This is a genomic window from Escherichia sp. E14V7, assembly GCF_004212225.1.
Classification (GTDB): domain Bacteria; phylum Pseudomonadota; class Gammaproteobacteria; order Enterobacterales; family Enterobacteriaceae; genus Escherichia.
On the sequence record NZ_RHJJ01000001.1, the window covers coordinates 346,029 to 461,371 of the forward strand.

The 115,343-nt window shown below is 51.3% G+C and carries 109 protein-coding genes, 1 tRNA gene, 1 other RNA gene and 5 pseudogenes (1 of these 116 only partly in view); 61 read left to right on the forward strand and 55 right to left on the reverse strand.

Translation table 11 applies throughout. The annotated features are described in order from the left end of the window. Positions 1–134: 134 nt before the first annotated feature. The 8 genes from D9741_RS01695 to D9741_RS01730 form a co-directional block, all read right to left on the reverse strand. Positions 135–1,340 carry a capsular biosynthesis protein gene (locus D9741_RS01695; RefSeq protein WP_130218067.1) on the reverse strand — a complete coding sequence of 402 codons (1,206 nt, stop codon included), beginning with the start codon at positions 1,338–1,340 and terminating at the stop codon, positions 135–137. Between the two features lie 34 nt (positions 1,341–1,374). Then, the gene (locus D9741_RS01700; protein WP_130218065.1) at positions 1,375–3,402 is read right to left on the reverse strand and encodes a capsular polysaccharide biosynthesis protein; all 2,028 of its coding nucleotides are present in this window, start codon (positions 3,400–3,402) and stop codon (positions 1,375–1,377) included. Then, a complete protein-coding gene (gene kdsB / locus D9741_RS01705) occupies positions 3,399–4,139 on the reverse strand; it encodes a 3-deoxy-manno-octulosonate cytidylyltransferase (RefSeq protein ID WP_130218063.1) in 741 nt (246 codons plus the stop codon). Before kdsB ends, D9741_RS01700 begins: the two co-directional genes overlap by 4 nt. A 9-nt stretch (positions 4,140–4,148) precedes the next feature. Beyond that, a complete protein-coding gene (locus D9741_RS01710; RefSeq protein ID WP_032226219.1) occupies positions 4,149–5,825 on the reverse strand; it encodes a polysaccharide biosynthesis/export family protein in 1,677 nt (558 codons plus the stop codon). A gap of 23 nt (positions 5,826–5,848) precedes the next feature. Beyond that, positions 5,849–6,997, reverse strand: a complete 1,149-nt coding sequence (locus D9741_RS01715) for a capsule biosynthesis protein (protein ID WP_130218061.1) — start codon at positions 6,995–6,997, stop codon at positions 5,849–5,851. Between the two features lie 71 nt (positions 6,998–7,068). Continuing rightward, entirely contained in the window at positions 7,069–8,052 is a 984-nt protein-coding gene (locus D9741_RS01720; RefSeq protein WP_130218059.1) for a KpsF/GutQ family sugar-phosphate isomerase, read from the reverse strand. 722 nt (positions 8,053–8,774) lie between these two features. Continuing rightward, entirely contained in the window at positions 8,775–9,110 is a 336-nt protein-coding gene (locus D9741_RS01725; RefSeq protein WP_130207945.1) for a lysozyme inhibitor LprI family protein, read from the reverse strand. Beyond that, positions 9,107–9,598, reverse strand: coding sequence for a hypothetical protein (locus tag D9741_RS01730; protein WP_130218057.1), 492 nt, complete (start codon positions 9,596–9,598; stop codon positions 9,107–9,109). Before D9741_RS01730 ends, D9741_RS01725 begins: the two co-directional genes overlap by 4 nt. Positions 9,599–10,241: 643 nt before the next feature. Between D9741_RS01730 and tssB the strand changes: the two genes are divergently transcribed. From tssB to D9741_RS01780, 11 genes and pseudogenes are all read left to right on the forward strand, one after another. Further along, positions 10,242–10,739, forward strand: a complete 498-nt coding sequence (tssB, locus tag D9741_RS01735) for a type VI secretion system contractile sheath small subunit (RefSeq protein ID WP_130207941.1) — start codon at positions 10,242–10,244, stop codon at positions 10,737–10,739. 33 nt (positions 10,740–10,772) lie between these two features. After that, positions 10,773–12,320, forward strand: a complete 1,548-nt coding sequence (tssC, locus tag D9741_RS01740) for a type VI secretion system contractile sheath large subunit (protein WP_130207939.1) — start codon at positions 10,773–10,775, stop codon at positions 12,318–12,320. An 18-nt stretch (positions 12,321–12,338) separates the two neighbouring features. After that, positions 12,339–12,605, forward strand: a pseudogene (gene tssK / locus D9741_RS01745) (type VI secretion system baseplate subunit TssK); the annotation flags it as partial. A 2-nt stretch (positions 12,606–12,607) separates the two neighbouring features. Then, a pseudogene (locus D9741_RS01750) lies at positions 12,608–13,285 on the forward strand (OmpA family protein); the annotation flags it as partial. A gap of 4 nt (positions 13,286–13,289) precedes the next feature. After that, positions 13,290–13,781, forward strand: a complete 492-nt coding sequence (gene hcp, locus D9741_RS01755; protein WP_024558534.1) for a type VI secretion system effector Hcp — start codon at positions 13,290–13,292, stop codon at positions 13,779–13,781. Between the two features lie 176 nt (positions 13,782–13,957). Beyond that, the gene (gene tssH, locus D9741_RS01760; protein ID WP_130218055.1) at positions 13,958–16,597 is read left to right on the forward strand and encodes a type VI secretion system ATPase TssH; all 2,640 of its coding nucleotides are present in this window, start codon (positions 13,958–13,960) and stop codon (positions 16,595–16,597) included. A gap of 101 nt (positions 16,598–16,698) precedes the next feature. After that, a complete protein-coding gene (gene tssA, locus D9741_RS01765; RefSeq protein WP_130218053.1) occupies positions 16,699–18,294 on the forward strand; it encodes a type VI secretion system protein TssA in 1,596 nt (531 codons plus the stop codon). Positions 18,295–18,528: 234 nt separating this feature from the next. Further along, positions 18,529–18,657, forward strand: a pseudogene (locus D9741_RS23445) (type VI secretion system baseplate subunit TssF); the annotation flags it as partial. Further along, a pseudogene (locus D9741_RS23820) lies at positions 18,649–18,774 on the forward strand (type VI secretion system lipoprotein TssJ); the annotation flags it as partial. The pseudogenes D9741_RS23445 and D9741_RS23820, both read left to right, overlap by 9 nt. Then, entirely contained in the window at positions 18,767–19,216 is a 450-nt protein-coding gene (gene tssE, locus D9741_RS01775; RefSeq protein ID WP_130218051.1) for a type VI secretion system baseplate subunit TssE, read from the forward strand. The pseudogene D9741_RS23820 and the gene tssE, both read left to right, overlap by 8 nt. Positions 19,217–19,339: 123 nt before the next feature. Further along, entirely contained in the window at positions 19,340–20,743 is a 1,404-nt protein-coding gene (locus D9741_RS01780) for a VasL domain-containing protein (protein ID WP_130218049.1), read from the forward strand. Between the two features lie 75 nt (positions 20,744–20,818). Here D9741_RS01780 and D9741_RS01785 read toward each other — a convergent pair. Further along, positions 20,819–20,894 (reverse strand) — tRNA-Phe (locus tag D9741_RS01785). A gap of 105 nt (positions 20,895–20,999) precedes the next feature. Continuing rightward, on the reverse strand, positions 21,000–21,707 hold the full coding sequence (locus D9741_RS01790) for a DUF554 domain-containing protein (RefSeq protein WP_130218047.1): 708 nt from the start codon (positions 21,705–21,707) through the stop codon (positions 21,000–21,002). A gap of 401 nt (positions 21,708–22,108) precedes the next feature. On the opposite strand from D9741_RS01790, the gene speC reads away from it, so the two are divergent. After that, positions 22,109–24,244: an ornithine decarboxylase gene (gene speC / locus D9741_RS01795; protein ID WP_130218045.1), complete on the forward strand. Its 2,136-nt coding sequence runs from the start codon at positions 22,109–22,111 to the stop codon at positions 24,242–24,244. Positions 24,245–24,291: 47 nt separating this feature from the next. Here speC and nupG read toward each other — a convergent pair whose 3' ends face one another. The 4 genes from nupG to mutY all read right to left on the reverse strand — a co-directional run bounded on the left by nupG (position 24,292) and on the right by mutY (position 28,250). Then, positions 24,292–25,548, reverse strand: a complete 1,257-nt coding sequence (nupG, locus tag D9741_RS01800; protein WP_130207923.1) for a nucleoside permease NupG — start codon at positions 25,546–25,548, stop codon at positions 24,292–24,294. Positions 25,549–25,750: 202 nt separating this feature from the next. Then, positions 25,751–26,830, reverse strand: a complete 1,080-nt coding sequence (gene mltC, locus D9741_RS01805; RefSeq protein WP_000760323.1) for a membrane-bound lytic murein transglycosylase MltC — start codon at positions 26,828–26,830, stop codon at positions 25,751–25,753. Positions 26,831–26,894: 64 nt separating this feature from the next. Further along, entirely contained in the window at positions 26,895–27,170 is a 276-nt protein-coding gene (locus D9741_RS01810; protein ID WP_000091700.1) for an oxidative damage protection protein, read from the reverse strand. Positions 27,171–27,197: 27 nt separating this feature from the next. After that, positions 27,198–28,250, reverse strand: a complete 1,053-nt coding sequence (gene mutY, locus D9741_RS01815) for an A/G-specific adenine glycosylase (protein ID WP_130218043.1) — start codon at positions 28,248–28,250, stop codon at positions 27,198–27,200. A gap of 160 nt (positions 28,251–28,410) precedes the next feature. On the opposite strand from mutY, the gene trmB reads away from it, so the two are divergent. From trmB to D9741_RS01840, 5 genes are all read left to right on the forward strand, one after another. Further along, the gene (gene trmB / locus D9741_RS01820) at positions 28,411–29,130 is read left to right on the forward strand and encodes a tRNA (guanosine(46)-N7)-methyltransferase TrmB (protein ID WP_000786911.1); all 720 of its coding nucleotides are present in this window, start codon (positions 28,411–28,413) and stop codon (positions 29,128–29,130) included. After that, a complete protein-coding gene (locus D9741_RS01825; protein WP_001107564.1) occupies positions 29,130–29,456 on the forward strand; it encodes a YggL family protein in 327 nt (108 codons plus the stop codon). Before trmB ends, D9741_RS01825 begins: the two co-directional genes overlap by 1 nt. Positions 29,457–29,639: 183 nt before the next feature. Then, positions 29,640–30,359, forward strand: a complete 720-nt coding sequence (locus tag D9741_RS01830; protein WP_000984799.1) for a DUF2884 family protein — start codon at positions 29,640–29,642, stop codon at positions 30,357–30,359. 175 nt (positions 30,360–30,534) lie between these two features. Continuing rightward, the gene (gene ansB, locus D9741_RS01835) at positions 30,535–31,581 is read left to right on the forward strand and encodes an L-asparaginase 2 (protein WP_000394103.1); all 1,047 of its coding nucleotides are present in this window, start codon (positions 30,535–30,537) and stop codon (positions 31,579–31,581) included. Between the two features lie 116 nt (positions 31,582–31,697). Continuing rightward, positions 31,698–32,705 (forward strand): DUF1202 family protein, encoded by a 1,008-nt coding sequence (locus D9741_RS01840; protein ID WP_130218041.1) that lies wholly within the window; start codon positions 31,698–31,700, stop codon positions 32,703–32,705. Positions 32,706–32,947: 242 nt separating this feature from the next. Here D9741_RS01840 and hemW read toward each other — a convergent pair whose 3' ends face one another. The 5 genes from hemW to yggS are packed head-to-tail and all read right to left on the reverse strand — an operon-like array spanning position 32,948 to position 36,253. Continuing rightward, the gene (gene hemW, locus D9741_RS01845; RefSeq protein WP_130218039.1) at positions 32,948–34,084 is read right to left on the reverse strand and encodes a radical SAM family heme chaperone HemW; all 1,137 of its coding nucleotides are present in this window, start codon (positions 34,082–34,084) and stop codon (positions 32,948–32,950) included. Next, positions 34,077–34,670: an XTP/dITP diphosphatase gene (locus D9741_RS01850; protein WP_130207915.1), complete on the reverse strand. Its 594-nt coding sequence runs from the start codon at positions 34,668–34,670 to the stop codon at positions 34,077–34,079. Before D9741_RS01850 ends, hemW begins: the two co-directional genes overlap by 8 nt. A gap of 7 nt (positions 34,671–34,677) precedes the next feature. Next, positions 34,678–34,968: a DUF167 family protein YggU gene (gene yggU / locus D9741_RS01855; RefSeq protein WP_001277222.1), complete on the reverse strand. Its 291-nt coding sequence runs from the start codon at positions 34,966–34,968 to the stop codon at positions 34,678–34,680. Then, positions 34,965–35,531: an osmotic shock tolerance protein YggT gene (yggT, locus tag D9741_RS01860; RefSeq protein ID WP_001094831.1), complete on the reverse strand. Its 567-nt coding sequence runs from the start codon at positions 35,529–35,531 to the stop codon at positions 34,965–34,967. The genes yggU and yggT overlap by 4 nt, the downstream gene beginning before the upstream one ends. Positions 35,532–35,548: 17 nt before the next feature. Then, positions 35,549–36,253, reverse strand: a complete 705-nt coding sequence (gene yggS / locus D9741_RS01865) for a pyridoxal phosphate homeostasis protein (protein WP_000997795.1) — start codon at positions 36,251–36,253, stop codon at positions 35,549–35,551. A gap of 17 nt (positions 36,254–36,270) precedes the next feature. Between yggS and D9741_RS01870 the strand changes: the two genes are divergently transcribed. Beyond that, positions 36,271–37,251, forward strand: a complete 981-nt coding sequence (locus tag D9741_RS01870; RefSeq protein ID WP_001055627.1) for a type IV pilus twitching motility protein PilT — start codon at positions 36,271–36,273, stop codon at positions 37,249–37,251. A 219-nt stretch (positions 37,252–37,470) separates the two neighbouring features. Here the strand turns inward: D9741_RS01870 and ruvX are convergent, their stop codons facing one another. The 8 genes from ruvX to metK form a co-directional block, all read right to left on the reverse strand. Continuing rightward, positions 37,471–37,887, reverse strand: coding sequence for a Holliday junction resolvase RuvX (gene ruvX, locus D9741_RS01875; RefSeq protein ID WP_130218037.1), 417 nt, complete (start codon positions 37,885–37,887; stop codon positions 37,471–37,473). Continuing rightward, a complete protein-coding gene (locus tag D9741_RS01880) occupies positions 37,887–38,450 on the reverse strand; it encodes a YqgE/AlgH family protein (RefSeq protein ID WP_130207909.1) in 564 nt (187 codons plus the stop codon). Before D9741_RS01880 ends, ruvX begins: the two co-directional genes overlap by 1 nt. A gap of 108 nt (positions 38,451–38,558) precedes the next feature. Then, on the reverse strand, positions 38,559–39,509 hold the full coding sequence (gshB, locus tag D9741_RS01885; protein ID WP_130207907.1) for a glutathione synthase: 951 nt from the start codon (positions 39,507–39,509) through the stop codon (positions 38,559–38,561). 12 nt (positions 39,510–39,521) lie between these two features. Then, a complete protein-coding gene (gene rsmE, locus D9741_RS01890) occupies positions 39,522–40,253 on the reverse strand; it encodes a 16S rRNA (uracil(1498)-N(3))-methyltransferase (protein ID WP_130207905.1) in 732 nt (243 codons plus the stop codon). A gap of 78 nt (positions 40,254–40,331) precedes the next feature. Then, positions 40,332–41,039 (reverse strand): deoxyribonuclease I, encoded by a 708-nt coding sequence (gene endA / locus D9741_RS01895; RefSeq protein ID WP_130207903.1) that lies wholly within the window; start codon positions 41,037–41,039, stop codon positions 40,332–40,334. 94 nt (positions 41,040–41,133) lie between these two features. Further along, the gene (locus D9741_RS01900) at positions 41,134–41,631 is read right to left on the reverse strand and encodes a SprT family zinc-dependent metalloprotease (RefSeq protein ID WP_130218035.1); all 498 of its coding nucleotides are present in this window, start codon (positions 41,629–41,631) and stop codon (positions 41,134–41,136) included. Between the two features lie 76 nt (positions 41,632–41,707). Then, positions 41,708–43,102, reverse strand: coding sequence for a galactose/proton symporter (gene galP, locus D9741_RS01905; protein ID WP_130207899.1), 1,395 nt, complete (start codon positions 43,100–43,102; stop codon positions 41,708–41,710). Between the two features lie 436 nt (positions 43,103–43,538). Beyond that, positions 43,539–44,693 (reverse strand): methionine adenosyltransferase, encoded by a 1,155-nt coding sequence (metK, locus tag D9741_RS01910; RefSeq protein ID WP_130207895.1) that lies wholly within the window; start codon positions 44,691–44,693, stop codon positions 43,539–43,541. 55 nt (positions 44,694–44,748) lie between these two features. Here metK and D9741_RS23735 point away from each other — a divergent pair, with 55 nt between their 5' ends. The 6 genes from D9741_RS23735 (at position 44,749) to speB (ending at position 49,397) form a co-directional block, all read left to right on the forward strand. After that, complete coding sequence (locus D9741_RS23735) at positions 44,749–45,000, forward strand: hypothetical protein (protein WP_130218033.1); 252 nt, start codon at positions 44,749–44,751, stop codon at positions 44,998–45,000. Between the two features lie 110 nt (positions 45,001–45,110). After that, on the forward strand, positions 45,111–45,254 hold the full coding sequence (gene yqgG, locus D9741_RS23740) for a protein YqgG (RefSeq protein ID WP_001297404.1): 144 nt from the start codon (positions 45,111–45,113) through the stop codon (positions 45,252–45,254). A 93-nt stretch (positions 45,255–45,347) separates the two neighbouring features. Further along, positions 45,348–45,479: an acid stress response protein YqgB gene (yqgB, locus tag D9741_RS01925; RefSeq protein WP_130218031.1), complete on the forward strand. Its 132-nt coding sequence runs from the start codon at positions 45,348–45,350 to the stop codon at positions 45,477–45,479. A gap of 8 nt (positions 45,480–45,487) precedes the next feature. Continuing rightward, positions 45,488–47,464, forward strand: coding sequence for a biosynthetic arginine decarboxylase (speA, locus tag D9741_RS01930; protein WP_130218029.1), 1,977 nt, complete (start codon positions 45,488–45,490; stop codon positions 47,462–47,464). Between the two features lie 145 nt (positions 47,465–47,609). Next, positions 47,610–48,341: a hypothetical protein gene (locus tag D9741_RS01935; RefSeq protein ID WP_130218027.1), complete on the forward strand. Its 732-nt coding sequence runs from the start codon at positions 47,610–47,612 to the stop codon at positions 48,339–48,341. Positions 48,342–48,476: 135 nt separating this feature from the next. Next, a complete protein-coding gene (speB, locus tag D9741_RS01940; RefSeq protein WP_000105566.1) occupies positions 48,477–49,397 on the forward strand; it encodes an agmatinase in 921 nt (306 codons plus the stop codon). Between the two features lie 419 nt (positions 49,398–49,816). On the opposite strand, the gene loiP is transcribed toward speB, so the two are convergent. Beyond that, positions 49,817–50,575, reverse strand: coding sequence for a metalloprotease LoiP (loiP, locus tag D9741_RS01945; RefSeq protein ID WP_130218025.1), 759 nt, complete (start codon positions 50,573–50,575; stop codon positions 49,817–49,819). A gap of 277 nt (positions 50,576–50,852) precedes the next feature. Here loiP and tkt point away from each other — a divergent pair, with 277 nt between their 5' ends. Next, positions 50,853–52,844: a transketolase gene (tkt, locus tag D9741_RS01950; protein ID WP_130218023.1), complete on the forward strand. Its 1,992-nt coding sequence runs from the start codon at positions 50,853–50,855 to the stop codon at positions 52,842–52,844. Between the two features lie 219 nt (positions 52,845–53,063). Here the strand turns inward: tkt and D9741_RS01955 are convergent, their stop codons facing one another. Then, positions 53,064–53,972 carry a prohibitin family protein gene (locus D9741_RS01955; RefSeq protein WP_000646923.1) on the reverse strand — a complete coding sequence of 303 codons (909 nt, stop codon included), beginning with the start codon at positions 53,970–53,972 and terminating at the stop codon, positions 53,064–53,066. Positions 53,973–54,349: 377 nt separating this feature from the next. Between D9741_RS01955 and cmtB the strand changes: the two genes are divergently transcribed. Genes cmtB through D9741_RS01990 form a run of 6 tightly spaced genes read left to right on the forward strand, consistent with a single transcriptional unit; the run spans position 54,350 to position 59,704 of the window. Continuing rightward, positions 54,350–54,793 (forward strand): PTS mannitol transporter subunit IIA, encoded by a 444-nt coding sequence (cmtB, locus tag D9741_RS01965; protein ID WP_130218021.1) that lies wholly within the window; start codon positions 54,350–54,352, stop codon positions 54,791–54,793. Between the two features lie 27 nt (positions 54,794–54,820). Continuing rightward, entirely contained in the window at positions 54,821–56,209 is a 1,389-nt protein-coding gene (gene cmtA / locus D9741_RS01970; protein WP_130218019.1) for a PTS mannitol transporter subunit IICB, read from the forward strand. Between the two features lie 14 nt (positions 56,210–56,223). Beyond that, a complete protein-coding gene (locus D9741_RS01975; protein WP_130218017.1) occupies positions 56,224–57,501 on the forward strand; it encodes a zinc-binding dehydrogenase in 1,278 nt (425 codons plus the stop codon). Further along, on the forward strand, positions 57,498–58,463 hold the full coding sequence (gene glpX / locus D9741_RS01980) for a class II fructose-bisphosphatase (protein WP_130218015.1): 966 nt from the start codon (positions 57,498–57,500) through the stop codon (positions 58,461–58,463). The genes D9741_RS01975 and glpX overlap by 4 nt, the downstream gene beginning before the upstream one ends. A 21-nt stretch (positions 58,464–58,484) precedes the next feature. After that, complete coding sequence (gene fumE, locus D9741_RS01985) at positions 58,485–58,994, forward strand: fumarase E (RefSeq protein WP_130218013.1); 510 nt, start codon at positions 58,485–58,487, stop codon at positions 58,992–58,994. Further along, on the forward strand, positions 58,991–59,704 hold the full coding sequence (locus D9741_RS01990; RefSeq protein ID WP_130218011.1) for a nucleoside/nucleotide kinase family protein: 714 nt from the start codon (positions 58,991–58,993) through the stop codon (positions 59,702–59,704). Before fumE ends, D9741_RS01990 begins: the two co-directional genes overlap by 4 nt. On the opposite strand, the gene D9741_RS01995 is transcribed toward D9741_RS01990, so the two are convergent. The 5 genes from D9741_RS01995 to D9741_RS02015 are packed head-to-tail and all read right to left on the reverse strand — an operon-like array spanning position 59,676 to position 62,752. Continuing rightward, positions 59,676–60,353: a sulfate/molybdate ABC transporter ATP-binding protein gene (locus tag D9741_RS01995; protein ID WP_130218009.1), complete on the reverse strand. Its 678-nt coding sequence runs from the start codon at positions 60,351–60,353 to the stop codon at positions 59,676–59,678. The two genes, D9741_RS01990 and D9741_RS01995, sit on opposite strands and share 29 nt — an antisense overlap. Beyond that, entirely contained in the window at positions 60,347–61,024 is a 678-nt protein-coding gene (locus tag D9741_RS02000; protein WP_130218007.1) for an energy-coupling factor ABC transporter ATP-binding protein, read from the reverse strand. The genes D9741_RS01995 and D9741_RS02000 overlap by 7 nt, the downstream gene beginning before the upstream one ends. Then, entirely contained in the window at positions 61,012–61,719 is a 708-nt protein-coding gene (locus D9741_RS02005) for an energy-coupling factor transporter transmembrane component T (RefSeq protein WP_130218005.1), read from the reverse strand. Before D9741_RS02005 ends, D9741_RS02000 begins: the two co-directional genes overlap by 13 nt. Further along, positions 61,720–62,298: an ECF transporter S component gene (locus tag D9741_RS02010; protein ID WP_130218003.1), complete on the reverse strand. Its 579-nt coding sequence runs from the start codon at positions 62,296–62,298 to the stop codon at positions 61,720–61,722. A gap of 22 nt (positions 62,299–62,320) precedes the next feature. Beyond that, positions 62,321–62,752, reverse strand: a complete 432-nt coding sequence (locus D9741_RS02015; protein WP_130218001.1) for a PPC domain-containing DNA-binding protein — start codon at positions 62,750–62,752, stop codon at positions 62,321–62,323. 371 nt (positions 62,753–63,123) lie between these two features. On the opposite strand from D9741_RS02015, the gene epd reads away from it, so the two are divergent. The 4 genes from epd (at position 63,124) to mscS (ending at position 68,146) form a co-directional block, all read left to right on the forward strand. Then, entirely contained in the window at positions 63,124–64,143 is a 1,020-nt protein-coding gene (epd, locus tag D9741_RS02020; protein ID WP_130217999.1) for an erythrose-4-phosphate dehydrogenase, read from the forward strand. 49 nt (positions 64,144–64,192) lie between these two features. After that, positions 64,193–65,356, forward strand: coding sequence for a phosphoglycerate kinase (gene pgk / locus D9741_RS02025; protein WP_130217997.1), 1,164 nt, complete (start codon positions 64,193–64,195; stop codon positions 65,354–65,356). Between the two features lie 141 nt (positions 65,357–65,497). Further along, entirely contained in the window at positions 65,498–66,577 is a 1,080-nt protein-coding gene (fbaA, locus tag D9741_RS02030; RefSeq protein WP_000034372.1) for a class II fructose-bisphosphate aldolase, read from the forward strand. Positions 66,578–67,270: 693 nt separating this feature from the next. Further along, positions 67,271–68,146, forward strand: a complete 876-nt coding sequence (gene mscS, locus D9741_RS02035) for a small-conductance mechanosensitive channel MscS (protein WP_130217995.1) — start codon at positions 67,271–67,273, stop codon at positions 68,144–68,146. A gap of 41 nt (positions 68,147–68,187) precedes the next feature. Here the strand turns inward: mscS and dctP are convergent, their stop codons facing one another. Together dctP and D9741_RS02045 are read right to left on the reverse strand one after the other, a co-directional pair. Further along, on the reverse strand, positions 68,188–69,231 hold the full coding sequence (dctP, locus tag D9741_RS02040; RefSeq protein WP_130217993.1) for a TRAP transporter substrate-binding protein DctP: 1,044 nt from the start codon (positions 69,229–69,231) through the stop codon (positions 68,188–68,190). 54 nt (positions 69,232–69,285) lie between these two features. Next, positions 69,286–70,215 carry a hypothetical protein gene (locus D9741_RS02045; protein ID WP_130217991.1) on the reverse strand — a complete coding sequence of 310 codons (930 nt, stop codon included), beginning with the start codon at positions 70,213–70,215 and terminating at the stop codon, positions 69,286–69,288. Between the two features lie 213 nt (positions 70,216–70,428). Here D9741_RS02045 and argO point away from each other — a divergent pair, with 213 nt between their 5' ends. The 3 genes from argO to D9741_RS02060 all read left to right on the forward strand — a co-directional run bounded on the left by argO (position 70,429) and on the right by D9741_RS02060 (position 72,964). Next, positions 70,429–71,064 carry an arginine exporter ArgO gene (gene argO / locus D9741_RS02050; protein ID WP_130217989.1) on the forward strand — a complete coding sequence of 212 codons (636 nt, stop codon included), beginning with the start codon at positions 70,429–70,431 and terminating at the stop codon, positions 71,062–71,064. Between the two features lie 92 nt (positions 71,065–71,156). Then, positions 71,157–71,897: an oxidative stress defense protein gene (locus D9741_RS02055; RefSeq protein WP_064529765.1), complete on the forward strand. Its 741-nt coding sequence runs from the start codon at positions 71,157–71,159 to the stop codon at positions 71,895–71,897. A 170-nt stretch (positions 71,898–72,067) separates the two neighbouring features. After that, a complete protein-coding gene (locus D9741_RS02060; protein ID WP_130207863.1) occupies positions 72,068–72,964 on the forward strand; it encodes a LysR family transcriptional regulator in 897 nt (298 codons plus the stop codon). On the opposite strand, the gene scpC is transcribed toward D9741_RS02060, so the two are convergent. The 5 genes from scpC to argP all read right to left on the reverse strand — a co-directional run bounded on the left by scpC (position 72,961) and on the right by argP (position 79,490). Next, complete coding sequence (gene scpC, locus D9741_RS02065; protein ID WP_130217987.1) at positions 72,961–74,439, reverse strand: propionyl-CoA:succinate CoA transferase; 1,479 nt, start codon at positions 74,437–74,439, stop codon at positions 72,961–72,963. The genes D9741_RS02060 and scpC overlap by 4 nt on opposite strands. Positions 74,440–74,464: 25 nt before the next feature. Beyond that, on the reverse strand, positions 74,465–75,250 hold the full coding sequence (scpB, locus tag D9741_RS02070) for a methylmalonyl-CoA decarboxylase (RefSeq protein WP_130217985.1): 786 nt from the start codon (positions 75,248–75,250) through the stop codon (positions 74,465–74,467). Positions 75,251–75,260: 10 nt separating this feature from the next. Next, on the reverse strand, positions 75,261–76,256 hold the full coding sequence (gene meaB, locus D9741_RS02075; protein ID WP_130217983.1) for a methylmalonyl Co-A mutase-associated GTPase MeaB: 996 nt from the start codon (positions 76,254–76,256) through the stop codon (positions 75,261–75,263). Then, on the reverse strand, positions 76,249–78,393 hold the full coding sequence (gene scpA / locus D9741_RS02080; protein ID WP_130217981.1) for a methylmalonyl-CoA mutase: 2,145 nt from the start codon (positions 78,391–78,393) through the stop codon (positions 76,249–76,251). The genes meaB and scpA overlap by 8 nt, the downstream gene beginning before the upstream one ends. Positions 78,394–78,596: 203 nt before the next feature. Next, positions 78,597–79,490, reverse strand: coding sequence for a DNA-binding transcriptional regulator ArgP (argP, locus tag D9741_RS02085; RefSeq protein WP_000828349.1), 894 nt, complete (start codon positions 79,488–79,490; stop codon positions 78,597–78,599). A gap of 392 nt (positions 79,491–79,882) precedes the next feature. Between argP and rpiA the strand changes: the two genes are divergently transcribed. From rpiA to ibsC, 3 genes are all read left to right on the forward strand, one after another. Further along, on the forward strand, positions 79,883–80,542 hold the full coding sequence (gene rpiA / locus D9741_RS02090) for a ribose-5-phosphate isomerase RpiA (RefSeq protein ID WP_000189743.1): 660 nt from the start codon (positions 79,883–79,885) through the stop codon (positions 80,540–80,542). Between the two features lie 254 nt (positions 80,543–80,796). Beyond that, positions 80,797–82,029, forward strand: a complete 1,233-nt coding sequence (serA, locus tag D9741_RS02095) for a phosphoglycerate dehydrogenase (RefSeq protein WP_130217979.1) — start codon at positions 80,797–80,799, stop codon at positions 82,027–82,029. A gap of 240 nt (positions 82,030–82,269) precedes the next feature. Continuing rightward, positions 82,270–82,329 (forward strand): type I toxin-antitoxin system toxin IbsC, encoded by a 60-nt coding sequence (ibsC, locus tag D9741_RS02100; RefSeq protein WP_071525914.1) that lies wholly within the window; start codon positions 82,270–82,272, stop codon positions 82,327–82,329. Between the two features lie 100 nt (positions 82,330–82,429). Here ibsC and D9741_RS02105 read toward each other — a convergent pair whose 3' ends face one another. The 3 genes from D9741_RS02105 to zapA all read right to left on the reverse strand — a co-directional run bounded on the left by D9741_RS02105 (position 82,430) and on the right by zapA (position 83,607). Then, positions 82,430–83,032 (reverse strand): 5-formyltetrahydrofolate cyclo-ligase, encoded by a 603-nt coding sequence (locus D9741_RS02105; protein WP_130217977.1) that lies wholly within the window; start codon positions 83,030–83,032, stop codon positions 82,430–82,432. A gap of 20 nt (positions 83,033–83,052) precedes the next feature. Beyond that, positions 83,053–83,236: non-coding RNA, 6S RNA (gene ssrS / locus D9741_RS02110), on the reverse strand. Positions 83,237–83,277: 41 nt separating this feature from the next. Then, complete coding sequence (gene zapA / locus D9741_RS02115; RefSeq protein ID WP_001276008.1) at positions 83,278–83,607, reverse strand: cell division protein ZapA; 330 nt, start codon at positions 83,605–83,607, stop codon at positions 83,278–83,280. A gap of 167 nt (positions 83,608–83,774) precedes the next feature. Between zapA and ygfB the strand changes: the two genes are divergently transcribed. Genes ygfB through ubiI form a run of 4 tightly spaced genes read left to right on the forward strand, consistent with a single transcriptional unit; the run spans position 83,775 to position 88,104 of the window. After that, complete coding sequence (gene ygfB, locus D9741_RS02120; protein ID WP_001295378.1) at positions 83,775–84,353, forward strand: UPF0149 family protein YgfB; 579 nt, start codon at positions 83,775–83,777, stop codon at positions 84,351–84,353. A gap of 25 nt (positions 84,354–84,378) precedes the next feature. Further along, positions 84,379–85,704, forward strand: a complete 1,326-nt coding sequence (gene pepP / locus D9741_RS02125; RefSeq protein ID WP_130217975.1) for a Xaa-Pro aminopeptidase — start codon at positions 84,379–84,381, stop codon at positions 85,702–85,704. After that, positions 85,701–86,879 (forward strand): 2-octaprenyl-6-methoxyphenyl hydroxylase, encoded by a 1,179-nt coding sequence (ubiH, locus tag D9741_RS02130; protein WP_130217973.1) that lies wholly within the window; start codon positions 85,701–85,703, stop codon positions 86,877–86,879. Before pepP ends, ubiH begins: the two co-directional genes overlap by 4 nt. A 22-nt stretch (positions 86,880–86,901) precedes the next feature. Then, the gene (ubiI, locus tag D9741_RS02135) at positions 86,902–88,104 is read left to right on the forward strand and encodes an FAD-dependent 2-octaprenylphenol hydroxylase (protein ID WP_130217971.1); all 1,203 of its coding nucleotides are present in this window, start codon (positions 86,902–86,904) and stop codon (positions 88,102–88,104) included. 73 nt (positions 88,105–88,177) lie between these two features. On the opposite strand, the gene D9741_RS02140 is transcribed toward ubiI, so the two are convergent. Beyond that, on the reverse strand, positions 88,178–88,261 hold the full coding sequence (locus D9741_RS02140) for a hypothetical protein (protein WP_130218303.1): 84 nt from the start codon (positions 88,259–88,261) through the stop codon (positions 88,178–88,180). A 288-nt stretch (positions 88,262–88,549) separates the two neighbouring features. Between D9741_RS02140 and gcvT the strand changes: the two genes are divergently transcribed. From gcvT to D9741_RS02160, 4 genes are all read left to right on the forward strand, one after another. Then, the gene (gcvT, locus tag D9741_RS02145; protein WP_130217969.1) at positions 88,550–89,644 is read left to right on the forward strand and encodes a glycine cleavage system aminomethyltransferase GcvT; all 1,095 of its coding nucleotides are present in this window, start codon (positions 88,550–88,552) and stop codon (positions 89,642–89,644) included. A 22-nt stretch (positions 89,645–89,666) separates the two neighbouring features. After that, positions 89,667–90,056: a glycine cleavage system protein GcvH gene (gene gcvH / locus D9741_RS02150; protein ID WP_130217967.1), complete on the forward strand. Its 390-nt coding sequence runs from the start codon at positions 89,667–89,669 to the stop codon at positions 90,054–90,056. A 118-nt stretch (positions 90,057–90,174) separates the two neighbouring features. Beyond that, positions 90,175–93,048 (forward strand): aminomethyl-transferring glycine dehydrogenase, encoded by a 2,874-nt coding sequence (gene gcvP, locus D9741_RS02155; RefSeq protein ID WP_130217965.1) that lies wholly within the window; start codon positions 90,175–90,177, stop codon positions 93,046–93,048. Between the two features lie 233 nt (positions 93,049–93,281). Further along, positions 93,282–94,025 carry an SDR family oxidoreductase gene (locus D9741_RS02160; protein WP_130217962.1) on the forward strand — a complete coding sequence of 248 codons (744 nt, stop codon included), beginning with the start codon at positions 93,282–93,284 and terminating at the stop codon, positions 94,023–94,025. Between the two features lie 56 nt (positions 94,026–94,081). Here D9741_RS02160 and bglA read toward each other — a convergent pair whose 3' ends face one another. Continuing rightward, positions 94,082–95,515 (reverse strand): 6-phospho-beta-glucosidase BglA, encoded by a 1,434-nt coding sequence (gene bglA, locus D9741_RS02165; RefSeq protein ID WP_138159869.1) that lies wholly within the window; start codon positions 95,513–95,515, stop codon positions 94,082–94,084. 44 nt (positions 95,516–95,559) lie between these two features. Between bglA and yqfB the strand changes: the two genes are divergently transcribed. The 3 genes from yqfB (at position 95,560) to D9741_RS02185 (ending at position 98,080) form a co-directional block, all read left to right on the forward strand. Continuing rightward, entirely contained in the window at positions 95,560–95,871 is a 312-nt protein-coding gene (gene yqfB, locus D9741_RS02170) for a N(4)-acetylcytidine aminohydrolase (RefSeq protein ID WP_130217958.1), read from the forward strand. A gap of 163 nt (positions 95,872–96,034) precedes the next feature. After that, the gene (locus D9741_RS02175; protein WP_130217956.1) at positions 96,035–96,694 is read left to right on the forward strand and encodes a hemolysin III family protein; all 660 of its coding nucleotides are present in this window, start codon (positions 96,035–96,037) and stop codon (positions 96,692–96,694) included. Between the two features lie 405 nt (positions 96,695–97,099). After that, complete coding sequence (locus tag D9741_RS02185) at positions 97,100–98,080, forward strand: IS110-like element IS621 family transposase (RefSeq protein WP_130217952.1); 981 nt, start codon at positions 97,100–97,102, stop codon at positions 98,078–98,080. Between the two features lie 325 nt (positions 98,081–98,405). Here the strand turns inward: D9741_RS02185 and ygfZ are convergent, their stop codons facing one another. Beyond that, positions 98,406–99,386, reverse strand: coding sequence for a tRNA-modifying protein YgfZ (gene ygfZ / locus D9741_RS02190; protein ID WP_130217950.1), 981 nt, complete (start codon positions 99,384–99,386; stop codon positions 98,406–98,408). Positions 99,387–99,637: 251 nt separating this feature from the next. On the opposite strand from ygfZ, the gene sdhE reads away from it, so the two are divergent. Continuing rightward, positions 99,638–99,904, forward strand: coding sequence for an FAD assembly factor SdhE (sdhE, locus tag D9741_RS02195; protein ID WP_000354046.1), 267 nt, complete (start codon positions 99,638–99,640; stop codon positions 99,902–99,904). Continuing rightward, positions 99,885–100,292 (forward strand): protein YgfX, encoded by a 408-nt coding sequence (locus tag D9741_RS02200; RefSeq protein ID WP_000244781.1) that lies wholly within the window; start codon positions 99,885–99,887, stop codon positions 100,290–100,292. Before sdhE ends, D9741_RS02200 begins: the two co-directional genes overlap by 20 nt. Positions 100,293–100,331: 39 nt before the next feature. Here the strand turns inward: D9741_RS02200 and fldB are convergent, their stop codons facing one another. Continuing rightward, positions 100,332–100,853: a flavodoxin FldB gene (gene fldB / locus D9741_RS02205; protein ID WP_130217948.1), complete on the reverse strand. Its 522-nt coding sequence runs from the start codon at positions 100,851–100,853 to the stop codon at positions 100,332–100,334. Positions 100,854–100,964: 111 nt separating this feature from the next. Here fldB and xerD point away from each other — a divergent pair, with 111 nt between their 5' ends. From xerD to lysS, 5 genes are all read left to right on the forward strand, one after another. Then, positions 100,965–101,861 carry a site-specific tyrosine recombinase XerD gene (gene xerD / locus D9741_RS02210; RefSeq protein ID WP_064529792.1) on the forward strand — a complete coding sequence of 299 codons (897 nt, stop codon included), beginning with the start codon at positions 100,965–100,967 and terminating at the stop codon, positions 101,859–101,861. A 24-nt stretch (positions 101,862–101,885) separates the two neighbouring features. After that, positions 101,886–102,596 carry a bifunctional protein-disulfide isomerase/oxidoreductase DsbC gene (gene dsbC / locus D9741_RS02215; protein WP_130217946.1) on the forward strand — a complete coding sequence of 237 codons (711 nt, stop codon included), beginning with the start codon at positions 101,886–101,888 and terminating at the stop codon, positions 102,594–102,596. 5 nt (positions 102,597–102,601) lie between these two features. Next, positions 102,602–104,335, forward strand: coding sequence for a single-stranded-DNA-specific exonuclease RecJ (gene recJ / locus D9741_RS02220; RefSeq protein ID WP_130217944.1), 1,734 nt, complete (start codon positions 102,602–102,604; stop codon positions 104,333–104,335). A 90-nt stretch (positions 104,336–104,425) separates the two neighbouring features. Then, positions 104,426–105,524 (forward strand): peptide chain release factor 2 gene (prfB, locus tag D9741_RS02225; protein ID WP_096179399.1). Its coding sequence is split into 2 segments (ribosomal slippage): positions 104,426–104,500 and positions 104,502–105,524, totalling 1,098 coding nucleotides; the frame shifts between segments, so codons are not numbered across the junction. Between the two features lie 9 nt (positions 105,525–105,533). Continuing rightward, positions 105,534–107,051, forward strand: coding sequence for a lysine--tRNA ligase (gene lysS / locus D9741_RS02230; RefSeq protein WP_000003071.1), 1,518 nt, complete (start codon positions 105,534–105,536; stop codon positions 107,049–107,051). A gap of 63 nt (positions 107,052–107,114) precedes the next feature. On the opposite strand, the pseudogene D9741_RS23745 reads toward lysS, so the two are convergent. From D9741_RS23745 to uacT, 4 genes and pseudogenes are all read right to left on the reverse strand, one after another. Then, positions 107,115–107,213, reverse strand: a pseudogene (locus D9741_RS23745) (hypothetical protein); the annotation flags it as partial. Between the two features lie 57 nt (positions 107,214–107,270). Next, complete coding sequence (gene idi / locus D9741_RS02240; RefSeq protein WP_130217942.1) at positions 107,271–107,819, reverse strand: isopentenyl-diphosphate Delta-isomerase; 549 nt, start codon at positions 107,817–107,819, stop codon at positions 107,271–107,273. 122 nt (positions 107,820–107,941) lie between these two features. Further along, a complete protein-coding gene (locus tag D9741_RS02250) occupies positions 107,942–108,067 on the reverse strand; it encodes a hypothetical protein (RefSeq protein WP_130217940.1) in 126 nt (41 codons plus the stop codon). A gap of 1 nt (position 108,068) precedes the next feature. Further along, positions 108,069–109,517: a urate/proton symporter UacT gene (gene uacT, locus D9741_RS02255; RefSeq protein WP_130207816.1), complete on the reverse strand. Its 1,449-nt coding sequence runs from the start codon at positions 109,515–109,517 to the stop codon at positions 108,069–108,071. A 436-nt stretch (positions 109,518–109,953) separates the two neighbouring features. Here uacT and ygfT point away from each other — a divergent pair, with 436 nt between their 5' ends. Both ygfT and D9741_RS02265 read left to right on the forward strand, forming a co-directional pair. Beyond that, complete coding sequence (gene ygfT, locus D9741_RS02260; RefSeq protein ID WP_130217938.1) at positions 109,954–111,873, forward strand: formate-dependent uric acid utilization protein YgfT; 1,920 nt, start codon at positions 109,954–109,956, stop codon at positions 111,871–111,873. Then, the gene (locus D9741_RS02265) at positions 111,873–112,361 is read left to right on the forward strand and encodes a 4Fe-4S dicluster domain-containing protein (protein WP_130217936.1); all 489 of its coding nucleotides are present in this window, start codon (positions 111,873–111,875) and stop codon (positions 112,359–112,361) included. The genes ygfT and D9741_RS02265 overlap by 1 nt, the downstream gene beginning before the upstream one ends. A gap of 33 nt (positions 112,362–112,394) precedes the next feature. Here D9741_RS02265 and ghxQ read toward each other — a convergent pair whose 3' ends face one another. The 3 genes in view from ghxQ to xanQ are tightly spaced (at most 36 nt apart) and all read right to left on the reverse strand, a layout consistent with a single transcriptional unit that may run on beyond the window. Continuing rightward, the gene (ghxQ, locus tag D9741_RS02270; protein WP_130217934.1) at positions 112,395–113,762 is read right to left on the reverse strand and encodes a guanine/hypoxanthine transporter GhxQ; all 1,368 of its coding nucleotides are present in this window, start codon (positions 113,760–113,762) and stop codon (positions 112,395–112,397) included. A gap of 36 nt (positions 113,763–113,798) precedes the next feature. Further along, a complete protein-coding gene (gene guaD / locus D9741_RS02275; RefSeq protein ID WP_130208049.1) occupies positions 113,799–115,115 on the reverse strand; it encodes a guanine deaminase in 1,317 nt (438 codons plus the stop codon). A 17-nt stretch (positions 115,116–115,132) separates the two neighbouring features. After that, positions 115,133–115,343 carry the 3' portion of a xanthine/proton symporter XanQ gene (gene xanQ / locus D9741_RS02280; protein WP_130217932.1) on the reverse strand. It continues 1,190 nt past the right edge of the window, so only the last 211 of its 1,401 coding nucleotides appear in the window; the start codon falls outside the window, past its right edge — the gene reads right to left on this strand; it ends in the stop codon at positions 115,133–115,135.

Sequence of the window (115,343 nt, forward strand, 5' to 3'; positions counted from 1 at the left end):
ATATTCCATTACAGTATCAGCTGTAAAATAAAATTTTAAAGTAATCTGTTTTATTATCGTTATGTTGTTTTTTTTGAAGAGGATGTAAATGTCGTTTTAAGCTACTTAAACTTCAAAAAATATTGACTTGAAATTTAATACATATTCTGTTCACGGTTGGTTGTGTTATCCCCATAATAAACCCCATTAACCTGCGTCTTAACCAATAAATACCCCCGAAACTTCTTAAACAGTTTCATATCTGGTTTAAAATCGGCCTGCCAGAACTGGTGCAAATGCCCTTGATACGTCAATCCCTTGATGTCGTACAGGGCATTGCCCATCACTTTGAGTGGTTTGTTATGAATCAGCGCAGAGATCCCCGCCGTACTGTTAATCGTCACCACCGCTTTTGCGTGGCGTAATAATTCCGGCATCGGGAGATCGTGCACGTATATGACTCGCTCACCTAAGCCATATTCCTTACTCAACCGCTTAATTAATGGTCGATAGAGTCTGTGACCACGATCCATCGGATGATGTTTGATCACCAAATAACTTTCTTTCGGCGCTTTACGTGAAAATGAGTACATGACTTCATTAATATAGTCACGCACATCGTTATAATTGCTGTGGTTGCGAATCTGGCTATCGTTATACACCTGCAAAACGGCAAGATAATAACGCTGGTCCAGCTCGTTCATTAACCTCGGCAATACCTTACGCTGTGTTACCTTGTAAAGTTGCTTGCGCCAGTATGCACGAACCCAGCAACGAGCCTCATACCAGGGGGAAAACGATTTGTGGTGGCGGTAGCGAGGGAACTCATGACGGTAATGCCAACCCATCAGGTAATACCACATCGCATGGCCAATACGTTTCATCGTTGAAGGTTTTAAATTCTCAACGTGCGGCGCAGGCATATCTGGCAACTTACGATAAAAATCTGGATCGCGCGGTAGCGATGAATATGCGTTCACTCCGCCTTCTTCCACGGTTATAAATTGCGGGCGTAAATATCCTTCTTCAAATGCCAGAAAGCGGATCCCTTTCGACTTTGCCCAGCGTTTTGCTTCTTTGTGCAATGGGCGGCAGTCACCAAAGCAGAGGATGGTATCAAAGTCATATTGTCGGTGGAGATCTCGCAACCAACCGGGAAACTCTTTCGGCGTTTGGTAGTAAGCCAGGTATTGTCGATGGCGGCAGTAAAAACGATCCCCGCCGTTGAAGACAACATTCACAGCGTTACGGCCTAATGACTCTAACCATTCGGCGACGTCATTGAAAAAAGGTCCCATCGGTCCCTGCAAAAGCAGATATTTTTTACCCGATAATAAAATGGTTAGTGCGTTGTCTTGCATAAATAATTTGCGTAATAGTCAACTATGAAATTGTTTAGCCAAATCTGACCTTGCAGAACATAATTAATTTGCGGTAATAGCGTATGACTCGCCCCGCTTTTTTTCGGGTAATAAACATCGGCTTGCGCGGCGTCTGGATTAAATATTCCGCAGCTTCTTCAACCGTAATAGGTTGTAACCGTGTTGGGTGAATGTATGTTGGATAAACAATCAACGCCTGATAGATCAAGTCTGCTAGCGTTAATCTGCGCTCGCGGCGCGGGCAGTGATGTTCATCAACGGTTAAACCCCAACCGGCGTAGAAGGGCAGGCCGTAACAATGAACTTGCTTGCCATGTAATAACGCTTCAAACCCGGACAATGATGTCATGGTGTGCACTTCATCTGCGCGCTGAATGCATTGAATAATATCTGCGTCCAGTGCCTGATAATCAGCTAGTTCAGCAGTCAGTTCTGCCGGAATATCGCCCTTACGATTCCCCACTAATACATCCGGGTGCGGTTTATAAATAATGTAGGCGTGCGGATTACGCTCGCGCACTGTGCGTAATAACTCAAGGTTGCTCTTAATCGAGACAGTGCCAGTTTTAATAGAGGCATCGTCTTCTACCTGACCCGGCACCAGGATAACTTTTTTACCTTTGGCTTCGGCTGGTAGAGAGAAATCGGCCCCCAGGTTGTATTTGCTCAGTTTGCTTTCAACTAGCCGCTGGCGTAATTTTTCAGCTCGCATCTGCTGCGCCAGCGTTAACTGGCTGTGATTAAGCAGTACTTCCAGGTCGCTGGGGCGCGTGGCGTCATAGTAGATCCCGCGTTTATCTAGCACCAACGATAGCGGCGGCAACAGGTCAGAGCCAAGTCCGGATGAACGCAGAAAACCATCTTCCATTCGCCATAATGGCAGTGATTTTCGCTGCGCTTCGGCCTGCCATTGCTGTTCTCCTTTTACACCCCATACCACGCAAGCGGTGGCGGCAGTACAGCGACGTGTAAAACTCAGTCGGTTTGTCGCTGTTCGCAAGAAAGGTTTCAGGATCGCCGACTTCCACAGCGTTAAGCCTGGCGCCCATAAATTGCCGTTACGCTGTTGCAGATGTCGACGTTGTAATTGTAGCCATTGCAGCACGGTAAACAGATCGCTCGCGGCCCCCGTTTGCGGGTCTATATAGCGACAGTAACGCAGGTATGCTGCGGCAAAAAGTTCTTCCCGCGTGGCAGAACCGCGTCGGGCAGATAACAAAGCGGATTGCGGATGACGATCGTCGGTTAAGCCCCAGCCTGCATACCAGGGCTGACCGAAGCATGTCACTGGTTTTCCTGCCAGCAAGGCTTCAAAGCCGTATTGGGATGTCACGACGTAAACCCGGAAAACGTGTCGCAACAGCGACTGCGGGCTGACATTCTCGGCAATCAAACGTACTCGTTGCGTGGCGCGCAGATCGGCGAAATAACCTGTTTTCTTTCCTTCAAGTACATCTGGGTGCACCTTCACCCAAATTTCGGCTTGAGGATTTTCCGTAATCGCGGCTTCCAGCATGGCGGCAAACTCATTCTGACCCGCATTACCATACGTCACTGACATATCATTAAATGTCTGATCGACAACCAGAACGATGTCTGCACGTTCTGACTCATCAGCCACAAACGCAGGCGCCAGGTTATATTTCGACAAATCCCCGGTCACGATGGTGTGCATCGCTTCTCTGGCCTGGCTTATCAGCGCTGTATTTCCGGCTCTATCCTGTACCAGTTTCTCCAGCGCCGAAGGCTTGCTGGCATCGTAGTAAATGCCGCAATCATCCACCACCAGAGAAAGCGGCGGCGCACCATTGACGCCAAGATCCAGCGAGCGCACAAATCCATCTTCCAGACGGATGACCGGTTTTCCCGCGGCTTTGGCGATTGCCACTGGTTTCGCCGCGCTGGGGCGATGCCCCCACACGGCGATAGCATCGACGTTTTGCGGAACAGGACGCAGCAGAGAAAGTTTCTGGCACGGTTGCGCCAGAAATTTCTCCAGATGCGGAATACGCCAGATGCCAGGCGAGTAAATGCCAATCATGCGTTTTCAGCCAGTTCCTGTGCCATCAGGGCGCGCACCTTTTCAAGGCATGCCGGGGTGTCAACGCCCGGCCCGGTTGCGGCAACCTCAAATGTGCGAATGTTGATCCCCGCGTTCATCAACCGTAGCTGCTCCAGTGATTCCGCCTGCTCCGGCATGGACTCCGGTAACTGACTGTAGTTTTGCAGCACATCGCGACGATAAGCGTAAATACCGACGTGTTTCAGGTAGCGAGCTTTTTCAGCATTACGCGGATACGGAATCGGCGAACGGCTGAAATAAAGTGCATCCTGGCGGGTATTTACCACCACTTTTACCGTGCTTGGCTCGGTCGCTTCTTCGGCAGAAATCGCGTGGCATAGCGTTGCCACTGGCAACGCGGGGTCATCACGCATTCCTTGCAGCAGCGTTTCTACATCCTGCGGACGAATCATTGGTTCATCGCCCTGCAAGTTAATGTAGATATCTGCATCGACTTTATGCATCACCTCGACCAGCCGATCGGTGCCGGATTCATGATCGTTGCGCGTCATGATGGCTTTCCCACCAAACGCCTGCACGGCCTGTTCAACGCGCGGGTCGTCTGTTGCCACCCAAACTTCCGCAACGCCTGCCACCTGTAACGCACGCTCGTAAACGTGCTGGATCATCGGTTTGCCAACAATATCGAGCAGTGGCTTACCCGGCAGGCGCGAGGAGCCGTAGCGGGCCGGAATGACAATAACTGCTTTGCTCATTTCAATTCCTTACAAAGACAGAATCACTTTTGCACCCACCGCCAGCTGATAGAGGATGGTGGAAATACCACGGGTAACTTCAATGTTTTTCGATTCATATTTCGGCAGAACCATAATCTCATCGCCCGGCTTGAGTGAATCCACATCTTCCGCGTTGACGGCAGCACCGTTCTGACGAATGACGATAATTCTGGCGTTACCCGATTTTTGCGTCAGGCCACCGCATTTCTCGATGTAATCCTCGGTGGTCATTCCCTTCTGCCAGCTCACCGCGTTCGGGAACAGCACCTCGCCATGAACCATAACCAGCGATGTTTTCTCCGGAATATTGATGACGTCGCCATCTTCCAGCAGAACAGAATCAATATTGGACTCGTTGAGGATCACTTCACCTTTCGGAACCACGGTGCGCGCTTTCGCCACAAAGCGGCTGATCAGTTGTGCTTCCTGCATTCGCAGGCTGGCTTCTTCTTTGGTGGAAGACTGGGCGGAAAGAGATGCTTCCTCCAGCTTTTGCAGCGAGAGATTCAGCATCTCTTTCTGACGCTGGGCCACTGATGGGCGATAAAGCTGAACCGCGTTCATCTGCGACATACTGTTCGGGCGGACTTTTTCCAGAACCGCACGCATGGTGGAGCCATATGGCAGCACCATGGCATGTTCGCCAGAGTGCGCGCCTTCAACCCGCACCTGAATGGTGCCGGCATAGCGGTCAGTGCTGACGATTAAGGTATCGCCATTTTGCAACATACGGCCTGGCGCTGAGCTTATCGGATAGTATTCGCTACGTTTTTGCAGTCCCTGTTTACGCATAATCGTAATGTGAGTCGCGCCAGGCTTAGGGCGCGCCCAGCTCAATGCTTCCGTTACGGGAATGCTGCTTTCGCGGAACTCAAAGTCGTAGCTGTTAAAGACATCGCCCTGGACGCTGAACGTATGTTGACGAGGCCCAACGATGATGGTGTCACCATCGGCGAACTGCGAAAGCCCCAGTTTACCGTTCAGCAGGAAGTCATACAGGTTGACATTGGAACGCACGCGGTTGCCGCGCTTGACCACAATATCAACGTAACTTCCGCGCTCTGGATCAACGCCGCCAGCCTTGATCAGATAATTGAGTAACGAATCAGACGTCACACCGCCATACAGACCAGGATTACGCACAAATCCGGTCACGTACACTTTTACTGGCTGCGCCTGTAATAAGGAGGCGTAGACGTTGACGTTGGACTGGTACACTTCCTTCACTTTGGATGTGACCAGGGTATTTAACTGACTATTACTGACGCCAGCAACTTTCACCGGACCAACGTTCGGCAGGAAAATATTACCTTTGGGATCAACCTGTAACGCACCATCAAAGGTGAACGCACCCCACAAGCGAACCTGAATGCTATCGCCCGGATTCAGAATATAGTCAGGGTTGAATCCCACCGTCGCACCGCTATCCGCGCTGGTGCCGTTGAAAAGTTGAGCACCAAACATACGGCTCATTACCACCGGCGGTGCGGGCGGCGGGGTATTGTCGAAGCCGCTCATGTTTTGCGTATCCGACTTTTGTCCGCTCAGAATACCGGGCAGTGGTGCGGCTCCTGTCAGGTTTGGGTCAGCGTTAATATCAATGGCCGCGCTGGCCTGCGCCGCGTGACAGGCGGCAATCAGTAAAATTGATTTAAATAATTTCATCACAAACTCATTCAGCGACAGCGTTAATCTCGGTGATCTTCAATAACAGCCAGCAACAGTTTCAGGGTGCCGAACAGCAGGCAGCACACCAGTAACCAACAGGCGATCAAATAAGGGATGTTTGGAAAAGAGGATTCCTGCGGCAACTGTGGCGAACTGATCACAGACAGCACCTTGAGCTTACGAGCCGCTTCTACACGGGTCTTTTCAATGGAGGTCAGCGTCAGTTTGTAGAGCTCGGTGTTGAACTCTACTTTTGATTTGATTTCCTCAAAATCCACCGCCATACGGTTTAGCTTGTCACCCTGTGGCGCTGTGATTTTGCTTTTTTCTTCATCGATTTGTGCCTGCAATGACTGAATCGCATTACGTGCACTCACAACTTGCGGGGCGTCCTCGCGCAGATACGTCAGCAAGTTCCGCAGGTCCGCTTCCATCTGGATCTTCTGGCCCATCAGCGTATTCACTAACGTGCTCGCTGCCTGCGCCTGTGCCTGTGGATCCAGAACGTTGTTGTTGTCCTGATAAGAGAGCAGTTCCGCTTTGCTGGCGTCCAGACGCTGGCGTGCCTTTTCCATTTCCGTTTCCGCAAAGGCAAGCTGGTCACGCGCAATGCGATGTGACATCTCATTGATAAAGCGCTCTGACTCTTTCAGCACGGTCTGGTTAAACTTAAGCGCAAACTCCGGGCTAAAGCCCTGCGTCTGAATATTGAGCAATCCGGTTTTATCGTCATACGAAACGTTGATACGGTCCTTGTAGTACTTCAGGAAGCCTTCTGCGGTTTCATCCTTGCTAAGATGATTAAGAAAATCGAGCCCGCTGTGGCTAAACGCTTCGCGAAAATTCAGTTGCTTATCTAACGCTGCCAGCATATCTGGAGAGTTGATGTACTCTTTCAGATATAACGCATCCTCTGCGGAACTCGGGTTAGAGGCACCCAATAGCAGACCAAAATTTAAGCTGCCACTGTTTAAATCATCTGAGCGTTTAATGGCGACTTTCGACTCGCTCATATAGCGAGGCTGGCTGAAAATAGCCAGATAGATCAGCAGCACTGCCATCGGTGCCAGAATGATGATTTTCGCCAGGTGTTTTTGGATATCTGCCAGTGAGATGGCAGACAAACGAGCACGCATCCAGGATACGGCAGACTTCACTTTCATCAACATGTAACGATTATCAGAGTTTCAGTGGGGCGCAAATTCAATGAGAGAGTTAACTCTCGCGCCCTGTTGCTTAATTAGTCGAAAATGCGCACAAGACCAGTGACTTTGTTCGCCTTGTTGGTCACCAATAACGTCGAGACGCGGTGTTTTTGCATCTTTTCTTCCGCTTCGATGATCATGGTTTCTTCTGGCAACGTCAGCGGTTTACGCGTCATCATCTGCGCCGCCGTGGCGGATGTCAGAGAATCTTCTTTTTCCATAAAGCGACGCAGGTCACCGTCGGTGATAATGCCCGCCAGCTCGCCTTCTGCGTCTTCTACCATCACCATTCCCTGGCAACCGCTGGTGATACGTTGAATCACCGTTTTAAAGGGGGCATCCAGATGAACCGAAGGGACATCATGTTGCATGACATCCGCAACGCGGGTCAGCAGGCGACGGCCTAATGAACCGCCCGGGTGATAGCGCGCAAAATCATTCGGCATAAATTTGCGTTGGTGGATCATGGCAATCGCCAATGCATCGCCGATCGCCATGGTCAGCGTGGTAGACGTTGTTGGTGCAAGATTATTCGGGCAGGTTTCATTCGCCATGTGGAGTTCCAGCACGGCATCGGCATTTTTCGCCAGCGTGGAATTTCCATTATTGGTAATGGCGATAATTCGGTTGCCGAAATTCTTCAGTGACGGGACGAGCTTCAGGATTTCATCTGTTTCGCCGCTGGCAGAAATAAGGATCAGAAGATCGTAAGGCGTAATCATGCCCAGATCGCCATGGAAAGCTTCTGCGGGATGAATAAAGAAACTCGGCGTACCCGTAGAGGCCAGAGTCGCAGACATTTTTCGACCAACATGCCCTGATTTACCCATTCCCGAAAGAATAACGTGTCCTTTACAATTAATTATCAATTCAAGAGCACGCTGGTACTGAGTGGAATCCAACTGTTTGGACAAGTTTTGTAATGCAGCACCTTGTTCTGCCAGAGTCTGGCAAACCGAGGTAATTAAATATGGATCGATAGTACTGCTCTGGTCATCAGGGAAATGTCTTTCAGACATATCAACTCCTTTGCTCGGAAATAATGCCATAGTCACAACAAACCCGAACCAACAATAAATTATTGATATTAAATCAATTGCTTATAACAAAGTGTTTTAATGAATATAAAACCATGGTCAGCCCATGTGCTTATGTTGGGCTTATCACCTTCTTATTAAGTCGCAATGTCTCGTGGAAGTGCGAAGATGCTGCAATATTACAGGCGAGAAGGGGGAACCAAATTTTGCCCACCTATTTAACACACCCCTACATTATGAACAAGGAATTTAGGATTTTTATCAATCATTAAAATGTTTCGCGATTAACTATTAAGTCGAAAAACAATTTAGTGATTGATTGTTTGCTTATAAAAAAAGAACGTATGTCACTGTTATCAATAAATAAAACACGTCAGTAATGGCGATGATATTTTGTGATTAACTATTTAAGCTGAATATAATAAACAGGCTTACAATCCCCCTGTAAAGCAGAAGAGAATAACAAATTTTTTGCGGTGAATATTGACCAGCATGATAGTTTTGCGATTGATTATTTATGGCGATAAATATGTTTTTAAATCAAACAGGGGTGCATTTATCACCGTATATATTTTCCGTGGAAACTATTATTAAATTAAAAAATAATGACTGGGATTATCATTCGCTAACTAATAACTGTGCACACTGATAAGGAAGTGCCTCGCTTGAAGGCACTTCCAACAACCAACGAGCCCACTCTGGATTCAGAGTGGTTTGTTAATCGCGTCATAAAGATGGTTCAACGTTGTTAAGCGCTTTCTGTATATTTCTCTCAGGCAGGGTTTGTCACTGCCACAGCGGCGTCGTTCTGTCAGCCACTGTGCCTGTGATTCTTTTAGTTCCCCGGCGGCACCCATTGCGTAAAGCCCGTGGAGAAATTTGTATTTAACGCTCATCTCCACATCCATGTCATTGAGGGTACGCGATGCACAAATCGCTTTTTCATCCGCACTGCGGGCCAGCCGACAGTCAAAACTGGCTGCCGTGACAGAGAAAGCAGGCAACGTAATGATGAGAAATGCCGTAAGTATATTTTTCACTGGTTGGCTCCTTCAGATCGGATAACTGGCCCAGGAGCCATGGTCAGGACTCTGTTTCTCGTCAGCCTGAATCCTGTTGCTTCCCCGGTTTTTACTGACAGTTGACATTCGTAGTGAAACGGCGTCCAGCTAATCCCCCTACGGTACTGGCCATTGCCTGTCAGTAGTGCAGGTGAGATCAGTCGCTGCATATTATGTTTTCCCTGATCGAAAATAACCTTATCTACGTCGGGGTACTGCTTCTGCAGCTCTTTTAGTGCGAGCGGTCGGCAAATAAATTCGGCTACGCGCTGAGCTTCAGTCCAGTTGTTATTGACAAAATTACGGTCATTCTTCCCTTTTACCTCACGATTGATAACGCTATTCAGATGTTTTACCTGGACAGAGTTCAATGTGACGTTCGTTGCAAATGCAAATCCGGTATACATACAGGATATCGCAGTAATAACAACCAAATACTTACTAATCCGAAATACGCCATTACGCATAAGTACCTACTTTTACTGTGCAATTACAATGTCTATGTGAATATAAGTGGTGAAAATAAATAATTTGCTGCGCTGCATCAATGTTTATGCTTAATCAGAGTATTCCTGAAGGTGCTTCTGGATGCAAAAATGCAAAATTCCGATTACCTGAAATAAAAATATTAATAAGTAAATCTTCTTTCTACGGTATTTAACCTAATAGAAACTGGTTTGACTTTAAGCTGGAGCGTGCAAAGAGGAAATGCCAGTGCATGGTGAATATTCACGGTTTACTATAGTAATAGATTTTATATACAAACGAATTACTTCGATATTACATCGCAAAAACACTCAGGGCTGCCGCCTGAGGATCATGAAGAATGTTGTTATATAATAAGTCAGCATTTCGCACTTCGTATAATCTGGGTTAGGGTATAAAAAATAATGTAGTTACGTAATGAAAATATAATTCAGAACATGTATAAAGTCGTTTTTTAATTGCTTGATATGTCTAAAATTATTCTTGTTTTTTGGCATATTTCTTATTGTTTTTTATATTCAATTTATTGATCTATATTGTTTTTTTTAAATTGATATTGCCCTAGTATCCGGTTAAGGAAATATTGTTGTTAATTTGACTTTAACTGAATTACGTGAGGGAACTATGAGTGACAGCTTCCAGCGGGAGATCCCGAAGGCCCGTATTAATCTAAAATTAGAACTGCATACAGGTGGCGCAAGCAAAAAAATGGAATTACCCCTTAAGCTACTTATTGCGGGTGATTTTAGTAATGGTCAGGAATCCGCGCCATTATCAGAGCGTAAAAAAGTTAATCTTAACAAAAATAACTTTGACGCAGTCCTTTTTGATTATTCCCCAAAAGTAAATCTTATCGTTAAAAATACGCTTGCTGATGACGATAGCGAAGACAGCATCAAACTGACATTCCGCAGTATAAAGGATTTTTCCCCGGAACAAGTCTCCCGGCAAATACCACAGCTGAAGGCCATGCTTTCCATGCGTAATTTACTGCGTGATTTAAAAGCAAATCTTCTGGATAACCAGGCTTTCCGCAAAGAACTGGAAAATATTCTGCTGGACCCGGCATTAAGCGCAGAACTCAGAGCCGAACTCTCAGCCCTGGCCCCAAAACAGCCATAACGATCATGACGATTTAACGGATTAATAAGGAATATGTTGATGTCTGTAAATAATGAGAATGCCACTGCTGGCGAGAGTGTGGTCCTTGAACGTCCTGTGGCAAGTGGAGTTTATGCGTCCCTGTTTGAAAAAATTAATCTGAGTCCAGTCTCAGAGTTGAGTGCACTGGATATTTGGCAGGATGCACAGGCGATGTCGGATGCAACCGCGGATGAACGTTTAACGGCCGGGATGCAAGTGTTCCTGGAATGTCTGACTAAATCCGGCTCTAAAGTTGAAAAGCTCGACAAAAATTTGATTGACCACCATATCGCTGAACTGGATTACCAGATAAGTCGTCAACTTGATGCAGTTATGCATCATGAGGCCTTTCAGGCGGTAGAAAGCCTGTGGCGGGGCGTGAAATCGTTGGTTGATAAAACCGATTTCCGCCAGAACGTGAAAGTTGAACTGCTGGATATCTCTAAAGAAGACCTGCGCCAGGATTTTGAAGATAGCCCGGAAATTATCCAGAGTGGTTTGTACAAACACACATACATCGATGAGTATGACACGCCGGGCGGCGAGCCGATTGCCGCGCTGATTTCCTCTTACGAGTTTGATGCTTCTGCGCAGGACGTGGCGCTGATGCGTAATTTGTCAAAAGTGTCTGCTGCGGCACATATGCCCTTTATCGGTTCTGCGGGGCCGAAATTTTTCCTGAAAGAGTCAATGGAAGAGGTCGCAGCCATCAAAGATATTGGTAACTACTTTGACCGCGCCGAGTACATTAAATGGAAAAGTTTCAGGGATACGGACGACTCCCGATACATGGGGCTGGTCATGCCTCGCGTGCTCGGCCGTTTGCCGTATGGCCCGGACACAGTACCGGTACGTAGTTTTAACTATGTTGAAGAAGTGAAAGGCCCGGATCACGATAAATACCTGTGGACCAATGCCTCCTTCGCTTTTGCGGCCAACATGGTGAAAAGCTTCATCAACAACGGCTGGTGCGTGCAAATCCGTGGCCCACAGGCCGGTGGTGCAGTGCAGGACTTGCCCATTCATCTGTATGATCTCGGCACGGGTAATCAGGTAAAAATTCCGTCAGAGGTGATGATCCCGGAAACCCGCGAATTTGAATTCGCAAATCTTGGATTTATTCCCCTGTCGTACTACAAAAACCGCGATTATGCCTGTTTCTTCTCGGCGAACTCCACGCAAAAACCTGCGCTCTACGACACTGCTGATGCCACTGCTAATAGCCGCATCAATGCGCGTTTGCCGTACATCTTCCTGCTGTCGCGAATCGCTCATTACCTGAAGCTGATTCAACGGGAAAACATTGGTACAACCAAGGATCGTCGTCTGCTGGAACTGGAGCTTAATACCTGGGTTCGTGGTCTTGTGACAGAAATGACCGATCCGGGCGATGACTTGCAGGCTTCTCACCCGCTGCGTGACGCGAAAGTGCTGGTGGAAGATATCGGGGATAACCCAGGCTTCTTCCGCGTGAAACTCTTTGCTATCCCCCACTTCCAGGTGGAAGGGATGGACATCAACCTATCACTGGTTTCCCAGATGCCAAAAGCCAAGTCGTAAGGCGAGGGGAAATCAAGGATGAAAATTTTTCGCCCACTTTGGGAGGACGGGGCTGCGCTGGCCCCGCAACAGTTCCAGCAGCAGGCCCGCTGGAATGCGCACATTGCCGATACCGTTGCAAGGATGGGGATTTCCCATCCCTGGGGCGTGGTGAATGCTGAATTTGACACCGCTGCCCTGGCGCTGTCACGGCTAAATGCTACCCGTCTGGTGGTACGTTTCCAGGATGGCACGATCGTTGATACCGACCTGGCGGATAATCTTCCTCCGGTTTGTGATTTATCCGTCGCAATGTCGGCGACCACCTTGCCTTATACCACCATCTTACTGACACACCGGCAGAACCTAAACTCCAGGCCCAACAGCGTCTGCGCGCTGATGGTGCACTGCTGGATGACTGGTATCGTCGCGGTGAGCCTGTGCGTTATCGCCTCGGACTGTATCAGGGACTGCGTCTTGTACCTGTTATTGAAGCCGTCATGAACGACCTGGCACCACCGCCGCTCTCTTCACCTGTTATCCAAAAAATCGTCCCGGGGCAGAAGATTATCCGCCTCGACAGTATGTCGCTATTTGATTCCGGCAAATCGGTGCTGAAGGCCGGGTCCACCAAAATGTTGGTTAATTCACTGGTGGGAGTCAGAGCAAAACCGGGCTGGTTGATTGTGGTCCCTGACCACACGGATAACACCGGGAACGCACAACTAAATCAGACGCTTTCTCTGAAACGTGCCGAAGCGGTGCGCGGCTGGATGCATGAAACCGGTGACGTACCGGAAAGCTGTTTTGCGGTACAGGGCTATGGCGAAAGCCGTCCGATCGCAACCAATGACACCCCGGAGGGCCGTGCGCTCAACCGGCGTGTCGAAATCAGTCTGGTACCGCAGGCTAATGCCTGTCAGATACCTGGACACACCCTGGCGTCATCGCAGGATGATGGCGCATCACAACATAATGGAGAGTAATTCCATGGCAATACCTGTTTATCTTTGGCTGAAGGACGATGGCGGCGCGGACATCAAAGGGTCTGTGGACGTTCAGGATCGTGAAGGCAGCATCGAAGTCGTGGCTCAGGAACACAACCTGTACATCCCGACTGATAACAACACAGGCAAACTGACCGGCACCCGTATCCATACCCCGTTCCTGTTCACCAAGGAAATCGACTCCTCCAGCCCGTACTTGTACAAGGCAGTGACCACCGGTCAGACCCTCAAGTCTGCCGAATTCAAGTGGTACAAAATCAACGACGCAGGCCAGGAAGTGGAGTACTTCAACACCAAACTTGAGAACGTGAAAGTGGTGAAGGTGAATCCTGAAATGTATGACATCAAGGATCCTTCTAAAGAGAAGCACAACCACCTTGAGCGCATTGAACTGCGTTACGAAAAAATCACCTGGACCTACAAAGACGGCAACATCATTCATTCCGATTCCTGGAACGAACGCGCCACCGCCTAAGCCACGAGCGGACAGAGTTTCTCTGTCCGTTTTTTGTTTTTGCTGAACGTCTGAAGCCAACGGGCTTTCAGCAAAAACTCCACAATCTGTCAGCACGACCGTATGCGCTTTGGTCTTCCTCACGGAAAACAGCGAGGGGCGGTAGTGTGTTCAGAAACCGACAAAGAGAGATATTCATGGAAAATCCAGCCATTTTGCTGCGACGTCTGAATCCTTATTGCGCCCGTGCGATGGAAGGCGCGGCTTCACTCTGTCAGATTCGCGCGCATGCGGAAATTTTGCCAGAGCACTGGCTGCTGAAACTTCTTGAGCAGGGCGAGGGGGATCTCACAGTGCTGGCACGCCGCTACGAGTGGGACATGGACACTCTCTGGCAAGATTTACTTGCCTGGCTCGACAAACAACCGCGCTCGGTGCGCCATCGCCCGCAGCTTTCAGAAAATATCCAGGTATTGATGCAACAAGCCTGGCTGATTGCCTCACTGGCGGGAGAAGAACAGATTCGAAGTCACCACCTGCTGATGGCGCTGGTGGCTAAACAGAAGCTGGTGCGCTGCGATGGTCTGTGGCCATTGCTGACTCTGAGCCAGAGCCAGTTGGAGTGCCTGCGCCCGCTACTGGATGCTCAGTCAGACGAGCGTGCGCAGGTACAGCAGGAAGCCGAACTCACGGGGAGCCATGGTGGGGACGTGGAGTTTATCGGGCGTCCAGCAGGGAGTGAGATGAAAGAAGGGGAACTGAGTCCGGCGCTGCAGAATGCGCTGGATAAATTCACCCATGACGTCACCGCCCAGGCGCGTGAAGGTAAAATTGATCCGGTATTTGGCCGCGATAGTGAAATCCGCCAGATGGTGGACATTCTTTCTCGTCGCCGAAAAAATAACCCAATCCTGGTCGGTGAGCCAGGTGTCGGGAAAACCGCACTGGTAGAAGGTCTGGCGCTCAGAATCTCTGACGGTAATGTCCCTGAATCCCTCAAACCGGTGGTGCTACGCACCCTTGACCTCGGGCTGCTGCAGGCGGGGGCGGGAGTGAAGGGGGAGTTTGAGCAGCGCCTGAAAAACGTGATTAATGCTGTACAGCAGTCTCCGGTACCCATCTTGCTGTTTATCGATGAGGCCCATACCATCATCGGCGCAGGTAACCAGGCGGGTGGTGCTGATGCTGCCAATCTGCTGAAACCAGCCCTGGCGCGCGGTGAGTTACGTACCATCGCCGCGACGACCTGGTCTGAGTATAAACAATACTTTGAGCGCGATGCCGCACTCGAACGCCGCTTCCAGATGGTGAAAGTTGACGAGCCGGACGACGACACGGCTTGTCTGATGTTGCGTGGCCTGAAATCCCGTTATGCCGAACATCATAATGTGCACATCACTGATGATGCGGTGTGCGCTGCCGTTACGTTATCCCGACGTTATCTGACAGGCCGTCAACTCCCGGACAAAGCCGTTGACCTGCTCGACACTGCAAGCGCTCGCGTGCGTATGAGTCTCGACACCGTACCCGAACAGTTGACCCGTATCCGTTCCCGGATTACCTCTCTTGAAATGGAGAGACAAGCGCTACAGGAAGATATTACCGTCGGTAATCAAAACCACGGTGAACGCTTGACGGCAATCGAACAGGAAGAGAAAAACGTCATCGTTGAACTCCACGAACTTGAAACCCAGTACGGCCAGGAACTGAAACTTACTGAACAACTACGGGAAAGCCGCCAGGACATTTCCCGTCAGAGCGAAACGCATGCCCTGCAACAGGAGCTGGACGGTTTACAGCAGGGCAATCCGTTGTTGTCGGTGGATGTGGATGTGCGCACTGTTGCAACAGTGATTGCCGACTGGACCGGCGTGCCGCTTTCTTCGCTGATGAAAGACGAACAGACTGAACTGCTTACCCTGGAAAATGAAATCGGCAAACGTGTAGTCGGTCAGAATGTAGCACTTGAAGCCATCGCCCGGCGCCTGCGCGCCGCTAAAACCGGCCTCACCTCTGAGAACGGTCCACAGGGTGTATTCCTGCTGGTTGGCCCAAGTGGTGTAGGAAAAACTGAAACCGCGCTGGCACTGGCGGATGCGCTGTACGGTGGCGAAAAATCACTGATTACCATTAACCTGTCGGAATACCAGGAGCCACACACAGTTTCCCAGTTGAAAGGTTCTCCACCTGGTTACGTCGGCTACGGCCAGGGCGGCATTCTTACTGAAGCTGTACGTAAGCGTCCGTACAGTGTGGTGCTGCTCGATGAAGTCGAAAAAGCGCACCGTGACGTGATGAATCTGTTCTATCAGGTATTCGATCGTGGTTTTATGCGCGACGGCGAAGGGCGAGAAATCGACTTCCGTAATACCGTTATTTTGATGACCTCCAACCTTGGTAGCGACCACCTGATGCAGTTGCTGAACGAACAACCGGAAGCCACCGAGGCAGACCTGCACGAACTGCTGCGCCCGATACTGCGCGACCACTTCCAGCCCGCGTTGCTCGCCCGTTTCCAGACCGTGATTTACCGTCCGCTGGCAGAAGCAGCCATGCACACGATTGTGGAGATGAAACTCTCCCAGGTCAGCCAGCGCTTACAGCGCCACTACGGCCTGACCACGCTGATTGACGAGAGTTTGTACGACGCGCTGACCGCAGCCTGCCTGTTACCGGACACCGGGGCGCGCAATGTCGACAGCTTACTCAACCAACAAATTCTGCCGGTGCTGAGTCAGCAATTGCTGGTTCATATGGCGGCGAAACAAAAGCCAGCGTCGTTGACACTGGGGTGGAATGATGAAGAAGGGGTTGTGCTGGAGTTTAAATATGACTGAAGGAACCTTATGAGTCTGACAGGTACCATCTTCAGTACGGCGAAAGTGGCAGTGACAGACCCGGTCGCCAGCACGAACCGTGATGCAGCGGAGGTCAATTGATGAGCACGTTAAATGCCCTGGTTAGCGCCTGTCAGACAGAGCCGACAACACTCCTTGACGCGACCCGTGAGCGAGTAGCGCAGTGGAACAATTGGCTGCAGCCGTTACCCGGAGAGTCATCAGTGGGAGATGACCCAGGTTATGACGATGGCTTCCAGCAAATGCGCGAGGAGGTCAACAAACTTTCCGGGGCGGATACTGAGCTTATCTGCCAGTTGGCGGAGAAAGTGCTCACCACCACTGCTAAAGACATTCGTGTGGCGACGTATTACTGCTGGGCCAGGTTGCATCGTGAAGGCGAGCAGGGGCTGGCAGAGGGACTCGAACTGCTGGCGGGTCTGATAGACCGTTTCGGTGTGCAACTGCATCCACAGCGCAACCGCAGCCGTAAGGCAGCACTGGAGTGGCTGGCAGGTTCACGCATGACGGATTCTCTTTCACTGTATCCGGAAGTGGTCAGGGAAGATGCGCTGCGCACCATCGGTGCGCTGCTGCTGATAGCGCAGCTCACCGAAAATGAGCCGGATGAAACCCGCCCAGAACTTAACGCGCTGTATGGTGCGCTGGAAAACCGCCTGCAGAAAGCGGGCGGTGTGGATGCCGTTGTACCGCAGAACGCCAGTACTACTGAGACACTTTCCACGGCGAGTCACAGCGATGCTCCAGCTATCGGGAGAATCACTTCCGGTCAGGATTTGCTGGCGCAGGCGCGCACACTCAGCGAATACCTGCGCGAACAGCCCGACGGTTGGTTGTCGGCGCACCATCTGATGAAAAGTCTGCGTCACGATACCCTGCAGGCTATTCCGGCTCCAGATGCACAGGGGCGAACTCGCATCGAACCCCCAAGAGCAGACCAGCGAGCGCTGCTCAAACGTCTGTACCTGCAGCAAAACTGGGCTGAAATTCTGGAAACGGCAGACAGTACCTTTTCCCGCGGTGCTAACCACCTGTGGCTGGATCTGCAATGGTATATCCACCAGGCGCTGACGAAGTCCGGTAAGGAGATAGTGGCTGACATTATTGCCGCTGATCTGAAGGGGCTACTGACCCGACTATCCGGGCTGGAGACGCTGGCATTCAGTGACGGTACCCCGTTTGCTGATGAAGTGACGCTTAACTGGATCCAGCAGAGCGTACTGGATACTACTGCCGGGTGGGGCAATGAAACGCCTTCCGCCCGTATGGCCGAAGTGAACGACGACATTCTGGCACTGGAGCCGGAGGCCGTGGCGCTGGCGGACAGCGAAAGCCCGGATGCGGCACTGAGCTGGTTACAACATCGACCGGGCATCGCCACTGCGCGGCAGCAGTGGCTGCTGCGCCTGCTAATGGGGCGTATTGCAGAACAGTACGGAAAAAATGAGCTCGCGGTGCACCTGTTTGCAGAGCTGGGTGAGCGTGCCACAGAAGTGGCCCTTAGCGACTGGGAACCCGAGCTGCTGTTTGAGGTACAGGCCCGTCATCTGAAACTCCTCAGACTGAAAGCCAGTCGCAGTGAGGCTGACAAGATTCGCCTCGGGCCTGCTATGGAAAAATTGCTAGGCGGGCTGATTCAGCTCGATCCGGCGCGGGCCGCGGTGTTATGTGGTTAGAGAAAGTTATTGGCTGGATAAAAGGAGGATGAATAAGTGTGGCTCATAATTTATAGCAAGGTACTTTCTCACATTTTTTTATCTGGTCAGTCATTCAGAAAAATAACTACTGAATTTGAGATTTTAAATGAGGAGATAAAACCTATGTCTCTCTCTGACTACTCGCGAAGTGGTGAGATAACTTCCACTTTTGGGGAGGAAAACATTGTTTCCTATATTTTGAGTAACTATTTTATGGAAGATTTAACCCTGCGTTATTACGACGCAGAAATGCGCTACCTGCGTGAAGCCGCGAAAGAGTTTGCACACAATCATCCGGACCGGGCAGCGATGTTAGACCTGGATAAGGCCGGCACTCCGGATCAGGTGAATAACACCTGGCGGATCATGTTGAGTCGTGACGACCTTGACCCGGACTCAGCCAGAATCATTGAAGCAGGGAGTGAACGGTTGACTCTGAAGGCGTTGAAAGATGAATGACACTCCGCGTCCGTCGCTATATGAAACCCTGTTTGGGAATTTTACCGGAGGTCTGGATCTGAATCAGGTTAGCGAGCAGAACCAGATAATCCTTTCAGTACTGGACAATATGCAGCGCATTCTTAACTGTCGTGCCGGCACGCTGGCGCATCTGCCGGACTATGGGCTACCGGATATGACCAAAATTCTCCAGGGAATGCCGGGGACGGCGCATGAAATGATGGGGACGTTATCTACCGTACTGCTCAAATATGAGCCGCGCCTGAAAAAAATAACCGTTGTTCTGCTGGAACAGGCAGTCCCTGGCGAGCTGTGCTATGCCATTGACGCTGAACTCAAAGATGTTGGTCTGGTGCGTTATGGCACTGAATTTATGCCTGAAGGGCGAGTCCTGTTGAGACACCTGAAACAGCAGTATCTCGACACGGCAGCTCGTATTTAAGGCCTGGTTTTAGCGTTTCTCCCTAACCCCGTCAGTATCTGCTACGCCCTGAATATGCAGAACACGAAGCTGCATAAACAATCATCTTCTATAACCGCAAGTACGTCAGATGGATAACTGGTCATGAATGACATTACCCCACGTAGAATCAAAACCGGCGGTGACCCGCGAAGGCTACCGGATTATGCCGCTTTGTGTGATGAACTCAATAAGCTAACGCATCCGGCTCGTCCTGATGTGAATTGGCGTTATGCTGAAAAACTGTGTCTCTCACTGTTTGAGCAAAATGGTGTTGAGCTGCAGACTGCGGCCTGGTATACGCTGGCCCGTACGCAGCTGGCCGGATTGTTTGGTCTGAATGAAGGGCTGGCAATACTGGAGGCTCTGATAAGCCATCAGTGGGGCGTGCTTTGGCCACAGCCTGTCCATGTTCGGATCGAGATCCTCAGTAATCTGAGCCAGCGTTTGCAACAACGGATGCGCTCACTCCCGCTGAAATACAGCGACCTTAGCCAACTGTATCGGGCAGAGCAACTGCTTATCCGTTTGGGGGCAGTTTTACAGCGCCTGGAACTCAGACATCTCAGTCAGCTGGATACATTGCGTACCCTGGTACATAACAACGCTGTCAGGCTGGAGAACAGCGATGACACAATCTGTACAGGGGCGACAATTCAGTCGGGTATCGTTTCGCATGATCCGGTCATGAATGACGTGGGTATAACAACAGGTTCCCATACTGGTCGTTCGTTTGAAGATATCCGGACGCCAGACAGTGCAGTGCAATGGGTGTACGTTACGCAGCCGAACGTGGAGGTACTGTCGGCAATACCTGAGCCAGTAAAAAAATGGAAATCTTTTGTCGGTGGGATGTGTACCATGCTGGTGATAGGTGCAGCAACGCTATGGACGTGGCAGTTTTTGCATCGGCCGGACCCGTTACAAACCCAGTTTACTGCCTCTCTGGCACCGTTACCCGCCGTACTCACGCCTGAACAATTGGATTTATTGCGTCAGCAATCGCCGTTGCCACAAGCTTTAATTACGCAAACACAACAGCAGCTTACGCTTCTGGACAAGCTACCGCCGGACTGGCTCATAACCCGGGAAAGGCAGCTTGTCGAACAGGCCCGGGTGATATGGCCGGAGCGCGCAAAGCCCCTGATACAGCAGTGGCAGCAACAATTTAATGTCGCTGCGTTGCCGACAGAAAATTTGAATGGCTGGCATCAGGGAATGGTTACGCTACAGAAACTGAGTGAACGACTGAACGGACTGGATGAGCATAAGGGGAAATACATGACGGTCAGCGAGCTGAAGTCAGTGGTGTTTTCAACGATACAGTCTTTTAATCAATCCATACCGGCTGAAGAGCAACTGCGGATACTGGAACAGTCGTCGGCGGGACAACCACTTCCTCCTGCCGCAGGGGCTGAGGCAGAGATGCATCTGAAACAGCTCATCGCCAGATATGCCGACATTCGACAGAATGCTTTGAAATTAAAAGGTGTTAACGATTACGAATGACCTGTAGCAACGATCTGAAATTTACCGTAGCCAGAAAAAGAAAAAGCCCCGCTTTGTAGCGAGGCCTTATAAATTTGGTGCCCGGACTCGGAATCGAACCAAGGACACGGGGATTTTCAATCCCCTGCTCTACCGACTGAGCTATCCGGGCAACGGGGCGCATTAAACCTGATTCGCCTCGTCTCGTCAATCAAATTTCTTCAATTTACGGCAGACTGCACAATCTATCATCAGTTTGCCGTTATCGCTCGTAATGTCAGGCAAACCAGGTGGTCCAGGCGGCGGAAAGCGGCATTGCCAGAAGGAGGGCAGGAAGCATATTGACCACCGGGAACATTTTTATGCCGCAGATGCGTAAGCCGGTTGCCAGCAGCAATAAACCACCTACGGCGCTGAAGTCCGCCATCATCGACGGTGTGGTCAGCGGTAATATCAGCGCAGCAGCCCACGCCAGCGTTAACTGGATGATGAGCAATGGAATACTAATCACCGATACCGCAATGCCAAGTGAACAGGCGAAGATCATCGCTGTAAAGAAATCAAGAAATGACTTGGCGATTAAAATACTCGGATCGCCTGTCATCCCTTCATTCATCGCGCCGAAGATCCCGGTGCCGCTGGCACAAAACAGGACAATAATCGCGACAAAATTCTGAATAAAAGATTCATGCGCAGGTTTCTTGCTCGAGTGACGAAACAGATTCTGCGCTTTAGCGACCGCAGTATTGACGCCTTTTTCCAGCAGACAAATTTCGCCGATTAATGCCCCGAGTAGCGTAGCTAAAACCATCGCCGGAAGGTTGGCACATTTCACCACCAGTAAAATACCAATTCCCAGCGATGCCAGACCAAAAATCGATGTCATAGAGACTCGGATGTGTTCCGGTAAGCGTTGGCTAAGCAGTGCGCCGAGGACGCCACCCAGTAATACTGCACTTGCGTTGATAAAGGGGCCGATGACCACAAGAGTTCCTGTTAATTGTGTTGTTTGATGTTTTTATTATGAACTTTTTGCCCCGTCGATTGCTTGTCTGGTCGCAAAGTCCTGGCTTGCGCGCGTTAGCGAAAAGTGCCATGATTGCGCGAATTTTCTCCTTCCTGTACGGAGCTTGCCTGATGCATGCCGCCTCCTTACATTCTTTCGCTTATCGCCGTTTCGCGCGAAATGTCTCCTGTTCTGTGACGCTGCTTTTTATGCGGTGACGTTAACGTATGCTCACTGCAGGGCAACAGTAAAATCAGAGCGTTTCTGCTTTTACTGATGTCTGGCGGTCGGAGCTGATGACCAGTTTGACCCACATCTCATGGGGCAGGGGGTTCCACCTTGCCCGGTATTTTTACTTCCCCGAAACGGGTTTTGCGCTTATGAAATCAATGAGTATTGCCGCCAGTGGTGAACTGGTTTCCCGACTTTCTACCCATCGCCGCGTGGTGGCGCTGGAAGATACTGATTTTACGGACGTCGCGGCAGTCGTCATTACCGCTGCGGATAGTCGTAGCGGCATCCTTGCGTTACTTAAGCGCACCGGTTTTCATCTGCCGGTGTTTTTGTATTCTGAAGATGCGGTTGAATTACCCGCGGGCGTTACGGCTATCATCAACGGCAATGAGCAGCAGTGGCTGGAGCTGGAATCCGCAGCCTGTCAGTATGAAGAGAATTTGCTGCCGCCATTTTATGACACGCTGACCCAGTACGTTGAGATGGGCAATAGCACCTTTGCTTGTCCTGGGCATCAACATGGTGCGTTCTTTAAAAAGCATCCTGCCGGACGCCATTTTTACGATTTCTTTGGTGAGAACGTCTTTCGCGCCGATATGTGTAACGCTGACGTAAAATTGGGCGATCTGCTTATTCATGAAGGTTCCGCAAAGGATGCGCAGAAATTCGCCGCCAAAGTTTTTCATGCCGATAAAACCTATTTTGTGCTGAACGGCACATCGGCAGCGAATAAAGTGGTGACGAATGCGCTGTTAACGCGTGGTGATCTGGTGCTCTTCGACCGTAACAACCATAAGTCGAATCATCACGGTGCGCTGATTCAGGCGGGGGCGACGCCGGTGTATCTGGAAGCCTCACGCAACCCATTCGGTTTCATTGGCGGGATTGATGCGCACTGTTTTAATGAAGAGTATCTGCGCCAGCAAATTCGCGACGTTGCGCCAGAAAAAGCCGAATTGCCGCGCCCGTTCCGCCTGGCGATTATTCAGCTGGGAACCTATGACGGCACTATCTACAACGCCCGCCAGGTGATCGATACCATTGGGCATCTGTGTGATTACATTCTGTTTGATTCCGCGTGGGTCGGGTACGAACAGTTTATCCCGATGATGGCGGATTGCTCACCGCTGCTGTTAGAACTTAACGAAAACGATCCGGGGATCTTTGTGACTCAGTCGGTGCACAAACAGCAGGCGGGATTCTCACAGACGTCGCAGATCCATAAAAAAGATAACCATATCCGCGGACAGTCGCGTTTTTGCCCGCATAAGCGGTTGAATAACGCTTTTATGCTCCATGCTTCTACCAGCCCGTTTTACCCGCTGTTTGCCGCGCTGGACGTTAACGCCAAAATTCATGAAGGGGAGAGTGGGCGTCGGCTGTGGGCTGAGTGCGTTGAGATAGGGATTGAAGCGCGGAAAGCGATTCTTGCGCGCTGTAAGCTGTTCCGCCCGTTTATCCCGCCCGTTGTTGATGGCAAATTGTGGCAGGATTATCCGACATCAGTGTTAGCCAGCGACCGCCGTTTTTTCAGTTTTGAGCCGGGGGCGAAGTGGCACGGCTTTGAAGGATATGCCGCGGATCAGTATTTTGTTGATCCGTGCAAGCTGTTACTCACCACGCCGGGTATCGATGCCGAAATCGGCGAATATAGCGATTTTGGCGTTCTAGCGACGATTCTGGCGCACTATCTGCGTGAGAACGGCATTGTGCCGGAGAAGTGCGATCTCAACTCCATTCTGTTCTTATTAACTCCGGCGGAAAGCCACGAGAAGCTGGCACAGCTGGTGGCGATGCTGGTGCAGTTTGAACAACATATTGAGGATGATTCGCCGCTGTCTGAAGTGTTGCCGAGCGTTTATAACAAATACCCGGTGCGCTATCGCGACTATACCCTGCGCCAGTTGTGTCAGGAGATGCATGATCTGTATGTCAGTTTTGACGTCAAAGACCTGCAAAAAGCGATGTTCCGCCAGCAGAGCTTCCCGCCAGTGGTGATGAATCCCCAGGACGCGCATAGCGCTTATATTCGTGGTGAAGTGGAGTTGGTGCGCATTCGTGATGCCGAAGGGCGAATTGCGGCGGAAGGCGCGCTGCCGTATCCACCTGGCGTGCTTTGCGTGGTGCCAGGAGAAATGTGGGGCGGAGCGGTCCAGCGTTATTTCCTTGCGCTGGAAGAAGGCGTGAATTTGCTGCCGGGATTTTCGCCGGAGCTACAAGGTGTCTATAGCGAAACCGATGCGGATGGAATGAAACGGTTATACGGTTATGTGTTGAAGTAAGAATAAAAAACGGGGCACCTTCTGGCGCCCCGTTTTTCTTTGCGTAATTAGTGGTTAACAGTTTGTGTACCGGCAGGGACACGAACGTGTTTGTATTTAAACATCGCCATGAATGCGAAGGCCAGAATCACGGAGTAACCTGCGAAAATCAGCCATACGGTCTGCCAGTCGGTAATGCCGTTTTGGGTGTACATCTCAACCACTTTACCGCTCACGATGCCACCGAGGATACAGCCGAAGCCGTTGGTCATCATCAGGAACATCCCTTGCGCACTGGCGCGAATCGCCGGGCTAACTTCTTTTTCGACAAACACCGAACCAGAGATGTTGAAGAAGTCGAACGCACAGCCGTAAACAATCATCGACAGAACCAGCAGTACGGTACCGAACGGAGTCGGGTCGCCGTAAGCAAACAGCGCAAAACGCAGGATCCACGCCACGATACTGATCATCATTACGTTCTTAATGCCGTAGCGGCTTAAGAAGAACGGGATGGTCAGAATGAACAGGGTTTCAGAGATCTGCGAAATCGACATGATGATTGACGCATGCTGCACAATAAAGCTGCTGGCAAACATCGGATCTTTGTCGAAGCTGTGCAGGAAGGTATTACCGAACATGTTGGTAATCTGCAGTTCCGCGCCCAGCAGCATCGAGAAGATGAAGAAAATCGCCATACGCTTGTTTTTAAACAGCGCGAATGCATCGAGGCCGAGCAGCGTCGTCCAGCTCTGATTAGCTTGCTGTTTAGCAACCGGAATATACGGCAGCGTAAAGGTGAACAGCACCAGAACGGCGGAGAGTGCTGCGCCAATATATAGCTGCATGTGGCTCAATTCAAAGCCAGACAGGCTCACTACCCACATCGCCATGATAAAGCCGATGGTGCCCCAGATACGGATTGGCGGGAAATCAGTCACGATATCCATTCCGGCATTTTGCAGGCGATAGTAGGAGATGGTGTTGATTAACCCAAGCGTTGGCATATAAGCAAACGAGTTAATCAGGATCACGAGGAACATCGCCTCCGGAGTGGTAACTTGTGCCGCCATGAAGAGGGTGATTGCGCCGATGGTGTGACAAATAGCATACACCCATTTCGCACTTAACCATTTGTCGGCCACAATCCCCAGCAAAGCAGGCATAAAGACCGCAGCGATACCCAGTGAGCTATAAACAGCGCCAATGGAAGCACCGTCGAACTTCAGGGTAACGAACATATATGAGCCGAGGGTCGTCAGCCAACTTCCCCACAGACAGAACTGCAGAAAAGAGAGGATTTTCAGCTGCAGCTTAAGATTCATGTTAATTTCCTCACATCATAATGCGGATGAGTGTTTTAAAAAGCACATTTGACCGTGCAAGATGATGCGATTCTATCAACTTCGCGGACTGTTTTTTTGTTACCCGTGGCAAATAATTGCAAATAATATCGTTTTGCAAAACATAATTGTGATGTAGATAACACTTTTGCCCCTGAACATCGTCAAGGGGCAATAAGTGCAATTATCGGCGACGGTAAGATTTTTGCGCCGTGTTCACTTTATAAAGATAACGGCGAGATTCCGCAGAGGGATGGCGGGTCGTCAGCGTCTGATAAACATCGCCCGGCGTCATGGTGTTAATAATATTGGCAGCCTGAATCTTGTCATTCGAAAAGACTCGCAGCACGCTGCCTGCACCACCGTTATAGGCGGTGATGACGGCATAACGCCGCGACGTTGGATTATCAATTCCGCCGAGATAAACATTATTCAGCATCGCCAGATACGCGGTGCCGGTATCAATATTGCTGGCAGGATCAAACAAGAAACTGCGGCTTGGCGTGCCGGATTTCCCCTGTGAGCGGAACACATCTTTCCCGGCAGTATGTTGTACCACCTGCATTAATCCCAGCGCGTCGGAACGGCTGACCGCATACGGGTTAAAGGAAGATTCGGTCTGCATAATTGCCAGAATCAGCGACTCATCAACGCCATATTTCCGTGACGCCTGGCGGACCATGCCGAGATATTTGTGCGCACGTTTATCAAGGTGGTTCGGCACCATGTTAATGGTGACGCTGTAGATGATACGCAGTCCGTTGCTGCGGCTTTTGAGGCGGTTTTTCAGCAGATAATCCGCGAAGTTACTCGCACGGCCTTCCCAGCGAATCGGCTGCCCGGTGTTATCCACCACCTGACCGTAAAGGAAAGGTTCTTTCGAAATCGTAATATCATCAACGTCGGAATAGAGATCGACCGAACTCGGATCGTCACCCATCAGCAACGTTTTGATAATTGCCCGGCGCAGATGCGCGGCAGGTTCTGTCCCGGCGATGGTTTCGATAGTAATCGTGCCGTCATCAAAGTTGATGTGGCTGCGGGTCTGATATTGATCGGTGTATTTCACGTAGTCCTTAGGACCGGCGATCACCACCTCTTTGAATCCCCAGATGTTCTCAATATTGTGGGCAAATTGCCCCATCAGAATATCAAAACCGTTGGTATCTTTGACCCAGGCTTCATTATAGGTATCGCCTTTTTTGGTCGTCGAACAGGAGATGAGCAACGGCGCAATCAAAGCCAGCGCGAGATATTTTTTCATCATTCCGGGTGCGTGTTGTGTTTGTTTTTATGCAAGTTGCCGGAGGCGTGCTCCGGCACTGTTTTTATTTTTTATCTTCCGGCGTATAGCCCTCGATATGCACCTCTTTACCCTCGAACAGGAAGTTGACCATCTCCTGCTCCAGCAGCTTGCGGTGCTCGGCATTCATCATGTTGAGTTTCTTTTCATTAATCAGCATGGTTTGTTTGTGCTGCCACTGCGCCCAGGCTTCTTTGGAGATCTCGTTATAGATGCGTTTTCCCAGTTCGCCGGGGTACAGCTGAAAATCCTGACCTTCTGCTTCACGTTGCAGGAAAGTACAAAAAATCGTTCTGCTCATAAATCATCCTCTTTATCGACTCACGCGCTAAACCGGCGCGCCAGTGCGTAACTGCTGTAACAAACGCTCCACGGGAGCCGCCAGGCCAACTGACGGCGGTTGCGCTAAGTTATACCAGAGCGCATTGCCTTCATCCATGCAGTCGGTGAATGACGACACGGGAAGCCACATAGGCACAATATCTAAATGGAAATGGCTGAAGGTATGGCGAAACGCGGTCAGTTGCGTCAGGTTATCGGCAGCAATCTGCCGTTGCGCCAGCCATTGCCGCAAACTTTCTTCGTTGGCAAACTGCGGGAAACAGTATAAACCGCCCCACAATCCGCTCGGCGGGCGCTGCGCCAGCAATACTTCATCTTCGTGCTGTAACAGCAGAAAGTAGCCGGTGCGCTCCGGCAGCGTCTGTTTCGGTTTTTTGCCCGGATAAAGCGACCAGCTATTGTTGGCGGCGGCAATACATTCGTTTTGTAGCGGACAGAGCGAGCATTTCGGCTTCGAACGCGTACAAATCATCGCGCCCAAATCCATCATCGCCTGATTAAACCGCTCCACGCCAACCGCGGGCGTCACCTGCTCGCTCAAACTCCATAGTTTATTCTCTACCTCTTTTTTCCCTGGCCAGCCGCTTACAGCATAGCAGCGCGCCAGCACGCGTTTGACGTTACCGTCGAGAATCGGAAAGTGCTTACCCAGAGAAAGCGAGAGAATTGCGCCCGCAGTGGAACGCCCGACGCCCGGTAACGCCGCAACTTCCTCAAAGGTTTCCGGGAATTTACCGCCGTGTAAGGTGGCAACTTGCTGTGCAGCTTTATGCAGATTGCGCGCGCGGGCGTAATAGCCAAGCCCGGTCCACAAGTGGAGAACTTCGTCCAGTGGCGCATTGGCGAGATCGGTCACCGTCGGGAAGTGCGCCATAAAGCGTTCAAAATAGGGGATAACGGTCGCAACCTGAGTTTGTTGCAACATCACTTCTGAGAGCCATACTTTGTAGGGCGTCTTGTCAATTTGCCAGGGCAGCGTTTTCCGCCCGTATTTATCGTACCAGTCCAGAACCTGGGCTGAAAATTGCGACGCTTGCATGGTCACCGAATTCACTGTTGTTGGGGGCAAGATTGCAGCACAGCCGCGGCGGGGTGTAAACCGGAACTTTCCGCAGCTACGGCCTTATCATGCTTGCATCCGGCAACTAACTTTGGATAATGCCCGTTTTCAGAACACTTTCACAAGCGACTAAATCTTTATGAAAAACGACGTCATCTCACCGGAATTTGATGAAAACGGCCGCCCACTGCGCCGTATCCGTAGTTTTGTGCGCCGCCAGGGGCGACTGACCAAAGGCCAGGAACATGCGCTGGAAAACTACTGGCCGGTGATGGGCGTTGAGTTCAGCGAAGATATGCTGGATTTCCCTGCGCTTTTTGGCCGTGAAGCGCCAGTGACGCTTGAGATTGGTTTTGGCATGGGCGCGTCGCTGGTGGCAATGGCCAAAGATCGCCCTGAGCAGGACTTCCTCGGCATTGAAGTGCATTCCCCGGGCGTGGGTGCGTGCCTGGCTTCTGCGCATGAAGAGGGCTTAAGCAACCTGCGCGTGATGTGTCATGACGCGGTTGAAGTGCTGCATAAAATGATTCCTGACAATTCATTGCGCATGGTGCAGCTCTTTTTCCCTGACCCGTGGCACAAAGCGCGCCATAATAAACGCCGTATCGTTCAGGTGCCGTTTGCCGAACTGGTAAAAAGCAAACTGCAGCTGGGGGGCGTATTCCATATGGCGACCGACTGGGAACCTTATGCGGAACATATGCTTGAAGTGATGTCTTCTATTGACGGTTATAAAAACCTGTCAGAGAGCAATGATTACGTACCGCGTCCGGCATCACGTCCGGTGACGAAATTTGAACAACGTGGTCATCGTCTTGGTCACGGAGTATGGGACTTAATGTTCGAGAGGGTGAAATAATGGCAAAGAACCGTAGCCGTCGTCTGCGTAAAAAAATGCACATCGACGAATTCCAGGAATTAGGATTTTCGGTGGCATGGCGATTCCCGGAAGGTACATCGGAAGAGCAGATTGATAAAACCGTTGATGACTTTATTAACGAGGTTATCGAACCGAACAAACTGGCCTTTGACGGCAGCGGTTATCTGGCCTGGGAAGGTCTGATCTGCATGCAGGAAATCGGCAAATGCACCGAAGAACATCAGGCGATTGTGCGTAAGTGGCTGGAAGAGCGCAAACTGGATGAGGTACGCACCAGCGAACTTTTCGACGTTTGGTGGGACTAATAAAGCATACGGGCGATGACAAATGCAAAACTGCCTGATGCGCTACGCTTATCAGGCCTACAAAGATGCACGATCGAGTAGGCCGGATAAAGCATTTACGCCGCATCCGGCATGGACAACGTGTACATTGTTATCAATCTGGGGCCAGCAAATGCTGGCCTGATTTGTTCTTGAGGGAAGACTATGATGCGCAAAATGCTGCTGGCGGCAGCACTTTCAGTGACGGCAATGACCGCTCACGCCGACTACCAGTGCAGCGTCACGCCGCGTGACGATGTGATTGTCAGCCCGCAAACCGTGCAGGTGAAGGGCGAAAACGGCAATCTGGTGATCACGCCAGACGGCAATGTGATGTACAACGGCAAGCAATATTCACTGAACGCCGCCCAGCGCGAGCAGGCGAAGGATTATCAGGCGGAACTGCGCAGCACGCTGCCGTGGATTGATGAAGGCGCGAAAAGCCGCGTAGAGAAAGCACGCGTTGCGCTGGATAAAATTATCGTTCAGGAGATGGGCGAAAGCAGCAAAATGCGCAGCCGTCTGACCAAACTTGATGCGCAGCTGAAAGAACAGATGAATCGCATTATCGAAACGCGCAGCGATGGCCTGACATTTCACTATAAAGCCATTGATCAGGTTCGCGCCGAAGGTCAGCAGTTAGTGAATCAGGCGATGGGCGGAATTTTGCAGGACAGCATTAACGAAATGGGCGCGAAAGCGGTGCTGAAAAGCGGCGGCAACCCGTTACAGAATGTGCTGGGAAGCCTGGGGGGACTGCAATCCTCAATCCAGACCGAGTGGAAAAAGCAGGAAAAAGATTTCCAGCAATTTGGCAAAGATGTTTGTAGCCGTGTTGTGACTCTGGAAGACAGCCGTAAAGCCCTGGTCGGGAATTTGAAATAATCCTCTAGTTTAAGACGGCATAATGCTTTTTTATGCCGTTTAATTCTTCATTTTGTTACCTGCCTCTAACTTTATAGATCTCCAAAATCTATTCACAAAGTAAATTGTTTAACGTCAAATTTCCTATACAAAGCTAAGGGATAATGCGTAGCGTTCACGTAACTGGAGGAATGAAATGGAGTTTTTCAAAAAGACGGCACTTGCCGCACTGGTTATGGGTTTTAGTGGTGCAGCATTGGCATTACCCAATATCACCATTTTAGCGACTGGCGGGACGATTGCCGGTGGTGGTGACTCCGCAACCAAATCTAACTACACAGCGGGTAAAGTTGGCGTAGAAAATCTGGTCAATGCGGTGCCGCAACTGAAGGACATTGCGAACGTTAAAGGCGAGCAGGTCGTTAATATCGGCTCCCAGGATATGAACGATGATGTCTGGCTGACACTGGCGAAAAAAATTAACACCGACTGTGATAAGACTGACGGCTTCGTTATTACCCACGGTACCGACACGATGGAAGAGACTGCTTACTTCCTCGACCTGACGGTGAAATGCGACAAGCCCGTGGTGATGGTTGGCGCAATGCGTCCGTCCACGTCCATGAGCGCAGACGGTCCATTCAACCTGTATAACGCGGTAGTAACTGCGGCAGATAAAGCCTCCGCCAACCGTGGCGTGCTGGTAGTGATGAACGACACCGTGCTTGATGGCCGTGACGTCACCAAAACCAACACCACCGACGTTGCGACCTTTAAGTCTGTTAACTACGGCCCTCTGGGTTACATTCACAACGGTAAGATTGACTATCAGCGTACCCCGGCACGTAAGCATACCAGCGACACGCCGTTCGATGTCTCTAAGCTGAATGAACTGCCGAAAGTCGGCATTGTTTATAACTACGCTAACGCATCCGATCTTCCGGCTAAAGCCCTGGTAGATGCGGGCTATGATGGCATCGTGAGCGCTGGTGTGGGTAACGGCAACCTGTATAAATCCGTGTTTGACACTCTGGCAACCGCCGCGAAAAACGGCACTGCGGTAGTGCGTTCTTCCCGCGTACCGACGGGCGCTACCACTCAGGATGCCGAAGTGGATGATGCGAAATACGGCTTCGTCGCCTCTGGCACGCTGAACCCGCAAAAAGCGCGCGTTCTGCTGCAACTGGCTCTGACGCAAACCAAAGATCCGCAGCAGATCCAGCAGATCTTCAATCAGTACTAATCACCTCGCCCCGGTATCGCGCCGGGGCTTATTCACTTCAGACTCACGTCCATTGCCAATTTTCATTACCCTAATGATAATCACTGGAATAAATTATTCCGCGCGAGGGTTTTCGGGTGAAAAAGCAATGGATTGTTGGCACGGCGCTGCTTATGTTGATGACTGGTAATGTCTGGGCCGATGGCGAACCGCCAACTGAAAATGTCTTAAAAGATCAATTCAAAAAGCAGTATCACGGCATTCTCAAGCTTGATGCCATCAGCTTAAAAAATCTTGATGCTAAGGGTAATCAGGCCACCTGGTCAGCGGAAGGCGATGTCTCTTCCAATGACGATCTCTATACCTGGGTCGGTCAGTTGGCAGATTACGAACTGCTCGAACAGACCTGGACGAAAGATAAACCAGTAAAATTCTCGGCGATGTTAACCAGTAAAGGAACGCCCGCGTCTGGCTGGACGGTGAACTTTTACTCTTTTCAGGCGGCAGCCAGCGATAGTGGGCGGGCGGTCGACGATATTAAAACGAATAATAAGTACCTGATTGTGAATAGCGAAGATTTCAATTATCGCTTTAGTCAGCTTGAATCAGCGTTGAATACCCAGAAGAACTCGATTCCTGCGCTGGAAAAGGATGTAAAAGCGCTTGATAAGCAAATGGTGGCGGCGAAGAAAGCAGCAGATGCATATTGGGGAAAAGATGCAAATGGCAAGCAAATGACTCGCGAAGACGCCTTTAAAAAAATTCACCAACAGCGTGATGAGTTTAATAAACAGAATGATAGCGAGGCGTTCGCGGTTAAATATGACAAAGAGGTTTATCAACCGGCGATTGCGGCATGTCATAAACAGAGTGAAGAGTGTTATGAAGTGCCGATTCAGCAGAAGCGAGATTTTGATATCAACGAACAACGGCGACAGACTTTTCTGCAATCACAAAAACTTAGCCGTAAATTGCAGGATGACTGGATAACGCTCGAAAAAGGGCAATATCCGTTAACGATGAAAGTTTCAGAAATAAACAGTAAAAAAGTCGCGATTTTGATGAAAATTGACGATATCAACCAGGCTAATGAACGCTGGAAAAAAGATACCGAACAACTGCGGCGCAATGGGGTGATTAAGTAATTTTTGATATAGCGCACGATTTGTAGCAGGATGCGGCGTTGACCCCGCATCCGGCAATCAACGTCTGATGCGACGCTAGCGCGTCTTATCAGACCTACAACCGCTGCCACATGTCGGCTGAGGCGCTCACGCCGCATCCGGCAATCAACGTCTGATGCGACGCTTGCGCGTCTTATCAGACCTACAACCGTTGCCACATGTAGGCTGGATAAGGCGTTCACGCCGCATCCGGCAATACAAGTTTACTCAGCTAGAAAAAGCTCCAGCAGCGAATTTAAAAACAACTTCCCATGTTCCGTTATCTGCCAGTAATCCGCACATTCTGTGAGATAGCCCTGAGCGATAGCCTCGTCTAACTGAGAGCGAATAACTTCTTCAGAAAGGCCAGTAAACTGGCTAAACTCCACGCGCGGCGCGGCCTCCAGCAGACGGAAGCGATTCATAAAGAACTCAAACGGCTTATCTGCGGCTTCGACATCACGCTGGCTTTCCAGATACCTTCCTTGCATAAAACCACGCGGATGACGCGTTTTGGTGGTACGCAGAATGCGCCCATCCGGGAAGGTCACTTTGCCGTGCGCGCCGCAGCCGATGCCGATGTAGTCGCCAAATCGCCAGTAGTTGAGATTGTGCTGGCACTGATAACCGGGCTTGGCGTAAGCGGAAGTTTCATATTGCTGATAACCTGCCGCGGTTAACAACAGATGCCCCTGTTCGAAAATATCCCATAACGCATCATCGTCCGGCAGTACGGGAGGGCGCGAGCCAAACAGCGTATTGGGTTCGATGGTCAGTTGATACCAGGAAAGATGCGGCGGATTCAGTTCAATGGCCTGGCGCAGATCGCCTAGCGCCTCTTCCAGTGATTGATCCGGCAGCCCGTGCATCAAATCGAGGTTAAAGCTACGCAGCCCCAGTCCACTTGCCAGTTTTGCTGCACGTTTCGCTTCTTGCGGGCCATGAATGCGCCCGAGCCGTTTCAGCTTTTCTTCGCTAAAACTCTGCACACCAATAGAGATGCGGTTCACGCCAGCACGCTGATAATCGACAAAGCGATCGGCTTCAACCGTACCAGGGTTCGCTTCCATAGTAATTTCTGCATCCGCTGCCAGCGGCAAACGCGCACGTACGCCGTCCAGCAGCGTTTGCATCGCCGGGCCGGAAAGCAGGCTCGGCGTACCGCCGCCAATAAAGATTGTCTGCACTTCACGGCCCTGAGCGTAAGCCACATCGTTGTCCAGATCGCAAAGCAGATGCTGAACATAATCGTCATGCGGCACTTCCCCTTTCAACGCGTGAGAGTTGAAATCGCAGTACGGGCATTTCTGCACGCACCACGGGATGTGAATGTAGAGACTCAGCGGCGGTAATTTAACCATTACGTAAAGCGTCCAGCAGCAGTTTCAACGCCCGACCACGGTGAGAAATGGCGCTCTTTTCTTCGCGGGTCAGTTCGGCAGCGGTTTTCCCTTCGGAAGGCACGAAGAAGATTGGATCATAACCAAAGCCGCCAGTACCCGCTGGTTCACGAGTAATCACGCCCGGCCAGCTACCGTGGCACACCAGCGGAGTGGGATCTTCCGCGTGACGCAGATATACCAGCACGCAGTGGAAACGCGCCTGACGTTGGTCGTCCGGTACGTCTTTCAGTGTTTCCAGCAGTTTTTGCAGATTCTTTTGATCGGTCGCGTCTTCACCGGAATAACGCGCGGAGTAAATCCCTGGCGCGCCGCCCAGCGCATCTACCGCCAGACCGGAGTCGTCGGCAATTGCCGGTAAACCGGTCACTTTTGCCGCATGGCGCGCTTTCAGAATCGCGTTTTCGATAAAGGTCAGGCCGGTTTCTTCAGCGGAATCTACGCCGAGGTCTGTTTGGGCCACGATATCAAGACCGAAGTCGCTAAGCAGCGACGCCAGCTCACGCACTTTACCGGCATTGCCGGTTGCGAGGACAACTTTTTGCATAGGATACCTAATTAATTAACGCCGCGATTTCTGGCGGGATTTGTTGCGGATTAATGATTTTAATTTGTTTGTGGCGGCCAAGTTCGCCTTTCTCAATCACCACCTGGCTTTTGGCTACCCGGAATTGTTTACCGAGAAACTTTACCAGATGGCTGTTGGCCTGGCCGTCAACCGGCGGCGCGGTAATGGCGACTTTTACCTCGTCGCCATGTAAACCGACAATTGAATCACGGCTGGCTTTCGGCTGAATATAGAGCCGTAAAACCAGACCGTCATCATTAACTGTTACGGCACTCATAACGCCATCCACAGCCCCGGCAGCAGCATATTTCCGGTTGCCTGCAGCACTTCTGCGACGCCCATATTGATGACATACAGCAGTAGAACGAGGATCATCGGCGAGAAATCAATCCCACCCATTGCCGGTAGCAAGCGGCGAATCGGGCGCAGCAGCGGATCGGCCAGCTGAATCAGCACGTATTCAATTGGGCTACGACCCTGGCTTACCCAGCTCATAATCGCCATCACCAGCAGGACCCAGAAAATCAGCAGACCGATGGTTTTCAGCAGAATCAATAAACCGGCAATCCAGATGATTGGCAGGAAGGTCACCACTTTAAACAGCACGATGGCTTTGATAAAACTCAAAATGTAAGCGACCAGCAGTGAGGCGCTGTCAATTGGCCCCATTGCCGGAATAACGCGGCGCAGTGGCCCGATAATCGGTTGTGTCACCTTCACTACAAACTGTGAGAAAGGGTTATAAAAATCACAATGAGCCCACTGCATCCAGATGCGTAATAACAGCACCATGGTATACAGCTCAATGACCGTTGAAAGCAGGAAAGTCAACGTATTCATGGCGTTCTTAAGATTCCTTATTTTTTAGAGTAATCACGTGCACCAAAGATGGCAGTGCCGATACGAACCATCGTGCTACCTGCCGCAATGGCGGCTTCCATATCGTCCGACATTCCCAGAGAGAGCGTGTCGATATGCGGGTAGCGCGTTTTCAGTCCGGCAAATGCTACAGCCATTTGGCGTGCAACTTCAAACTGCCTTACATATTCTGACTCAGGCGCCGGGATTGCCATCAGCCCGCGTAGACGTAAACGCGGTAGTTCAGCGACCGCAGCTGCCAGCTCGTCCAGTTCCGCCAGTTGAATCCCTGACTTGCTGTTTTCATCGCTAATATTGATTTGAATCAGCACGTTAAGAGGGGGAAGTTCTGCCGGTCGCTGGTCGTTCAGGCGGGTAGCGATGCGCAAACGGTCGATGGTATGACACCAGTCGAAATGCTCTGCTACCAGGCGGCTTTTATTAGACTGCAACGGGCCAATAAAATGCCATTCTAATCCTGTTACGCCCAGCTCCTGAAAGTGGCGAATTTTATCTACCCCTTCCTGAACGTAGTTTTCACCAAATTGACGCTGCCCGGCATCAATGGCTTCTGCGATGGCGCTCGCAGGTTTTGTTTTACTGACTGCAAGCAGCGTAATTTCTTCTGGAGAACGGCCGCAACGCGTTGCAGCCGCTGAGATTTTGTCCCGGACCTGTGCCAGGTTATGCGCAATATCGTTCATTTTCCGAGGATCTTAGTATGAATATGGAAGAAATTGTGGCCCTTAGTGTAAAGCATAACGTCTCTGATCTACACCTGTGCAGCGCCTGGCCCGCACGATGGCGCATTCGCGGCAGAATGGAAGCTGCGCCGTTTGATGCGCCGGACGTCGAAGAGCTACTGCGGGAGTGGCTGGATGACGATCAGCGGGCAATATTGCTGGAGAATGGTCAGCTGGATTTTGCCGTGTCGCTGGCGGAAAACCAGCGATTGCGCGGCAGTGCGTTCGCGCAGCGGCAAGGCATATCTCTGGCGTTACGGTTGTTACCTTCGCACTGCCCGCAGCTCGAACAGCTTGGCGCACCACCGGTATTGCCGGAATTACTCAAGAGCGAGAATGGCCTGATTCTGGTGACGGGGGCGACGGGGAGTGGCAAATCCACCACGCTGGCGGCAATGGTTGGCTATCTCAATCAACATGCCGATGCGCATATTCTGACGCTGGAAGATCCTGTTGAATATCTCTATGCCAGCCAGCGATGTTTGATCCAGCAGCGGGAGATTGGTTTGCATTGTATGACGTTCGCATCGGGATTGCGGGCCGCATTGCGGGAGGATCCTGATGTGATTTTGCTTGGAGAGCTGCGTGACAGCGAGACAATACGTCTGGCGCTAACGGCGGCAGAAACCGGGCATCTGGTGCTGGCGACATTACACACGCGCGGCGCAGCGCAGGCAGTTGAGCGACTGGTGGATTCGTTTCCGGCTCAGGAAAAAGATCCCGTGCGTAATCAACTGGCAGGTAGTTTACGGGCAGTGTTGTCACAAAAGCTGGAAGTAGATAAACAGGAAGGACGCGTGGCGCTGTTTGAATTACTGATTAACACACCTGCGGTGGGGAATTTGATTCGCGAAGGGAAAACCCACCAGTTACCACATGTTATTCAAACCGGGCAGCAGGTGGGGATGTTAACGTTTCAGCAGAGTTATCAGCAGCGGGTGGGGGAAGGGCGTTTGTGACGTTGCTGTGCCTGATACGAATTGTAAACATGCCCGATGCGCAAGCTTATCGGGCCTACAAAGGCAATAAACGTCTGATGCGACGCTTGCGCGTCTTATCAGACCTACAACCGCTGCCACATGTAGGCCGGATAAGGCGTTCACGCCGCATCCGGCAATAAGGCGTAAGGCGTAAGGCGCGATGATATTATTTACACTCCAGCTGGCTTTTAAATCGCCTTAATACCCCTGCTCGAAATAGCTTTCGAGAATAATAACCGCAGAGGCAGAGTCGACTTTGCCTTTGTTGAGCGCCCGATAGCCGCCCTGTTCAAACAGACCGGAACGTGCTTCCACGGTGCTAAGACGCTCGTCATGGAGCTTTACTTCAACACCAAAACGGCCATGAATACGGTTGGCAAATTTACGCGCTCTGGCAGTCAATGGTTGCTCGGTGCCGTCCATATTCAGCGGCAAACCGACGATGATTTCGTCTGGTTGCCACTCTTTCAGTAAATGCTCGATGAGGTTCCAGTCCGGCGTACCGTCCTGTGCTTTAATTGCGGGCAGCGGGCGAGCGGTGCCGGTAATGCGTTGGCCGACCGCTACGCCAATGCTTTTGGTGCCGAAGTCGAAGGCGAGTAATGTTCCGCTCATCAGGCATGCCCTGCCACACCAGGCATGGTGAGAATATCAACACCAATCAGCCTTGCCGCATCGCGCCAGCGGTCGGCTATCGGTGTTTTGAACAGAATATTCAGATCTGCCGGGGCGGTTAACCACGCATTATCGAGAATTTCTTGCTCCAGTTGGCCTTTATCCCAGGAGGAGTAACCAAGGGCTACCATCACGTCAGCAGGTTGTTTATCGGTGCCGAGTGTTTCCAGCACATCGCGGGAAGTGGTCATCACCGTGTTATCTGAAATGCGAATGCTGGACGCAAAATTGGATGGCGGGGTATGCAAAATAAACCCGCGATCTTCAGCCAGCGGACCGCCAAGCATAACCGGTTTGTCCAGACGGACAGATTCATCACGCGGCTCCGGCGTGATCTTCAGCTTTTCCAGAATCCCTTCAATTTTGAGATTTTCCAGTGGCTTGTTAATGATGATCCCCATTGCTCCATTGGTATTATGTTCGCAAATGTAGACCACGGAACGACGGAAAATCGGATCCTGGAGAGCAGGCATGGCAATAAGAAAGTGATGCTGTAAATTCATTGTCAGAGGTTCTGTTTCCTGGTTCAAAAAAGCAACAGCGCCCAGTATGCGTGGAAAGTATGGCGCTGTCACTCATAGTCTCAACGAGATCCCTCTCGCTAAACAGGGTTACTGCTGCTGTAATCGTGCTTCAATAGCATCCATTAACATTCCGGTGATAGACACCGGAAACTCTGCTTCAATCTCACGAATACAGGTTGGGCTGGTGACGTTAATTTCAGTCAGGCGGTCACCGATAATATCCAGACCAACAAAAATCAGCCCTTTTTCTTTCAGCGTCGGTCCTACCTGACGGGCGATTTTCCAGTCGCTTTCCGTTAGCGGACGAGGTTCGCCACGACCACCGGCAGCCAGATTGCCACGGGTTTCGCCGCCCTGTGGAATACGCGCCAGACAGTACGGTACTGGTTCGCCATCCACCACCAGCACACGCTTGTCACCATCTTTAATCGCTGGCAGATAATTTTGTGCCATGCAGTAGCGAGTGCCGTGCTCAGTCAAGGTTTCGGCAATCACACCAAGGTTCGGATCGCCTTCTTTCACGCGGAAAATCGACGCGCCACCCATACCGTCCAGCGGCTTGAGGATGATATCGCTGTGTTTTTCCCAGAACGCTTTCAACTGCGCTTTATTGCGCGTGACCAGTGTTTCTGGCGTTAAGTCAGAGAACCAGGCGGTAAACAGCTTCTCGTTACAGTCGCGCAGGCTCTGCGGCTTGTTAACAATCAGCGTTCCTTTCTCTTCGGCGCGTTCCAGAATATAGGTCGCGTAGATAAACTCGGTATCAAACGGCGGATCTTTACGCATCAGAATCACGTCGAGATCGGCCAGTTGCAGATCCTGCTCACCCGTGAACTCGTACCATTTATCGTAGTTCTGTTCGACGCTCAAAGTACGGGTACGAGCGCGAGCCTCACCATTGATCAAATAGAGATCGGCCATCTCCATATAGTGAAGTTCGTAACCACGACGCTGTGCTTCCAGCAACATAGCGAAACTGGAATCTTTCTTGATGTTGATGCTTGCGATGGGGTCCATCACGATGCCGAGCTTGATCATTATTCTTCTCCGTTAGCCCAGATCGCCAAAACGCACTTGTAGCGCGGTAATGGCGGTGAGCGCAGTTGTCTCAGTACGCAGAACGCGAGGTCCCAACAGGATATCAGTAAATTGATAGCGGGCAGTCATGGCAATTTCATCTGCCGACAAACCGCCTTCCGGGCCAATCAGCAGGCGGACGCGTTCGACTGGTAACGGCAATGTATTGATGCTGTTACTGGCGCGCGGGTGAAGATTGAGTTTCAAGCCTTCATCTTGCTCTGCACACCAGGCTTCCAGATCCATCGCCGGACGGATTTCTGGTACCCGATTACGACCACACTGCTCGCAGGCGGCAATTGCAATTTTCTGCCACTGCTGGAGCTTCTTGTTCAGACGTTCACTATCCAGTTTAACGCCGCAGCGTTCAGAAAAAAGTGGCGTAATGAGGCTTACGCCAAGTTCTATCGATTTCTGGATAGTGAATTCCATTTTTTCTCCGCGCGACATCACCTGACCAAGGTGAATATGCAAGGGAGATTCACGATCGTCTACCTGGCCTTCCAGCACTTTAACTTCCACGCTTTTTTTGCTGGCGCTGGTGATTTCTGCGTCAAAGACCTGGTTGCTGCCGTCAAATAACTGTAATGCCTGACCTGGCCCCATACGCAGGACGCGCCCGATATGGTTAGCGGCATCTTCACAAAGCGCGATCTGCGAATTGCTGGTGAGTGGTTCAGGATGATAAATGCGGGGGATACGCATGGTTAAATATCCGCGTCGTCTCCCCACGCGGTTGCGCGCGTGGGGTAGGGTTAACAAAAAGAATTTCGCTAGTGTAGGTTAGCTCTTTCGCGCCTGGCAAGCGCGTTGCACATACGGGTTGTGATTGCCTTGCACCTTCGCGATGCGCTCGTCACGCTCACACTCCCAGTCGGTGACCGGATACATTTTGTTCCAGGCGTTAAACAGCTGCGTTTGCTGGCGTGAGAGTGTCAGGTTGTACTGGTCACGCATGTAGAAGTAAATCCGCGCAATGGAACCACGGGCATGAGCGGGCGGTTCAGCAACTTTTTCTTTGAAATCAATCTTCATAGCGCACTGCCCATACTGCCCCTCGCCGCCATTCCACTGGCTGTACATAAAGTTGCCGCGATCGCCGTTCACTTCACCTATCGCGGGCTGCAGGTTATGCATATCGCTTTCCATTTGGCGATAAACCGGATCTTTAGCGCAGTTTTTACGACCGCCTTCCTGCCAGCACTGACGCTGGTGGCCGAACTGCCAGGCGGGAACAACATGTTCCCACTCTACGCGGCTGGCGCGGTTTTCATTTTTGCGCACCTGATACCCGCACGACTCCAGATCCACGATGCCTTTTTTACCCTGCCAGTTGATTTTACATCCACAGTAAAATGTTCCCGGCACATCAGCGTAGACTTTTACCGCTGCTGTTTTCGCCTGGGAAAAACTATTGATGCCTTCGGCTAACGCCGTGCCGGATAATGCTGCGCTCAGTACCACCGCAGCCACAGACAAATTACGGTACATCACTTACTCCGTGTTAAAACGAGCGAGCAACGTAGCGAAAGTTGTTTTGGTATGCAATCAGCCAGATCAGTAAAATTCCTGATAGTTCTGCTGGTTATTGGGCAACCAGTTGTTCACCGCAGTGAACGCAGCGATAGACGGCTTCGCCTCGTACCACGCGGTTATGACGACGTACGGTGAGCTGATGCTCCTGGCATTTGCAACGGTAGGAGAAAGTGTTACGGCGCACGGATTGCAGTTCAAACTGATGCGTACGGCGGGCGGGAACGCCCAGCACGCTTTCCATCATCCACTTCCACTCTTTGCCATGTGGCGCTACGCGACCGAAGTGCTTCCACACCAGCAGATGCGCCAGTTCGTGTGGCACCACTTCTTCTATAAAAGCCTCGCTGTTTTCCATCAGCAACACCGGATTGAGGCGAATTTCATAGCTTTCCAGCCAGGCCGTTCCGGCGGATGTGCCACGCTGGGTATAAGAGAGTTTTGGCTCCGGATAGTTACGCCCCAGCTTCAGGTTGGCCTGGGCGAGTTTTTCCCGCAGGCGACGCATAACAGCCTGTTGGATGGCGATAGGGAGACGGGATGTTTTCATAGCGGCAGAGGATAGAGCGAAGAAAAGATGACTGCAAGAGGTGGCTTCCTCCGCGACGGGAGGAAGCCTGAGGAGATTAATCGTGAGCGCCGATTTCGCGCAGTTTACGACCTTTCATCAGATTACGTTCAATGTGTTCCAGCGAAACGTGTTTGGTTTCCGGCACCAGCCACAGTGTCAGCAGGATAAACAGCACGTTCAGACCTGCGTAAACCCAGAAGGTATTGGCGTTGCCCAGCGTGTTGAGCATGGTCAGGAAGGTTGCGCCGACAATCATGTTGGCAATCCAGTTGGTGGCGGTGGAGCAGGTGATACCGAAGTCGCGGCCTTTCAGCGGCTGGATTTCAGAACACAGTACCCAAATCAACGGACCCGCGCTCATGGCAAAACCGACAATAAACATCAGCAGCATGGCGATGGCGAAATATTGCGCCGACGGTGAGTGAATACCGATATGCATCATTGTACCCAGTACGCCCATGCCCACAGCCATCACCATGAAGCCCAGCGTCAACGTTGGTTTACGTCCCCAACGGTCAACAAGACCGATTGCGATAAAGGTGGCAAGTACGTTGGTCAGGCCGACAATCACGGTCCCCCACATTTGCTCTGTGGTGTTGGTATAACCCGCCAGTTCGAAGATTTTCGGCGCGTAGTACATGATGACGTTCATCCCGGTGAATTGCTGCATCACCTGCAACAGTACACCCAGGAACACCGCGCGACGGAAGTTACTGTTCTCTTTAAACAATGCCCAACCGCTCTGTTTAACCTGCAAACTTTCACGGATTTCATCCAGTTCGCGTTTGGCTTCCGCGCTGGTGTCGCGCAGGCGCAGTAGCACGCGTTCGGCATCAACAAAGCGGCGTTTAGCGGCAAACCAACGTGGGCTGTCTGGCAGGAAGAAGACACCAATCAGTAGCAGAATTGCCGGGATGATAATCACACCCAGCATCCAGCGCCATGCACCGGTGTAGCTGAAGGCGGTATCAGAAAGATACGCGCCGAGGATCCCGATAGTGATCATCAACTGATACATCGAGATCATACTGCCGCGAATTTTCTCTGGCGCAATTTCAGAGAGGTACAGCGGCGCGGTATAAGAGGCTACACCTACCGCCAGACCCAGCAGAACGCGGGAAAGAATCAGTACTTCAACGTTTGGCGCAGCCGCAGAGAACAGCGAACCGGCAACAAACAGGATTGCGCCGATCATCAGGCTCTTTTTGCGCCCGAGTTTAAAGGAGAGCCAGCCGCTGCCCACCGCACCGACTGCCGCACCGAACATCATGGAGCTTACGACCCATTCTTGTGTGTGCGAGGTAATCTGGAATTCATCTGCAATAAACGGCAGTGCGCCAGCAATTACACCGATATCCAGGCCAAAGAGTAATCCCGCCAGAGCAGCAAGGAAGCAGACGAAAAACGTCATTGCCTTGTTTGACCGCCCCTGTTTTTTTGCGTCAGGCATGATGCCCTCCAATATGGTTATTTTTTATTGTGAATTAAGATAGGTGAGTACGACGTAAAAAGATGTGAAGCAAATCACATCAGTGTAATCGCTTACACTAATATTCATTATGGTTATAATTTAAGTGTATGAAATTAATTGAGTTATATCATCATAGGTTAAACACAGTTATCTGCAATTAAGACTTTACTGAAAAGAAATGTAACGATTATGAAAAATGAATCATACGATGAAAATATTGTGAATATTTGCTCTGTGTTGCTGGTGTAATCGGTTTCAGTCGTGATGATGATTTGCGGGTAAAACGTGTTCAGGAAGAATGATGTCATTTCGCGGGCGGCTTTTTGCCGGATGCGGCGTGAACGCCTATCCACCGCGGAGAGGTAAAAGAAAAAGGCCAGCGCGAGGCTGGCCTTTGAAAGCAGGTGAAGAAAGATTACTTCAGACCGGCAGCTTCACGCAGCAGTTGCGCTTTGTCGGTTTTTTCCCACGGGAAATGTTCGCGACCAAAGTGACCGTATGCTGCGGTTTCTTTGTAGATCGGGTGCAGCAGATCCAGCATCTGAATCAGACCGTATGGACGCAGGTCGAAGAACTCACGTACCAGCAGGGTCAGCTGTTCAGAAGGCACTTTCTCGGTACCGAAAGTTTCCACCATGATGGAGGTCGGTTCAGCCACGCCAATTGCGTAGGAAACCTGAATTTCGCAACGGTCAGCCAGGCCAGCAGCCACGATGTTTTTCGCGACATAACGTGCTGCGTAGGCTGCGGAACGGTCCACTTTTGATGGATCTTTACCGGAGAACGCACCGCCACCGTGACGCGCCATGCCGCCGTAGGTATCAACGATAATTTTACGACCAGTCAGACCGCAGTCACCCATCGGGCCACCGATAACAAAACGTCCGGTCGGGTTGATGAAGAATTTGGTGGCGGAAGTCAGCCATTCAGCGGGCAGAATCGGCTTAATGATCTCTTCCATTACCGCTTCTTGCAGCGATTTCTGGTCGATATCTTCAGAGTGCTGAGTGGAAAGCACGACAGCATCGATGCCGACGATTTTGCCGTCGTCATACTGGAAAGTTACCTGGCTTTTCGCGTCCGGGCGCAGCCACGGCAGAGTGCCGTTTTTACGCACTTCAGCCTGACGCTGTACCAGACGGTGTGCATAGGTGATAGGTGCTGGCATCAGCACGTCGGTTTCGTTGGTTGCGTAGCCAAACATCAGACCCTGGTCGCCCGCGCCCTGTTCCAGCGGATCGGCACGGTCAACGCCCTGGTTGATGTCAGGAGATTGTTTGCCGATAGCGCTCAGGACCGCACAGGAGTTAGCGTCAAAGCCCATGTCGGAATGTACATAGCCAATTTCGCGAACGGTGTTACGGGTGATCTCTTCGATGTCTACCCAGGCGCTGGTGGTGATTTCACCGCCAACTAAAACCATGCCGGTTTTTACGTAGGTTTCGCAAGCAACGCGTGCTTTCGGATCCTGTTCGAGGATCGCGTCTAAAACGGCATCAGAGATTTGGTCAGCAATTTTGTCAGGATGCCCTTCAGAGACGGACTCGGACGTAAAAAGGTGTTTTGCCATATTTAATATCACCTAAAGAGAATTTGGTTAGCTCAAACTGTTGTGTGGATTTTCTGTGGTAGCGGATCCTACCACGACTCGACAGGTTAAAAACACTGGCAGTCTGAGTGTTAATCAGTATGGATGGATTAACATCTGGATGGCTATTTTAGGTCAATCCTTCACCCGATTTCCACTTTTTTTTGAATCGTGTCTCATTCTGTTAGAAACGTGGCTGGAAATTTTTCCTGACAATGCTGGCATTCTGCGTATTTATCTTTTGCAATTTTCTGCCATTGTGGGGTATAAAACGCGGCGCGCGGCTTAAATAAAAAGCACACGACGTTTCTTTCGTGTTGCCACTTCCAGCCGGGTTGAAATCAGAGTTTTGGCTTGTGGGTTCGTCTTAACGGGCGGCCGTGGAGGTGATACGAAATAATGAACCGTTGTCTGCTGCTTAACCTGTCTCACCGTTCTGGTGAAGATTCGTTCCCCGCACTCTGCATCTCTGCTTTGCATACCTGCCGATGTTATACCCATCTCGGCGCTTCTCAGGATTCAAGAGCTGGTTACAGTTACTGAGGACTGAACAAGGGCGCTCTTGTAAAAACAAGAGTTTTCTCGTGGTTTCGCCGAACAGTCACACTTACGTTCGGTTATGTGCTTAATAATGTTATGAAAAAGAAACCGATTGCGCAGTCGGAGCGTCAGCATACACTGCTGGAAAATCCATGTGCTTATGGGTTGTTATCGCAGTTTCAGGCTGCGATAGTGGTTAACTGTTTTACACTTAATAAAATAATTTGAGGTTCGCTATGTCTGACGACATGTCTATGAGTTTGCCTTCGTCAGCGGGCGAACACGGTGTACTACGCTCCATGCAGGAGGTTGCAATGAGCTCCCAGGAAGCCAGCAAGATGCTGCGTACTTACAATATTGCCTGGTGGGGCAATAACTACTATGACGTTAACGAACTGGGCCACATCAGCGTGTGCCCGGACCCGGACGTCCCGGAAGCTCGCGTCGATCTCGCGCAGTTGGTGAAAACCCGCGAAGCACAGGGCCAGCGTCTGCCTGCACTGTTCTGTTTCCCGCAGATCCTGCAGCACCGTTTGCGTTCCATAAACGCCGCGTTTAAACGTGCGCGGGAATCCTACGGCTATAACGGCGATTACTTCCTCGTTTATCCAATTAAAGTTAACCAGCACCGCCGCGTGATTGAGTCCCTGATTCATTCTGGCGAACCGTTGGGGCTGGAAGCAGGCTCGAAAGCAGAGTTGATGGCGGTGCTGGCGCATGCTGGCATGACCCGCAGCGTCATCGTCTGTAATGGTTATAAAGACCGCGAATATATCCGCCTGGCATTAATTGGCGAGAAGATGGGCCACAAGGTCTATCTGGTCATTGAGAAGATGTCAGAAATCGCCATTGTGTTGGATGAAGCAGAACGTCTGAATGTCGTTCCTCGTCTGGGCGTGCGTGCACGTCTGGCTTCGCAGGGCTCGGGGAAATGGCAGTCCTCCGGCGGGGAAAAATCGAAGTTCGGCCTGGCTGCGACTCAGGTACTGCAACTGGTTGAAACGTTGCGTGAAGCCGGGCGTCTCGACAGCCTGCAACTGCTGCACTTCCACCTTGGTTCGCAGATGGCGAATATTCGCGATATCGCCACGGGCGTTCGTGAATCCGCGCGTTTCTATGTGGAACTGCACAAGCTGGGCGTCAATATTCAGTGCTTCGACGTCGGCGGCGGTCTGGGCGTGGATTATGAAGGTACTCGTTCGCAGTCCGACTGTTCGGTGAACTACGGCCTCAATGAATACGCCAACAACATCATCTGGGCGATTGGCGATGCGTGTGAAGAAAATGGTCTGCCGCATCCGACGGTAATCACCGAATCGGGTCGTGCGGTGACTGCGCATCACACCGTGCTGGTGTCGAATATCATCGGCGTGGAACGTAACGAATACACGGTGCCGACCGCGCCCGCAGAAGATGCGCCGCGCGCGCTGCAAAGCATGTGGGAAACCTGGCAGGAGATGCACGAACCGGGAACTCGCCGTTCTCTGCGTGAGTGGTTGCATGACAGCCAGATGGATCTGCACGACATTCATATCGGCTACTCTTCCGGCACCTTTAGCCTGCAAGAACGCGCATGGGCTGAGCAGCTTTATTTGAGCATTTGCCATGAAGTGCAGAAGCAGCTGGATCCGCAAAACCGTGCTCATCGTCCGATTATCGACGAGCTGCAGGAACGTATGGCGGACAAAATGTACGTCAACTTCTCGCTGTTCCAGTCGATGCCGGACGCATGGGGGATCGACCAGTTGTTCCCGGTTCTGCCGCTGGAAGGGCTGGATCAAGTGCCGGAACGCCGCGCTGTGCTGCTGGATATTACCTGTGACTCTGACGGTGCTATCGACCACTATATCGATGGTGACGGTATTGCCACGACAATGCCAATGCCGGAGTACGATCCGGAGAATCCGCCGATGCTCGGTTTCTTTATGGTCGGCGCATATCAGGAGATCCTTGGCAACATGCACAACCTGTTCGGTGATACCGAAGCGGTTGACGTGTTCGTGTTCCCTGACGGTAGTGTAGAAGTGGAACTGTCTGACGAAGGCGATACCGTGGCGGACATGCTGCAATATGTACAGCTAGATCCGAAAACGCTGTTAACCCAGTTCCGCGATCAAGTGAAGAAAACCGATCTTGATGCTGAACTGCAACAACAGTTCCTGGAAGAGTTCGAGGCAGGTTTGTACGGTTATACCTATCTTGAAGATGAATAATTAAGATTATTCCGCTGGCAGGTCGATTTATTTACGTAAATCGACCCGCTTTCTTTTTATATATTCTTAAAAATAATTTAGCTGCTTTTCTTATTAAATAATCTCCCTACAATCGCTGCATTAATTAAATGCAGAGGGAACGGTTATGAAAAAATGGAAAGTATGTAGCGCGTTGGTGGCATTAATCGTGCTGCTGGCCGGTTGTTCCAGTAATGCGCAGTATAATAGCAGTGCATCTGGCAATGTCGGCACCGCCTGGGGTGGGGATGTGCACTCAACGGTTCAGGGCGTATCTGCTGAGCGAGCCTGGCGCGATCCGGCGGAGATGATCGTTATTAGTTATTCGACTAATGTTCCTTCCGGCTACGACCGCGTTTATAGCATTCGTATTAACGAACTGGAATATGCTATTCGCGATAGTAATTTTAATTCTCTACCTATTACGCGGGTTTATGATTCATCAAATAATGAACCACGCTATATTGTCTATGCCAGAGTAGGAATGAATTATCAATTATATGTCCGCAATTACAGTCGTAACACCAACTACGAGATCGTTGCTACGGCTGATGGCCTGGATGTTCTGAATGGTAAACAAGGTTCGCTGAATAACAACGGTTATATTGTGAATGCCGGAGATTCGTTAGCGATTAAAGGATTCCGCAAAGATAAACATACCGAAGCGGCTTTTCAGTTCGCCAACGTTGCTGATTCCTACGCAGCCAATTCGGCGCAAGGCGATGTGCGTAATACCGGTGTAATCGGCTTTGCCGCCTTTGAATTACAAGGCCCGGCGCAAAACGCGCTGCCGCCGTGCTCTGGACAAGCCTTTCCGGCAGACAACAATGGCTATGCGCCGCCACCGTGTCGGAAATAGCAACCTCGCTTGATGCCTCGCCCATTTAAGGCGATAATTAGCACAAACTTGTGTTTCGCAAATCCAACCCTTCCTCGTCGGGCCTAACGACGCGGAAGGGTTTTTTTATATCGACTTTGTAATAGGAGTCCATCCATGAGCACCTTAGGTCATCAATACGATAACTCACTGGTTTCCAACGCCTTTGGTTTTTTACGCCTGCCGATGAACTTCCAGCCGTATGACAGCGATGCTGACTGGGTGATTACTGGCGTGCCGTTCGATATGGCCACTTCTGGTCGTGCGGGTGGTCGCCACGGTCCGGCAGCTATCCGTCAGGTTTCGACGAATCTGGCCTGGGAACACAACCGCTTCCCGTGGAATTTCGACATGCGTGAGCGTCTGAACGTGGTGGACTGCGGTGATCTGGTATATGCCTTTGGCGATGCCCGTGAGATGAGCGAGAAGCTGCAGGCGCACGCCGAGAAGCTGCTGGCTGCTGGTAAGCGTATGCTCTCCTTCGGTGGTGACCATTTTGTTACGCTGCCGCTGCTGCGTGCACATGCGAAGCATTTCGGCAAAATGGCGTTGGTACACTTTGACGCCCACACCGATACCTACGCGAACGGTTGTGAATTTGACCACGGCACCATGTTCTATACCGCGCCGAAAGAAGGTCTGATCGACCCGAATCATTCCGTGCAGATTGGTATTCGTACCGAGTTTGATAAAGACAACGGCTTTACCGTGCTGGACGCCTGCCAGGTGAACGATCGCAGCGTGGATGACGTTATCGCCCAGGTGAAACAGATTGTGGGTGATATGCCGGTTTACCTGACCTTTGATATCGACTGCCTGGACCCTGCTTTCGCGCCGGGAACCGGTACGCCGGTGATTGGCGGTCTGACCTCCGATCGCGCCATTAAACTGGTACGCGGCCTGAAAGATCTCAACATCGTTGGGATGGACGTAGTGGAAGTGGCTCCGGCATACGATCAGTCGGAAATCACCGCTCTGGCAGCGGCGACGCTGGCGCTGGAGATGCTGTATATTCAGGCGGCGAAAAAGGGCGAGTAATGCGCACGGGGTAACAAATGTGCCATTAATGTCAGATGCGGCGTGAACGCCTTATCCGACCTGGGTTCGGCACCCGTAGGCCGGATAAGATGCGCCAGCATCGCATCCGGCAATGCGCACGGGTAAAACGTGCCATTAATGTCGGATGTGGCGTGAACGCCTTATCCGACCTGGGTTCGGCGCCCGTAGGCCGGATAAGATGCGCCAGCATCGCATCCGGCAATGCGCACAGGGTAACAAATGTGCCATTAATGTCGGATGCGGCGTGAACGTCTTATCCGACCTACGCTCGGCACCCGTAAGCCGGATAAGATGCGTCAGGCATCGCATCCGGCAATGCGCACGGGGTAACAAATGTGCCATTAATGTCAGATGCGGTGTGAACGCCTTATCTGACCAGGGTTCGGCACCACCAGGCCTTACTTAACTCCATCCGCGCTCATACGATCGCGAATATGCTGGGCGCGCTCGGCGGATGCCGGATGGTCGTCAAACATTGAGCTTTGGCGGCCTTCTTCCAGTTTCGCCAGTTTTTCAAAGCTGGTGGCAAGACCTGCCGGGCTGATGCCGCGTTGGCGCAGAAGATCGTAAGAATAATCATCGGCTTCTGCTTCCTGGCGCTGGGAGAATTGCGAATTGACTAATTTCTCGCCCAGATCACCAAGTTGTGATTGAGATAAACTGCCGACAATCCCGCCCGCAGAGGCCGCAGCTACTCGCACGGCATTTGTACCAAGTGCCACCTGCATCCCTTTCTTCACATGGCCTAACGCCACGTGCCCCATCTCGTGACCGATCACCGCTTCGACTTCGTTATCCGTCATCATATCCATTAAGCCGCTATAGACGCGGATACAGCCGTTAGCCATTGCAAAGGCGTTCACATCCTTCGCCATATACACTTTGTAATTTACCGGCTGGCCGTTGATGTTATTTCCCAGCGCATTAGCAATGGTGGTCAGACGTTTAGCGTATTCACTACCGTCTGGCGCAATCGTCGCCTTGCTGTCCATCTCCTGGCACGCCTGATCGCTCAGGGCTTTCACCTGCGCATCGCTCAAACTGTAAGCCTGAAAAGCTTCTGCTCCTGATGAGAGCAGTCCACTGGAGTCCATATTCTGGCAACCGGTCAACACCGTTGCCACGCTCATTGCTACCAATAAGGCGCGAATTTTCATGTTTTCTCTTCCGCACAAGGTCAGGATTATTCTAAAAATGCGCCGTTTGCAGGTGAATCGACGCTCGTCCTAAGTATAAGAAAAAGCGCAGCGGACGGGCGAGCAGATTGCGCAACATGCGAGCATGATCCAGAGATTTCTGAAACGGCAAAAGGATGTTCCATGTACATGACGCGCGGCTTGCGGTAAATTGTTGGCAAATTTTCCGGCGTAGCCCAAAACGCGCTGTCGTCAAGTCGTTAAGGGCGTGCCCTTCATCATCCGATCTGGAGTCAAAATGTCCTCACGTAAAGAGCTTGCCAATGCTATTCGTGCGCTGAGCATGGACGCAGTACAGAAAGCCAAATCCGGTCACCCGGGCGCCCCGATGGGTATGGCTGACATTGCCGAAGTCCTGTGGCGTGATTTCCTGAAACACAACCCGCAGAATCCGTCCTGGGCTGACCGTGACCGCTTCGTGCTGTCCAACGGCCACGGCTCCATGCTGATCTACAGCCTGCTGCACCTCACCGGTTACGATCTGCCGATGGAAGAACTGAAAAACTTCCGTCAGCTGCACTCTAAAACTCCGGGCCACCCGGAAGTGGGTTACACCGCTGGTGTGGAAACCACCACTGGTCCGCTGGGGCAGGGTATTGCCAACGCAGTCGGTATGGCGATTGCAGAAAAAACGCTGGCGGCGCAGTTTAACCGTCCGGGTCACGACATTGTCGACCACTACACCTACGCCTTCATGGGCGACGGCTGCATGATGGAAGGCATCTCCCACGAAGTTTGCTCTCTGGCGGGTACGCTGAAGCTGGGTAAACTGATTGCGTTCTACGATGACAACGGTATTTCTATCGATGGTCACGTTGAAGGCTGGTTCACCGACGATACCGCAATGCGTTTCGAAGCCTACGGCTGGCACGTTATTCGCGACATCGACGGTCATGACGCAGCATCCATCAAACGCGCAGTAGAAGAAGCGCGCGCAGTGACCGACAAACCGTCCCTGCTGATGTGCAAAACCGTCATCGGTTTCGGTTCCCCGAACAAAGCCGGTACCCACGACTCCCACGGTGCGCCGCTGGGCGACGCTGAAATTGCCCTGACCCGCGAACAGCTGGGCTGGAAATATGCACCGTTCGAAATCCCGTCTGAAATCTATGCTCAGTGGGATGCGAAAGAAGCAGGCCAGGCGAAAGAATCCGCATGGAACGAGAAATTCGCTGCTTACGCGAAAGCTTATCCGCAGGAAGCCGCTGAATTTATCCGCCGTATGAAAGGCGAAATGCCGTCTGACTTCGACGCCAAAGCGAAAGAGTTTATCGCTAAACTGCAGGCTAACCCGGCGAAAATCGCCAGCCGTAAAGCGTCGCAGAATGCTATCGAAGCATTCGGTCCGCTGTTGCCGGAATTCCTCGGCGGCTCTGCTGACCTGGCGCCGTCTAACCTGACCCTGTGGTCTGGTTCTAAAGCAATCAACGAAGATGCTGCGGGTAACTACATCCACTACGGTGTTCGCGAGTTCGGTATGACTGCGATTGCTAACGGCATCTCTCTGCACGGTGGTTTCCTGCCGTACACCTCCACCTTCCTGATGTTCGTGGAATACGCACGTAACGCCGTACGTATGGCTGCGCTGATGAAACAGCGTCAGGTGATGGTTTACACCCACGACTCCATCGGTCTGGGCGAAGATGGCCCGACTCACCAGCCGGTAGAACAGATCGCTTCTCTGCGCGTGACCCCGAACATGTCTACATGGCGTCCGTGTGACCAGGTTGAATCCGCAGTAGCGTGGAAATACGGCGTTGAGCGTCAGGACGGCCCGACTGCGCTTATCCTCTCCCGTCAGAACCTGGCGCAGCAGGAACGTACTGAAGAGCAGCTGGCAAACATCGCGCGCGGTGGTTATGTGCTGAAAGACTGTGCTGGTCAGCCGGAACTGATTTTCATCGCTACCGGTTCTGAAGTTGAACTGGCGGTTGCTGCCTACGAAAAACTGACTGCCGAAGGCGTGAAAGCGCGCGTGGTTTCCATGCCGTCTACCGACGCATTCGACAAGCAGGACGCGGCTTACCGCGAATCTGTACTGCCGAAAGCGGTTACTGCTCGTGTTGCAGTAGAAGCAGGCATTGCTGACTACTGGTACAAGTATGTTGGCCTGAACGGTGCTATCGTCGGTATGACCACCTTCGGTGAATCTGCTCCGGCTGAGCTGCTGTTTGAAGAGTTCGGCTTCACCGTTGACAACGTTGTTGCGAAAGCAAAAGCGTTGCTGTAATCGGTAAGATGCTTTGTGAGAAGGGCCGCGAAAGCGGCCCTTCAGATTGTTGGCAAAGTGCGCGTTGTTCATGTCGGATGCGGCGTGAACGCCTTATCCGACCTACAAGATCGTGCAAATTCAATATATTGCAGGAAGTATGTAGGCCTGATAAGCGTAGCGCATCAGGTAGTTTTGCCTTTGCCATTACTCTTAAGGGCCGCGAAAGCGGCCCTTTTTTTACTTAGTAGAGATAAACGGAACTGTGCTGCCGGGGATCATGGTATCGGGCAGCTTACCGTCCCAACGTTCGGCGGTGGTGAGGGCTACAAGGCCGGGATTATCCCGCAGAGCTTCACCGCGCAGGCGGATAGCTTCTGCTTCAGCCGCACTTTTTAAACGAATAGTTTCAGCCTCTGCCGCGCCTCTTACGCGAATAGTCTCAGCTTCTGCTTTGGCTGCCGCCAGTTTACTGTCTGCTTCTGCCTGGGCCTGAGTTACCGCAATTTGCGCCTGGATTTTCTCTGTTTCCAGATTTTGCTTACGAGTGGCAATGGCGACTTCCGCTTTCATTCGATCTTCAATCGACTTTTCATAAGCGTCAGAAAAATCAATATTCTCAATCTGGACCCCGTCAATTACCACTGGCCCAACAACGGCTTTGCGCATGGCATTTTGCAGATCCTGAACCAGTTTCGTGCGATCCTGTACCGCGCTGATGGCGGTATATTGACCGAAAACGTTCTCCAGTTGGGTTGGCAACTGGCGAACAATCAGGCGATCTTTTAATGCTTCAATGGTGTTGTAGGTGGTATAAACCGCGCCTGCTTCTGAAGGTTTAATGTGGAAGCTGACTGATACTGTCATTTGTGCAGGTTGCTGGTCGCGGCTGTATGCCTGTAATCCCTGATAGACCACGGCCTGATTACGCGTAGAAATTTTCTCCACGCTTTCCATAAACGGGATCTTAAAACCCAGGCCCGGCTCGGCGACTTTTACTATTTTTCCGTAGCGCAGCAAAATGCCGCGTTCACCTTCATTAACGGTGTAATACGAGAGAAATGGCAGCACAACCACGGCAAGCACGCCAATGGCGATAGCAATAGATTTTTGTGGGCGAAATGAGGTTATAGAAACAGGTGCTTTCATGACAATCTTCCTTGAGTAAAGTGTGGGAATATGTCACATGAGGTGAGGGGAAAACAGCCGACAGGTGAGAATTCAGAATCTATAAAGGGGTATAGCGAAAAAACATTGCATTAGAAAAGTATGTTTTCGAACATTCAATAAATAAATAGAGATATGCATCACAAATACAATAACAAACAAAATATTGATTTTGTGATAAACATAACAAATACAAAGTTGACTTTAAAAATATTAATTTCATCTTGTTGTTATTTAAGGTTTTATTATTTTGGTTTATGGGGTTTTTCTTCTCGCGTACCCAATTGCTTTCATTAAACCGCACGAGTATTTTATTTTTACCGCCGGACGGTACCGTAAAAATAAAATAAGGATAATTTATGCGGCTTAGTGATTATTTTCCAGAATCATCAATCTCAGTTATACATTCTGCAAAAGACTGGCAGGAAGCTATCGATTTCTCGATGGTATCATTGCTGGATAAAAACTATATCAGCGATAATTACATTCAGGCAATTAAAGATTCCACCATTAACAATGGCCCTTATTATATTCTCGCAACAGGCGTGGCAATGCCTCATGCGCGACCGGAATGTGGGGCGCTTAAAACCGGGATGTCTTTGACGTTACTTAAACAAGGCGTTTATTTTCCGGGAAATGACGAACCGATTAAATTACTCATCGGACTCTCTGCTGCCGATGCCGATTCGCACATTGGCGCTATTCAGGCGTTAAGTGAATTACTGTGCGAAGAAGAAATACTCGAACAACTCTTAACAGCATCATCAGAAAAACAATTAGCGGACATTATCAGCCGCGGATAATTACTCTCTCCTCTACAGGATAATATTATGGAAAACAAGTCTGCTCGTGCAAAGGTCCAGGCTTTTGGGGGCTTTTTGACTGCAATGGTCATCCCCAATATCGGTGCTTTTATTGCCTGGGGCTTTATAACTGCGTTATTTATTCCCACCGGTTGGCTGCCGAATGAACATTTCGCCAAAATTGTCGGCCCGATGATTACCTATTTATTGCCCGTGATGATTGGTTCTACCGGTGGTCATCTGGTCGGCGGTAAACGCGGCGCGGTCATGGGCGGAATCGGTACGATTGGTGTTATCGTCGGCGCTGAAATCCCGATGTTCCTTGGCTCAATGATCATGGGACCGTTAGGTGGGCTGGTCATAAAATATGTCGATAAGGCACTGGAAAAACGCATACCTGCTGGTTTTGAGATGGTTATCAATAACTTCTCATTAGGTATTGCTGGGATGATTCTCTGTCTGCTGGGTTTTGAAGTCATCGGCCCGGCGGTGTTAATTGCCAATACTTTCGTCAAAGAGTGTATTGAGGCGCTGGTACATGCGGGTTATCTGCCTCTGCTGTCAGTCATCAATGAACCGGCGAAAGTGCTTTTCCTCAATAATGCGATCGATCAGGGCGTCTATTACCCGTTGGGAATGCAACAGGCTTCGGTTAACGGTAAATCCATCTTCTTTATGGTGGCCTCCAACCCAGGTCCTGGTCTGGGGCTGCTGCTGGCGTTTACCTTGTTTGGTAAAGGAATGAGTAAACGTTCTGCGCCCGGGGCGATGATTATTCACTTCCTCGGTGGGATCCACGAACTGTATTTCCCGTATGTGCTGATGAAGCCGTTGACCATTATCGCCATGATTGCGGGCGGTATGTCTGGCACCTGGATGTTTAATTTGCTGGAAGGTGGTCTGGTTGCAGGCCCAAGCCCAGGTTCTATCTTTGCTTACCTGGCGCTGACGCCGAAAGGCTCGTTCCTGGCGACAATTGCCGGAGTTACGGTAGGCACGCTGGTGTCCTTTGTCATCACTTCCCTGATACTGAAGATGGAAAAAACAGTGGAGACTGAGAGCGAAGATGAATTTACCGAGTCAGCCAATGCGGTTAAAGCAATGAAGCAGGAAGGCGCATTCTCGTTAAGCCGTGTTAAGCGTATTGCCTTCGTTTGCGATGCGGGGATGGGCTCCAGCGCGATGGGCGCAACCACCTTCCGTAAACGCCTGGAAAAAGCAGGGCTGGCAATTGAAGTAAAACATTACGCGATAGAAAACGTGCCTGCGGATGCGGATATCGTTGTCACTCATGCCAGTCTGGAAGGGCGCGTGAAGCGTGTGACGGATAAACCGCTGATATTGATTAATAACTATATTGGCGATCCAAAACTCGACACTTTATTTAATCAATTAACCGCCGAACATAAAAACTGATTGCAGAGGTAAAAATGAAAACCAAAGTTGCTGCTATTTATGGCAAGCGGGATGTCCGTCTGCGCGAATTTGAATTGCCAGAATTTACTGATAACGAACTTTTGGTGAGTGTAATTTCTGACAGCGTCTGTTTATCCACCTGGAAAGCGGCGTTACTCGGTAGTGAACATAAACGCGTACCCGACGATTTAGAAAATCATCCGGTCATTACCGGGCATGAATGTGCCGGGGTTATTGTCGAAGTGGGTAAAAATCTCACTGGCAAATATAAAAAAGGTCAGCGTTTTGTATTGCAACCGGCGATGGGGTTACCAAGCGGATATTCAGCGGGCTACAGCTACGAATATTTTGGCGGTAACGCCACCTATATGATTATTCCCGAGATCGCCATTAATCTGGGCTGCGTATTACCATATCACGGCTCTTATTTTGCTGCGGCGTCGCTGGCAGAGCCTATGTGCTGCATTATTGGCGCTTATCATGCCAATTATCACACTACGCAATATGTTTATGAGCATCGTATGGGCGTCAAACCTGGCGGCAATATTGCGCTACTGGCGTGTGCAGGTCCGATGGGCATTGGCGCTATCGATTACGCCATTAACGGCGGCATACAACCGTCGCGGGTGGTGGTGGTCGATATCGACGACAAACGCCTGGCGCAGGTACAGAAGCTGCTGCCGGTGGAGCTGGCAGCCAGTAAAGGCATTGAGCTGGTGTATGTGAATACCAAAGGGATGAGCGATCCTGTCCAGATGCTGCGGGGACTAACAGGAGATGCCGGGTTCGATGACATTTTTGTTTATGCGGCGGTGCCTGCTGTCGTTGAAATGGCTGATGAATTACTGGCGGAAGATGGTTGTCTGAATTTCTTCGCCGGGCCGACAGATAAAAACTTCAAAGTGCCGTTTAATTTCTACAACGTCCATTACAACAGCACGCACGTCGTCGGTACATCCGGCGGTTCAACGGACGACATGAAAGAGGCGATAGCCCTTAGCGCCACGGGGCAGTTGCAGCCGTCGTTTATGGTGACCCATATCGGTGGGCTGGATGCGGTGCCAGAAACCGTGCTCAATCTGCCGGATATCCCAGGCGGTAAAAAACTCATTTATAACGGCGTGACCATGCCGCTCACTGCCATTGCCGATTTTGCCGAAAAAGGCAAAACCGATCCGCTGTTTAAAGAGCTGGCGCGGCTGGTTGAGGAAACGCACGGCATCTGGAATGAACAGGCCGAGAAATATCTGCTGGCACAATTTGGCGTTGATATTGGGGAGGCCGCGCAATGATGTCCCTGACGTGGCCATTATTTCGCGTTACGGAACAGGCAGCGTTGGCTGCCTGGCCGCAAACCGGCTGTGGCGACAAAAATAAAATTGATGGCCTGGCGGTCACCGCGATGCGCCAGGCATTAAACGACGTCGCTTTTCGTGGACGAGTGGTTATCGGCGAAGGAGAAATTGACCATGCGCCGATGCTGTGGATTGGCGAAGAGGTGGGCAAAGGCGACGGGCCAGAAGTCGATATCGCGGTTGACCCGATTGAAGGCACGCGGATGGTGGCGATGGGGCAGAGCAATGCGCTGGCGGTCATGGCTTTCGCCCCTCGAGATAGCCTGTTACATGCGCCCGATATGTATATGAAAAAGCTGGTTGTTAATCGACTGGCTGCCGGGGCGATTGATCTGTCTTTGCCTCTGGCGGACAACTTGCGCAACGTGGCGAAAGCGTTAGGCAAACCGCTGGACAAGCTGCGCATGGTTACGCTGGATAAACCGCGCCTGAGTGCCGCGATTGAGGAAGCAACACAGCTGGGCGTTAAGGTTTTCGCCCTGCCGGATGGCGATGTCGCCGCCAGCGTGCTGACCTGCTGGCAGGATAATCCTTACGATGTGATGTACACCATCGGTGGCGCACCGGAAGGCGTTATTTCTGCCTGTGCAGTCAAAGCGTTAGGTGGAGATATGCAGGCGGAATTAATCGATTTTTGCCAGGCCAAAGGTGACTACACCGAAAATCGGCAAATCGCAGAACAGGAGCGTAAGCGTTGTAAGGAGATGGGTGTTGAAGTCAACCGTGTGTACTCGCTCGACGAACTGGTGAGGGGGAACGATATCCTCTTTAGCGCTACGGGCGTGACGGGCGGCGAGTTGGTGAACGGTATCCAACAGACGGCGAATGGGGTGCGGACGCAGACATTACTGATCGGCGGCGCGGACCAAACGTGTAATATAATAGACTCCCTGCATTGATGGTGATCTATCGGAAGACGAATGGCGACGCTGACAGAAGATGATGTGCTTGAGCAACTGGATGCACAGGACAATTTATTGTCATTTATGAAAACTGCGCATGCCATTTTGCTCCAGGGGATACGCCAGTTTCTGCCGTCGCTGTTTGTCGATAACGATGAAGAGATCGTGGAATATGCAGTGAAGCCGTTGCTCGCCCAAAGTGGCCCGCTTGATGATATTGATGTTGCGCTGCGTTTGATTTATGCGCTGGGGAAGATGGATAAATGGCTGTACGCCGATATCACGCACTTTTCCCAGTTCTGGCATTACCTGAACGAACAGGATGAAACGCCCGGATTTACCGATGATATAACCTGGGATTTTATCAGTAATGTCAACAGTATAACCCGCAATGCGACGCTCTACGATGCGTTAAAAGCGATGAAGTTCGCCGATTTCGCCGTCTGGTCAGAGGCGCGTTTTAGCGGGATGGTCAAAACGGCGCTGACGCTGGCAGTAACGACAACTTTAAAGGAATTAACGCCGTGAAAATCGAACTGACGGTGAATGGACTAAAGGTACAGGCGCAGTACTCTGATGATGAAATTGAGAATGTTCATAAACCGCTACTGCGTATGCTGGCGGCCTTACAGGCGGTAAATCCGCAGCGACGTACGGTGGTTTTTCTTTGCGCTCCGCCGGGGACGGGTAAATCTACATTAACAACCTTCTGGGAATATCTCGCGCAACAAGACCCGGAACTGCCCGCTATTCAGACGCTCCCGATGGATGGCTTTCACCATTACAACGCCTGGCTGGATGCGCATCAATTGCGCCCCTTCAAAGGCGCACCAGAGACATTTGACGTTGCGAAACTGGCGGAAAATCTGCGCCAGGTAGTGGAAGGGGATTGTACGTGGCCGCAGTACGATCGACAAAAGCATGATCCTGTTGAAGATGCGTTGCACGTTACCGCACCACTCGTCATCGTCGAAGGAAACTGGTTGTTGCTGGACGACGAGAAGTGGTGCCAGCTTGCGCAATTTTGTGATTTCTCGATCTTTATCAACGCGCCAGCTACTGCGTTGCGGGAACGACTGGTGGGGCGCAAGCTGGCGGGAGGGTTATCGCTGGCAGACGCAGAAGCTTTTTATGACCGTACCGACGGGCCGAATGTTCGCCGGGTGCTTGAAGAGAGCCTGCCTGCAAATTTGACCTTAATGATGACCGCTACGGGTGAATATCGTCTGGTGGATTAACGTTCCTGATTACACCGCCTTCCAGTCGCACCACACGAGAGAAATGACGCCGGGTAAATGCGGCGTCATGACTGATTGCTACGACGCTTGTGCCTTGCTGGCGGCACTTTTCCAGCCAGCTTTCAAACACGCTCAACCAATTTTCGTCAAAATCCCGACTCGGCTCGTCCAGTAGCAATAGTGGCGGAGTGAGTGCTTCCAGGCAGGCGACGGCGACCATCCGTCGCTGCGCACTGTGCAGATCTAACGGATGCGCACTGGCAACATCTGCTAACTGACAGCATTGCAGGGCAGCATTGGTACGTTGAGTGATTTCATCCGCCGGGCATTTTTGCAGTTTCAAACCAAATGCGATCTCGTCGGCGACGGTGCTGTGAAAAAGCTGGTTTTCCGCTTCCTGAAACAGTACGCCAATCTTTGCCGCGCGCTGGCGGTTTTTCAGGTTTTTCATCGCCTGTTGTTGCAGCATAACCGTACCGGCTGTGGGCGTAAGAAGACCTGCCATTATCCGCAACAGCGTCGATTTTCCCGCGCCATTGTCGCCGGTCAGTGCCAACCATTCACCTTGTTTGAGTTGCAGAGAAATGTCGAAAAGACAATCCGTTACTGCACCTGGCCAGCGATAAGTTACCTGATTTAACGTTAACATAATGGCTGGATCGCTCCGTTTTGCAGGTGCCACGCCTGCTGGCAGTAGTTCAGGAAAGGCGTGCGATGACGTTCAAAAAGAATAATCAGCGAACCACGTTCAAACGCCCAGTGTTGTAAGCGCTGCAACAGCATTTCGCTGGCCTGCGGCGTCAGGCGGCTAAAGGCTTCATCAAGAATTAAGAGCTTTGGCTGCATCGCGATGGCGCAGGCAACGACCACGCGCTGTGTCTCTCCACCGGAGAGTGTTGTCGGGTGACGATGGCGCAACGGCTGGCACTCGGTCAGAGTCAGGGCGGCATCAATCCGCGCCATAATCTCTTCTTCAGCAAGACACAGATTTTCTGGCCCAAAGGCAACTTCTTCTTCCACGCTAAAGGTACAGCCGGAGAGTTGCAAATAGGGCGATTGCTGGACGAGCTGGATAGTAGCGGATTGTTCATTAAGCGGGATCTGTCCAATGGGCGTACCGAGAAGCGTCCCCGTGCCGGCTATCTCTCCTGGCAGAAAGTCCGGATACCAGCCCGCCATCAGTTGCGCCAGCGTACTTTTGCCACTGCCGTTGTCACCAAAGATGGCGACCATCCCCGGTTTGACATAGTGAAAGTCATAACAGAACGGAGGATGCGTTGAGTGTGTCGGGCAATAGCGAAACTGTTCTAACGTAACCATATCCACGCTCCGAATTCTGCCAGCATCAGCAAGATCATGGTGTAACGCGCTACGCGTTGTAGGGTGCTATCGGCTGGTGCCCATAACGTTGTTCGTCGGTTGTGGATCCGAAATGCCCGCATATCCAGCGCCGCACCACGGACAGCAAGATCGTTAAGCGCATTGTGTGTTAGCGGAATAATTAACGCGGGCATCGCACGTAAACGCTGATACCAGCCCTCATCCAGCGGCACGCCGCGGGCGCGCTGCGCCTCATGAATAATCGCTAATTGCCGTTTTAACTGCTCAACGACCAACAACGGCCCGGCGAACAGATAAGCGACGCCCGGCGGCAGGCGAGAAGCAAACAGAGCGCGGATAAAATGTTGCACGGGGACGAATTGCATCCACAACTGCGAGGTTGAAACAATCGCCAGAATCCGCAACCAGAGCGTAATGGCATACGTCCAACGTTCCGGCGAACGCGGCGTGCCGCTAAGCCATTCTGTTAGCCAGCCACCGTGTACCAGCCACAGCCCGGCTCCCAGTGAGAACATCAGCCAGGCGACATATTTTGCCCGCCGCCGCGTGGCCTTTAGCGCAATAAGGCAGAAAAAGGTCGCCGCGCTATAGACTGGCAATATTGTCTGTGTGGGCAGGATAAGCGTGGTGCAGGCCGCCAGCGCCCACAGCGTTAAGGATGTAAACGGATGCATTTAGCGCACGGCTGCCATTGCCGGAAAATGCCGCGTGGTGCGAATCGGCAGTTGTCGGAGCAAAAGCCAGACAATCACCGCCGTGAGAATTTTGTCGACCAGGTTCGCGCCCATTACCGTTATCGCCACCGACTCCACCAGGTTTTGCCCCATCGAGTGCATCCAGGCAACGAACAAATCGGCCCCGCTTCCTGTCACGCCGCCGAACAGCGCAGTACGCAGCGGTACAGCGACGACCGTTACCGCAAGCGTAATAATCACGCCGCTGACAACGACTTTTGGCAGAGTGCGAAACCAACCCGCCCGCGCCAGCCAACCGGCGACCAGGCCGATGACCATCGCGACGGGCGCAAATGCGGCGGCGATCGGGTCAGTTAGCAATCCCCAGAGTAAATTGGTCAGTAAGCCGGTCAACATGCCAATAACCGGGCCAAGTAGTACCGCGCTAATGAGCGTACCGATTGAGTCGAGAAAAATAGGTAATTTAACCATGCTGGCCAGTTGCCCGCCGATCATATTGATGGCGATAGATATAACGAGCAACACCAGTGCCTGACTGGAAAAGTGGCGACGCGCCATAAGAAAACCTCTCTGCAAATAGTTATTTAACGGGGGAAATATGCAACTCGTCGTAACCAGAAAGCGCGCAAGGTTGGCGGCTAAACGCCAGTTCCTCAAGGCTGCCGATCACCAGTTCAAGCGTGGTCCGCACGGTACAGCCGGGCATCATATGACCGCCAAGCATCGCGCCGCGTGGGTCAGAAACGCAGAGATGAAGATGCTCGCCAGTGTGTTCCAGCGTGCCGTTCAGTGCGATCACTTCGAACTTACCGCTTAGTAGGGCCGTGTTTTCTTGCCCGGCATAGCGTAAGGCGACGTCAGTCAGACTGCCGGTACAATCGGCAATCCACGCGGCGTGGAGTTGCTGTTGCTGCGCGAAGGCGCGTAATTGGGAGAGAACTTCCTGCCCGGGGAGCAGGCGCAGCGCGTAAAAGCGTGCGGAGGAAGAATATGGGTAGGGCAATGTCATCATTGGAGTACTCCGAAACTCGGACGTATTGCGGATAATATCGACGCTGCATCAGTCATATTCTGATATAAGTCAGGGTTTGTGACGGCACAACGAAAAGATTTTGCTACGCTTATTCGTGATTCTGCAAAGTGGAATAAATTCCAACACATCAGGCCGGAAAACGTGACGCAAGTCAGATAATTGTCTTCTTTGACTGGACAATCATTCCTTTTATTCCATGTTTCGCTTATCCTAGCTGAAGCGTTTCAGTCGATTAAATGTTCGACAATTAACCAATCAGTCGCAGTTTGCGACAGGTAAGGTTTCCCCGAACGATTTGCTGGATTACTCTGTCTGGCAAATTTGCTCAGGGAAAGCCTTGCAGGAGATCTATGACCGTACGCGTAGCGATAAATGGCTTCGGTCGCATCGGGCGTAATGTGGTTCGTGCTTTGTATGAATCAGGACGCCGTGCGGAAATTACCGTGGTGGCAATCAACGAACTGGCGGATGCTGCGGGCATGGCGCATTTGTTGAAATATGACACCAGTCATGGCCGTTTTGCATGGGAAGTCCGTGAGGAGCGTGATCAACTTTTTGTTGGTGATGATGCCATCCGCGTATTGCATGAACGTTCACTGCAATCGCTTCCCTGGCGTGAACTAGGCGTTGATGTGGTTCTCGACTGCACCGGCGTATATGGCACCCGCGAGCATGGCGAAGCGCACATTGCCGCCGGGGCCAAAAAAGTGCTCTTTTCACATCCTGGCAGTAACGATCTCGACGCGACCGTTGTTTACGGCGTCAATCAGGATCAACTTCGTGCGGAACACCGCATCGTTTCTAACGCTTCCTGTACCACGAATTGCATAATTCCTGTCATCAAATTGTTGGATGATGCGTACGGTATTGAGACCGGCACTGTGACTACAATTCACTCCGCCATGCACGATCAACAGGTTATTGATGCATACCATCCTGACCTGCGCCGCACCCGGGCAGCCAGCCAGTCGATCATTCCGGTCGATACTAAACTGGCCGCCGGTATCACACGATTTTTTCCGCAATTTAACGATCGCTTTGAAGCGATTGCGGTACGTGTGCCAACCATAAATGTGACGGCAATCGATTTAAGCGTGACGGTGAAGAAACCTGTAAAAGCCAATGAAGTCAACCTGTTGCTGCAAAAAGCAGCACAAGGTGCATTTCATGGTATAGTTGACTATACGGAATTACCGTTGGTCTCTGTAGATTTTAACCACGATCCGCACAGTGCCATTGTCGATGGCACCCAAACCCGGGTCAGTGGCGCACACCTGATCAAAACGTTGGTCTGGTGCGATAACGAATGGGGCTTTGCTAACCGAATGCTCGACACGACGTTAGCTATGGCTACTGTTGCTTTCAGGTAAGACGCAAGCAGCGTCTGCAAAACTTTTAGAATCAACGAGAGGATTCACCATGTCTGTAATTAAGATGACCGATCTGGATCTTGCTGGGAAACGTGTATTTATCCGTGCGGATCTGAACGTACCAGTAAAAGACGGGAAAGTAACCAGCGACGCGCGTATCCGTGCTTCTCTGCCAACCATCGAACTGGCCCTGAAACAAGGCGCAAAAGTGATGGTAACTTCCCACCTGGGTCGTCCTACCGAAGGCGAGTACAATGAAGAATTCTCTCTGCTGCCGGTTGTTAACTACCTGAAAGACAAACTGTCTAACCCGGTTCGTCTGGTTAAAGATTACCTCGACGGCGTTGACGTTGCTGAAGGTGAACTGGTTGTTCTGGAAAACGTTCGCTTCAACAAAGGCGAGAAGAAAGACGACGAAACCCTGTCCAAAAAATACGCTGCACTGTGTGACGTGTTCGTAATGGACGCATTCGGTACTGCTCACCGCGCGCAAGCTTCTACTCACGGTATCGGTAAATTCGCTGATGTTGCGTGCGCAGGCCCGCTGCTGGCAGCTGAACTGGACGCGCTGGGTAAAGCACTGAAAGAACCTGCTCGCCCGATGGTGGCTATCGTTGGTGGTTCTAAAGTTTCTACCAAACTGACCGTTCTGGACTCCCTGTCTAAAATCGCTGACCAGCTGATCGTAGGTGGTGGGATCGCTAACACCTTTATCGCGGCACAAGGCCACGATGTGGGTAAATCCCTGTACGAAGCTGACCTGGTTGACGAAGCAAAACGTCTGCTGACCATCTGCGACATCCCGGTTCCGTCTGACGTTCGCGTAGCGACTGAGTTCTCTGAAACCGCTCCGGCTACTCTGAAATCTGTTAACGATGTGAAAGCTGACGAGCAGATCCTGGATATCGGTGATGCTTCCGCTCAGGAACTGGCTGAAATCCTGAAGAATGCGAAAACCATTCTGTGGAACGGTCCGGTTGGCGTGTTCGAATTCCCGAACTTCCGCAAAGGTACTGAAATCGTGGCTAACGCTATCGCAGACAGCGAAGCGTTCTCCATCGCTGGCGGCGGCGACACTCTGGCAGCAATCGACCTGTTCGGCATTGCTGACAAAATCTCCTACATCTCCACTGGCGGCGGCGCATTCCTCGAATTCGTGGAAGGTAAAGTACTGCCTGCAGTAGCGATGCTCGAAGAGCGCGCTAAGAAGTAAAAAATCACAGGGCAGGGAAACCTGCCCTTGTTGCAGCGCGCTTTTAAAGCACGCACTTTTTCATACTCTAAATAATTCGAGTTGCAGCACAGTAACTTGAAGTATGACGAGTATAAGGCCCGACGATACAGGACAAGAGACATGTCTAAGATTTTTGATTTCGTAAAACCTGGCGTAATCACTGGTGATGACGTACAGAAAGTTTTCCAGGTAGCAAAAGAAAACAACTTCGCACTGCCAGCAGTAAACTGCGTCGGTACTGACTCCATCAACGCCGTACTGGAAACCGCTGCTAAAGTTAAAGCGCCGGTTATCGTTCAGTTCTCCAACGGTGGTGCTTCCTTTATCGCTGGTAAAGGCGTGAAATCTGACGTTCCGCAGGGTGCTGCTATCCTGGGCGCGATCTCTGGTGCGCATCACGTTCACCAGATGGCTGAACATTATGGTGTTCCGGTTATCCTGCACACCGACCACTGCGCGAAGAAACTGCTGCCGTGGATCGACGGTCTGCTGGACGCGGGTGAAAAACACTTCGCTGCTACTGGTAAGCCGCTGTTCTCTTCTCACATGATTGACCTGTCTGAAGAATCTCTGCAAGAGAACATCGAAATCTGCTCTAAATACCTGGAGCGCATGTCCAAAATCGGCATGACTCTGGAAATCGAACTGGGTTGCACCGGTGGTGAAGAAGACGGCGTGGACAACAGCCACATGGACGCTTCTGCACTGTACACCCAGCCGGAAGACGTTGATTACGCATACACCGAGCTGAGCAAAATCAGCCCGCGTTTCACCATCGCTGCGTCCTTCGGTAACGTACACGGTGTTTACAAGCCGGGTAACGTTGTTCTGACCCCGACCATCCTGCGTGATTCTCAGGAATATGTTTCTAAGAAACACAATCTGCCGCACAACAGCCTGAACTTCGTATTCCACGGTGGTTCCGGTTCTACTGCTCAGGAAATCAAAGACTCCGTAAGCTACGGTGTAGTTAAAATGAACATCGATACCGACACCCAATGGGCGACCTGGGAAGGTGTTCTGAACTACTACAAAGCGAACGAAGCTTACCTGCAGGGCCAGCTGGGCAACCCGAAAGGCGAAGATCAGCCGAACAAGAAATACTACGATCCGCGCGTATGGCTGCGTGCCGGTCAGACTTCGATGATCGCTCGTCTGGAAAAAGCATTCCAGGAACTGAACGCGATCGACGTTCTGTAAGATATTCCTTTCTGCTTATCTCAAGGCCCGCTCTGCGGGTCTTTTTTTCGCCAAAAGCAAAATTGCCTGATGCGCTACGCTTATCAGGCCTACACGTATCCTGCAATATATTGAATTTACAGATTTCTGTAGACCGAATAAGGCGTTCACGCCGCATCCGGTATGACAAAGCGCACATTGTCATCTGTCTGAGACCCGCTCTGCGGGTCTTTCTTTCGCCAAAAGCAAAATTGCCTGATGCGCTACGCTTATCAGGCCTACACGTATCCTGCAATATATTGAATTTGCAGGTTTTTGTAGGCCGGATAAGGCGTTCACGCCGCATCCGGCATGACAAAGCGCACATTGTCATCTGTCAGAGGCCCGCTCTGCGGGTCTTTCTTTCGCCAAAAGCAAAATTGCCTGATGCGCTACGCTTATCAGGCCTACACGTATCCTGCAATATATTGAATTTTCAGGTTTTTGTAGGCCGAATAAGGCGTTCACGCCGCATCCGGCATGACAAAGCGCACATTGTCATCTGTCAGAGGCCCGCTCTGCGGACCTTTTTTCGCCAAAAGCAAGGTGATGTACTTAAGAAATCTGTGATCTATTTGGCAAAATTATGCTTTATTGTTTACCCTTGTCAGACTGCCCGTCGTAAGGCGGCGGAGTATGTTTCTCCAATTTAAGTCAGTTGAAAAGGAATATTGAATGGAAGATTTGAAAGTTGTCGATAGCATAAACGGCGCAGGATCCTGGTTGGTAAATAACCAGGCGCTGTTGCTGAGTTATGCTGTAAACATCGTGGCGGCACTCGCGATCATCATCGTTGGTTTGATTATCGCGCGGATGATTTCCAACGCGGTGAATCGCCTGATGATCTCCCGTAACATAGATGCCACCGTTGCTGATTTTCTTTCTGCATTAATCCGTTACGCAATTATCGCCTTTACGTTAATTGCAGCACTGGGCCGCGTGGGCGTACAAACCGCATCGGTCATTGCCGTACTCGGTGCCGCAGGTTTAGCTGTAGGTCTGGCCTTGCAGGGTTCACTGTCTAACCTGGCTGCTGGCGTTTTGCTGGTTATGTTCCGCCCGTTCCGTGCAGGAGAATATGTTGACCTCGGCGGCGTTGCTGGTACTGTGCAGAGTGTGCAGATTTTCTCCACCACCATGCGTACCGCAGACGGTAAAATAATTGTTATTCCGAACGGTAAAATTATTGCCGGTAATATTATTAACTTCTCTCGTGAGCCGGCGCGCCGTAACGAATTTATTATTGGCGTAGCGTATGATTCTGATATCGATCAGGTTAAGCAGATCCTGACCGATATTATTCAGTCCGAAGATCGTATTTTAAAAGATCGTGAAATTACCGTACGCCTGAACGAACTTGGCGCATCGTCGATTAATTTCGTCGTTCGTGCCTGGAGCAACAGTGGCGATCTGCAAAACGTGTACTGGGATGTGCTGGAACGTATTAAACGTGAATTTGATGCTGCTGGTATCAGCTTCCCGTATCCGCAAATGGATGTGAACTTTAAGCGGGTGAAAGAAAATAAAGAAAGCGAAGCGGTAACACGTTAATCATGTGAAGCGCCCATGAAGTTCATGGGCGCACTACCAATCTAACGCATTGTTTCATCTAGTATATTGGCAACTTTTTGCATGACATCCTCAGCATTGTCTACTCCTTCAGCTTTCTGCTTTTCTACCCACTGAGTTTGCTCTTGCTGATAACCAATTGCTTTCTGCCTGGCGTCCAGCTCTGATTTTTTCAGATAGCGAACCTGTGCACCGTCCTGCTCAAGCGTTTTTACCATGCTGATCAGGTTGTTATCTAATGCCTTGCCCAGCGCTTTCTCGGTTGTAATGGCTGCTCGTTGAATCGCCTCACGATCTCTTTTATCAAGGTTTTCCCACGTTTGTTTATTCATTACCAGCAGATAGACATGACCAAGCCAGAGAGAAGGGGAGAGCAACACATTCGGCGCAGCACGTTCAGCATGGATGTCATATCCGCTATCAAGATTGACCATTAAGCCATCGAGTTTTCCCTCGCGGAGTGCTGTCGTAATTTGCTCATTCCACGGTAAAGTTACGGTTTTTGCTCCCGTATGATTTAAATAAGCCCGATGCCAGAAACTGGCTGTTCGCCAGGTGGTTCCCTGAAGCGCAGTCAATTTATCAATGGGCCTGGTAGAGAAAAAACCTACCGGGTAGCCAAGGAAAAACTGTAAATTCACGATATTGTTATGCTCAAGTTCAGCGTTAAACTCAGGTATTTCTGCATAAACGCGACGAAAAAATTCTACCTGACTGGCTCCATGATCTGGGCCAATAGCAAAGCTCTTGAAGATTTGATGAAGCGGCAATTGTTTCGCTGTGTATTCCGGCACCACTATACCCATATCAGCTTTACTGCCATCGCTTATCGTCGCCAGTGCATCATAGCTGATGGCGGTTTCACCGTTCCAGTGTGGTTCGATTTTCAAACGCCCCTGAGATTCTTTTTCAATTTCGGCAAAAAATGTATTTTGAATTAGCTGGGTACGCATTCCGCCATAAGGTTCATGATCGGTATAGCGTAGAATTTTTTCTGCGGCAAAATTGGGTGTAGATATCAGAAGTGATCCTGATAACACAGAGAGTAAGAATGGTTTGAATATCATGTCAGTTCCTTCTGTAATTTTATTTGTCGTCATTAATATTAAAAGCTGTAAACTTTAACAACTAAAATCAAACTTCATATTTTTAAAGTCCAGCCAGGCATTACCTGCACCGAAATTATACCCACCGAAATACTCTTCAAACTCAATATAATAAGGCGACATTTCGTTTGGTATAGACTGCACGGGCGCCATTGAACCACCGAGATGATCAAGCTGATGAGCGCTATGCCACTGGTGAGTTTCATATTTACTCTTTCCCTCTGCATCTTTAGAACAATAATGAATGGACTGATATTCCGTATTATTTCTTTCTGTGGGGCTAATTCCCGCATTAGGATCAAAAGCGCGCTGCTCGCATGAAATCGCCAGATTGAAAGCCAGCGACTGCTCAGGAATGATGCCCATTTTACGGTATACAAAATTGCTTTCAGGCGTATCTTTTGGCCTGACGTTAGCCTGAAAATAACTAAACGCACTGCCGATAGTCAGCCATACTGGCATATCTTGCTGGTCGCGATAGTGGTTAGGTATAAGTTCAGGCGGCTCACAAAATGGGCCGTTGAACTCGTGCTGGGTGAGTAAAATCACCGCATAAGAACAGCCTAATATATCTTCCATCCGAAATAGCCGTGGATGTCGTTGCTTTTCTGCCTGCCAGAAAACATAAAGGTCTGGATCTTCAGGTGGGGGGCAGGATTCAAAATTCTCAAACACATCCAATATTGCTTCTGTACAGGGTGTTCCGCCATCGTTGTGCTCGGGCGCAACAGCAAAGAAAGATAACGCGACAATCTCTGGCCCATAAATCCGATAATCTTCCGGCAACAGCAGGGTAAATCCATGATTCAATGGGAAACCATTATTTGGATCCAGCGGCCACTGTTCGGGCGTTATGCCTGGCGGTAGGCCAAAGCACCAACCTTGTTGGCGCGGTATATTTTCGTGGATAGGGTAGGGGAGAAGAGTGAGATCATAGGCTTGCATAGTGTTAGTCCTTTACAACGCTAGCAGGAAAGAGAGCCATAACGCCGTTTATGTATGGGGAATGATGAGATCTTTATCCTAAAATCAGTTACCGAATAGAATTATTTATTTTTTTATTAAAATTATTTATATGCTATTAGCATTATAAATTTTATCTAATAACAATCCCGCGCTATAGTCTCTTTATCAGATAATTAGTTCGGAATGTTCAACGTGTTTTCTTATTATTTTCAAGGGCTTGCTCTTGGTGCTGCTATGATTCTGCCGCTTGGTCCGCAAAATGCTTTTGTGATGAATCAGGGCATTCGTCGTCAGTACCACATTATGATTGCTTTGCTCTGCGCGATAAGCGATTTGGTCCTGATTTGCGCCGGGATTTTTGGTGGTAGCGCGTTATTGATGCAGTCACCGTGGTTGCTGGCGCTGGTGACCTGGGGCGGTGTGGCCTTCTTGCTGTGGTATGGCTTTGGTGCTTTTAAAACGGCGATGAGCAGCAATATTGAGCTGGTTAGTGCTGAAGTGATGAAGCAGGGACGTTGGAAAATTATTGCCACTATGCTGGCGGTAACCTGGCTGAATCCGCATGTTTACCTGGATACCTTTGTGGTATTGGGCAGTCTGGGCGGGCAACTTGAGCCAGATCCCAAACGCTGGTTTGCCCTCGGGACGATCAGTGCCTCTTTCCTGTGGTTTTTTGGTCTGGCGTTATTAGCCGCCTGGCTGGCGCCGCGTTTGCGTACCGCCAAAGCGCAGCGCATTATCAATCTCGTGGTGGGCTGCGTTATGTGGATTATCGCCCTACAACTGGCGAAAGAGGGTGTTGCTCATGCACAAGCCTTGTTCAGTTAGGCGCTATCTGATGGAAAAATAAAACAGAGACGCTAAGCTTGCCTCCAGAGGTCCTGAATTTTGGGCAAGTCAATTAACACGGAGAGACTAACGTGAAGTTCAAAGTTATCGCCCTGGCGGCATTGATGGGTTTCAGCGGGATGGCTGTGCAGGCCAATGAACTACCGGATGGTCCGCACATTGTCACTTCAGGAACGGCAAGCGTTGATGCGGTGCCAGATATCGCTATTCTTGCTATTGAAGTTAACGTGACGGCGAAGGACGCCGCTTCTGCCAAGAAGCAGGCGGATGAGCGCGTCGCGCAATATATCTCTTTCCTTGAACTCAATCAGATCGCGAAAAAAGATATCAGTTCCGCGAATTTGCGTACCCAGCCAGACTACGATTACCAGGATGGTAAAAGTATCCTGAAAGGCTATCGTGCCGTGAGAACGGTGGAAGTCACGCTTCGTCAGTTAGACAAACTGAATTCCTTGCTGGATGGCGCGCTGAAAGCCGGACTCAACGAAATTCGTTCTGTGTCGTTGGGCGTGGCACAGCCAGATGCCTATAAAGACAAAGCGCGTAAGGCTGCGATTGATAACGCGATTCATCAGGCTCAGGAGCTGGCGAACGGCTTTAATCGCAAACTGGGGCCGGTATATAGCGTGCGCTACCATGTTTCCAATTATCAGCCCAGCCCAATGGTACGCATGATGAAAGCCGATGCCGCACCGGTTTCCGCCCAGGAAACTTACGAGCAGGCCGCTATTCAGTTTGATGATCAGGTCGATGTGGTCTTCCAGTTAGAACCAGTGGATCAACAACCCGCTAAAACACCTGCCGCACAATAATACTTGTAGCCCGACTCATTTGTCGGGCTAATGTCTTTATCTGATATCGCCTCTTTTTTCTGTAATTTTCTGTAAAACCATGACATAAGCACCTATCTTTGCTTGCGATTTCATTAAGGATTAACTTACTGAAACGGTTAAGCGGACAGGGATGTTTGGAGGAAGTGGCGATGGATATTTTTATTTCGAAAAAGATGCGCAATTTTATTTTATTAGCGCAAACCAATAATATTGCCCGAGCGGCAGAAAAGTTACATATGACTGCTTCGCCGTTCGGCAAAAGTATTGCCGCGCTAGAGGAGCAAATTGGTTATACATTATTTACCCGTAAAGATAATAACATCAGCCTTAATAAAGCCGGGCAGGAGCTTTATCAAAAGCTTTTCCCTGTTTACCAACGGCTTTCTGCTATCGATAATGAAATTCATAATTCTGGACGTCGTTCTCGTGAAATTGTGATTGGTATCGATAATACCTATCCGACGATTATTTTTGATCAGTTAATTAGCCTGGGTGATAAGTACGAAGGCGTGACGGCCCAGCCCGTTGAATTCAGCGAAAATGAGGTTATCGACAATCTCTTCTATCGTCAGCTTGATTTTATTATTTCTCCGCAGCATGTTTCCGCTCGTGTACACGGGTTGGATAATCTAACAATGAGTGAACTGCCGCCGCTGCGACTGGGGTTTCTCGTTTCTCGCCGTTATGAAGAGCGTCAGGAGCAGGAGTTATTACAGGAGTTGCCCTGGTTACAGATGCGCTTTCAAAACCGTGCTAATTATGAAGCGATGATAGATGCGAACATGCGCCCTTGTGGGATCAATCCAACAATTATTTATCGCCCATACAGTTTTATGGCCAAAATCAGCGCCGTTGAGCACGGACATTTTCTTACGGTGATCCCACATTTTGCATGGCGGCTGGTGAACCCAGCTACGTTGAAATATTTTGACGCACCGCATACGCCAATGTATATGCAGGAATACCTTTATTCACTGAAAAATCATCGCTATACCGCCACGCTGCTACAGCAAATTGCTGAAGATCGTGACGGTACGAGCGATTAACCTAGCATTGAGCCCGTTTCGATCAAATTGCGATGCAGATCGAAAACGTGGCTAAGATCGTGGTGAATATGCCCGCCGGGTGCATTCTCCAGATAGCGGTGCAGATAGTCACGGTACATCGGATGTGCGCAGTTATCGATGATAGTGCGCGCGCGCTGAAGTGGAGAGAGGCCACGCAAGTCGGCGATCCCTTGTTCTGTGATGATCACTTTCACGCTGTGTTCGCTGTGATCAACATGGCTGCACATAGGCACGACGGTTGAGATCTTGCCTTCTTTAGCAATCGACGGTGCCATAAAGATCGACAAGTAAGCATTGCGTTCAAAATCACCGCTACCGCCGATACCATTCATTAAATTAACGCCGACTACGTGCGTTGAGTTGGCGTGTCCGTAAATATCAAACTCGAGGCCGACATTCAGAGCGATAACACCAAGGCGGCGGATAATTTCTGGGTTATTGGAAATCTCTTGCGGACGTAACACAATGCGACTGGCGAAGTAATCCATATTGGCGTAAATCTTGCGCAGTGAATCGGCAGAAATTGTCAGACTGGAGGCGCTGGCCCCGGTAATTTTGCCGGTTTCCAGAAGATGAACCACAGACTCCTGTAGCACTTCTGAATACATCATAAACGGAGGAATTTCCGGGTTTTCCCCCAGACGCGCCATTACCGCATTATTGATGTTGCCTACCCCGCTTTGCAGTGGCAGAAATTCCCGCGGAATGCGCCCCTGCGCCATTTCGCGCAACAAGAAGGTGACCACATTGTCGGCGATTTGCTGGCACATAGGATTTTGTTTATCCAGCGAGTTGCCTGCATCAGGTAAGTTGGTTTCCACGACGGCGACAATTTTTTTCGGATCGATTTGTACATAGCGAGTACCGACGCGATCCATCGCATGGAAGATCGACACGCTATTGCGCCGCGGTGGTGCGCCAGGAGTCACAATATCCGCCAGTTCTGCAACGCGCGGATCGTGATAATGATTGAGTTCAATGATCACTTTCTTTGCACGCAGCAACCAGGTTGGGGCATTACCGATCCCACTGGTTAACCAGACGCGCCCATCCGGAGCGAGGGCTGAGGCTTCAATTACCGCAACATCGATGTCGCCGAAAAAGCCGTAGTTGACCATTTGCGCAACTTCGCTCAAATGCAGATCAACAAAACTAACCGATCCCTGATTGATCTTTTTACGTAATCCCGATGATGTCTGGTATGGCGCGCGCCATGAAACGGCGTCAGCTTCAGAGAGTATGTCATCGGCGGCGGCGCTAATCGACGCTCCGGTCAGCAGGCGAATTTGATACGGTTTTTTCGCCTCATGTTGTTCATTGGCGCGACGGGCAATGGCGACAGGAAGAGCCTTGGGCGAACCCGCAGGAGTAAAACCACTGAATGCCACCATATCGTTGTGCTGGATTATTTCCGCCGCTTCATCGGCGGTCATCCTTGTCCGGGTAATATTCATCCTTTGCTCCTTAGTTCGTGGATCATTAATGACCGACGAAATTAGGTTTACGTTTTTCCAGGAAGGCGTTCATACCTTCCTGATAATCTTCGCTGTCATAAACCGCCCGGCGCATCCCTTGAATACGCTCAAATTCATCTGAATTCATGGTGTGCGCTTCACCCAACACGCGCAGCTCTTCCTTGATTACTGCAATGGCTAACGGCGCTTTTTCGGAAATGTGGTGAGCCATTTGTAAGGTGAAATCTTCCAGTTCATCGGCCTCAACAACGTGGTTGAGAATGCCAACAGCCAGCGCGCGTTGAGCGGTGATTGGCGAAGCGGTAAAAATCAGCTCTTTGACAATGTGGAAGCCCGCGTCACGAGTCAGGTTGTGGATCCCCACCAGGTTATACGGTACGCCCAGATTGACTGGCGTCATTGAGAAGGTAGAAGTACTGGCGGCGATGATCAGATCAGAGCTCATGATCATTTCAAATGCGCCCCCCCAGACGCTACCTTCGACCATCGAAATTACCGGTTTGGGGCATTTTTGGATCACGCGGGTAATTTGACGTAGCGGATCATCGTAAGAGAGCGGATCGCGACCTCCTGACGGCAACTCATGAATGTCGTGACCTGCGGAAAAGACTTTGGAACCACCTGGGGCGCGCAGAATGATGCAGCGGATTTCTGGACGATTGAGATCGTTTAATGCCTGAATCAGGTCATCAATAAAGACTTTACTTAACGCATTGAGTTTGCGGGCATAGTTAAACTCAATGACCGCCACTTTGTTGATGATGGCTACATTAACATACTGATAAGACATAAAAATTCCCTTAATTAAAATACTGAGTCTGGATAAAATCACTAAGCTGCCGCAAACCTGTGCGCGGCGAGAGCATATTATTTTTGACCGCTAATAGCGTTTGGCTGTAATAGCGATCGAAATCTTCATTAGTGAACAGGTGGTGCAGCACCTCTTCTTCGGTCTGTTTACGCAGCCATTCCACCGATTGTTGTTGCCGCACCTGTTGTAAACGACCGCTGGTAGTCAGTGCGGTTTTGAAATCGATAATTGCGCGCCATATCTCATCGATACCGCATTTTTCCAGAGCACTACAGGTGAGGACCTGTGGCTGCCATTCGTCATATTTGCGGCGCAGAATATGCAGAGCGCTTTCGTACATATGGCGGGTAATGGCGACATTCGTGTGGTTATCACCATCATCTTTGTTGATGACAATCAGATCTGCCATCTCCATCAAACCCTTTTTAATGCCCTGGAGATCATCGCCGCCACCGGCAATCTGTAGCGAGATAAAGCAGTCCACCATGCGGGCGACTTCCGTTTCTGACTGCCCGACGCCGACGGTTTCAACGATCACCACGTCATAACCCGCCGCTTCACATAACAGCATTAACTCCCGCGCCCGCTGGCTGGCGCCGCCAAGGTGACCAGATGACGGAACCGGGCGAATAAACGCTGCATCGGCACGCGCCAGGTCGGTCATGCGAGTCTTATCCCCAAGGATGCTGCCACCGGTTACTGGGCTGCTGGGATCGACGGCAATCACTGCGACCTTAAGCCCCTGGCGAATCAGTAACATGCCAAAGGCTTCAAGAAAGGTACTTTTTCCTGCTCCTGGCGTACCGGTAACGCCCAGTCGCAGGGCGTTACCACAAAATGGCATGATGGCATCAAGCAGTTGAGTGCTGAGTGCCTGATGGCGAGGGTGACGGCTCTCAACCAGCGTCATGGCCTGGGCGAGCGTGGCTCGCTCACCCAGACGCAGGCGTCGAATGCTGTCTGCCAGCGTGGTTTCGTTAATCATGATGTTGGCTAATCCGGTTCAGCACATCACGCACGCTGTCAAGCATGGGAGTTCCAGGACCGTAAATCGCCGCCACGCCACGCTCTTGCAGGAAGGCATAATCTTGCGGCGGAATAACGCCACCGGCGACCACGCAAATATCTTCGCGCCCCCATTTTTTCAGGGCTTCAACAAGTTCCGGGATCAGCGTTTTATGTCCTGCTGCAAGCGAGGATGCGCCCACCACATGAACGTCGTTTTCCACTGCCAGGCGGGCGATCTCTTCCGGCGTGGAGAACATGGGACTCAAATCAACGTCGAAACCAAGATCAGAATAGGCGCTGGCAATAACTTTCGCTCCGCGATCGTGTCCATCTTGTCCCATTTTGGCGATCAGAATGCGCGGGCGACGACCATTGTCGGCAAGGAACAGCTCCGTTTGCGCAACAATTGCATCAAACTCGAAGGCTGATTTTTCCGACTGATGATAGCTTTGCGCAATGACGCCGGTAACACACTGGCTCGGTACCAGATAACGGTCAAAAGCGGCTTCCAGCGCATCGGATATTTCACCAAGCGTCGCGCGAACGCGAGCCGCATTAACAGCGGCAGCCAGCAGGTTTTCGTTATGCTGTGCAGCGTGAGTCAGAGCGTTCAATGCGGCGGTTACGGCGGCATCATCACGGGTGGCGCGAATGCGTTCCAGCGAAGCAATTTGCTCGTTACGCACCATCACGTTGTCGATTTCAAGGACATCAGTTTCATCTTCGTGATCCAGTTTGTACTTGTTGACGCCGACGATCACGCGTTTGCCCTGGTCGATCAACGACTGTTCACGAGCAGACGCTTCTTCGATCATCCTTTTTGGCAGACCTGCTTCGATCGCCTTCGCCATGCCTCCGGCTTCGTCGATCTGATCAATGATGGCTCTGGCCTGTTTCACGATCTGATCGGTTAGTGACTCAACGTAATAAGAACCGGCCAGCGGATCGACGGTGCGACAGAGTTCTGACTCTTCCTGAATAATGATCTGGGTGTTACGGGCAATACGTGCCGAAAAATCGGTCGGCAAACCAAGCGCTTCATCAAAGGCATTTGTATGCAGCGACTGGGTTCCGCCAAGGGTAGCTGCCAACGCTTCAATGGTGGTGCGGATAACGTTGTTATACGGATCCTGTTCGGTGAGACTCCAGCCGGAGGTTTGACAGTGGGTGCGTAGCGCCAGCGATTTCGGATCTTTGGCACCAAACCCGCTTACTGCTTCGCTCCAGAGATAGCGTGCGGCGCGCAGCATGGCGACGTTCATAAACAGGTCCATGCCGATACCAAAGAAGAACGACAGGCGCGGGGCGAAGTCATCAATTTTTAAGCCAGCAGAGAGAGCGGCTTTGATGTACTCAATCCCATCGGCGAGAGTAAACGCCACCTGTTGCACACAGTTCGCACCGGCTTCGCCCATGTGGTAGCCGCTGATGCTAATGGTATTGAAGCGCGGCATATTGCTGGAACACCAGGCGATAATGTCAGCGATAATGCGCATAGAAGGTTTCGGTGGGTAAATATAGGTATTGCGGCAGAGGTACTCTTTGAGGATATCGTTCTGAATTGTACCCGTCAGTTTATCGGGGGGAACGCCTTGCTCTTCTGCCGCCACGATATAAAAGGCCAGCACTGGCAGGACTGCGCCGTTCATGGTCATCGAAACTGACATTTTATCCAGCGGTATTTGGTCGAAGAGCACCTTCATATCTTCTACGGTGTCGATAGCGACGCCCGCTTTGCCAACATCGCCCGCCACGCGCGGGTTATCGGAGTCGTAGCCACGGTGGGTGGCAAGGTCAAACGCCACGGAAAGACCTTTTTGCCCGGCAGCCAGGTTACGGCGATAAAAAGCGTTGGACTCTTTGGCGGTCGAGAAACCGGCATACTGACGGATGGTCCACGGTTGGGCGGTATACATGGTGGCGCGGGGACCACGAACATAGGGCGGCAAGCCAGGAAGGGTACCGGTCACTTCCAGATTGTCGAGATCGGCTTCGGTATACAGTGGCTTGATGGCGATCCCTTCCGCCGTTTGCTGAACCAGTGAGTCGACGGTTTTCTCCCGACGGCTCAACTCCTTGTTGGCAAGCTGTTGCCACTCTTGCACGTTTGACATTATTTGCTCCATAAAACGCAATAAAAATGAGGGTGTTTGCGCTTACGGTGAGCTTTTTATACGGGTTTGTCGCCAGCAAAAAAAATGGAATGGGGCGTCGTTTTTTGCCGTGTGAGATTTGTCTGTTTTGTGACGTTATTCAAAGAATAAAAAAGAAAAAAAGAAAAACGCCTGATATGTGCTACCAGGCGTTAACTGATTGATTAATCCTGACGAAGCACTTTGTGACCATAGTCGAGCAAAGCATCAGTGACTTTACGCATCATGCGGCTTTCTGGGGCAAAGCGATGCCAGTAGAGCATTCGCCGTTGGAATAGCCCGGGCGTCAGATCAATCAACTCTCCGCTGGCCAATTCTTTTTCAATTTGCAGGTGTGGGATCATACAGCAGGTTGTACCCTGGCGAGCGAGCTGCACGAAGGCTTCGGACGAGTTAACGATATGGCACGGTACGCTACCTGGCGGCAGATCGAAGTTTTGCTGCAAAAATGCCTGGTGCATATCGTCAAGATGGTCAAACGCGACTACTGGTGCTTTGAGCAGCGCAGAGCGGCTTACTCCGTTGGGGAAGTATTTCTCGGCAAACGGTTTGGAGCTGACGAACAGATAGTCGAGCGCGCCAAGTTTATCGACCAGGCAACTAGGCAGCGCCTGATGTTGAATACTCACCGCGCCGACCACTTCACCTCGGCGCAGACGCTCCTGGGTGCGAGTTTCATCTTCTACCTGTAAGTTCAGACGAATAGGCGAATCAGCCAGTACAGGAGCCAGTGCCGGAAGCAACCAGGTTGCCAGACTGTCGGCGTTGACTGCCAGCGAGAGCAGTAGTGGGGTGGAACCGGTTTGTTCATCGCCCAGCCACTCTTCTTCCAGCAGCTCGACCTGGCGAAGCAGTGCCAGTAATTTTTGCCCTTGTTCTGTCGGGCGCGGGGGAACTGTTCGCACCAACAGCGGCTGCCCGAACATATTTTCCAGTTGCTTAATGCGCTGTGAGACGGCTGATTGCGTAATGCACAACTTTTGTGCCGCGCGCTCAAATCCTCGTTCACGTATCACCGCATCCAGTGCCTGTAATGTCCTGTAGTCCGGGCGTTTCATTTCTCTAACCTGCTCCTCAAATATTCTCATGCCGAACTATGACATAATTTTGCTTTGGTTACAGAGTATTTAACGCATACAAAAGCGGTCATAGTGGACATTTTGGTTGGCAATACCGTGCTTTCTAAGCCTTTGTGAAGTACCTGGGCCGTGTGTTGTAAAGGTTGGTTTATTGGCCAATAATCCCATTGCGTCTGCGCGGGAGAACGGAGAGTTGGTGCAACGGTTTATGCAGTGGAGCTGAATATCAGGCCCCTTGTCTATCTTTTTCCTGAAGAGCAACATTGCCCGTTATTTTATGGATGAGTTAACCACGCGGCTTGCCAACGGGGTCTGAATCGCTTTTTTTGTATATAATGCGTGTGAAATTTCATACCACAGGCGAAACGATCATGACGCAGGATGAATTGAAAAAAGCAGTAGGATGGGCGGCACTTCAGTATGTTCAGCCCGGCACCATTGTTGGTGTAGGTACAGGTTCCACCGCCGCACACTTTATTGACGCGCTCGGTACAATGAAAGGCCAGATTGAAGGGGCCGTTTCCAGTTCAGATGCTTCCACTGAAAAACTGAAAAGCCTCGGCATTCACGTTTTTGATCTCAACGAAGTCGACAGCCTTGGCATCTACGTTGATGGCGCAGATGAAATCAACGGCCACATGCAAATGATCAAAGGCGGCGGCGCGGCGCTGACCCGTGAAAAAATCATTGCTTCGGTTGCGGAAAAATTTATCTGTATTGCAGATGCTTCCAAGCAGGTTGATATTCTGGGCAAATTCCCGCTGCCAGTAGAAGTTATCCCGATGGCACGTAGTGCAGTGGCCCGCCAGCTGGTGAAACTGGGCGGTCGTCCGGAATACCGTCAGGGCGTGGTGACCGATAATGGCAACGTGATCCTCGACGTCCATGGCATGGAAATCCTTGACCCGATCGCGATGGAAAACGCTATAAATGCGATTCCTGGCGTGGTGACCGTTGGCTTGTTTGCTAACCGTGGCGCGGACGTTGCGCTGATTGGCACACCTGACGGTGTCAAAACCATTGTGAAATGATCTGACGGGGGAACCTCCCCCGTTAAAAAAATTCTCTTCGTTAAATTTGGTGACATGTGTCACGTTTTTACCGGGCTATTGTCGATTGCTCTAAATAAATCCTCTAAACCAGCATATTCATCCAAGAAATACCTTTGCGTGATATTTCCTCAACATCGCGACGCAAACGTTCATATTGCCGCAATATTATTTTTTGATATGTTGAAAGGCGGACGCAAATCCGCACACAACATTTCAAAGACAGGATTGGGTAAATGGCAAAGGTATCGCTGGAGAAAGACAAGATTAAGTTTCTGCTGGTAGAAGGCGTGCATCAAAAGGCGCTCGAAAGCCTTCGCGCGGCAGGTTACACCAACATCGAATTTCACAAAGGCGCGCTGGATGATGAACAATTAAAAGAATCCATCCGCGATGCCCACTTCATCGGCTTGCGATCCCGTACCCATCTGACCGAAGACGTGATCAATGCTGCTGAAAAACTGGTCGCTATTGGCTGTTTCTGCATTGGGACCAACCAGGTTGATTTGAATGCTGCGGCAAAACGCGGGATCCCGGTATTTAATGCCCCGTTTTCAAATACGCGTTCCGTTGCTGAGCTGGTGATTGGCGAACTTCTGCTGCTATTACGCGGAGTGCCGGAAGCCAACGCCAAAGCGCACCGTGGCGTATGGAACAAGCTGGCCGCAGGCTCTTTTGAAGCGCGCGGCAAAAAGCTGGGTATCATCGGCTACGGTCATATTGGTACGCAATTGGGCATTCTGGCTGAATCGCTGGGAATGTATGTTTACTTTTATGATATTGAAAACAAACTGCCGCTGGGCAACGCCACTCAGGTACAGCATCTTTCTGACCTGCTGAATATGAGCGATGTAGTGAGTCTGCATGTGCCAGAGAATGCCTCTACCAAAAATATGATGGGCGCGAAAGAGATCTCGCTGATGAAGCCGGGCTCGCTACTGATTAACGCTTCGCGCGGAACGGTGGTTGATATTCCGGCGCTGTGTGACGCTCTGGCGAGCAAACATCTGGCAGGGGCCGCAATCGACGTGTTCCCGACGGAACCGGCGACTAACAGCGATCCATTTACCTCTCCGCTGTGCGAATTCGACAATGTTCTGCTGACGCCACACATTGGCGGTTCGACTCAGGAAGCGCAGGAGAATATCGGCCTGGAAGTTGCGGGCAAATTAATCAAGTACTCTGACAATGGCTCCACACTCTCTGCGGTGAACTTCCCGGAAGTCTCACTGCCGCTGCATGGTGGTCGCCGTCTGATGCACATCCACGAAAACCGTCCGGGCGTGCTGACTGCGCTGAACAAAATATTTGCCGAGCAGGGCGTTAACATCGCTGCCCAGTATCTGCAAACCTCTGCGCAAATGGGTTACGTAGTTATTGATATTGAAGCTGACGAAGACGTTGCTGAAAAAGCGTTACAGGCCATGAAAGCTATTCCGGGTACTGTTCGCGCCCGTCTGCTGTACTAATCCCCCTTCTCTGACAATCAACGGGCAGGTCACTGACTTTGCCCGTTTTTTTATCTCTTTTACCGCGCTAATTACGGCATTTGCATCGCTGTGTAATCGCCTTTGCGAGCCTGCTCGAAGAAATAAATTAAAGCCAGATCAATGCGTTGTGTTTATTCAAAGAGGATTTACGATGGCGGGGCAGCACAGGGCTGTAACGGTAAAGCCCTCACCGAAGCGAGGGCTTAAAGGAGAAGGGTTATGATGCGACTTGTCATCATACTGATTGTACTGTTACTCATAAGTTTCCCAGCTTATTAACAGTCAGTCTCAGGGGAGGAGCAATCCTCCCTTACCCTTACTCACTAAATTAGGTCAAAGAATCAACGATGTCAATCAGGGCGATGCAGGTGTGTCGCCCTCACCACTCCCAGATTTTCGATGGCGTAACCACCGCAGGCAGCGGGACGTCCCATTCTTCTACGGGGAGTTTTTCCACCAACTGGCAATCATGGGCATAACCTACTGGCTGCATGTTGTAGTGCTGCCAGTTTTGCAATGTCCGATCATAAAATCCACCGCCCATTCCGAGGCGTTGACCGAACTCATCAAAGGCGACCAGCGGCGTTATCAGGACGTCTAATCGGGAAAGGGGTAGCACGTCACGCACGTCCAGTTTTGGCTCGTGGATCTTCAACCTGTTCATCACCAGTTCACTCTTAGGATGGTAATTCAGGAACAGTAAATTACCGGCACTAAAGGGATGTAAAACTGGAAGATACACGCGCTTACCTGCGCGCCAGAGTTGTTCTATGAGCGGCTGGGTGTCGAGTTCGCCATCAAAAGAGAGAAATACAGCGACCGTATGTGCCATCACCACCGGGGGATAAGTCATCATCCGGGCAGCGGCTTTTTGACCCATTTCCAGCTGTTGCTCCGGCGTTAACGCACGACGACGCTGCCGAATCATTTTACGGATTTCTTGTCGGGATAATGTCAGTGGGAGTTCTGGTAGTTGTGTCATGGCTGGTGCCAGATAAGAAGGGAATCTCCGAGATGCCGCCGCAGGCTGTAACCCTTGAACCCTTGGTTCAAGGTGAATGTGTCGTCGCAGTTTTAAGGCTTCTCGGACGGACCGAGCATGCTCACCAACCACGGAGCGCCACATTCTTGTGGTATGAAATATCGGCTCAGGGGACTGGCCCGCTTGCGAACATCTCAGAGAAATTTTGTCTTCACGGTTACTCTACCACAGTAAACCGGAAAGTGTCATTCAAAGTTTTGGTTCGTTTTTTCGGTGATGCGACCTTGTTCAAGTAACGCTTGTTCTATGGTCTGTTGCAGCATCCGAATACGCTGTTCCATACTTGCCGCGTAGTCACGAGTCTTCGCTTTTTCTTGCGCTAACTCATAGCTGATATTCAATGCGGCAATGAAGACCAACTGTTCAGTATTTGTGACTCTAGTGCGTTCTTTCAGATCTTGCAACCGTTGGTTCAGATCGTCCGCAGCCTGATTCAACGCATCCCTTTGGTCAGGCGGGCAGTTCACACGCAGTGAACGGCCAAAAATTTGGATATCGACGGGTTGTGCAGACATGCCACCTTCCTGCTGATTGACTGCGCTGCCTTCGCCTTCAGACCTTTGGTCTGCGAAGGGGCGAAACTATAGCTACCCTGGTGCAATGAGACAAGCCCTTTTCTGGTCCACCAGGGTCCAAAGTGATAGCATATCATGAATCTTCCTCCCTTTGATGCCGAATGCTTATGTCAATACAGAACGAAATGCCTGGTTACAATGAAATGAACCAGTATCTGAACCAACAAGGGACAGGTCTGACCCCTGCTGAGATGCATGGTTTAATCAGTGGGATGATATGTGGCGGTAATGATGACAGCTCCTGGCTGCCGCTGCTTCACGACCTGACGAACGAAGGTATGGCTTTCGGGCATGAACTTGCCCAGGCATTGCGCAAAATGCACTCTGCCACCAGTGATGCCTTGCAAGATGACGGCTTCCTTTTTCAGCTTTATCTGCCTGATGGCGATGACGTTAGCGTTTTCGATCGCGCTGATGCGTTGGCAGGCTGGGTAAATCACTTCCTGCTCGGTCTTGGCGTCACTCAGCCGAAGCTGGATAAAGTGACCGGTGAAACTGGCGAAGCCATTGACGATCTGCGTAACATCGCGCAACTGGGCTACGACGAAGACGAAGATCAAGAAGAGCTGGAAATGTCGCTTGAAGAGATCATCGAGTACGTCCGTGTTGCCGCGCTGTTATGCCACGACACCTTTACTCATCCGCAACCAACCGCACCAGAAGTACAAAAACCAACTCTACACTAAAAACAAAAAACGTAAGGAGAGTGTTATGAGTGAGATATCTCAGCAGGAATTTCAGCGCCGCCGTCAGGCCCTGGTGGAGCAAATGCAACCCGGCAGCGCCGCGCTGATTTTTGCGGCACCAGAAGTGACCCGTAGCGCCGACAGCGAATACCCCTATCGTCAGAACAGCGACTTCTGGTACTTCACCGGCTTTAATGAACCGGAAGCGGTGCTGGTGCTGATTAAAAGCGATGACACTCATAACCACAGCGTTTTGTTTAACCGCGTGCGTGACCTGACAGCGGAGATCTGGTTTGGCCGTCGTTTAGGTCAGGATGCCGCGCCAGAGAAACTGGCCGTTGATCGCGCTCTGGCGTTCAGCGAAATCAATCAGCAACTTTATCAACTACTTAATGGTCTGGATGTGGTTTACCACGCCCAGGGCGAATATGCATATGCTGATGAAATCGTGAATAGTGCGCTGGAAAAACTGCGTAAAGGCTCGCGGCAAAATCTCACCGCGCCAGCAACGATGATCGACTGGCGTCCCATTGTTCATGAAATGCGCCTGTTCAAATCGCCGGAAGAGATTGCCGTACTTCGCCGCGCGGGTGAAATCACCGCACTGGCGCATACCCGGGCGATGGAAAAATGCCGTCCGGGGATGTTCGAGTACCATCTGGAAGGCGAAATTCACCACGAATTCAACCGCCACGGTGCGCGCTATCCTTCCTATAACACCATTGTCGGCAGCGGTGAAAACGGCTGCATTCTGCATTACACCGAAAACGAGTGTGAACTGCGCGACGGCGACCTGGTGTTGATTGACGCAGGTTGTGAATATAAAGGTTACGCGGGCGATATCACCCGTACCTTCCCGGTCAATGGCAAATTCACCCAGGCCCAGCGTGAAATCTACGACATTGTGCTGGAATCTCTTGAAACCAGCCTGCGCCTGTATCGTCCGGGAACCTCCATTCAGGAAGTCACCGGGGAAGTTGTGCGTATCATGGTTAGCGGCCTGGTAAAACTCGGCATCCTCAAAGGTGAAGTCGATGAACTGATCGCTCAGAACGCCCATCGTCCTTTCTTTATGCATGGCCTTAGCCACTGGTTAGGACTGGATGTCCATGATGTGGGCGTTTATGGCCAGGAGCGCTCGCGCATTCTTGAACCGGGTATGGTGCTGACCGTAGAGCCTGGTCTGTATATTGCGCCGGATGCGGATGTACCAGAACAATATCGAGGGATCGGCATTCGTATTGAAGACGACATTGTGATTACCGAAAACGGCAACGAAAACCTCACCGCCAGCGTGGTGAAAAAGCCGGAAGAAATTGAAGCGTTGATGGCAGCTGCGAGAAAGCAATGAGCGTAATCATCGTCGGTGGCGGCATGGCGGGCGCGACGCTGGCGCTGGCTATTTCCCGGTTAAGTCACGGGGCGCTGCCGGTACATTTGATTGAAGCGACCGCGCCAGAGTCACATGCTCATCCGGGCTTTGATGGGCGAGCGATTGCGCTGGCGGCGGGTACCTGCCAGCAACTGGCGCGCATTGGCGTCTGGCAATCTCTGGCTGATTGCGCAACCGCCATCACCACCGTGCATGTCAGTGATCGCGGTCATGCCGGATTCGTCACCCTCGCCGCAGAAGATTACCAACTGGCGGCGCTGGGGCAGGTTGTCGAATTGCATAATGTCGGGCAGCGGCTGTTTTCGCTGTTGCGCAAAGCGCCTGGCGTAACGGTGCATTGCCCGGATCGCATTGCTAATGTTGTTCGTACCCCAGCTAACGTTGAAGTGACGCTGGAGAGTGGCGAGACGCTGACGGGCCGCGTGCTGATAGCCGCTGATGGCACCCATTCAGCGTTAGCCACTGTGTGCGGCGTTGACTGGCAGCAGGAGCCCTACGAACAACTGGCTGTGATTGCGAACGTTGCGACTTCCGTTGCGCACGAAGGCCGCGCTTTTGAACGCTTTACGCAACATGGTCCACTGGCGATGTTGCCGATGTCTGAAGGACGCTGTTCGCTGGTCTGGTGTCATCCACTGGAACGGCGCGAAGAAGTGTTGGCGTGGAGCGACGAGAAGTTTTGCAGTGAACTCCAGTCTGCCTTTGGCTGGCGACTGGGGCAAATTACCCACGCCGGTAAACGCAGTGCTTATCCGCTGGCGTTAACCCGCGCCGCCAGACCGATTACCCATCGCACCGTGCTGGTGGGCAATGCGGCGCAAACCCTGCACCCGATTGCCGGGCAAGGATTTAACCTCGGTATGCGTGATGTGATGAGCCTTGCGGAAACCCTGACCCAGGCGCAGGAGCGCGCAGAAGACATTGGTGATTACGGCGTATTATGCCGTTATCAGCAGCGTCGACAGAGCGATCGCGAAGCAACCATCGGCGTCACGGACAGTCTGGTACATCTTTTTGCCAACCGTTGGGCGCCGCTGGTTGTCGGGCGCAACATCGGACTGATGACGATGGAATTATTCACCCCGGCACGCGATGTGCTGGCGCAGCGCACCCTCGGTTGGGTGGCGCGTTGAAGGCGGTTTTAAGGAATAAACAATGCAAAGTGTTGATGTAGCCATTGTTGGCGGCGGCATGGTGGGGCTGGCGGTTGCCTGCGGCTTACAGGGGAGCGGCTTACGCGTTGCCGTACTGGAGCAGCGCGTACCGGAACCTCTGGCGGCGGATGCACCACCACAACTGCGCGTTTCGGCTATCAATGCCGCCAGCGAAAAATTACTCACCCGTCTTGGCGTCTGGCAGGACATCCTCTCTCGCCGAGCCAGCTGTTATCACGGTATGGAAGTGTGGGATAAAGACAGTTTTGGTCACATCTCGTTTGACGATCAAAGCATGGGCTATAGCCATCTTGGGCATATCGTTGAAAACTCAGTGATTCATTACTCGCTGTGGAACAAAGCACAGCAGTCATCAGATATCACCCTGCTGGCCCCCGCAGAATTACAGCAGGTCGCCTGGGGGGAAAACGAAACCTTCCTGACGCTGAAAGATGGCAGCATGTTAACGGCGCGTCTGGTAATTGGTGCGGACGGCGCTAATTCCTGGTTGCGCAACAAGGCCGATATTCCGCTGACTTTCTGGGATTATCAGCATCACGCGCTGGTGGCGACCATTCGCACGGAAGAACCGCATGATGCGGTGGCGCGGCAGGTTTTCCATGGCGAAGGCATTCTGGCCTTTTTACCGCTTAGCGATCCGCATCTTTGCTCGATTGTCTGGTCACTGTCGCCAGAGGAAGCGCAGCGGATGCAGCAGGCAGGGGAAGACGAATTTAATCGCGCGTTAAATATCGCTTTTGATAATCGCCTGGGCTTATGCAAGGTTGAGAGCGCGCGTCAGGTGTTCCCACTGACGGGGCGTTATGCGCGCCAGTTTGCCGCGCACCGTCTGGCGCTGGTGGGCGACGCCGCGCATACCATTCACCCGCTGGCGGGGCAGGGGGTAAATCTCGGCTTTATGGATGCTGCAGAGCTGATTGCTGAACTGAAACGGTTGCACCGTCAGGGTAAAGACATCGGGCAGTACATTTACCTGCGTCGCTATGAGCGTAGCCGTAAGCACAGCGCAGCGCTGATGCTGGCAGGTATGCAGGGCTTTCGCGATCTGTTTTCCGGTACCAATCCGGCGAAAAAACTGCTGCGTGATATTGGTCTGAAACTGGCCGACACGCTTCCTGGCGTTAAACCACAACTTATCCGCCAGGCAATGGGATTAAACGATTTGCCTGAATGGCTGCGTTAAAAATTTCTCCTCTGTTGTTTATTTGATACCCATCACACTTTCATCTCCCGGTTTTTTCGCCGGGAGATTTTCCTCATTTGAAATAAACTAATTTCACCTGCAATTTCGCATTATATTTTCTAATGTCGTTAATTTTTGATTTAGTGATTTTTGACAATTTTTTAGTTCTTAATATCGCTTTATTCAAAACTGTTTTATTAATTCGTTATGTTTGTTTGCTGGTATCGTGTTATTTGGTTTTTTGTCCTGTTGTCATTTTTGCGGTTTTTAACCATAAGCTAATGTGATGATCAATTTTTCCTTATGGTTAACCGTCTGTTTCGGTGGTAAGTTCAGGGAAAAGAGAACGATTGCGTTGGGGACCGGGAGTGGCTCCAGTGCTGGGTTTCGTGGTGACAATTTCACCGCGAAAAGTTGTCAGCCCCGCTTATTCAATGAGGACAAGATGGCACAACAGACTCCTTTGTACGAACAACACACGCTTTGCGGCGCTCGCATGGTGGATTTCCACGGCTGGATGATGCCGCTGCATTACGGTTCGCAAATCGACGAACATCATGCGGTACGTACCGATGCCGGAATGTTTGATGTGTCGCATATGACCATCGTCGATCTCCGCGGCAGCCGCACCCGGGAGTTTCTGCGTTATCTGCTGGCGAACGATGTGGCGAAGCTCACCAAAAGCGGCAAAGCCCTTTACTCGGGGATGCTGAATGCCTCTGGCGGTGTGATAGATGACCTCATCGTCTACTACTTCACTGAAGATTTCTTCCGCCTCGTTGTTAACTCCGCCACCCGCGAAAAAGACCTCTCCTGGATTACCCAACACGCTGAACCTTTCGGCATCGAAATTACCGTTCGTGATGACCTTTCCATGATTGCCGTACAAGGGCCGAATGCGCAGGCAAAAGCTGCCACACTGTTTAATGATGCCCAGCGTCAGGCAGTGGAAGGGATGAAACCGTTCTTTGGCGTGCAGGCGGGCGATCTGTTTATTGCCACCACCGGTTATACCGGTGAAGCGGGTTATGAAATTGCGCTGCCCAATGAAAAAGCGGCCGATTTCTGGCGCGCGCTGGTGGAAGCGGGCGTTAAGCCATGCGGCCTGGGCGCGCGTGACACGCTGCGTCTGGAAGCGGGCATGAATTTGTATAGTCAGGAGATGGACGAAACCATTTCTCCTTTAGTCGCCAACATGGGCTGGACTATCGCCTGGGAACCGGCAGATCGTGACTTTATCGGTCGTGAAGCTCTGGAAGCGCAGCGTGAACATGGCACAGAAAAACTGGTTGGTCTGGTGATGACCGAAAAAGGCGTGCTGCGTAATGAACTGCCGGTACGTTTTACCGATGCGCAGGGCAACCAGCATGAAGGCATTATCACCAGCGGTACTTTCTCCCCGACGCTGGGTTACAGCATTGCGCTGGCGCGCGTGCCGGAAGGTATTGGTGAAACAGCGATTGTGCAAATTCGCAACCGTGAAATGCCGGTTAAAGTGACGAAACCTGTTTTTGTGCGTAACGGCAAAGCCGTCGCGTGATTACTTTTTTGGAGATTGATTGATGAGCAACGTACCAGCAGAACTGAAATACAGCAAAGAACACGAATGGCTGCGTAAAGAAGCCGACGGCACTTACACCGTTGGCATCACCGAACACGCTCAGGAGTTGTTGGGCGATATGGTGTTTGTTGACCTGCCGGAAGTCGGCGCAACGGTTAGCGCGGGCGATGACTGCGCGGTTGCCGAATCAGTAAAAGCGGCGTCAGACATTTATGCGCCAGTAAGCGGTGAAATCGTGGCGGTAAACGACGCGCTGAGCGATTCCCCGGAACTGGTGAACAGCGAACCGTATGCAGGCGGCTGGATCTTTAAAATCAAAGCCAGCGATGAAAGCGAACTGGAATCACTGCTGGATGCAACCGCATACGAAGCATTGTTAGAAAACGAGTAACGGCTTTAATCCTCTTCTGCGGGAGAGGATCAGGGTGAGGGAAAGTTACGCCTCACCCTCACTCTCTTCGCAAGGAGAGAGGTTCACAATTCACTGCACGTTTCAGGAACCATCGCTCATGACACAGACGTTAAGCCAGCTTGAAAACAGCGGCGCTTTTATTGAACGCCATATCGGACCGGACGCCGCGCAACAGCAAGAAATGCTGAATGCCGTTGGTGCACAATCGTTAAACGCGCTGACCGGCCAGATTGTGCCGAAAGATATTCAGCTTGCGACTCCGCCGCAGGTTGGCGCACCGGCGACCGAATACGCCGCGCTGGCGGAACTCAAGGCTATTGCCAGTCGCAATAAACGCTTCACGTCTTACATTGGCATGGGTTACACCGCCGTGCAGTTGCCGCCGGTTATTCTGCGTAACATGCTGGAAAATCCGGGCTGGTATACCGCGTATACTCCGTATCAACCTGAAGTCTCCCAGGGCCGCCTCGAAGCGCTGCTCAACTTCCAGCAGGTAACGCTGGATTTAACCGGGCTGGATATGGCTTCGGCTTCTCTTCTTGACGAAGCCACCGCTGCCGCCGAAGCAATGGCGATGGCGAAACGCGTCAGCAAACTGAAAAATGCCAACCGCTTCTTTGTTGCTTCTGACGTTCATCCGCAAACGCTGGATGTGGTTCGCACCCGTGCCGAAACCTTTGGTTTTGAAGTGATTGTCGATGACGCGCAAAAAGTTCTCGATCACCAGGAAGTGTTCGGCGTGCTGTTACAGCAGGTGGGTACGACGGGCGAAATCCACGACTACACTGCGCTTATCAGCGAACTGAAATCACGCAAAATTGTGGTCAGCGTCGCCGCCGATATTATGGCGCTGGTGCTGTTAACTGCGCCGGGTAAACAGGGCGCAGATATTGTCTTTGGTTCGGCGCAACGTTTTGGCGTGCCGATGGGCTACGGTGGCCCACACGCGGCATTCTTTGCGGCGAAAGATGAATACAAACGCTCCATGCCGGGCCGTATTATCGGTGTATCGAAAGATGCCGTGGGCAATACCGCTCTGCGCATGGCGATGCAGACTCGCGAGCAACATATCCGCCGTGAGAAAGCGAACTCCAACATTTGTACTTCACAGGTACTGCTGGCAAACATCGCCAGCCTGTATGCCGTTTATCACGGTCCGGTTGGCCTGAAACGTATCGCTAACCGCATTCACCGTTTGACCGATATCCTGGCGGCGGGCCTGCAACAAAAAGGTCTGAAGCTGCGCCATGTGCACTATTTCGACACTTTGTGTGTGGAAGTGGCCGACAAAGCGGGCGTCCTGGCGCGTGCCGAAGCGGCTGAAATCAACCTGCGTAGCGATATTCTGAACGCGGTTGGGATCACCCTTGATGAAACAACCACGCGCGAAAACGTGATGCAGCTTTTCAGCGTGCTGCTGGGCGATAACCACGGGCTGGACATCGACACGCTGGACAAAGACGTGGCTCACGACAGCCGCTCTATTCAACCTGCGATGCTGCGTGATGACGAAATCCTCACCCATCCGGTGTTTAATCGCTACCATAGCGAAACCGAAATGATGCGCTATATGCACTCGCTGGAGCGTAAAGATCTGGCGCTGAATCAGGCGATGATCCCGCTGGGTTCCTGCACCATGAAACTGAACGCCGCCGCCGAGATGATCCCAATCACCTGGCCGGAATTTGCCGAACTGCACCCGTTCTGCCCGCCCGAGCAGGCCGAAGGTTATCAGCAGATGATCGCGCAGCTGGCTGACTGGCTGGTGAAATTGACCGGTTACGACGCCGTCTGTATGCAGCCGAACTCTGGCGCACAGGGCGAATACGCGGGCCTGCTGGCGATTCGTCATTATCATGAAAGCCGCAACGAAGGGCATCGCGATATCTGCCTGATCCCGGCTTCTGCGCACGGAACTAACCCCGCTTCTGCACATATGGCAGGAATGCAGGTGGTGGTTGTGGCGTGTGATAAAAACGGCAACATCGATCTGGCTGATCTGCGCGCGAAAGCGGAACAGGCGGGCGATAACCTCTCCTGTATCATGGTGACCTATCCGTCCACCCACGGCGTGTATGAAGAAACGATCCGTGAAGTGTGTGAAGTCGTGCATCAGTTCGGCGGTCAGGTTTACCTTGATGGTGCGAACATGAATGCTCAGGTTGGCATCACCTCGCCGGGCTTTATTGGCGCAGACGTTTCGCACCTCAACCTGCATAAAACTTTCTGCATTCCGCACGGCGGTGGTGGTCCGGGTATGGGACCGATCGGCGTGAAAGCGCATTTGGCACCGTTTGTACCGGGTCATAGCGTGGTGCAAATCGAAGGCATGTTAACCCGTCAGGGCGCGGTTTCTGCGGCACCGTTCGGTAGCGCCTCTATCCTGCCAATCAGCTGGATGTACATCCGCATGATGGGCGCAGAAGGGCTGAAAAAAGCAAGTCAGGTGGCAATCCTCAACGCCAACTATATTGCCAGCCGCCTGCAGGATGCCTTCCCGGTGCTGTATACCGGTCGCGACGGTCGCGTGGCGCATGAATGTATTCTCGATATTCGCCCGCTGAAAGAAGAAACCGGCATCAGCGAGCTGGATATTGCCAAGCGCCTGATCGACTACGGTTTCCACGCGCCGACGATGTCGTTCCCGGTGGCGGGTACGCTGATGGTTGAACCGACTGAATCTGAAAGCAAAGTGGAACTGGATCGCTTTATCGACGCGATGCTGGCTATCCGCGCAGAAATTGACCAGGTGAAAGCAGGTGTCTGGTCGCTGGAAGATAACCCGCTGGTGAACGCGCCGCACATTCAGAGCGAACTGGTCGCCGAGTGGGCGCATCCGTACAGTCGTGAAGTTGCAGTATTCCCGGCAGGTGTGGCAGACAAATACTGGCCGACGGTGAAACGTCTGGATGATGTTTACGGCGACCGTCACCTGTTCTGCTCCTGCGTACCGATTAGCGAATACCAGTAATTTACTGATTCGACTCTCTTCTAAAGGCGCTTCGGCGCCTTTGACACTGATGTCAAACTCAACATTGCCTGATGCACTTCGTTTATCAGGCCTACATAGTCTGTGCAATGTATTGAATTTGCACGATCTTGTAGGCAGGATAAGGCGTTCACGCCGCATCCGGCATAATAAAAGTACTTTGTCATCAATAATTTGAAAGGCGCTTTGGCGCCTTTATTTTTTGGGAAAAACAAATGGCTACAGCACTTGTGACCGGTGGCAGTCGCGGCATCGGGCGGGCAACTGCATTACTGTTGGCGCAAGAAGGGTATACGGTGGCGGTTAATTATCAACAAAACCTCCACGCGGCGCAGGAAGTGGTGAACTTAATCACGCAAGCCGGTGGCAAGGCATTTGCACTCCAGGCGGATATCAGCGACGAAAACCAGGTCGTCGCGATGTTTACAGCAATCGATCAGCACGATGAACCGCTAGCCGCGCTGGTCAATAACGCCGGGATCTTGTTTACCCAGTGCACCGTAGAAAACCTTACCGCAGAGCGAATCAACCGGGTACTTTCTACCAACGTAACGGGATATTTTCTCTGCTGCCGCGAGGCGGTAAAACGCATGGCGTTTAAAAATGGTGGCAGTGGCGGCGCTATCGTCAATGTCTCTTCGGTAGCCTCACGGTTGGGTTCGCCGGGGGAATATGTTGATTACGCGGCATCGAAAGGGGCGATTGATACGTTAACCACCGGACTATCGCTGGAAGTTGCCGCGCAGGGGATCCGCGTTAACGGCGTGCGGCCAGGGTTTATTTATACCGAAATGCACGCCAGCGGCGGTGAACCCGGACGCGTAGATCGCGTCAAGTCGAACATCCCCATGCAACGCGGTGGACAGGCGGAGGAGGTCGCGCAGGCCATCGTCTGGCTGTTAAGTGATAAAGCCTCTTATGTCACGGGAAGTTTTATCGATTTGGCGGGTGGAAAATAAAACAGGAAAGTTATCTGACCGGATGCAACGAGTATTGCATCCGGTACTTCATCGACTTAAAGCTTCTCGCCGTTGCTGGCAATTACCTCTTTGTACCAGTTAAAGCTCTTCTTACGTGAACGCGACATATCGCCAGTACCGTCGTCATGTTTATTCACATAGATAAAGCCGTAGCGTTTGCTGTACTGTCCGGTGGTGAACGACACACAGTCGATGCAGCCCCACGGGGTGTAGCCCATCAGATCTACGCCATCGTAAGTCACCGCTTTTTTCATCTCTTCAATATGGGCGCGCAGGTAATCAATGCGGTAGTCGTCGTTGATGCTGCCGTCTTCTTCCACTTTGTCGTAAGCGCCAAAACCGTTTTCGACAATAAACAGCGGCTTCTGATAACGCTCATACAGTTCGCAAAGTGCGTAACGCAGACCCACAGGATCAATCTGCCAGCCCCAGTCAGATGCTTTAACATACGGGTTCGGTACGCTGCCTTCAAAACCAGAGATCGCATCGCCGGTGCCGCCTTCGGCCTTCACTGCGTTGGTCATGTAATAGCTGAAACCAAGATAATCGCAGGTGCCTTCACGCAGTACATCCAGATCGCCGTCTTCCATTTTGATGTTAAATCCGCGACGCTCCCACTCGTTCAATACATAGGACGGGTAATAGCCACGCAGCTGCACATCGGTAAAGACGTAGCGCTCGCGCATCGACTCCTGAGCGAACATCACATCGTCCGGGTTACAGGAGTAAGGATAGAGCGGCACCATCGCCAGCATACAACCGACTTTCATGTCCGGGTTGATGCGATGCGCGGCTTTCACCGCCAGGGCGCTGGCGACAAACTGATGATGCAGCACCTGATACATCGTCTCTTCCGGGTTTTCATGCTCGGTATACACCACGCCGGAGCAGCAGTAACCGAACAGCGGCGCACGCCAGTTACGCTGGTTGTTAATTTCGTTGAAGGTCATCCAGTATTTGACTTTGTGCTTATAGCGTTCAAATACCACTTCCGCGAAACGCACAAAGAAGTCAACCACTTTACGGTTGGTCCAGCTACCGTATTGCTGCACCAGATGCAGCGGCATTTCAAAGTGGGAGAGGGTGATCACCGGTTCGATGTTGTATTTCAGCAGTTCATCGAACATATCATCGTAGAACTTCAGCCCTTCTTCGTTTGGCTGAACTTCATCGCCTTTTGGAAAAATGCGTGTCCAGGCGATGGAAGTCCGAAAACATTTGAAGCCCATTTCGGCAAATAGTTTGATGTCTTCCTTGTAGTGACCATAAAAATCAACGGCTTCATGGTTCGGATAGTATTTGCCCGGCAAGACTTCTTTGGTGATTTCGCGCGGCACGCCGTGTGCGCCACCAGTCAGTACGTCACAAATACTCGGCCCTTTGCCGCCTTTGTTCCAGCCGCCTTCGACCTGATGAGCGGCTACTGCGCCGCCCCATAAGAAATCTTTCGGTAAGGTGAGTTTTTTCACTATCATAGGCTCCAAATGAGTCAATTCTTACAGGAAATAGTACCATGCAGCCAAACGACATCACTTTTTTTCAACGTTTCCAGGATGACATTCTGGCTGGGCGTAAAACCATCACCATCCGCGACGAGTCTGAATCGCACTTTAAAACGGGCGATGTGCTTCGCGTCGGGCGCTTTGAAGATAACGGCTATTTTTGCACCATTGAAGTTATCGCAACTTCAACCGTAACGCTGGATACTCTCACAGAAAAACATGCACAACAGGAAAATATGACTCTGGCTGAACTGAAAACGGTCATTACCGATATCTATCCCGGTCAGACACAGTTTTATGTAATTGAATTTAAATGCCTTTAAGTTGAACTCACGCCTGTTAGTTGAAATTTCATATTTAATTTCATGATTTTTCGGAGATTACTCTCAAATCAGAATTTATTTTAGCTAACAGGTGTTCACTGGAACTATTCTCAGTTACGCTGGAGAAGTGTTCACGTGCGTGTACGTTTCTCCGGAGTAAGTTATGGTTCAGAAGCCTCTCATTAAGCAGGGATATTCGCTGGCAGAGGAAATTGCCAACAGCATCAGTCACGGCATTGGGTTGGTGTTTGGTATCGTTGGGCTGGTGTTGCTACTGGTTCAGGCGGTGGATCTCAATGCCAGTGCCACAGCGATAACCAGTTACAGCCTCTATGGCGGCAGTATGATCCTGCTGTTCCTCGCTTCGACGCTTTATCACGCCATTCCTCATCAACGGGCAAAAATGTGGCTGAAGAAATTTGACCACTGCGCTATTTACTTGTTGATAGCCGGAACCTACACGCCGTTTTTGCTGGTGGGGCTGGATTCTCCGTTAGCGCGCGGGTTGATGATTGTTATCTGGAGCCTGGCATTGCTGGGGATTCTGTTCAAACTGACCATCGCGCACCGATTCAAAATTTTATCTCTGGTGACATATCTGGCGATGGGCTGGCTGTCGCTGGTGGTAATTTATGAAATGGCAGTTAAGCTCGCGGCGGGCAGCGTTACCTTACTGGCGGTAGGCGGCGTGGTTTACTCGCTTGGGGTGATTTTCTACGTCTGCAAACGCATCCCCTACAACCACGCCATCTGGCACGGCTTTGTACTCGGCGGTAGTGTGTGCCATTTCCTGGCGATCTATTTGTATATTGGGCAGCCGTAATGGCTGTGCCTTTGTCGGCCTGAAAAGACACACAAGTGTCGCTTCAGGCATTGGAGCGCAACTGCCGGATGCGGCGTGAACGCCTTATCCAGCCTACGGGCCGCTTCCCACTTGTGAAAAAGGCACCAAGTCCCAGGCCTGATAAGACGCACCAGCGTCGCATCAGGCATCGGAGTACAACTGCCGGATGCGGCGTGAACGCCTTATCCGGCCTTGTATTATCCCTCCAGTGCAGAGAAAATTGGCCAGTTTTCTCTGCCTGCAGTCCGCATGCCGTATCCGGCCTTGGGTTCTAACCTGCGCGGTAGATTTATGCAGCGGACTGCCTTTCTCCCAAAGTGATAAACCGGACAGTATCATGGACCGGTTTTCCCGGTAATCCGTATTTGCAAGCTTGGTTTCACTATGGAACATGAACTTCATTATATTGGTATCGACACCGCTAAAGAGAAACTGGATGTCGATGTGTTGCGCCCTGATGGTCGTCATCGCACCAAAAAATTCGCTAACACCACTAAAGGGCACGATGAGCTGGTGAGCTGGCTGAAAGGCCACAAGATTGACCATGCGCATATCTGCATCGAGGCGACCGGCACCTATATGGAACCTGTCGCTGAGTGCCTTTACGATGCAGGCTACATCGTGTCAGTCATTAATCCTGCACTGGGTAAAGCTTTCGCTCAGAGTGAAGGACTGCGTAACAAGACTGATACCGTTGATGCGCGCATGCTGGCAGAGTTCTGTCGTCAGAAGCGCCCTGCGGCCTGGGAAGCGCCTCACCCGCTTGAACGCGCGTTGCGTGCCCTGGTAGTACGCCACCAGGCGCTGACAGATATGCACACGCAGGAACTGAATCGCACTGAAACGGCGCGGGAAGTCCAGAGGCCGAGCATTGATGCTCACCTTCTGTGGCTTGAAGCAGAGCTGAAGCGTCTTGAGAAGCAGATAAAAGACCTGACAGACGATGATCCGGATATGAAACACCGCAGGAAACTGCTGGAAAGTATCCCGGGTATCGGAGAGAAAACATCTGCGGTATTGCTGGCTTATATCGGTCTGAAGGACCGCTTCACCCATGCCAGACAGTTCGCCGCTTTTGCGGGTCTGACACCACGCCGTTATGAATCAGGCAGTAGTGTGAGAGGGGTAAGCCGGTTGAGTAAAGCCGGACATGTGTCGCTTCGCAGGGCGTTGTATATGCCCGCAATGGTAGCCACCAGTAAGACTGAGTGGGGACGGGCGTTCCGCGACCGTCTGGCGGCTAATGGCAAGAAAGGAAAAGTGATTCTCGGCGCGATGATGCGCAAGCTGGCACAGGTGACGTATGGAGTGCTGAAGTCAGGGGTGCCGTTCGATGCGGCACGGCATAATCCGGTAGCGGCGTAAAAATCGCGGAAGGGATGAAACAACAGCGCCTGACGGCGCTGTGTCTGGCATGCCTGCAATCCGGGAGACTGGACCAGGAAAAAACTTGCAGGCCGTAACAGTATCTACGGGCCGCTTCCCACTTGTGAAAAAGGCACCAAGTTGAAGGTTTGATAAGACACGCCAGCGTCGCATCAGGCATCGGAGTACAACTGCCGGATGCGGCGTGAACGCCTTATCCGGCCTACGGGGCGCTTCCCATTTGTGAAAAAGGCACCAAGTCCCAGGCCTGATAAGACACGCCAGCGTCGCATCCGGCAATAGATGCCCGAAGCGATACAGCGATTTACTCTTCCAGCGAATACGGCAGCGGCTCGATATGCAGTGTATTCGCATCGTCACGCACGCGGAAGATGCTGTCCGGTTCCATATCGTTATTCATGACGACCTGAACCACGACCTGACCATCTTCCAGTTTTACCGCAGCCAGCACCGTACCGGTACGACGCCAGTTTTCGCCCATTTTCAGCTCTAAGTTTTCACCAGCGACCGGCAAACGGCTGGCACTACCTGTCAGCAACCAGAGCGCGCGTTTGTTGGCTCCGCGGAACTTAGCTCGTGCCACCATCTCTTGTCCGGTATAGCAGCCTTTCTTAAAACTGATACCGCCGAGCGCCTGAAGGTTAGTTGCCTGCGGGATAAACTGCCCGCTGTTAGCAGCGTCAATAACAGGGAAACCCGCTTCAATGTTTAATGCCAGCCACTGTTGGCTATTGTTCAGTTCCGCTTCACCGCGCAGTTTATCGGTCAAAGTATTAGCGGTAGCTTCATCGGTTACGATCAGAAAACGTTCTGCCGGATGTTCAAACCATAGCAGTGTGGTCGCACCTTCTCTGACTACCTGTTTTTCCTTCGAAGGCATTTCGCTGAAGAGGTTTTCCAGCGCGGCGCGTGCCTGAAAACCGGCAACACCGAGCAGCACGCGTTCATCGTCCGGCACGATGGTCACTTTAGAAAACACCGCATATTTTTTCAGTTCAGTCAGCTGCGAATCACGCACGCTGCGGCGTTCAATCCACGCAAAGCCGTCGCCGTCGCGGAACAGACGCAAATTGCTCCACATTTTACCTTTGGCGTCGCAATGCGCGGCGAGCAAATGCTGGTCTTCTGTCACCTGGCTGACGTCTGCTGTCACCTGACCCTGCATATATTTTTCGCTGTCCGCGCCAGTAATGGTGGCAAGCGCCCAGTCATCAAGCGTCATCAGCGTCAGTGGTAAACGGGCAGAAGCCGTAGGCTGACGGGGAGGAAAAGGTGTAAAAGCCATAATGGAGTCCTGTGTAACAAACGGCGTATTAATGACTAATGGTAAAAGAGCTATGAGGCAATGCAAGTGCTTTCACTACGCGATCTGTGCCTTCTGATATGCTTTGCGAGGCGACATCCAAAAAAATGAAGCCATTGAATTGTTGCGGATTAATTTCGCGATCGCGATTGTGTTTACCGATATTCCCGCAAAAGAAGTCGAAAAACACGTTACAATAGCCTGGTACTGGATTTTCGTGAGACAGGAAGAAGATGGACATTAACAACAAAGCCCGCATTCATTGGGCATGCCGCCGTGGTATGCGCGAACTCGATATTTCAATCATGCCGTTTTTCGAACATGAGTACGACAGCTTAAGTGATGACGAAAAACGCATCTTTATTCGTCTGCTGGAATGCGACGACCCGGACCTGTTCAACTGGCTGATGAATCACGGTAAACCGGCCGATGCAGAACTGGAAATGATGGTCCGACTCATCCAGACACGGAACCGGGAACGTGGTCCTGTGGCAATCTGATCTGCGCGTCTCCTGGCGCGCACAGTGGCTTTCCTTGCTGATTCATGGGCTGGTTGCCGCTGTTATTTTACTCATGCCCTGGCCGCTCAGTTACACCCCGTTATGGATGGTGTTGCTTTCGCTGGTGGTGTTTGATTGCGTTCGCAGCCAGCGGCGTATTAATGCTCGTCAGGGGGAGATTCGCCTGTTGATGGACGGGCGTTTGCGTTGGCAAGGGCAGGAGTGGAGCATCGTCAAAGCGCCGTGGATGATTAAAAGCGGCATGATGCTGCGTTTACGTTCTGACAGCGGTAAACGGCAGCATTTATGGCTGGCAGCTGACAGCATGGACGAAGCCGAATGGCGGGATTTACGGCGAATTTTGTTGCAACAAGAGACGCAAAGGTAAACATGACGGCAACGCTAATGCGCAAAGCCGTCAGTCACATCAGGCGTAATACTCTGCCATTTCGTTAAGGATTTGCTCACACCAGCTCTGAATACGCTCGTCGCTAAGGTCATACTGGTTAGTTTCATCCAGCGCCAGACCCACGAACAGCTGTCCGTCAGCAATCACCGGTTTCGGGCTGGTAAATTCATATCCTTCCGTTGGCCAGTAGCCGACGAACTTCACGCCTTTGGTCGAGAGTTTGTCATGCAGCATGCCGAGCGCATCAAGGAACCACTCGCCGTATCCCAGCTGATCGCCAAGCCCATATAACGCAACAATTTTACCGTCGAGATTCAGGTCGTCGAGCTGATCCCAGACGGCTTCCCAGTCTTCCTGGATTTCGCCAAAATCCCAGGTCGGGATACCCAGAATGAGCACATCGTACTGCTCCATTAATTTCGGGGAGTCGTCCTTGAGGTTATGTAAGGTCACCAGTTCTGGGCCGATAATATCGCGGATTTTTTCCGCCGCCATTTCGGTGTAACAGGTGCTGGAACCGTAAAAAAGACCCATATTCATAACGTAAGCTTCTCGATTCTGCTGTGGCTTTTGCGGCTAGTGTATCAGAATCGCTTTAGTCACGGCACAATAAGGCATAATGGATCAAACGAGTAACGATAAGGGGCGCAAGTGAAACAAGATCTGGCACGCATCGAGCAGTTTCTGGATGCCCTGTGGCTGGAAAAAAATCTCGCCGAAAATACGTTGAACGCATACCGTCGCGATCTGTCAATGATGGTGGAGTGGTTGCATCATCGTGGGCTGACGCTGGCAACGGCACAAAGTGACGATTTGCAGGCATTACTGGCAGAACGGCTGGAGGGCGGGTATAAAGCCACCAGTTCAGCGCGTTTGCTGAGTGCAGTGCGCCGATTGTTCCAGTATCTTTATCGCGAAAAATTTCGTGAAGACGATCCCAGTGCGCATCTGGCTTCGCCGAAATTGCCCCAGCGTTTGCCGAAAGATTTAAGCGAAGCGCAGGTTGAAAGATTATTACAGGCACCTTTAGTCGATCAGCCTCTGGAGCTTCGCGATAAAGCGATGCTCGAAGTGCTGTATGCTACCGGGCTGCGTGTCTCGGAACTGGTTGGGCTGACAATGAGCGACATTAGTCTGCGCCAGGGCGTGGTACGGGTCATTGGTAAAGGCAACAAAGAGCGTCTTGTGCCGTTAGGTGAAGAGGCGGTCTACTGGCTGGAAAACTATCTGGAACACGGGCGACCATGGCTATTGAACGGTGTGTCGATTGACGTGCTGTTTCCCAGCCAGCGCGCTCAGCAGATGACGCGCCAGACCTTTTGGCACCGCATTAAACATTATGCCGTGCTGGCGGGTATCGATAGCGAAAAGCTGTCACCGCATGTGTTGCGTCATGCCTTTGCCACTCATTTGTTAAATCATGGTGCGGACCTACGCGTGGTGCAGATGTTGTTGGGCCATAGCGATCTCTCCACCACGCAAATTTATACGCATGTCGCTACCGAGCGTCTGCGGCAACTTCATCAACAGCATCACCCACGGGCGTGATGTCTGAAAAGAACGGGAAGATTTATGAAGAAAGGTTTTATGTTGTTTACTTTTTTGGCGGCGTTTTCAGGCTTTGTTCAGGCGGATGACGCGGCAATTCAACAAACGTTAGCCAAAATGGGCATCAAAAGCAGCGATATTCAGCCCGCACCCGTGGCTGGCATGAAGACAGTTCTGACTAACAGCGGTGTGTTGTACATCACCGATGATGGTAAACATATCATTCAGGGGCCAATGTATGACGTTAGTGGCACGGCTCCGGTCAATGTCACCAATAAGATGCTGTTAAAGCAACTGAACGCGCTTGAAAAAGATATGATTGTTTATAAAGCGCCGCAGGAAAAACACGTCATCACCGTGTTCACCGATATTACTTGTGGCTACTGCCACAAGCTGCATGAGCAGATGGCAGACTACAACGCGCTGGGGATCACCGTGCGTTATCTCGCTTTCCCGCGCCAGGGGTTGGAGAGCCAGGCTGAGCAACAAATGAAAGCCATCTGGTGTGCGAAAGATAAAAACAAAGCGTTTGATGATGTGATGGCGGGTAAAAGCGTCGCGCCAGCCAGTTGCGACGTGGATATTGCCAACCATTACGCGCTTGGCGTCCAGCTTGGCGTCAGTGGTACTCCGGCAATTGTGCTGAGCAACGGTACTCTGGTGCCGGGCTACCAGCCGCCGAAAGACATGAAAGAATTCCTCGACGAACACCAGAAAATGACCAGCGGTAAATAATTCGCGTGAAACAACAGATAAAACTTCGTCGCCGTGAAATCGATGAAACGGCAGACCTGCCTGCTGATCTGCCGCCCTTGCTGCGTCGTTTATACGCCAGCCGGGGCGTGCGTAGCGCGCAGGAACTGGAACGCGGTGTTAAAGGGATGCTGCCCTGGCAGCAACTGAGCGGCGTCGAAAAGGCCGTTGAGATCCTTTACAACGCTTTTCGCGAAGGAACGCGGATAATTGTGGTCGGAGATTTCGACGCCGATGGCGCCACCAGTACCGCCCTTAGCGTGCTGGCGATGCGTTCGCTTGGCTGCGCCAACATCGACTTCCTGGTGCCGAACCGTTTTGAAGACGGTTATGGCTTAAGTCCGGAAGTGGTTGAGCAAGCGCATGCCCGTGGTGCGCAGTTGATTGTGACGGTGGATAACGGCATTTCCTCTCACGCGGGCGTTGAACACGCTCGCACGCTGGGCATTCCGGTTATTGTTACCGATCACCATTTGCCGGGCGATACGTTACCCGCGGCGGAAGCCATTATTAACCCTAACTTGCGTGACTGCGGCTTTCCATCGAAGTCACTGGCAGGCGTAGGCGTCGCATTTTATCTGATGCTGGCGCTGCGCACTTTTTTGCGCGATCAGGGCTGGTTTGATGACCGTGGCATCGCAATCCCTAATCTGGCGGAATTGCTGGATCTGGTGGCGCTCGGGACGGTGGCGGACGTGGTGCCGCTGGATGCGAATAACCGTATCCTGACCTGGCAGGGGATGAGTCGCATCCGCGCCGGGAAGTGCCGCCCAGGGATTAAAGCGCTGCTGGAAGTGGCAAACCGCGATCCGCAAAAACTCGCCGCCAGCGATTTAGGTTTTGCGCTGGGGCCACGTCTCAATGCTGCCGGGCGACTGGATGATATGTCCGTCGGAGTGGCGCTTTTACTGTGCGACAACATCGGCGAAGCGCGTGTGTTGGCAAATGAACTCGATGCGCTAAACCAGACGCGCAAAGAGATTGAACAGGGAATGCAGGTTGAGGCGCTGACTCTGTGCGAGAAACTGGAGCGAAGTCGCGACACGCTGCCCGGCGGGCTGGCAATGTATCATCCTGAATGGCATCAGGGGGTTGTCGGTATTCTGGCTTCGCGGATTAAAGAGCGTTTTCACCGTCCGGTTATTGCGTTTGCGCCAGCGGGAGACGGTACGTTAAAAGGTTCTGGACGCTCCATTCAGGGGCTGCATATGCGCGATGCGCTGGAGCGCTTAGACACGCTCTATCCGGGCATGATGCTCAAGTTTGGCGGCCATGCGATGGCGGCAGGCCTGTCGCTGGAAGAGGATAAATTCGAACTTTTTCAGCAACGCTTTGGCGAACTGGTTACCGAGTGGCTGGACCCCGCATTATTACAGGGTGAAGTCGTCTCCGACGGCCCGTTAAGCGCTGAAGAGATGACCATGGAAGTGGCGCAGCTGCTACGTGATGCTGGCCCGTGGGGGCAGATGTTCCCGGAACCACTGTTTGATGGCCATTTCCGCCTGCTGCAACAGCGGTTGGTAGGCGAGCGTCATTTGAAGGTGATGGTCGAACCGGTCGGCGGCGGTCCACTGCTGGATGGTATTGCTTTTAATGTCGATACCGCCCTCTGGCCGGATAACGGCGTGCGCGAAGTGCAACTTGCGTACAAGCTCGATATCAACGAGTTTCGTGGCAACCGCAGCCTGCAAATTATCATCGACAATATCTGGCCAATTTAGCGTCATCTTCTCTATAAAAAAGAGCGTGGATTCGGTACAATCCCGCTCTTATCACCGCATTTTGACTAGCTCAATAAAAGAAATCAGACCATGTTTGAAATTAATCCGGTAAATAATCGCATTCAGGACCTCACGGAACGCTCCGACGTTCTTAGGGGGTATCTTTGACTATGACGCCAAGAAAGAGCGTCTGGAAGAAGTAAACGCCGAGCTGGAACAGCCGGATGTCTGGAACGAACCCGAACGCGCACAGGCGCTGGGTAAAGAGCGTTCCTCCCTCGAAGCCGTTGTCGACACCCTCGACCAAATGAAACAGGGGCTGGAAGATGTTTCTGGTCTGCTGGAACTGGCTGTAGAAGCTGACGACGAAGAAACCTTTAATGAAGCCGTTGCTGAACTCGATGCCCTGGAAGAAAAACTGGCGCAGCTTGAGTTCCGCCGTATGTTCTCTGGCGAATATGACAGCGCCGACTGCTACCTCGATATTCAGGCGGGGTCTGGCGGTACGGAAGCACAGGACTGGGCGAGCATGCTTGAGCGTATGTATCTGCGCTGGGCGGAATCGCGCGGTTTCAAAACTGAAATCATCGAAGAGTCGGAAGGTGAAGTGGCGGGTATTAAATCCGTGACTATCAAAATCTCCGGCGATTACGCTTACGGCTGGCTGCGTACAGAAACCGGCGTTCACCGCCTGGTGCGTAAGAGCCCGTTTGACTCCGGCGGTCGTCGCCACACGTCGTTCAGCTCCGCGTTTGTTTACCCGGAAGTTGATGATGATATTGATATCGAAATCAACCCAGCTGATCTGCGCATCGACGTCTATCGTGCATCCGGCGCGGGTGGCCAGCACGTTAACCGTACCGAATCTGCGGTGCGTATTACTCACATCCCGACCGGGATCGTGACCCAGTGCCAGAACGACCGTTCCCAGCACAAGAACAAAGACCAGGCCATGAAGCAGATGAAAGCGAAGCTTTATGAACTGGAGATGCAGAAGAAGAATGCCGAGAAACAGGCGATGGAAGACACCAAGTCCGACATCGGCTGGGGCAGCCAGATTCGTTCTTATGTCCTTGATGACTCCCGCATTAAAGATCTGCGCACCGGGGTAGAAACCCGCAACACGCAGGCAGTGCTGGACGGCAGCCTGGATCAATTTATCGAAGCAAGTTTGAAAGCAGGGTTATGAGGAACCAACATGTCTGAACAACACGCACAGGGCGCTGACGCGGTAGTCGATCTTAACAATGAACTGAAAACGCGTCGTGAGAAGCTGGCGAACCTGCGCGAGCAGGGGATTGCCTTCCCGAACGATTTCCGTCGCGATCATACCTCTGACCAATTGCACGCAGAATTCGACGGTAAAGAGAACGAAGAACTGGAAGCGCTGAACATCGAAGTTGCCGTTGCTGGCCGCATGATGACCCGCCGTATTATGGGTAAAGCGTCTTTCGTTACCCTGCAGGACGTTGGCGGTCGCATTCAGCTGTACGTTGCCCGTGACGATCTGCCGGAAGGCGTTTACAACGAGCAGTTCAAAAAATGGGACCTCGGCGACATCCTCGGCGCGAAAGGTAAGCTGTTCAAAACCAAAACCGGCGAACTGTCTATCCACTGTACCGAGCTGCGTCTGCTGACCAAAGCACTGCGTCCGCTGCCGGATAAATTCCACGGCTTGCAGGATCAGGAAGCGCGCTATCGTCAGCGTTATTTGGATCTCATCTCTAACGATGAATCCCGTAACACCTTTAAAGTGCGTTCGCAAATTCTGTCCGGTATTCGCCAGTTCATGGTGAACCGCGGCTTTATGGAAGTTGAAACGCCGATGATGCAGGTGATCCCTGGCGGTGCCGCTGCGCGTCCGTTCATCACCCACCATAACGCGCTGGATCTCGACATGTACCTGCGTATCGCGCCGGAACTGTACCTCAAGCGTCTGGTGGTCGGTGGCTTCGAGCGTGTATTCGAAATCAACCGTAACTTCCGTAACGAAGGTATTTCCGTACGTCATAACCCAGAGTTCACCATGATGGAACTCTATATGGCTTACGCGGATTACAAAGATCTGATCGAGCTGACCGAATCGCTGTTCCGTACTCTGGCACAGGATATTCTCGGTAAGACGGAAGTGACCTACGGCGACGTGACGCTGGACTTCGGTAAACCGTTCGAAAAACTGACCATGCGTGAAGCGATCAAGAAATATCGCCCGGAAACCGATATGGCGGATCTGGACAACTTCGACTCTGCAAAAGCGATTGCTGAATCTATCGGCATCCACGTTGAGAAGAGCTGGGGTCTGGGCCGTATCGTTACCGAGATCTTCGAAGAAGTGGCAGAAGCACATCTGATTCAGCCGACCTTCATTACTGAATATCCGGCAGAAGTTTCTCCGCTGGCGCGTCGTAACGACGTTAACCCGGAAATCACTGACCGCTTTGAGTTCTTTATCGGTGGTCGTGAAATCGGTAACGGCTTTAGCGAGCTGAACGATGCAGAAGATCAGGCGCAGCGTTTCCTGGATCAGGTTGCAGCGAAAGATGCAGGCGACGACGAAGCAATGTTCTACGACGAAGATTACGTCACCGCACTGGAACATGGTTTGCCGCCGACAGCAGGTCTGGGTATTGGTATCGACCGTATGGTTATGCTGTTCACCAACAGCCATACCATCCGCGACGTTATTCTGTTCCCGGCGATGCGTCCGGTAAAATAAGCATTACGTTATGCTCACAACCCCGGCAAATGTCGGGGTTATGACTGTTGGCAAATGCAAAATTGCCTGATGCGCTACGCTTATCAGGCCTACATCGCCTCTGCAATATATTGCATTTTCACGATTTTGTAGGCCAGATAAGGCGTTCACGCCGCATCCGGCATAAAACAGCGAGCACATTGTCAGCAATCTGTTACCTCGGCAACCGTCGGAGTTTTTTTATTTAATCTGGGTAAATACAGATAATCGTTTTCTGGCTTCGTGATTTGCCGCCTGCATCACCATCCACGGACTAAACGCCCACGGCGTAGCATCAATAGCGCGCAAAACATCTGATAAATCACACCATTGATAATCCATCACTTCATCACCGTTGGGCTGTAACGCGCTGGTAATTCGTGCGGCAAAGACTGGACACATTTCATTTTCGACAATGCCATTCGGGTCAGTGGCGCGATAGTGGAAGTCTGGATAAACCGATTCGGGTGACGTTATTTCCACGCCCAGTTCATAGCGGCAACGGCGGATTACCGCCTCTTCATTGCTTTCGCCCAGTTGCGGATGACCGCACACCGAGTTAGTCCACACGCCTGGCCACGCTTTTTTGCTTAGTGCGCGGCGGGTAACCAGCAGTTGTCCCTTAGCATTAAATAGCCAGCAGGAGAACGCGAGATGTAAGGGGGTGTCTGCCGTGTGTGCGGCATATTTTTCCAGCGTACCCGAGGGGACTCCCTGTGCATTCAGTAAAATGACGTGTTCCGTTTGCATAATTTCTCACATGTAATTCTAATCACTCGTCATTATAGATAACTGAAGAGTCAAATGATTAACCAAGTGAGTGTTTATCGGCATCCGCCCGTTTTGAACGGATGCTGACAGAGAAAGGTCATTTAAAAAAGCAGCATCATATATTTGAAGCGACTTTCAATAGCCATTGCCACGCAGTCAGAAATGACAGGAATGGAGATCATTAAGAGTAATAACAGACTGAATATAGTGCGTATTAATAGGTTCATATCATTCACCATGCTCATTTTTCTTTAGCTTGCGCATCAAAAGCCACATACGCACTGTTCTGACTTTTAAATCTTTATCAGAGACAGATTCCTTCACCAGATCGGCATGATGCTGATAACCATTGAAAAAGACATTCAGCACCACCGCGCTGATAGTCGCCAACATAATGCCGCTATGTAACAACGGTTGCAGTACCGCCGGTAACTTAGAAAAGAAATCATGAGAAAGCGTCGGGGTCATACCCACGCCAAGGCTAATAGCCACGATATACAGGTTGTAGCGGTTGGTGGTGTAGTTACAGCGCGACAGAATGCGGATCCCCGTCGCCAGCACCATACCGAACATTACTAATCCTGCACCGCCTAGTACAAATTGCGGAATGGAAGCTACCAGCACCGCCATTTTGGGCACCATCCCGAACATGATTAATATAATCCCGGAAGAGATACACACCCAGCGACTGTGAACGCGCGTCACGCTGACCAGGCCAACGTTTTGCGAAAAGGAAGTATGCGGGAAGCTGTTAAACGTGCCGCCGATCATTGTCCCTATGCCATCTACGCGTAGCCCGCGAATAATGTCTTGTGAAGAAAGTTTTCTACCGACAATTTCCCCCAAGGCCAGGAACATCCCCATCGACTCAATAAATACGATGATTAACACTGCGGTCATGGTCAGAATGGAAACCGGATCGAAAACTGGCGTACCAAACGACATTGGCGTGACAATGGCGAACCACGAAGCATCATTCAGCCCAGACAGATTCACTTCATTCATCATCCACGACAACAAGAAGCCAAATACAATCCCCAGTAATACGGCGACATTGGACATAAATCCTTTGGCGTAACGGGTGATAAGCAAGATGAAAATTAAGACGGCGAAGGAAATGGTTAAATAAACCGGATTGCCATATTGTGGATTCCCTTTACCTCCGGCGGCCCAGTCAATACCCACCTGAATGATGCTAAGCCCGATAGAAGTAATAACCACACCGGTAACCAGTGGCGGAAATAAAGGCATTAAGCGACCAATAAGTGGTGCTAATAGCGTGGTGATAAAACCGGCCGCAATGGTCGCGCCAAAAATCCCCAGCAGGCCGATATCCGGGTTCATCCCAATGGCAATCATTGGCGTTACAGCCGCAAAGGTCACCGACATAATCACCGGCAGGCGGATCCCCATAAAGCGGCCGATACCGATACATTGCAATAATGTGACGATACCGCAGCAAAAGAGATCGGAGCTAATCAGCATTGCGATAGCTTCTTTCGAGAGTCCGAGTCTGTCACCAATCATCAGTGGGACGGCGACTGCGCCTGCGTACATAACAAGGACGTGTTGCAGACCGAGTATGATCAGCTTTCCTGGTGATAATATGCGGTCCACCTCATCCGTTGGGCGGTCTTGCCCCGAAGATGAGGGAATTTGAGAATCTATGGCGCTCATCAGTCTTTCTCCTTTCGCTCGCCAGAGTAAAAAGCAACCGTTTACGTTCACTAAAACTCTTTAATGACATGCTCGTGGGATGCCAGTTTTCACAAGGAGGGGACGTTACAAGATGGAAATGCGGGGGCAATCACATAATCGGGATTAAACCGAGAAAATGAGAATAAAAATAGACAATGAAATTATCTTTAATTTTCTCATATTGATATTTCATTAATCATTCTGGCATGTCGCACTCTCGTATTTAATACTTTTTATCCGTATGGCATTTTTTTGAACGGCGATGTTTAAATCTTGAAAACGGCACAGATTGAGGGGCGATAATTTGATATCTCTCACAAAATTATAATTAAAACTGACTCGTTTCCTCATATATGCCCGTTTATTGCATTGCGACATTTGAGAAGACATAACTCATCAAATGAAAGGGATGCAAATGAACAAGTTTATCGCTGCTGATGCTGCGGAATGTATAGGCTGTCATGCCTGTGAAATTGCCTGTGCGGTGGCTCATAATCAAGAAAACTGGCCGCAGAGTCATGGTGATTTTCGACCCCGTATCCACGTTGTTGGGAAAGGTCTGGCTGCAAATCCAGTGGCTTGCCATCATTGCAACAATGCCCCCTGCGTTACGGCTTGCCCGGTAAATGCCCTGACTTTCCAGCCCGATAGCGTGCAACTGGACGAACAAAAATGCATTGGTTGTAAAAGATGCGCAATCGCTTGCCCCTTTGGGGTAATTGAGATGGTCGATGCTATTGCGCAGAAATGTGACCTTTGTAACCAGCGCAATTCCGGCGCGCAAGCCTGTATTGAAGTCTGCCCAACCCAGGCGTTGCGGCTGATGGATGAGAACGGCTTGCAGCAGATGAAAACGCTGCGACAGCGCAGGACGGCGGATGGAAAAGCATCGGAAAAACCACAATCATCGCGTCGCGAGGCATTGCTCCCTGTCACTCCACGCAAAGGGGCGGATAAAGTTACAGCAAGCGAGCGGAAGACCCACTTTGGCGAAATTTATTGCGGCCTTGATCAAAAACAAGCGGCGTATGAAAGCGACCGTTGTGTCTATTGCGCCGAAAAAGCCAACTGTAACTGGCATTGCCCGCTGCATAACGCTATCCCTGATTACGTCCGCCTGGTGCAGGAAGGGAAGATTATTGAAGCGGCAGAACTCTGCCACCAGACCAGTTCATTACCGGAAATTTGCGGTAGGGTATGTCCGCAGGACCGGCTTTGTGAAGGCGCATGTACTTTAAAAGATCACTCTGGCGCAGTCTCTATCGGTAATCTGGAACGCTATATTACTGATACTGCGCTGGCGATGGGCTGGCGTCCTGATGTCAGCCAGGTTGTTCCCCGCATAGAAAAAGTGGCGGTGATTGGCGCAGGACCCGCGGGACTGGGATGTGCCGACATTCTGGCGAGGGCGGGTGTTCATGTTGATGTCTTTGATCGCCATCCAGAAATTGGCGGTATGCTGACATTTGGCATTCCTCCGTTCAAGCTCGATAAAATGGTATTAAGCCAGCGGCGGGAGATATTCACCGCAATGGGAATCGACTTTCATCTCAACTGTGAAATTGGCCGCGATATCTCTTTCAACGAATTAACGGCGGAATATGATGCTATTTTCCTCGGCGTGGGGACTTACGGCATGATGCGTGCAGATCTGCCGCATGAAGATGCGCCAGGCGTCATTCAGGCGCTACCGTTCCTGACTGCCCATACCCGCCAGCTTATGGGACTGCCGGAGTCTGAAGAGTATCCGCTGACGGATGTTGAAGGTAAACGCGTCGTGGTTTTGGGTGGCGGCGATACGACAATGGATTGTTTGCGCACTTCCATCCGCCTCAATGCTGCCAGCGTGACCTGCGCGTATCGCCGTGATGAAGTCAGTATGCCCGGTTCGCGTAAAGAGGTAGTCAACGCGCGCGAGGAAGGCGTTGAGTTTCAGTTCAATGTTCAGCCGCAATATATTGCTTGTGACGATGATGGGCGTTTAACTGCGGTGGGCCTGATTCGTACCGCAATGGGCGAGCCGGGACCAGATGGGCGCCGTCGTCCACGTCCGGTGGCGGGCTCTGAGTTTGAACTGCCCGCCGATGTTCTGATTATGGCGTTTGGTTTTCAGGCACATGCAATGCCGTGGTTACAGGGGAGTGGAATAAAACTCGATAAATGGGGACGGATTAAAACCGGTGACGCGGGATATTTCGCTACTCAGACGCATCTGAAAAAGGTCTTTGCCGGGGGGGATGCGGTTCATGGTGCGGATCTTGTTGTCACTGCAATGGCGGCAGGACGGCAGGCGGCGCGCGATATGTTAACTATGTTTGATACGAAGGCATCGTGATGAAATCGTTAATTATCGTTAATCCGGCTGACTGTATTGGCTGCCGCACTTGTGAAGTAGCCTGTGTTGTAGCCCATCCGTCAGAGCAGACTTTAAATGCCAGCTTCTTTTTGCCTCGCTTAAAGGTGCAGCGTTTGGATCGAATTAGTGCTCCGGTGATGTGTCACCAGTGCGAAAACGCGCCTTGCGTTGGGGCCTGCCCCGTGCAGGCGCTGACGATGGGTGAGCAGGTGGTGCAGGCAAATTCTGCCCGTTGTATCGGCTGCCAGAGTTGCGTCAGCGCGTGTCCGTTTGGGATGATCACAATTCAAATGTGGCCGGGAAATGTTCGGCCAGAAATCGTGAAATGTGACCTTTGCGAACAGCGGGAAGAGGGGCCGGCTTGCGTTGCATCTTGCCCGACGCAGGCGTTGCAGTTGTTAACCGAAGGAGAACTCAGGCGAGTCCGCCAGCAGCGTATTGCTGCCAGCGGCAATAATCCACTCTGACAAAACTCCGCGCTGTATGGCGCGGAGGTTCTTCTAGATAGCCCAACCACCCGCGTAAAACGCGACCAGGGCGACAGTTATGATGACAGTACCAATATTGAGTTTGTTCCATTCGCGAGCAAAAACACGACCCACTACGAGAGTTACAAAGCCCAGCATAATGCCGGTGACGATATTACAGGTCAGGACGATAAAGACAGCGCAAACCAGGCCCGCCATCGCATCAATAAAGTCATTGAAGTCCAGTTTTGAGACGTTACTTAGCATCAGCAGACCCACGTACATCAGTGCGGGAGCTGTGGCATAACCGGGGATCAGAAACGATAACGGTGATAAAAACAGAATCAACAGGAACAGTAAGCCAACAATAGTCGCTGTCAGACCTGTTTTGCCACCCGCTGCGGTTCCTGCAGCAGATTCGATATAGACCGCCGCAGGCGCAGCACCCACCAGCCCGGAAAATATCGAGCTGACGGAATCACTGGTCAGGGCTTTACCACCGTTGATTATCTGGTTGTCTTTATCCAGGAGATTCGCCTGACCGGCTACTGCGCGGATGGTGCCGGTGGCATCAAATACGGCGGTCATCACCAGTGCCAGTACACTCGGGAGAACTGTTGGTTGGAGTGCACCCATAATGTCGAGGCTGAAAATTAGCGACTTACCATCTTCGCCAGCCAGGCTCGGCATCGCCACCAGACCGTGGTATTTCACCGCGGGATCAAAGATTAAGCCGATTATCGAGATGGCGATAATTACCAGTAAGATCCCTCCAGGTACGTGGCACTTCTCCAGACCAAAAATCACCGCTAATCCCAGCAAGCTCATCATTACAGGGAAAGAGGTAAATGCCCCGAGCGCCACCGGTAAGCCTTCAATCGGGTTTTTGATAACCATACCAACGCCGTTAGCTGCAATCAGCAGCAGGAACAGGCCGATACCGATGCCTGTTCCGTGGGCGATACCCATTGGTAAATTGCGTAAGATCCAGGTTCGTATACCGGTTACGGAGATGGCGGTGAAGATGAGGCCCATCAGGAAGACCGCGCCCAGTGCGACAGGAACGCTAATTTGTTGTCCGAGAACCAGACTGAATGCGGTAAATGCCGTCAAGGAGATGGCGCAGCCGATCGCCATTGGCAAATTGGCCCACAATCCCATCAGCAAGGAACCGAAGCCCGCAACCAGACAGGTGGCGACAAACACCGCGGCGGGAGGAAAGCCTGCTTTACCCAGCATTCCCGGTACGACAATAACGGAGTAAACCATCGCCAGAAATGTGGTTAAGCCTGCCAGAACTTCCTGGCGAACGGTACTGCCACGAGCGGTAATCTTAAAATAGCTATCCAGCGCGCCCTGTGGCTTTGGTGCGTCCGGTGTTTGTAGGATGTCTCCAGACATAATGATGTCCTCACGAGGATGTTTAAGGTTTTATTATTAGTTGCGTTCGTACACCAGACGACCATCAACGTAGGTGCGGTAGATCGAACGGTCATCGCCCAACGTCATCATCACGAACAATTTGTCGACTAAAGAAACAGAGTTGTCATAGCGCAGCTGCTGTAGCGGCGTGGCGGTGGGTTCCATCACCACGAAATCAGCCTCTTTGCCAGGTAAAAAGTTGCCAATCAAATCGTCAAGGCCCAGAGATTTCGCTCCGCCGAGCGTGGCCAGGTAAAACGCTTCATATGCCGAGAGGCGATAGCCTTGTAATTGCAACACTTTGTAGGCTTCGTTCAGCGTTTGCAGCATGTTGAAAGTTGTTCCGGCACCGATATCCGTTCCCATGCCCACTTTGACTTTTTTCTTCCAGGCTTTTTGTAGGTTGAATAGACCACTGCCCAGGTAGAGGTTTGAAGTTGGGCAGAAAGCGATGCTGGATTTGGTTTCGCTAAGCCGATCCCACTCTTTTTCTTCCAGATGGACGCAGTGAGCAAAGACGCAGTTTTTCCCTGTCAGGCCGTACTGGTGGTAAACATCCAGATAACCATCATGTTCAGGATAGAGTGATTTCACCCAGGCAATTTCATCTTTGTTTTCACAGAGATGGGTATGTACCCACGTATCTGGATACTCTTCTTTCAGGCGTTGCGCCATCGCCATCTGTTCAGGTGAAGATGTTGGGGCGAAGCGTGGCGTAATGGCGTACAACAGACGTCCATTTTTGTGCCAGCGTTCGATCAGTTCTTTGCTTTGGTGATAGCTGCTTTCGGCAGTATCGAGCAGATAATCCGGTGCGTTGCGGTCCATCATCACCTTACCGGCAATCATGCGCATATTGATATGACTGGCGGCTTCAAACAGCGCATCAACGGATTGCGGATGGACGGTACCAAACACCAGCGCCGTGGTGGTTCCGTTACGTAAAAGCTGCTTGATGAAGAACGCCGACATTTCGCGGGCGTACTCTAAATCCTCATAACGGCGCTCAGTAGGGAAGGTGTGTTTATTCAGCCATTCCAGTAACTGCTCGCCATAGGCACCGACCATTTCACTCTGCGGATAATGGATATGCGTATCGACAAAGCCCGGTACAATCAGTTTGCCGCGATAATCACGGACGCGAATGGTGTCCGGGATTTGATGCTTGCCCTGTTCCCATTCACCAAACCATTCCACTTTCCCCTGTTTAATGAGTAATAAACCATCCTCAATAAATCGCAGCGCAGAAGCGATCTCTTCTGGATTATCGACCGTACGGATGACATCAATAAAACTGCCTCGTACTGCTTTTAACGTGTGTTCCCCTGACATCATTGACTCCTTTACTGTTAATCCATTTCTTCCACTGAGGTAATACCCGGCAGAACGTTTTCCTGTCGGTAGCCACCAGGGAGGATAATATTTAATAAAATCGCAGTTAGGCCTCCGGCACAAATAGGATTTTCAACTAATACATATATTGAGGCGGGTAATATTTTAAAAATTTCGGGGTCATAAGAAACACCAAGTCCTAAACCTAAAGAAGTGGCGACAATAAGT

Bases quoted from the DNA above. Each gene is read 5' to 3' on its own strand.
- D9741_RS01695 (WP_130218067.1), bottom strand. From the start codon at position 1,340: ATGCAAGACAACGCACTAACCATTTTATTATCGGGTAAAAAATATCTG.
- D9741_RS01700 (WP_130218065.1), bottom strand. From the start codon at position 3,402: ATGATTGGCATTTACTCGCCTGGCATCTGGCGTATTCCGCATCTGGAG.
- kdsB (WP_130218063.1), bottom strand. From the start codon at position 4,139: ATGAGCAAAGCAGTTATTGTCATTCCGGCCCGCTACGGCTCCTCGCGC.
- D9741_RS01710 (WP_032226219.1), bottom strand. From the start codon at position 5,825: ATGAAATTATTTAAATCAATTTTACTGATTGCCGCCTGTCACGCGGCG.
- D9741_RS01715 (WP_130218061.1), bottom strand. From the start codon at position 6,997: ATGTTGATGAAAGTGAAGTCTGCCGTATCCTGGATGCGTGCTCGTTTG.
- D9741_RS01720 (WP_130218059.1), bottom strand. From the start codon at position 8,052: ATGTCTGAAAGACATTTCCCTGATGACCAGAGCAGTACTATCGATCCA.
- D9741_RS01730 (WP_130218057.1), bottom strand. From the start codon at position 9,598: ATGCGTAATGGCGTATTTCGGATTAGTAAGTATTTGGTTGTTATTACT.
- tssB (WP_130207941.1), top strand. From the start codon at position 10,242: ATGAGTGACAGCTTCCAGCGGGAGATCCCGAAGGCCCGTATTAATCTA.
- tssC (WP_130207939.1), top strand. From the start codon at position 10,773: ATGTTGATGTCTGTAAATAATGAGAATGCCACTGCTGGCGAGAGTGTG.
- hcp (WP_024558534.1), top strand. From the start codon at position 13,290: ATGGCAATACCTGTTTATCTTTGGCTGAAGGACGATGGCGGCGCGGAC.
- tssH (WP_130218055.1), top strand. From the start codon at position 13,958: ATGGAAAATCCAGCCATTTTGCTGCGACGTCTGAATCCTTATTGCGCC.
- tssA (WP_130218053.1), top strand. From the start codon at position 16,699: ATGAGCACGTTAAATGCCCTGGTTAGCGCCTGTCAGACAGAGCCGACA.
- tssE (WP_130218051.1), top strand. From the start codon at position 18,767: ATGAATGACACTCCGCGTCCGTCGCTATATGAAACCCTGTTTGGGAAT.
- D9741_RS01780 (WP_130218049.1), top strand. From the start codon at position 19,340: ATGAATGACATTACCCCACGTAGAATCAAAACCGGCGGTGACCCGCGA.
- speC (WP_130218045.1), top strand. From the start codon at position 22,109: ATGAAATCAATGAGTATTGCCGCCAGTGGTGAACTGGTTTCCCGACTT.
- nupG (WP_130207923.1), bottom strand. From the start codon at position 25,548: ATGAATCTTAAGCTGCAGCTGAAAATCCTCTCTTTTCTGCAGTTCTGT.
- mltC (WP_000760323.1), bottom strand. From the start codon at position 26,830: ATGAAAAAATATCTCGCGCTGGCTTTGATTGCGCCGTTGCTCATCTCC.
- D9741_RS01810 (WP_000091700.1), bottom strand. From the start codon at position 27,170: ATGAGCAGAACGATTTTTTGTACTTTCCTGCAACGTGAAGCAGAAGGT.
- mutY (WP_130218043.1), bottom strand. From the start codon at position 28,250: ATGCAAGCGTCGCAATTTTCAGCCCAGGTTCTGGACTGGTACGATAAA.
- trmB (WP_000786911.1), top strand. From the start codon at position 28,411: ATGAAAAACGACGTCATCTCACCGGAATTTGATGAAAACGGCCGCCCA.
- D9741_RS01825 (WP_001107564.1), top strand. From the start codon at position 29,130: ATGGCAAAGAACCGTAGCCGTCGTCTGCGTAAAAAAATGCACATCGAC.
- D9741_RS01830 (WP_000984799.1), top strand. From the start codon at position 29,640: ATGATGCGCAAAATGCTGCTGGCGGCAGCACTTTCAGTGACGGCAATG.
- ansB (WP_000394103.1), top strand. From the start codon at position 30,535: ATGGAGTTTTTCAAAAAGACGGCACTTGCCGCACTGGTTATGGGTTTT.
- hemW (WP_130218039.1), bottom strand. From the start codon at position 34,084: ATGGTTAAATTACCGCCGCTGAGTCTCTACATTCACATCCCGTGGTGC.
- D9741_RS01850 (WP_130207915.1), bottom strand. From the start codon at position 34,670: ATGCAAAAAGTTGTCCTCGCAACCGGCAATGCCGGTAAAGTGCGTGAG.
- yggU (WP_001277222.1), bottom strand. From the start codon at position 34,968: ATGAGTGCCGTAACAGTTAATGATGACGGTCTGGTTTTACGGCTCTAT.
- yggT (WP_001094831.1), bottom strand. From the start codon at position 35,531: ATGAATACGTTGACTTTCCTGCTTTCAACGGTCATTGAGCTGTATACC.
- yggS (WP_000997795.1), bottom strand. From the start codon at position 36,253: ATGAACGATATTGCGCATAACCTGGCACAGGTCCGGGACAAAATCTCA.
- D9741_RS01870 (WP_001055627.1), top strand. From the start codon at position 36,271: ATGAATATGGAAGAAATTGTGGCCCTTAGTGTAAAGCATAACGTCTCT.
- ruvX (WP_130218037.1), bottom strand. From the start codon at position 37,887: ATGAGCGGAACATTACTCGCCTTCGACTTCGGCACCAAAAGCATTGGC.
- D9741_RS01880 (WP_130207909.1), bottom strand. From the start codon at position 38,450: ATGAATTTACAGCATCACTTTCTTATTGCCATGCCTGCTCTCCAGGAT.
- gshB (WP_130207907.1), bottom strand. From the start codon at position 39,509: ATGATCAAGCTCGGCATCGTGATGGACCCCATCGCAAGCATCAACATC.
- rsmE (WP_130207905.1), bottom strand. From the start codon at position 40,253: ATGCGTATCCCCCGCATTTATCATCCTGAACCACTCACCAGCAATTCG.
- endA (WP_130207903.1), bottom strand. From the start codon at position 41,039: ATGTACCGTAATTTGTCTGTGGCTGCGGTGGTACTGAGCGCAGCATTA.
- D9741_RS01900 (WP_130218035.1), bottom strand. From the start codon at position 41,631: ATGAAAACATCCCGTCTCCCTATCGCCATCCAACAGGCTGTTATGCGT.
- galP (WP_130207899.1), bottom strand. From the start codon at position 43,102: ATGCCTGACGCAAAAAAACAGGGGCGGTCAAACAAGGCAATGACGTTT.
- metK (WP_130207895.1), bottom strand. From the start codon at position 44,693: ATGGCAAAACACCTTTTTACGTCCGAGTCCGTCTCTGAAGGGCATCCT.
- yqgG (WP_001297404.1), top strand. From the start codon at position 45,111: ATGAACCGTTGTCTGCTGCTTAACCTGTCTCACCGTTCTGGTGAAGAT.
- yqgB (WP_130218031.1), top strand. From the start codon at position 45,348: ATGAAAAAGAAACCGATTGCGCAGTCGGAGCGTCAGCATACACTGCTG.
- speA (WP_130218029.1), top strand. From the start codon at position 45,488: ATGTCTGACGACATGTCTATGAGTTTGCCTTCGTCAGCGGGCGAACAC.
- D9741_RS01935 (WP_130218027.1), top strand. From the start codon at position 47,610: ATGAAAAAATGGAAAGTATGTAGCGCGTTGGTGGCATTAATCGTGCTG.
- speB (WP_000105566.1), top strand. From the start codon at position 48,477: ATGAGCACCTTAGGTCATCAATACGATAACTCACTGGTTTCCAACGCC.
- loiP (WP_130218025.1), bottom strand. From the start codon at position 50,575: ATGAAAATTCGCGCCTTATTGGTAGCAATGAGCGTGGCAACGGTGTTG.
- tkt (WP_130218023.1), top strand. From the start codon at position 50,853: ATGTCCTCACGTAAAGAGCTTGCCAATGCTATTCGTGCGCTGAGCATG.
- D9741_RS01955 (WP_000646923.1), bottom strand. From the start codon at position 53,972: ATGAAAGCACCTGTTTCTATAACCTCATTTCGCCCACAAAAATCTATT.
- cmtB (WP_130218021.1), top strand. From the start codon at position 54,350: ATGCGGCTTAGTGATTATTTTCCAGAATCATCAATCTCAGTTATACAT.
- cmtA (WP_130218019.1), top strand. From the start codon at position 54,821: ATGGAAAACAAGTCTGCTCGTGCAAAGGTCCAGGCTTTTGGGGGCTTT.
- D9741_RS01975 (WP_130218017.1), top strand. From the start codon at position 56,224: ATGAAAACCAAAGTTGCTGCTATTTATGGCAAGCGGGATGTCCGTCTG.
- glpX (WP_130218015.1), top strand. From the start codon at position 57,498: ATGATGTCCCTGACGTGGCCATTATTTCGCGTTACGGAACAGGCAGCG.
- fumE (WP_130218013.1), top strand. From the start codon at position 58,485: ATGGCGACGCTGACAGAAGATGATGTGCTTGAGCAACTGGATGCACAG.
- D9741_RS01995 (WP_130218009.1), bottom strand. From the start codon at position 60,353: ATGTTAACGTTAAATCAGGTAACTTATCGCTGGCCAGGTGCAGTAACG.
- D9741_RS02000 (WP_130218007.1), bottom strand. From the start codon at position 61,024: ATGGTTACGTTAGAACAGTTTCGCTATTGCCCGACACACTCAACGCAT.
- D9741_RS02005 (WP_130218005.1), bottom strand. From the start codon at position 61,719: ATGCATCCGTTTACATCCTTAACGCTGTGGGCGCTGGCGGCCTGCACC.
- D9741_RS02010 (WP_130218003.1), bottom strand. From the start codon at position 62,298: ATGGCGCGTCGCCACTTTTCCAGTCAGGCACTGGTGTTGCTCGTTATA.
- D9741_RS02015 (WP_130218001.1), bottom strand. From the start codon at position 62,752: ATGATGACATTGCCCTACCCATATTCTTCCTCCGCACGCTTTTACGCG.
- epd (WP_130217999.1), top strand. From the start codon at position 63,124: ATGACCGTACGCGTAGCGATAAATGGCTTCGGTCGCATCGGGCGTAAT.
- pgk (WP_130217997.1), top strand. From the start codon at position 64,193: ATGTCTGTAATTAAGATGACCGATCTGGATCTTGCTGGGAAACGTGTA.
- fbaA (WP_000034372.1), top strand. From the start codon at position 65,498: ATGTCTAAGATTTTTGATTTCGTAAAACCTGGCGTAATCACTGGTGAT.
- mscS (WP_130217995.1), top strand. From the start codon at position 67,271: ATGGAAGATTTGAAAGTTGTCGATAGCATAAACGGCGCAGGATCCTGG.
- dctP (WP_130217993.1), bottom strand. From the start codon at position 69,231: ATGATATTCAAACCATTCTTACTCTCTGTGTTATCAGGATCACTTCTG.
- D9741_RS02045 (WP_130217991.1), bottom strand. From the start codon at position 70,215: ATGCAAGCCTATGATCTCACTCTTCTCCCCTACCCTATCCACGAAAAT.
- D9741_RS02060 (WP_130207863.1), top strand. From the start codon at position 72,068: ATGGATATTTTTATTTCGAAAAAGATGCGCAATTTTATTTTATTAGCG.
- scpC (WP_130217987.1), bottom strand. From the start codon at position 74,439: ATGAATATTACCCGGACAAGGATGACCGCCGATGAAGCGGCGGAAATA.
- scpB (WP_130217985.1), bottom strand. From the start codon at position 75,250: ATGTCTTATCAGTATGTTAATGTAGCCATCATCAACAAAGTGGCGGTC.
- meaB (WP_130217983.1), bottom strand. From the start codon at position 76,256: ATGATTAACGAAACCACGCTGGCAGACAGCATTCGACGCCTGCGTCTG.
- scpA (WP_130217981.1), bottom strand. From the start codon at position 78,393: ATGTCAAACGTGCAAGAGTGGCAACAGCTTGCCAACAAGGAGTTGAGC.
- argP (WP_000828349.1), bottom strand. From the start codon at position 79,490: ATGAAACGCCCGGACTACAGGACATTACAGGCACTGGATGCGGTGATA.
- rpiA (WP_000189743.1), top strand. From the start codon at position 79,883: ATGACGCAGGATGAATTGAAAAAAGCAGTAGGATGGGCGGCACTTCAG.
- serA (WP_130217979.1), top strand. From the start codon at position 80,797: ATGGCAAAGGTATCGCTGGAGAAAGACAAGATTAAGTTTCTGCTGGTA.
- D9741_RS02105 (WP_130217977.1), bottom strand. From the start codon at position 83,032: ATGACACAACTACCAGAACTCCCACTGACATTATCCCGACAAGAAATC.
- zapA (WP_001276008.1), bottom strand. From the start codon at position 83,607: ATGTCTGCACAACCCGTCGATATCCAAATTTTTGGCCGTTCACTGCGT.
- ygfB (WP_001295378.1), top strand. From the start codon at position 83,775: ATGTCAATACAGAACGAAATGCCTGGTTACAATGAAATGAACCAGTAT.
- pepP (WP_130217975.1), top strand. From the start codon at position 84,379: ATGAGTGAGATATCTCAGCAGGAATTTCAGCGCCGCCGTCAGGCCCTG.
- ubiH (WP_130217973.1), top strand. From the start codon at position 85,701: ATGAGCGTAATCATCGTCGGTGGCGGCATGGCGGGCGCGACGCTGGCG.
- ubiI (WP_130217971.1), top strand. From the start codon at position 86,902: ATGCAAAGTGTTGATGTAGCCATTGTTGGCGGCGGCATGGTGGGGCTG.
- gcvT (WP_130217969.1), top strand. From the start codon at position 88,550: ATGGCACAACAGACTCCTTTGTACGAACAACACACGCTTTGCGGCGCT.
- gcvH (WP_130217967.1), top strand. From the start codon at position 89,667: ATGAGCAACGTACCAGCAGAACTGAAATACAGCAAAGAACACGAATGG.
- gcvP (WP_130217965.1), top strand. From the start codon at position 90,175: ATGACACAGACGTTAAGCCAGCTTGAAAACAGCGGCGCTTTTATTGAA.
- D9741_RS02160 (WP_130217962.1), top strand. From the start codon at position 93,282: ATGGCTACAGCACTTGTGACCGGTGGCAGTCGCGGCATCGGGCGGGCA.
- yqfB (WP_130217958.1), top strand. From the start codon at position 95,560: ATGCAGCCAAACGACATCACTTTTTTTCAACGTTTCCAGGATGACATT.
- D9741_RS02175 (WP_130217956.1), top strand. From the start codon at position 96,035: ATGGTTCAGAAGCCTCTCATTAAGCAGGGATATTCGCTGGCAGAGGAA.
- D9741_RS02185 (WP_130217952.1), top strand. From the start codon at position 97,100: ATGGAACATGAACTTCATTATATTGGTATCGACACCGCTAAAGAGAAA.
- ygfZ (WP_130217950.1), bottom strand. From the start codon at position 99,386: ATGGCTTTTACACCTTTTCCTCCCCGTCAGCCTACGGCTTCTGCCCGT.
- sdhE (WP_000354046.1), top strand. From the start codon at position 99,638: ATGGACATTAACAACAAAGCCCGCATTCATTGGGCATGCCGCCGTGGT.
- fldB (WP_130217948.1), bottom strand. From the start codon at position 100,853: ATGAATATGGGTCTTTTTTACGGTTCCAGCACCTGTTACACCGAAATG.
- dsbC (WP_130217946.1), top strand. From the start codon at position 101,886: ATGAAGAAAGGTTTTATGTTGTTTACTTTTTTGGCGGCGTTTTCAGGC.
- lysS (WP_000003071.1), top strand. From the start codon at position 105,534: ATGTCTGAACAACACGCACAGGGCGCTGACGCGGTAGTCGATCTTAAC.
- idi (WP_130217942.1), bottom strand. From the start codon at position 107,819: ATGCAAACGGAACACGTCATTTTACTGAATGCACAGGGAGTCCCCTCG.
- D9741_RS02250 (WP_130217940.1), bottom strand. From the start codon at position 108,067: ATGAACCTATTAATACGCACTATATTCAGTCTGTTATTACTCTTAATG.
- uacT (WP_130207816.1), bottom strand. From the start codon at position 109,517: ATGAGCGCCATAGATTCTCAAATTCCCTCATCTTCGGGGCAAGACCGC.
- ygfT (WP_130217938.1), top strand. From the start codon at position 109,954: ATGAACAAGTTTATCGCTGCTGATGCTGCGGAATGTATAGGCTGTCAT.
- D9741_RS02265 (WP_130217936.1), top strand. From the start codon at position 111,873: ATGAAATCGTTAATTATCGTTAATCCGGCTGACTGTATTGGCTGCCGC.
- ghxQ (WP_130217934.1), bottom strand. From the start codon at position 113,762: ATGTCTGGAGACATCCTACAAACACCGGACGCACCAAAGCCACAGGGC.
- guaD (WP_130208049.1), bottom strand. From the start codon at position 115,115: ATGTCAGGGGAACACACGTTAAAAGCAGTACGAGGCAGTTTTATTGAT.